This window comes from Chryseobacterium gwangjuense, assembly GCF_021311115.1.
GTDB lineage: Bacteria > Bacteroidota > Bacteroidia > Flavobacteriales > Weeksellaceae > Chryseobacterium > Chryseobacterium gwangjuense.
The window spans coordinates 57,672-173,014 of sequence record NZ_JAJTNP010000006.1; the positions used below are offsets into that span (position 1 = coordinate 57,672).

The 115,343-nt window shown below is 34.6% G+C and carries 93 protein-coding genes, 2 tRNA genes and 1 riboswitch (2 of these 96 cut by a window edge); of the genes, 42 read left to right on the forward strand and 53 right to left on the reverse strand.

Annotation, left to right across the window (positions count from 1 at the left end; translation table 11 throughout):
* Positions 1 to 439, forward strand: the 3' portion of a protein-coding gene (locus LV842_RS12650; protein ID WP_233111814.1) for an alpha/beta hydrolase. Its footprint begins 332 nt before the window's first position; 439 of the gene's 771 nt are visible here — the last part of the coding sequence; its start codon lies beyond the left edge, outside the window; its stop codon occupies positions 437 to 439.
* Between the two features lie 128 nt (positions 440 to 567).
* Entirely contained in the window at positions 568 to 2,328 is a 1,761-nt protein-coding gene (locus LV842_RS12655; RefSeq protein ID WP_233111815.1) for an ABC transporter ATP-binding protein, read from the forward strand.
* 59 nt (positions 2,329 to 2,387) lie between these two features.
* Here LV842_RS12655 and LV842_RS12660 read toward each other — a convergent pair whose 3' ends face one another.
* From LV842_RS12660 to LV842_RS12680, 5 genes are read right to left on the reverse strand one after another with little or no spacing between them, the layout of a single operon-like run.
* Positions 2,388 to 3,260, reverse strand: coding sequence for a CPBP family intramembrane glutamic endopeptidase (locus LV842_RS12660; RefSeq protein ID WP_233111816.1), 873 nt, complete (start codon positions 3,258 to 3,260; stop codon positions 2,388 to 2,390).
* 52 nt (positions 3,261 to 3,312) lie between these two features.
* On the reverse strand, positions 3,313 to 3,927 hold the full coding sequence (locus LV842_RS12665) for a class I SAM-dependent methyltransferase (RefSeq protein ID WP_233111817.1): 615 nt from the start codon (positions 3,925 to 3,927) through the stop codon (positions 3,313 to 3,315).
* Positions 3,924 to 4,517 (reverse strand): hypothetical protein, encoded by a 594-nt coding sequence (locus LV842_RS12670; protein ID WP_233111818.1) that lies wholly within the window; start codon positions 4,515 to 4,517, stop codon positions 3,924 to 3,926. The genes LV842_RS12665 and LV842_RS12670 overlap by 4 nt, the downstream gene beginning before the upstream one ends.
* Entirely contained in the window at positions 4,507 to 4,977 is a 471-nt protein-coding gene (locus LV842_RS12675) for an RNA polymerase sigma factor (protein WP_233111819.1), read from the reverse strand. The genes LV842_RS12670 and LV842_RS12675 overlap by 11 nt, the downstream gene beginning before the upstream one ends.
* Complete coding sequence (locus tag LV842_RS12680) at positions 4,977 to 5,828, reverse strand: alpha/beta fold hydrolase (protein WP_233111820.1); 852 nt, start codon at positions 5,826 to 5,828, stop codon at positions 4,977 to 4,979. The genes LV842_RS12675 and LV842_RS12680 overlap by 1 nt, the downstream gene beginning before the upstream one ends.
* Positions 5,829 to 6,100: 272 nt before the next feature.
* Between LV842_RS12680 and LV842_RS12685 the strand changes: the two genes are divergently transcribed.
* Positions 6,101 to 6,313 (forward strand): hypothetical protein, encoded by a 213-nt coding sequence (locus LV842_RS12685; protein WP_233111821.1) that lies wholly within the window; start codon positions 6,101 to 6,103, stop codon positions 6,311 to 6,313.
* Between the two features lie 60 nt (positions 6,314 to 6,373).
* Here the strand turns inward: LV842_RS12685 and LV842_RS12690 are convergent, their stop codons facing one another.
* The 15 genes from LV842_RS12690 to LV842_RS12760 form a co-directional block, all read right to left on the reverse strand.
* Positions 6,374 to 7,666: an MFS transporter gene (locus tag LV842_RS12690; protein ID WP_233111822.1), complete on the reverse strand. Its 1,293-nt coding sequence runs from the start codon at positions 7,664 to 7,666 to the stop codon at positions 6,374 to 6,376.
* A gap of 127 nt (positions 7,667 to 7,793) precedes the next feature.
* Complete coding sequence (locus LV842_RS12695; protein ID WP_233111823.1) at positions 7,794 to 8,546, reverse strand: DUF3575 domain-containing protein; 753 nt, start codon at positions 8,544 to 8,546, stop codon at positions 7,794 to 7,796.
* Between the two features lie 137 nt (positions 8,547 to 8,683).
* Positions 8,684 to 9,682 (reverse strand): T9SS type A sorting domain-containing protein, encoded by a 999-nt coding sequence (locus LV842_RS12700; RefSeq protein WP_233111824.1) that lies wholly within the window; start codon positions 9,680 to 9,682, stop codon positions 8,684 to 8,686.
* A 145-nt stretch (positions 9,683 to 9,827) separates the two neighbouring features.
* A complete protein-coding gene (gene ribB, locus LV842_RS12705) occupies positions 9,828 to 10,478 on the reverse strand; it encodes a 3,4-dihydroxy-2-butanone-4-phosphate synthase (protein ID WP_233111825.1) in 651 nt (216 codons plus the stop codon).
* A gap of 92 nt (positions 10,479 to 10,570) precedes the next feature.
* Positions 10,571 to 10,698: riboswitch (FMN riboswitch) on the reverse strand.
* An 89-nt stretch (positions 10,699 to 10,787) separates the two neighbouring features.
* Positions 10,788 to 11,141 (reverse strand): DUF2200 domain-containing protein, encoded by a 354-nt coding sequence (locus tag LV842_RS12710; protein WP_233111826.1) that lies wholly within the window; start codon positions 11,139 to 11,141, stop codon positions 10,788 to 10,790.
* Between the two features lie 60 nt (positions 11,142 to 11,201).
* Positions 11,202 to 13,259, reverse strand: a complete 2,058-nt coding sequence (locus LV842_RS12715; protein ID WP_233111827.1) for a M48 family metallopeptidase — start codon at positions 13,257 to 13,259, stop codon at positions 11,202 to 11,204.
* Positions 13,260 to 13,330: 71 nt separating this feature from the next.
* Positions 13,331 to 13,600, reverse strand: coding sequence for a hypothetical protein (locus LV842_RS12720; RefSeq protein ID WP_233111828.1), 270 nt, complete (start codon positions 13,598 to 13,600; stop codon positions 13,331 to 13,333).
* A 47-nt stretch (positions 13,601 to 13,647) separates the two neighbouring features.
* Positions 13,648 to 13,887 carry a hypothetical protein gene (locus LV842_RS12725; protein WP_233111829.1) on the reverse strand — a complete coding sequence of 80 codons (240 nt, stop codon included), beginning with the start codon at positions 13,885 to 13,887 and terminating at the stop codon, positions 13,648 to 13,650.
* Positions 13,888 to 14,313, reverse strand: a complete 426-nt coding sequence (locus LV842_RS12730) for a DUF1801 domain-containing protein (RefSeq protein WP_233111830.1) — start codon at positions 14,311 to 14,313, stop codon at positions 13,888 to 13,890.
* A 97-nt stretch (positions 14,314 to 14,410) separates the two neighbouring features.
* Complete coding sequence (locus LV842_RS12735) at positions 14,411 to 14,929, reverse strand: DinB family protein (protein ID WP_233111831.1); 519 nt, start codon at positions 14,927 to 14,929, stop codon at positions 14,411 to 14,413.
* 104 nt (positions 14,930 to 15,033) lie between these two features.
* Complete coding sequence (locus LV842_RS12740) at positions 15,034 to 15,693, reverse strand: DUF2461 domain-containing protein (RefSeq protein WP_233111832.1); 660 nt, start codon at positions 15,691 to 15,693, stop codon at positions 15,034 to 15,036.
* Between the two features lie 59 nt (positions 15,694 to 15,752).
* Positions 15,753 to 16,178: an NAD(+)--rifampin ADP-ribosyltransferase gene (gene arr, locus LV842_RS12745; protein ID WP_233111833.1), complete on the reverse strand. Its 426-nt coding sequence runs from the start codon at positions 16,176 to 16,178 to the stop codon at positions 15,753 to 15,755.
* A gap of 126 nt (positions 16,179 to 16,304) precedes the next feature.
* Positions 16,305 to 17,234, reverse strand: coding sequence for a Kelch repeat-containing protein (locus tag LV842_RS12750; protein ID WP_233111834.1), 930 nt, complete (start codon positions 17,232 to 17,234; stop codon positions 16,305 to 16,307).
* A gap of 142 nt (positions 17,235 to 17,376) precedes the next feature.
* Entirely contained in the window at positions 17,377 to 18,060 is a 684-nt protein-coding gene (locus LV842_RS12755; RefSeq protein WP_233111835.1) for a hypothetical protein, read from the reverse strand.
* 313 nt (positions 18,061 to 18,373) lie between these two features.
* Positions 18,374 to 18,562, reverse strand: a complete 189-nt coding sequence (locus LV842_RS12760) for a SymE family type I addiction module toxin (protein WP_233111836.1) — start codon at positions 18,560 to 18,562, stop codon at positions 18,374 to 18,376.
* A gap of 514 nt (positions 18,563 to 19,076) precedes the next feature.
* Between LV842_RS12760 and LV842_RS12765 the strand changes: the two genes are divergently transcribed.
* Complete coding sequence (locus tag LV842_RS12765) at positions 19,077 to 19,310, forward strand: helix-turn-helix domain-containing protein (protein ID WP_040997307.1); 234 nt, start codon at positions 19,077 to 19,079, stop codon at positions 19,308 to 19,310.
* An 864-nt stretch (positions 19,311 to 20,174) separates the two neighbouring features.
* On the opposite strand, the gene LV842_RS12770 is transcribed toward LV842_RS12765, so the two are convergent.
* The 3 genes from LV842_RS12770 to LV842_RS12780 all read right to left on the reverse strand — a co-directional run bounded on the left by LV842_RS12770 (position 20,175) and on the right by LV842_RS12780 (position 23,159).
* Positions 20,175 to 20,936, reverse strand: a complete 762-nt coding sequence (locus LV842_RS12770; protein ID WP_233111837.1) for an Abi-alpha family protein — start codon at positions 20,934 to 20,936, stop codon at positions 20,175 to 20,177.
* A gap of 223 nt (positions 20,937 to 21,159) precedes the next feature.
* Positions 21,160 to 22,785 carry a chaperonin GroEL gene (gene groL, locus LV842_RS12775; RefSeq protein WP_233111838.1) on the reverse strand — a complete coding sequence of 542 codons (1,626 nt, stop codon included), beginning with the start codon at positions 22,783 to 22,785 and terminating at the stop codon, positions 21,160 to 21,162.
* Positions 22,786 to 22,880: 95 nt separating this feature from the next.
* Positions 22,881 to 23,159: a co-chaperone GroES gene (locus LV842_RS12780; protein ID WP_039369684.1), complete on the reverse strand. Its 279-nt coding sequence runs from the start codon at positions 23,157 to 23,159 to the stop codon at positions 22,881 to 22,883.
* Between the two features lie 284 nt (positions 23,160 to 23,443).
* On the opposite strand from LV842_RS12780, the gene LV842_RS12785 reads away from it, so the two are divergent.
* Positions 23,444 to 25,546 carry a hypothetical protein gene (locus tag LV842_RS12785; protein WP_233111839.1) on the forward strand — a complete coding sequence of 701 codons (2,103 nt, stop codon included), beginning with the start codon at positions 23,444 to 23,446 and terminating at the stop codon, positions 25,544 to 25,546.
* A 74-nt stretch (positions 25,547 to 25,620) separates the two neighbouring features.
* Here LV842_RS12785 and LV842_RS12790 read toward each other — a convergent pair whose 3' ends face one another.
* Entirely contained in the window at positions 25,621 to 28,002 is a 2,382-nt protein-coding gene (locus tag LV842_RS12790; RefSeq protein WP_233111840.1) for a M1 family metallopeptidase, read from the reverse strand.
* A gap of 68 nt (positions 28,003 to 28,070) precedes the next feature.
* The gene (locus LV842_RS12795; RefSeq protein ID WP_233112069.1) at positions 28,071 to 28,649 is read right to left on the reverse strand and encodes a HupE/UreJ family protein; all 579 of its coding nucleotides are present in this window, start codon (positions 28,647 to 28,649) and stop codon (positions 28,071 to 28,073) included.
* Positions 28,650 to 28,722: 73 nt separating this feature from the next.
* Here LV842_RS12795 and LV842_RS12800 point away from each other — a divergent pair, with 73 nt between their 5' ends.
* Complete coding sequence (locus LV842_RS12800) at positions 28,723 to 29,223, forward strand: DUF6702 family protein (RefSeq protein WP_233111841.1); 501 nt, start codon at positions 28,723 to 28,725, stop codon at positions 29,221 to 29,223.
* A gap of 6 nt (positions 29,224 to 29,229) precedes the next feature.
* Here the strand turns inward: LV842_RS12800 and LV842_RS12805 are convergent, their stop codons facing one another.
* The 3 genes from LV842_RS12805 to radA form a co-directional block, all read right to left on the reverse strand.
* Positions 29,230 to 29,823 (reverse strand): acyl carrier protein phosphodiesterase, encoded by a 594-nt coding sequence (locus LV842_RS12805; RefSeq protein WP_233111842.1) that lies wholly within the window; start codon positions 29,821 to 29,823, stop codon positions 29,230 to 29,232.
* 82 nt (positions 29,824 to 29,905) lie between these two features.
* Positions 29,906 to 31,444, reverse strand: coding sequence for a M12 family metallo-peptidase (locus tag LV842_RS12810; RefSeq protein WP_233111843.1), 1,539 nt, complete (start codon positions 31,442 to 31,444; stop codon positions 29,906 to 29,908).
* Positions 31,445 to 31,508: 64 nt separating this feature from the next.
* Entirely contained in the window at positions 31,509 to 32,861 is a 1,353-nt protein-coding gene (gene radA / locus LV842_RS12815; protein ID WP_233111844.1) for a DNA repair protein RadA, read from the reverse strand.
* 159 nt (positions 32,862 to 33,020) lie between these two features.
* Here radA and LV842_RS12820 point away from each other — a divergent pair, with 159 nt between their 5' ends.
* The 3 genes from LV842_RS12820 (at position 33,021) to yidC (ending at position 37,317) form a co-directional block, all read left to right on the forward strand.
* Positions 33,021 to 33,590, forward strand: a complete 570-nt coding sequence (locus LV842_RS12820) for a YceI family protein (protein WP_233111845.1) — start codon at positions 33,021 to 33,023, stop codon at positions 33,588 to 33,590.
* A 144-nt stretch (positions 33,591 to 33,734) separates the two neighbouring features.
* Positions 33,735 to 35,342, forward strand: coding sequence for a CTP synthase (locus LV842_RS12825; RefSeq protein ID WP_233111846.1), 1,608 nt, complete (start codon positions 33,735 to 33,737; stop codon positions 35,340 to 35,342).
* 178 nt (positions 35,343 to 35,520) lie between these two features.
* Complete coding sequence (gene yidC / locus LV842_RS12830) at positions 35,521 to 37,317, forward strand: membrane protein insertase YidC (protein WP_233111847.1); 1,797 nt, start codon at positions 35,521 to 35,523, stop codon at positions 37,315 to 37,317.
* A gap of 94 nt (positions 37,318 to 37,411) precedes the next feature.
* Here yidC and LV842_RS12835 read toward each other — a convergent pair whose 3' ends face one another.
* Positions 37,412 to 37,996: a ribonuclease HII gene (locus tag LV842_RS12835; RefSeq protein ID WP_233111848.1), complete on the reverse strand. Its 585-nt coding sequence runs from the start codon at positions 37,994 to 37,996 to the stop codon at positions 37,412 to 37,414.
* A gap of 120 nt (positions 37,997 to 38,116) precedes the next feature.
* Here LV842_RS12835 and LV842_RS12840 point away from each other — a divergent pair, with 120 nt between their 5' ends.
* From LV842_RS12840 to LV842_RS12865, 6 genes are all read left to right on the forward strand, one after another.
* Positions 38,117 to 41,113: a SusC/RagA family TonB-linked outer membrane protein gene (locus LV842_RS12840; protein ID WP_233111849.1), complete on the forward strand. Its 2,997-nt coding sequence runs from the start codon at positions 38,117 to 38,119 to the stop codon at positions 41,111 to 41,113.
* Between the two features lie 21 nt (positions 41,114 to 41,134).
* Positions 41,135 to 42,721: a SusD/RagB family nutrient-binding outer membrane lipoprotein gene (locus LV842_RS12845; protein WP_233111850.1), complete on the forward strand. Its 1,587-nt coding sequence runs from the start codon at positions 41,135 to 41,137 to the stop codon at positions 42,719 to 42,721.
* A gap of 381 nt (positions 42,722 to 43,102) precedes the next feature.
* Positions 43,103 to 46,135: a SusC/RagA family TonB-linked outer membrane protein gene (locus LV842_RS12850; RefSeq protein ID WP_233111851.1), complete on the forward strand. Its 3,033-nt coding sequence runs from the start codon at positions 43,103 to 43,105 to the stop codon at positions 46,133 to 46,135.
* 12 nt (positions 46,136 to 46,147) lie between these two features.
* On the forward strand, positions 46,148 to 47,611 hold the full coding sequence (locus LV842_RS12855; protein WP_233111852.1) for a SusD/RagB family nutrient-binding outer membrane lipoprotein: 1,464 nt from the start codon (positions 46,148 to 46,150) through the stop codon (positions 47,609 to 47,611).
* Positions 47,612 to 47,698: 87 nt separating this feature from the next.
* Complete coding sequence (gene argS, locus LV842_RS12860; protein ID WP_233111853.1) at positions 47,699 to 49,459, forward strand: arginine--tRNA ligase; 1,761 nt, start codon at positions 47,699 to 47,701, stop codon at positions 49,457 to 49,459.
* A gap of 150 nt (positions 49,460 to 49,609) precedes the next feature.
* Positions 49,610 to 50,461, forward strand: coding sequence for a DUF4822 domain-containing protein (locus tag LV842_RS12865; protein WP_233111854.1), 852 nt, complete (start codon positions 49,610 to 49,612; stop codon positions 50,459 to 50,461).
* A gap of 42 nt (positions 50,462 to 50,503) precedes the next feature.
* Here the strand turns inward: LV842_RS12865 and LV842_RS12870 are convergent, their stop codons facing one another.
* The 5 genes from LV842_RS12870 to ccoN all read right to left on the reverse strand — a co-directional run bounded on the left by LV842_RS12870 (position 50,504) and on the right by ccoN (position 62,294).
* Positions 50,504 to 51,424, reverse strand: coding sequence for a YihY/virulence factor BrkB family protein (locus LV842_RS12870; RefSeq protein ID WP_233111855.1), 921 nt, complete (start codon positions 51,422 to 51,424; stop codon positions 50,504 to 50,506).
* A gap of 31 nt (positions 51,425 to 51,455) precedes the next feature.
* Positions 51,456 to 53,783, reverse strand: a complete 2,328-nt coding sequence (tamL, locus tag LV842_RS12875) for a translocation and assembly module lipoprotein TamL (protein ID WP_233111856.1) — start codon at positions 53,781 to 53,783, stop codon at positions 51,456 to 51,458.
* A gap of 7 nt (positions 53,784 to 53,790) precedes the next feature.
* On the reverse strand, positions 53,791 to 58,818 hold the full coding sequence (locus LV842_RS12880) for a translocation/assembly module TamB domain-containing protein (protein ID WP_233111857.1): 5,028 nt from the start codon (positions 58,816 to 58,818) through the stop codon (positions 53,791 to 53,793).
* A 291-nt stretch (positions 58,819 to 59,109) separates the two neighbouring features.
* Positions 59,110 to 59,997, reverse strand: coding sequence for a cytochrome c (locus LV842_RS12885; RefSeq protein ID WP_233111858.1), 888 nt, complete (start codon positions 59,995 to 59,997; stop codon positions 59,110 to 59,112).
* Positions 59,998 to 60,014: 17 nt separating this feature from the next.
* Positions 60,015 to 62,294, reverse strand: a complete 2,280-nt coding sequence (ccoN, locus tag LV842_RS12890) for a cytochrome-c oxidase, cbb3-type subunit I (RefSeq protein WP_233111859.1) — start codon at positions 62,292 to 62,294, stop codon at positions 60,015 to 60,017.
* 182 nt (positions 62,295 to 62,476) lie between these two features.
* On the opposite strand from ccoN, the gene LV842_RS12895 reads away from it, so the two are divergent.
* Positions 62,477 to 62,770 (forward strand): helix-turn-helix domain-containing protein, encoded by a 294-nt coding sequence (locus tag LV842_RS12895; protein ID WP_233111860.1) that lies wholly within the window; start codon positions 62,477 to 62,479, stop codon positions 62,768 to 62,770.
* A 69-nt stretch (positions 62,771 to 62,839) separates the two neighbouring features.
* Here LV842_RS12895 and LV842_RS12900 read toward each other — a convergent pair whose 3' ends face one another.
* A complete protein-coding gene (locus tag LV842_RS12900) occupies positions 62,840 to 64,183 on the reverse strand; it encodes an alkaline phosphatase family protein (protein ID WP_233111861.1) in 1,344 nt (447 codons plus the stop codon).
* A 185-nt stretch (positions 64,184 to 64,368) separates the two neighbouring features.
* Here LV842_RS12900 and LV842_RS12905 point away from each other — a divergent pair, with 185 nt between their 5' ends.
* The gene (locus LV842_RS12905; protein ID WP_233111862.1) at positions 64,369 to 65,793 is read left to right on the forward strand and encodes an amino acid permease; all 1,425 of its coding nucleotides are present in this window, start codon (positions 64,369 to 64,371) and stop codon (positions 65,791 to 65,793) included.
* Between the two features lie 300 nt (positions 65,794 to 66,093).
* On the opposite strand, the gene LV842_RS12910 is transcribed toward LV842_RS12905, so the two are convergent.
* Positions 66,094 to 66,164: transfer RNA gene (locus LV842_RS12910), tRNA-Gln, on the reverse strand.
* 141 nt (positions 66,165 to 66,305) lie between these two features.
* Positions 66,306 to 66,376 (reverse strand) — tRNA-Gln (locus tag LV842_RS12915).
* Positions 66,377 to 66,474: 98 nt separating this feature from the next.
* Here LV842_RS12915 and LV842_RS12920 point away from each other — a divergent pair.
* From LV842_RS12920 to LV842_RS12935, 4 genes are all read left to right on the forward strand, one after another.
* Complete coding sequence (locus LV842_RS12920; protein ID WP_233111863.1) at positions 66,475 to 67,497, forward strand: AMP-binding protein; 1,023 nt, start codon at positions 66,475 to 66,477, stop codon at positions 67,495 to 67,497.
* Between the two features lie 31 nt (positions 67,498 to 67,528).
* Positions 67,529 to 67,921, forward strand: coding sequence for an alternative ribosome rescue aminoacyl-tRNA hydrolase ArfB (gene arfB, locus LV842_RS12925; protein ID WP_233111864.1), 393 nt, complete (start codon positions 67,529 to 67,531; stop codon positions 67,919 to 67,921).
* Between the two features lie 66 nt (positions 67,922 to 67,987).
* Positions 67,988 to 68,959, forward strand: coding sequence for a deoxyhypusine synthase family protein (locus LV842_RS12930; protein ID WP_047444737.1), 972 nt, complete (start codon positions 67,988 to 67,990; stop codon positions 68,957 to 68,959).
* A gap of 60 nt (positions 68,960 to 69,019) precedes the next feature.
* Positions 69,020 to 70,111 (forward strand): acyltransferase family protein, encoded by a 1,092-nt coding sequence (locus tag LV842_RS12935; RefSeq protein WP_233111865.1) that lies wholly within the window; start codon positions 69,020 to 69,022, stop codon positions 70,109 to 70,111.
* Positions 70,112 to 70,115: 4 nt separating this feature from the next.
* Here the strand turns inward: LV842_RS12935 and LV842_RS12940 are convergent, their stop codons facing one another.
* Positions 70,116 to 70,262: a hypothetical protein gene (locus LV842_RS12940; protein ID WP_233111866.1), complete on the reverse strand. Its 147-nt coding sequence runs from the start codon at positions 70,260 to 70,262 to the stop codon at positions 70,116 to 70,118.
* A 44-nt stretch (positions 70,263 to 70,306) separates the two neighbouring features.
* Here LV842_RS12940 and LV842_RS12945 point away from each other — a divergent pair, with 44 nt between their 5' ends.
* Positions 70,307 to 70,603, forward strand: a complete 297-nt coding sequence (locus LV842_RS12945) for an MGMT family protein (RefSeq protein ID WP_233111867.1) — start codon at positions 70,307 to 70,309, stop codon at positions 70,601 to 70,603.
* Between the two features lie 91 nt (positions 70,604 to 70,694).
* Positions 70,695 to 71,489: an alpha/beta hydrolase gene (locus LV842_RS12950; RefSeq protein ID WP_233111868.1), complete on the forward strand. Its 795-nt coding sequence runs from the start codon at positions 70,695 to 70,697 to the stop codon at positions 71,487 to 71,489.
* 67 nt (positions 71,490 to 71,556) lie between these two features.
* Here the strand turns inward: LV842_RS12950 and htpG are convergent, their stop codons facing one another.
* On the reverse strand, positions 71,557 to 73,449 hold the full coding sequence (gene htpG, locus LV842_RS12955) for a molecular chaperone HtpG (RefSeq protein ID WP_233111869.1): 1,893 nt from the start codon (positions 73,447 to 73,449) through the stop codon (positions 71,557 to 71,559).
* A 150-nt stretch (positions 73,450 to 73,599) separates the two neighbouring features.
* On the opposite strand from htpG, the gene LV842_RS12960 reads away from it, so the two are divergent.
* Positions 73,600 to 76,494 carry an alpha/beta hydrolase family protein gene (locus LV842_RS12960; RefSeq protein ID WP_233111870.1) on the forward strand — a complete coding sequence of 965 codons (2,895 nt, stop codon included), beginning with the start codon at positions 73,600 to 73,602 and terminating at the stop codon, positions 76,492 to 76,494.
* A gap of 105 nt (positions 76,495 to 76,599) precedes the next feature.
* On the opposite strand, the gene recA is transcribed toward LV842_RS12960, so the two are convergent.
* On the reverse strand, positions 76,600 to 77,604 hold the full coding sequence (gene recA, locus LV842_RS12965; RefSeq protein WP_039367885.1) for a recombinase RecA: 1,005 nt from the start codon (positions 77,602 to 77,604) through the stop codon (positions 76,600 to 76,602).
* Between the two features lie 156 nt (positions 77,605 to 77,760).
* Positions 77,761 to 78,957, reverse strand: a complete 1,197-nt coding sequence (locus LV842_RS12970; RefSeq protein ID WP_233111871.1) for an oxygenase MpaB family protein — start codon at positions 78,955 to 78,957, stop codon at positions 77,761 to 77,763.
* Between the two features lie 212 nt (positions 78,958 to 79,169).
* Here LV842_RS12970 and LV842_RS12975 point away from each other — a divergent pair, with 212 nt between their 5' ends.
* The gene (locus tag LV842_RS12975; RefSeq protein ID WP_233111872.1) at positions 79,170 to 79,946 is read left to right on the forward strand and encodes a hypothetical protein; all 777 of its coding nucleotides are present in this window, start codon (positions 79,170 to 79,172) and stop codon (positions 79,944 to 79,946) included.
* 79 nt (positions 79,947 to 80,025) lie between these two features.
* On the opposite strand, the gene gap is transcribed toward LV842_RS12975, so the two are convergent.
* Both gap and pfkA read right to left on the reverse strand, forming a co-directional pair.
* Positions 80,026 to 81,036, reverse strand: a complete 1,011-nt coding sequence (gene gap / locus LV842_RS12980) for a type I glyceraldehyde-3-phosphate dehydrogenase (RefSeq protein ID WP_233111873.1) — start codon at positions 81,034 to 81,036, stop codon at positions 80,026 to 80,028.
* A gap of 31 nt (positions 81,037 to 81,067) precedes the next feature.
* The gene (pfkA, locus tag LV842_RS12985; protein ID WP_233111874.1) at positions 81,068 to 82,054 is read right to left on the reverse strand and encodes a 6-phosphofructokinase; all 987 of its coding nucleotides are present in this window, start codon (positions 82,052 to 82,054) and stop codon (positions 81,068 to 81,070) included.
* 395 nt (positions 82,055 to 82,449) lie between these two features.
* Between pfkA and LV842_RS12990 the strand changes: the two genes are divergently transcribed.
* The 7 genes from LV842_RS12990 to LV842_RS13020 all read left to right on the forward strand — a co-directional run bounded on the left by LV842_RS12990 (position 82,450) and on the right by LV842_RS13020 (position 90,865).
* A complete protein-coding gene (locus LV842_RS12990) occupies positions 82,450 to 83,778 on the forward strand; it encodes a hydroxymethylglutaryl-CoA reductase, degradative (protein WP_233111875.1) in 1,329 nt (442 codons plus the stop codon).
* A gap of 166 nt (positions 83,779 to 83,944) precedes the next feature.
* On the forward strand, positions 83,945 to 85,015 hold the full coding sequence (locus LV842_RS12995) for a hypothetical protein (protein WP_233111876.1): 1,071 nt from the start codon (positions 83,945 to 83,947) through the stop codon (positions 85,013 to 85,015).
* A 1-nt stretch (position 85,016) separates the two neighbouring features.
* Positions 85,017 to 85,403: a DUF423 domain-containing protein gene (locus LV842_RS13000; RefSeq protein ID WP_233111877.1), complete on the forward strand. Its 387-nt coding sequence runs from the start codon at positions 85,017 to 85,019 to the stop codon at positions 85,401 to 85,403.
* Between the two features lie 86 nt (positions 85,404 to 85,489).
* Positions 85,490 to 86,767, forward strand: a complete 1,278-nt coding sequence (locus LV842_RS13005) for a chloride channel protein (RefSeq protein ID WP_233111878.1) — start codon at positions 85,490 to 85,492, stop codon at positions 86,765 to 86,767.
* Between the two features lie 131 nt (positions 86,768 to 86,898).
* Positions 86,899 to 88,089, forward strand: coding sequence for an ADP-forming succinate--CoA ligase subunit beta (sucC, locus tag LV842_RS13010; protein ID WP_233111879.1), 1,191 nt, complete (start codon positions 86,899 to 86,901; stop codon positions 88,087 to 88,089).
* Positions 88,090 to 88,274: 185 nt separating this feature from the next.
* Entirely contained in the window at positions 88,275 to 88,652 is a 378-nt protein-coding gene (locus tag LV842_RS13015) for a hypothetical protein (protein ID WP_233111880.1), read from the forward strand.
* Between the two features lie 17 nt (positions 88,653 to 88,669).
* Complete coding sequence (locus tag LV842_RS13020; protein ID WP_233111881.1) at positions 88,670 to 90,865, forward strand: reprolysin-like metallopeptidase; 2,196 nt, start codon at positions 88,670 to 88,672, stop codon at positions 90,863 to 90,865.
* 50 nt (positions 90,866 to 90,915) lie between these two features.
* Here the strand turns inward: LV842_RS13020 and LV842_RS13025 are convergent, their stop codons facing one another.
* A complete protein-coding gene (locus LV842_RS13025; protein ID WP_233111882.1) occupies positions 90,916 to 91,797 on the reverse strand; it encodes a mechanosensitive ion channel family protein in 882 nt (293 codons plus the stop codon).
* 97 nt (positions 91,798 to 91,894) lie between these two features.
* Between LV842_RS13025 and LV842_RS13030 the strand changes: the two genes are divergently transcribed.
* The gene (locus LV842_RS13030) at positions 91,895 to 92,530 is read left to right on the forward strand and encodes a peroxiredoxin (RefSeq protein WP_233111883.1); all 636 of its coding nucleotides are present in this window, start codon (positions 91,895 to 91,897) and stop codon (positions 92,528 to 92,530) included.
* A 92-nt stretch (positions 92,531 to 92,622) separates the two neighbouring features.
* On the opposite strand, the gene LV842_RS13035 is transcribed toward LV842_RS13030, so the two are convergent.
* From LV842_RS13035 to LV842_RS13045, 3 genes are all read right to left on the reverse strand, one after another.
* On the reverse strand, positions 92,623 to 93,213 hold the full coding sequence (locus LV842_RS13035; RefSeq protein WP_233111884.1) for a porin family protein: 591 nt from the start codon (positions 93,211 to 93,213) through the stop codon (positions 92,623 to 92,625).
* A 159-nt stretch (positions 93,214 to 93,372) separates the two neighbouring features.
* Positions 93,373 to 93,888: a hypothetical protein gene (locus LV842_RS13040; RefSeq protein ID WP_233111885.1), complete on the reverse strand. Its 516-nt coding sequence runs from the start codon at positions 93,886 to 93,888 to the stop codon at positions 93,373 to 93,375.
* An 83-nt stretch (positions 93,889 to 93,971) separates the two neighbouring features.
* Positions 93,972 to 96,209 carry a TonB-dependent siderophore receptor gene (locus tag LV842_RS13045; protein ID WP_233111886.1) on the reverse strand — a complete coding sequence of 746 codons (2,238 nt, stop codon included), beginning with the start codon at positions 96,207 to 96,209 and terminating at the stop codon, positions 93,972 to 93,974.
* Between the two features lie 174 nt (positions 96,210 to 96,383).
* Here LV842_RS13045 and LV842_RS13050 point away from each other — a divergent pair, with 174 nt between their 5' ends.
* A complete protein-coding gene (locus LV842_RS13050; protein ID WP_233111887.1) occupies positions 96,384 to 97,442 on the forward strand; it encodes a Gfo/Idh/MocA family oxidoreductase in 1,059 nt (352 codons plus the stop codon).
* Positions 97,443 to 97,479: 37 nt separating this feature from the next.
* On the opposite strand, the gene LV842_RS13055 is transcribed toward LV842_RS13050, so the two are convergent.
* Entirely contained in the window at positions 97,480 to 99,375 is a 1,896-nt protein-coding gene (locus tag LV842_RS13055; protein ID WP_233111888.1) for an ABC-F family ATP-binding cassette domain-containing protein, read from the reverse strand.
* Between the two features lie 215 nt (positions 99,376 to 99,590).
* Here LV842_RS13055 and LV842_RS13060 point away from each other — a divergent pair, with 215 nt between their 5' ends.
* Together LV842_RS13060 and LV842_RS13065 are read left to right on the forward strand one after the other, a co-directional pair.
* The gene (locus tag LV842_RS13060) at positions 99,591 to 100,154 is read left to right on the forward strand and encodes a carboxypeptidase-like regulatory domain-containing protein (RefSeq protein ID WP_233111889.1); all 564 of its coding nucleotides are present in this window, start codon (positions 99,591 to 99,593) and stop codon (positions 100,152 to 100,154) included.
* A complete protein-coding gene (locus LV842_RS13065) occupies positions 100,078 to 101,238 on the forward strand; it encodes an alpha/beta fold hydrolase (RefSeq protein ID WP_233111890.1) in 1,161 nt (386 codons plus the stop codon). The genes LV842_RS13060 and LV842_RS13065 overlap by 77 nt, the downstream gene beginning before the upstream one ends.
* Here the strand turns inward: LV842_RS13065 and LV842_RS13070 are convergent.
* Positions 101,235 to 102,098 carry a glycoside hydrolase family 25 protein gene (locus tag LV842_RS13070; protein WP_233111891.1) on the reverse strand — a complete coding sequence of 288 codons (864 nt, stop codon included), beginning with the start codon at positions 102,096 to 102,098 and terminating at the stop codon, positions 101,235 to 101,237. The two genes, LV842_RS13065 and LV842_RS13070, sit on opposite strands and share 4 nt — an antisense overlap.
* 65 nt (positions 102,099 to 102,163) lie before the next feature.
* On the opposite strand from LV842_RS13070, the gene LV842_RS13075 reads away from it, so the two are divergent.
* From LV842_RS13075 to deoC, 5 genes are all read left to right on the forward strand, one after another.
* Entirely contained in the window at positions 102,164 to 103,426 is a 1,263-nt protein-coding gene (locus tag LV842_RS13075; RefSeq protein ID WP_233111892.1) for an NAD(P)/FAD-dependent oxidoreductase, read from the forward strand.
* Positions 103,423 to 104,094 carry a tRNA (guanosine(37)-N1)-methyltransferase TrmD gene (trmD, locus tag LV842_RS13080; RefSeq protein ID WP_047441831.1) on the forward strand — a complete coding sequence of 224 codons (672 nt, stop codon included), beginning with the start codon at positions 103,423 to 103,425 and terminating at the stop codon, positions 104,092 to 104,094. Before LV842_RS13075 ends, trmD begins: the two co-directional genes overlap by 4 nt.
* Positions 104,095 to 104,509: 415 nt before the next feature.
* Entirely contained in the window at positions 104,510 to 105,445 is a 936-nt protein-coding gene (locus LV842_RS13085; protein WP_233111893.1) for an endonuclease/exonuclease/phosphatase family protein, read from the forward strand.
* Between the two features lie 38 nt (positions 105,446 to 105,483).
* Positions 105,484 to 105,954, forward strand: a complete 471-nt coding sequence (locus LV842_RS13090; protein WP_100376671.1) for an Lrp/AsnC ligand binding domain-containing protein — start codon at positions 105,484 to 105,486, stop codon at positions 105,952 to 105,954.
* Between the two features lie 6 nt (positions 105,955 to 105,960).
* Complete coding sequence (deoC, locus tag LV842_RS13095) at positions 105,961 to 106,704, forward strand: deoxyribose-phosphate aldolase (RefSeq protein ID WP_262909424.1); 744 nt, start codon at positions 105,961 to 105,963, stop codon at positions 106,702 to 106,704.
* Positions 106,705 to 106,763: 59 nt separating this feature from the next.
* Here the strand turns inward: deoC and dusB are convergent, their stop codons facing one another.
* The 3 genes from dusB to LV842_RS13110 form a co-directional block, all read right to left on the reverse strand.
* A complete protein-coding gene (gene dusB / locus LV842_RS13100) occupies positions 106,764 to 107,762 on the reverse strand; it encodes a tRNA dihydrouridine synthase DusB (RefSeq protein ID WP_233111894.1) in 999 nt (332 codons plus the stop codon).
* 140 nt (positions 107,763 to 107,902) lie between these two features.
* A complete protein-coding gene (locus LV842_RS13105; RefSeq protein WP_233111895.1) occupies positions 107,903 to 108,262 on the reverse strand; it encodes a four helix bundle protein in 360 nt (119 codons plus the stop codon).
* A 167-nt stretch (positions 108,263 to 108,429) separates the two neighbouring features.
* Entirely contained in the window at positions 108,430 to 111,645 is a 3,216-nt protein-coding gene (locus LV842_RS13110) for a hypothetical protein (RefSeq protein ID WP_233111896.1), read from the reverse strand.
* A 187-nt stretch (positions 111,646 to 111,832) separates the two neighbouring features.
* Between LV842_RS13110 and LV842_RS13115 the strand changes: the two genes are divergently transcribed.
* Entirely contained in the window at positions 111,833 to 112,831 is a 999-nt protein-coding gene (locus LV842_RS13115; RefSeq protein WP_233111897.1) for a T9SS type A sorting domain-containing protein, read from the forward strand.
* Positions 112,832 to 112,895: 64 nt separating this feature from the next.
* Here LV842_RS13115 and LV842_RS13120 read toward each other — a convergent pair whose 3' ends face one another.
* Positions 112,896 to 115,343 carry the 3' portion of a gluzincin family metallopeptidase gene (locus LV842_RS13120; RefSeq protein WP_233111898.1) on the reverse strand. It continues 369 nt past the right edge of the window, so the window shows 2,448 of its 2,817 coding nt (coding positions 370-2,817); its start codon lies off the right edge, out of view — the gene reads right to left on this strand; the stop codon is at positions 112,896 to 112,898.

Sequence of the window (115,343 nt, forward strand, 5' to 3'; positions counted from 1 at the left end):
AAAAAATGTGATAGCTCCTTTTTCTACTGTAAAAATCGTTTGGCCGGTTGTGAATTTCTTTAAAGGAAATACAGTGTTTATGGGTTCAAAAGAATGGTATCACAAAGCATTTTTCAATAATTATTCTAAAGAAGAAAGTGATAAACTATATGAAACGGTTGCTGCTCCTGAAAGCAGAAAACTAGCCAGAGATCCACTGTTTAAATCTTCTGCAAAGTTAGATCTAAAGAAACCTCACGAACCATTGTTGTTCATCGCCGGAGAAAGAGATCACATTTTTGCAGCCAATTTTTCAAGAAAAATTGCTGGGGCTTATAAAGATAAAAAAAGTGTGGTAGATTTTAAAGAATTTCCGGGAAGAAGCCACTTTATTGCAGGCGAAAAAGGATGGGAAGAAGTAGCAGGATATGTTTTAGATTGGCTGAAAAAGGTCAATTAATATATTCATATCATAAATAACAGCCATCTGAAATTTTCATGAGTATTTAATGAAGTTGTAAAGACTGGGAAATTAGAAAGTCTTATTTTTGCAGAGAATTTTATTTTATTCTTTCTTCAATTCGTACAATGAAAAAACAAGATACCTGGGGAATTATCAAGAGGCTGTTCTTTATCGGGATGAAGTTCCGTTCCTGGTTCATCATTACTCTGATCATCTCCATCTTTTTAGCAATGGTTTCTACTTACAGACCGTATCTTACGATGACAGTGGTGGATAACGATATCACTAAGCTGCAAGATAAAGCGCTGATGATGAAACATATCTACATTTTAGTAGGTTTGGTATTTGCAGAAACTATTTTAAACTTTTTTTTAGTCTTTTATTCTAATTATATTTCTCAGAATGTAATCCGGGACATAAGACAAAGGCTTTATGCTAAACTTATTTATTTCAAAACATCATTTTTTGATAAAACTCCGATCGGTCAGCTAGTAACAAGAGCAGTTGGTGATGTTGAAACCATTGCAACAGTTTATACAGATGGGTTTCTGATGGTTTTTGGTGATATATTGAGAATCGTTTTTGTATTGGTCATGATGTTCAGTACAAACGTTCATCTGAGCTATATTACATTGGGAATTTTACCTTTGATGGTTATCATTACGAGATTTTTCCAGAAAAGACTGAAAAAAGCTTTTGGTGATGAAAGAAACTGGACTGCCAATCAAAATTCGTTTGTTCAGGAAAGGTTAGCCGGAATGCCGATTATTCAGGTGTTCAACAGACAGGAATCTGAGTTTAAAAAATTTGATGAGATCAATATTACCCTGAAGGCAGCATTGTTGAGAACGGTATTTATCTTCTCGTTGTTCTTTCCTGTAGTTGAATTGATTTCTTCACTTTTTATAGGATTTATTCTTTTCTATGGAGGGTATATTACGATCAGTGCAGGAGTTGTGATTGCCTTTATTCAATATATTTCCATGCTGATTCGTCCGTTAAGGCAAATTGCGGATCGATTTAATAATATTCAACGAGGGATTGTGGGAGCAGAAAGAGTGTTGGGCTTAATGGATGAAGACAATGCCATGCCGAATACAGGGAAAGTGGAAAAAGATCATTTTGACGGGAAAATTGAATTCAAAGAGGTTCGTTTTGCGTATGATGAGAAACAGGAAGTTTTAAAAGGCATTGATTTTAAAGTAAATCCGGGAGAAACTGTTGCCATTGTAGGAGCGACCGGAGCGGGGAAATCTACCATTATCAGTTTGATTACAAGATTATATGACATCAATTCAGGGAATATTTTCATTGATGATGTTAACCTTAAAGATTATGAATTATATAACCTGAGAAGCCACATCGGAGTTGTATTGCAGGATGTGTTCCTTTTCCATGGAAGTATTTTTGAAAACCTTGCATTTGGTGATGATAGCATTACATTAGAGAAAATAAAAGCAGGAGCCAAAGAAATTGAAGTCGACCAGTTTATCGAGCAGCTTCCCGGAGGTTATGATTATGTGGTGAGTGAAAGAGGTTCCTCGATTTCTTTGGGACAAAGACAATTATTATCTTTCTTAAGAGCGTATTTATCTGATCCGAAAATTTTGATCCTGGATGAAGCAACATCTTCTATTGACCATGAAAGTGAAAAATTAATTCAGAGAGCGACAGAAAAAATTACTAAGAACAGAACGTCAATTATTATTGCGCACAGACTTTCAACCATTGAAAAAGCGGATAAAATCATAGTAATGGAGCATGGAAAAATTGTGGAAGAAGGAAAACATTTGGAACTCTTGGATAAAAACGGATATTATGCAACGTTGTATAAAGCGCAGCTGAGACATGAAGTGGAATTGGAAGAAGAGGAAAGTTCAAAATAATGTATAATGTAAACATAAAAATAAAGGTTAAAATCAACGTTGATTTTAACCTTTATTTTTTATCTGATGTCGTATTCCTTTTGCAAGATTTTTAAAAAATCTTCTTTTGAAATTCCCTTTTTTGATGTAAACTGAATATTGATTAAACCTTCATCAACATAAAATTTTTCTTTACCGTAAATATAATCGAGTAACCTTTGAAACTGATATTGGTTTCCTTTAAGACTGTAGATCTTATTTTTTGAGATGCTGACTGTAAGAAATATGGGTTCTCTTGTACTGACGAAAACTTTTTGCTCCATTTTTAAATCATAACTTGTAGTTTGATCAACAAATGGAGGAGTGAAAAGAAGAAAAATAGAGGGAACAACAATAGCAAATAACCCATTCCAGATGGCATGATACAAAAAGCTATACGCAATATTAAGCCGTATACGAATGTAGCTTAGCATAAGTCCTCCTGATAATTGTGAAATGATAATTAAAGGAGACAAAGCATAAAACAACGATGAATCGTTCACGTAATTATCTAAATGCACAAATCCGAAAACAATTGAGAAGGCATACACTAAAAACGGAAAAATCTTGTCCCATTTTTCTCTGTTGATAAAACTGGAAAAAAGTTTGTGATACCGTAAAGAATACCTGAAAATCCATTCTTCAAGAAGAGGAGCAAGAAATACGACCAAAAACAAAGCACCAAATAGAGTCAAATTTTTTAAAGTTTCGGTCTCTTTTACGTTGATAAATTTTTCAGCAATATAATTTGCAGGAAACACAAAAAGTAAAGAAAAAATGATCTCAATGATCAACAGATTGAAAATCAGTAATAACTTCTGTCGAGGAGTTATTTTTATCTGAATATCATTAGGTTTTTTGATGAAGCTGATGAGGTCGAGGAAATCGTTTTTTAGTGTTAGAAAATACGTCACGTTTGCGTTTTATCGATAGGTTTTTGTTTAATTGATTTTGTTACAAATTGTATTACTTCTTTTTAAAACTGCAAAAAATAAAATTCTGTACCGTATCAAAAGGCGTGGTATGATCTTCAAGTTTACAATCAATTTTTTCAAAGCTTTCTTTAAATTGTGCTGTTATTGAATCCTCATCATATTGTTTAATGTCTAATCCACTGCATTTTAAAGGGCCATTTTTTGAAAATGTTCCTAGAATCATATATTCTGAAACCGCTTTTTCTGTAATTTCAACATATTTTGAAATCTGTTCGGGCGTTGTTAAAAAATGGAAAGCAGCTCTGTCATGCCAAATATCATAGGTTTCATCAGGTTGGAATTCCGTAATATCGGTGACCACCCATTTTACATTTTCAGCTTTATTTCCAAGTCTTTCTTTGGCTTTTTCTAATGCTTTGGCTGAAATATCAAGAACCGTAATATTTTCATGGCCTTCTTCAAGAAGGAAATCGACAAGATTGCTGTCTCCACCGCCAATATCAATGATTTTGGCTTCCTTTCCCAATCCGAAAGAATTGATAAAATCTAAGGAAGTCTGAGGCTTTTTCTGTGTCCAGCTTACCTGATCCGGATTTTTGGTTTCATATACGTTTTCCCAGTGATTTTTATGGTCAGAAGAATTCATGAATTTTTTAATTGATTGTTAAGTTCTTCAAATTTATTAATTAATCCGTCAAGATGAGCCTGTTGTTTTTTTATTGTTTTGGGTCTTATGTAAAACCAATTGAAACCGATCCATATAAAGACCGCAATATAGGCAACGGCAGCAAAAGTTATTGTCATTCGGGAGGTGTATTCATACATATACAGGCAAATTCCAAGGAATAACATGATGAAGTACAGGTTTAGCATGGTGGTTTGCATGAATTTCTGCTTATTTTTTATTGAATATAAATGTTGCAGATATTCCGTATTAGACTGAGTCGTATCAATTTTATAAAACCCCATGAACAGCCTGTTGTAAGCTGACAGGAAAATGACCATTGCTAAAATAATCAGTACAATTCCAATTTTGCTCGTAGCCAGCTGAGGTTGATAGCGATACCAGATAAAAGCGATTCCTGCACAGGTGGCCATAAGCATGATATTGGTCATAATGAGCTTCCGAAGATTGTCTTTTTTAAAACGTTTTAGTTTACTCAATAGCTCTTCCAGACTGGGTTTGTTGGAAGTTTGCTGCTTCCAGATATTTTTAAAATCTATATTAGAATCCATTTTCTTTAAACTTTTTGGTGAGTTTTTCTTTTATTCTGTGAATTTTTACCCGGATATTAGCTTCCGAAAGCCCAACAATATTGGCAATTTCTGCCTGTTTTACTTCTTCCAGTTCCAGAGAAATAATGATACGGTCTGTCTCCGGAAGCTCTGAAATAAATTGATACAGCATCTGGATCTGAGGTTCCAGTGATTCCTGTTTTTTTTCTTCCAGATTGATAGGTAAATCGGTTTTGGTAAATTTTTTTTCTTTCTCTATCTGTCGAAGGCAATTGTTGGAAGCAATTCTGAAAATCCAGGTTCCGATACCGGATTCATTTCTGAATTTAGGAAGCTGCTGCCATACAATGATGAAGGTTTCCTGTGCCAGATCTTGTGCGAGGTCAGTATTGTTCACATATCCCATACACAAACGGAATATTTTCTGCCAATAGAGTTCATATATCTCTTCAAACACCATTATTTCGTGGATAAGAAATTATTTAACTGATTAAAATACCAATCTTTATCGTCATACATGATGAAGTGTAACCCTTTTGATGCGAATTGCATATCTGCAGTTTTTAAATTTTTATATTGGTTTTCAATAGCCGGTTTTAAATTTACAAAATAGGATTCTAACAAAATAAGAGCAGGACATTGTATTGTTTTGATTTTTTCTCGAAGATCGGTATTGGAAAAATCGCAGTACATGGTTGCGAAAGTTTTTCGGTCAGATTTCATACTCCAGCCAACAACAGTTTCCTGCATAGAAGTATCTGCTAAAAGCCGTGGAATAGCGTTCATCTGCATTTGTCTGAACTGTTCATCAGTCATTGCGGTAAGTGCATTTACAGTCGCAGAGCAGTCGTTGTTTTCATTAGAAGTAAAATTCGGATTTGATAGAGCAGCGAGACAAGGAAGAGTATCTACCACTATAATTTTTCTTGCCAAATCGGGATAATCTGCCGCAATGGCAAGAGCAAGACCGCCTCCCATACTGTGACCGATGATAATGGGTTTTTCAATATTGTTATTTTTTAAATATTCGGCGATGGCTTTTTCCCACTCTTTAAAACTTGCATTGGCATTGGGTTTTATTCCTGCAAATCCTGCCATGGTTAAGGTATAACAAGTGAAGTCTTTTTCAAACTTTGCCGTAGTTTCCTTCCATACATCTCCTGAAGAAGCAAATCCAGGAATAAAAACTAAAGACTGTTTGCCTTTTCCTGTTTTCTTAATTTCAAAAGGATATGTTTTTTCCTGTCCGAAAATATTACAAACAGCTGCAAAAAATAAAATGATAACGAATAAGATTTTGTACTTTTTCATGTTTTCTTAATTTTTAAGGTTTATTTGTCTTTTAGAGACGAACTTTTTAAAAATGTTACACTTATTTTTAAAATTTTTTAAAAATCTTATTTTTTCCTTTGCAAAAGGGGGTAAAAAGGAGGGTGTTTGGAGAATTTTAAATATTTTTTTGAAAAAAAGATTGCGTGTATGGTAATTATATAGCGGTAAATTACTAAATTTATTAAATAATTAATCTTTTTGTTTAATTATTGAGAGTGAAATGTATTTTAAATTAAATTCAAAAAATATAGATGAAGAATATCCAGGATGAATTTCAGGTTTTTAAAGATGAACTGAGAAAATTAAATATCGATGTGCAGAAAGTAGTAAAAGTAGGAAACGGAAGTATGGATTTCCATGAAGTTTTTTATAAGTCACCCAGATACGAAGATGTAAAGAGTGTGTATGTTCAACGACATAATCTAGACCATATTTTAGAAAAGTTTAAACAAGCTTATCATTAAAAATAAACGGTGCGGCTCAGAGAATCTGAGCCGCACCGTTGTTATAGCTATTGAGTAAGATCAATCTTTATCCAATGTAGAAGTTTCTTTAGTATCTTTCATTCCGGCGTACACTACCAATGAAAAGAAGATACAAATAGTAATGTACCAGTAAAAATAATATTCCACATTGGCCTGTTTGAACCAAAGCGCAATATATTCCGCTGTTCCGCCAAAGATAGCAACTGTTAAAGCATAAGGCAATCCAACTCCTAAAGCTCTCACTTCGGAAGGGAAAAGTTCAGCTTTTACCACTGCATTAATAGATGTATAGCCACTTACAATAATCAATGCAGCCATGATTAAGAAAAACGCACCCCACATTGAAGTGGTTGTACTTAAAGCATTCAATAAAGGATAAGTGAAAACAGTTCCTAAAATTCCGAAGCTCAATAATAAAGGTCTTCTTCCTATTTTATCTGATAAAGCTCCGAAAACCGGCTGTAAACAAGCAAAAATAAATAGTGAAATAAAAGAAATTAGGGTGGATTCTTCTTTTGTAAGATGAACGGTATTCACCAAAAACTTCTGCATATAGGTGGTGTAAGTGTAAAATGCCAATGTTCCGCCTAAAGTCAATCCTACAACTGTTAATAAGGCTTTGGGATGTTTTAATAATTCTTTGATGGAACCTTTTTTCTTTTCGCTGAGGTCTTTTTTATTTTCAAAAGCTTCGGTTTCATGGAGGTTTGCCCTTAAATATAAGGCAATCACAGACAATAAAGCTCCGATTACAAAAGGAATTCTCCATCCCCAATCTTCAAGCTGAGCTTCTGTTAATAGTAATTTTTGTAAAATCAGTTGAATTCCCAATGCAATTAATTGTCCTCCAATTAACGTTACATATTGAAAACTTGAATAGAATCCTCTTCGGTCACTGGTCGCCATTTCGCTGAGGTAGGTTGCCGAAACGCCATACTCTCCACCAACACTCAAACCTTGTAATAATCTTGCGACCAGCAATAATATTGGTGCTAAAACACCAATCGTTTTATAAGTGGGAGTCAGGGCAATTAATAAAGAGCCAAAAGACATCAGCAAAACGGAAAGAGTCATCGCTTTTTTTCTCCCGATTCTATCGGCAATACTTCCGAAAAGCCAACCTCCCACAGGGCGCATTAAAAAACCGACAGCAAAAATTCCTGCGGTATTTAAAAGTTGTGCTGTAAGATCCGAATCCGGAAAAAACGAATTTGAAAAATAAATGGCAAATGCAGCATAGGCATACCAATCGTACCATTCTACGAGATTTCCTATGGATCCGCCTACGATCGCTTTGATTCTTTGAGCGGTGGTGATCTGTGATGAATTCATGTGCTGAAGATATTTCTTTTTCGTTTAAATATCAAAACCATTATGATAAGAATCAGAATAAAAATTATAGTTAAAAAGAAAACCGTCCAAAAAAGAACGGTTTCAAAAAATATTCAAATAAAATTTTCTAAAATCTAAATCCTAAAGACAATCCACTTCTAAAGCCAGCCCATGGTCCGTCTACTTTTACTCTGGCTCCGTTGGCGTTGGTTTCTACGGTGTATTTCACATAAGGAATGTCGAGATCTTCTATTTCTTTTTTCAGTTGAGCCTGCATATCGGGTGTCAAAACGACATCGCTGGTCATGGTAAAGTCTCCTTTTCCTGCTCCGTAATGGGCTCCTGCAATCCAGAAATCCAATACTAAATTTTGATTTTTTGTGAGAAAAAACTGTACACCGACCATTAAACCTCCGCTGTTTCCGTTCGTATTTCCAAAACCTTTTATAGGGATTTGAAAGGTATTTCCATTAAGCCTGTAATCATAATAAAAATCGAAAGTGTTAGAAGTTACTTTTGAATAGCGGTAATATGGAGCAAAATAAAATCCTTTACCATATCCATGACCAATATAGAAACGAGGTTCTATGGTGAAATTAAATGCTTTTACTTCAAGATTCTGAAATCTTTTTTCATCGTCATCATTCAAAAAAGAATTGATAAAAGGAACTTTTCCTTCCGGCATTGTTCCAAATCCCATATTGATCGAAAGCCTTTGGTTGAACGCTCTTTCATAAGAAAGATTGATGTTTCTGAAAGCATAAGCTGTAACATTCGTTTTCACGATATTCATCTTCTCTGAAGATACAGCTCCTGATTCTTCCTGTGCTTGTATTCCCGAAAAAATAAAACAAAGAAGGAGAATGAAATATTTTTTCATGATTTTATATTTTAAGATGTTGGTATTAAAACGGAATGCAAAAAACGGGCAAATTTCTAACAGTTATCCGATTTAACCCATTAGATAAGGTTTCAGAAAGTAAATTCGTGAAAAATATTTATTGTTTTATGAATTTTCTACTTTTTAATCAGTTTGGTTGTTTCTGCTGGAGCATCTTTTCCTGAAACTTCAATAAAATAGGCAGCAGGTGGTAAGTCAGAAATCTGTATTTTTCCTGAGTGGATGTCTGCGGTTTTTACCAGTTTTCCATCTAAGCTATATACTTTTGCTGTTGAATACGATTTTGTTTCTCCTTGAAATTGAATGAAATCTTGTGCGGGATTAGGATAGATCTTAAAGTTTTGTTTTTTTACTAAGTTGTCATTTACTGCTAAAAAAACTTCGTTTAGAGCTTGGGCTCCGCTGGTTGTCTGGTTAATGCTCAATATCGGAACGTTGAGTGTTCCATTGGTAGAACTTAGTAAGGGAAATTTGTGAACGCTGTCAAAATAGGTATATGCTGTATTTACAACAGTTCCGATAGGGATAAGATAGTTGACATCTGTAGATTGATATAAGTTGAAATTCTGAACCGATTTTATTCTTAAAACATTGGTGTAGGTTTTCGGACCCACATTCAGAGTTCCTGAAGCATCTGCTGTCGTTACAATGGTTCCTTTAAATAATCCAGAAGCTGCTGTTGAAGTAAAAGTTCCTTTTGCGGTATCAGAGTTGGTATATCCAAAACTTGCAGGATAGGTAATAAATGTTCCGTTATCGGCAGCAAAATTTAAAGTAGCATCCGGAGTAATCACGCCCGTAATTTCAAGCTTGGTCGCTGAGGCTTTATATAAAATAGAATTCCCTGTGTCAATCATTTTTATGGTAGAACCGGGGTATGTAGTAATTTCAGAAGGAGTAGGAGCAATATAAGTTACCTGCGAAGCCGCTCCTTGTGTCAAAGATGCGTTGTTGAAGGTTGTATTGGCTCCTGTTGCAGAATTATCAACCGTTCCGTTGACCACAAAATTATTCACAATATCACCTACAAGAGGGTCGTTAAATGCTTTCGTAATGATAGTTTGCGCTGAACATAAACCAGAAAACGCAAGCATAAAAAGTAGTGTTTTTTTCATGATTAGAAATTTCAATAAATATAATTAAAAACTCGGGTTTGAAAATATATTTTATTTAATCATAATTTGATTTTAATGATAAGTCAAAAAGTAAAGCCGTTCAAAATTATTGAACGGCCTTTTCTGTGCGCTAAATTTTTTTATTTTAATTTTGGCTGATTAACATTGTACGATAATGATAAATATCGTCGATGGTCACCACGGTCATTTCTTTTTTTTCTGCAAAATCTACAATTTCAGGAAGCCTTGCCATGGTTCCATCTTCGTTGGTCAGTTCACAAAGTACAGCATCATCTCCCAGGTTGGCAAGCTGCACTAAATCTACACTTCCTTCTGTATGGCCACGTCTTTCAAAGACACCATTTTTTCTGGCAACTAAAGGGAAAACATGTCCCGGACTTGCAATATGGTCTGCCAAAGCATGTTCTGCAATAGCAGTTTTAATGGTTGTCACACGATCTTTCGCAGAAACTCCGGATTCTACTCCTTCTTTTGCTTCTATGGAAATGGTAAATGCAGTTTGATTTTTAGAATTGTTGGTTTCTACCATCGGACGAAGATTGAGATGCTTGCTTTTCTCTTCAGAAATACATAAACAAACGATTCCACTGCATTCGCGGATCAAAAGTGCCATGTCTTTTTCTGTGATGGTAGAGGCGGGAAAGATGATATCGCCTTCGTTTTCGCGGTTTTCATCATCTACTAAAAGAATTCCTTTGCCTTGTTGTAATGTAAGAAGTGCTTTTTCTACACGTTCTATCGGACTTGCTCCGAATTTTTCTAATAATTTTTCCATGTTATTTTACTTTTAAAAGTTAAAATACACTTCGGTACATGGAAATGAAATACAACACAATGAGTCTATCGAAATAGTCTCACTGATTGTTTCATTTTCTTCTCCCATCCAGACTCTAACTGTCGGTTTTGGAATTTCACCAAATCAGTCCTCTCAAAAAAGAAAGGAGTCGCGGACTGTAACCGCCGGTAGGGAATTGCACCCTGCCCCGAAGAAAACTTATACTAAGTTTTACTGTATGTCTTGTTTAAATTTTTAATTCATTAATTTTTTGTTTAACGCACAGACTGCTAATTTCGGAATTATTATTTATTTTCTCAAGATTTTCTCCATAGATTTTCCTTTTGCCAATTCATCGATCAGTTTATCGAGATAGCGGATGTTTCTCATAAGCTCTTCTTCAATTTCTTCAACACGATATCCACAGATAACGCCTTTTATCAATGAAACATTAGGATTGATTTGAGGAGCTTGTTCAAAAAAGTCTTTGAAATTGGTTTTGTTTTCCAAGATTTCCTGAAAACTTTTTTCGTCATAACCGGTTAACCAAAAAATAATTTCGTGCACTTCTTCTTTGGTGCGGCCTTTCTTTTCTGCTTTTGTGATATAGTGAGGATAAACTCCTGCAAAGGACATTTTATAGACTCTTTCGTTATTTTTCATTGTTAAAAATTTGATGTGGTAAAAATAAAAAAACGCTCTAAAAAATCAGAGCGGTACTTCTTAAGAGATATTTACCATAGAATTTTGTTCTTCCAGTTCTTTCATAAGCTTTAAAAGTTCTTTTTTCTTGTGAAAATATTTTCTGTGAAGAAAATAAGGAAGATAATTGATTGCTTTCATCAAAAGCTGAAGATTATGTTCCATATATTCATTGTTATTAAAATAGAGATGATCTTTTTCTGTGTAGAATTTCAGATCTTTTAAATCCTCTTCGTTTAATTCTTTTGTAAGCAATTCATTTTGAGAAAAAATGGTAATTTGATATTTTAACTTTTCCTCGAGAGGTTTCAAATCGGTAAAGTTTTTCCTAATCTGTTCGAAAGGTGTTTTTGTGTTCATAAATGCAGTTGCATTTATCAATTCTACATACAATTTATATTTTTCCTCATACTCAGCATCATATTCTCCAAAATTTTTATAATGCTGTATGAAACTTCCTCTTTTCTGTTGATCTTCAGCTCTATTTGTAAAATAATTGTAAATGTCAGCATCATTTTGAAGAATTTTTTCTTTAATCTCCCCAATCGCTTTCTGAATAACCGGAATTAAAGTTTTTGCTTCCGTCTGTTTATATTTTTTACCATCGTAATCAAAAGTTTTAATGGCATATTCCTTTTTTGAAATGGCTTCTACCGTTCTAAGGTCACTTTCAAGAGCAATTAAGGTATATACCCATTCTACTTTTTCTTTACTGAAAAGTTCATCAAAAGAAATTTCATTACTTAATTCACTTTCTTTTACCGTAAAATCAGGATTTTTGTTGTCATAATAGGCATTGAAAATTTTATCGAACGAATCTTTCTGATATTGTTTTTCAAATTCGGACTGAAATTCTTCCAGTTCCAGATCAGTTTTTTGTTTTTGGTATTGTACTCTTGAGAAAAGTTTTGAAGTGATTTGTTCTTCTGTTTTCTGAAAGTTTTTGAAAATACTTTTTGCCGAAAGATTATCCTGATCTTTTACAATGTTTAAGGTTCTGAGTTTCGCAATTCTTTCTTTTTGAGAAGGGTGAGAAGCCCATTGATTTTCAATATTAAGCTTTGATTTATTAAATAACCCAGATTCCGAAAGCTGAATATTCGGCAGCCCGTTTTTAGATTCTACTTCACTTTGTTCGGCAAGGAAGTTCATGACAAAAAATTGCTCACGATAAATGTTTTTACTTGATTCATTTTTAGAAAATCGGGTATCATAAAAGTTTAGAACATTTTTGTAAGAATTGTCGGCAAGTTCCAATCTTAAAAGTGATTCTTCTAATGCTAACGAACCTGCAATATTAGCGGCTACTTCATCTGCATGAAATTCCATTTCCCTGGAAAGAGCCATGTGACGAAGGTTGACAAAATTGTACATTTTTACTAAAATCCATTTAATTTTTCCGGTAAAGAAAAATGCCAATGCTGCAAATATGGAAAAATAGCCGCTTACACTTGCGAACTTTTCTACTGAATTACGGTAAGATTCATCATCGTTCACGAGGTTGAAAATAATTTGATTCACATTGTAGACATAGCTTCCGACTTTCATGGAACGTTGAGAAAAATGACCGAATTCGTGAGAGAGAATAGCTTTCAGTTCTTGTTTTGTGGTGGTATTGATTAATCCCATACCAATCGTCAGGTTTTTCTGAATAGGTAAGAACATACTCCAGAAACTTGAATCGTAAAAAACACTTGCATTGACATCATAGGAAAGATATACTTTTTTGGGAGCGTTGGTTTCGGCTTCTTTTACAATGTCGTCAATCATTTTGAAGAGTTCGGGTTCGTCACTTCTTCTGATTTCAGTAAGATCGCTTCTGTCGTTGATGTGTTTTTTAAATAAGAATTTAATGATAAAAAAGAACACGAAAAGTCCGGTTCCTGCCAAACCTGCTCCTAACATAAGGGTAAGAAACATCGGTTTTGCTACGATGATTGCGATTCCTCCGGCAATACATCCAAGCGCCAAAGCTATTGTCAATAAAAAGAGAAGGATATAAATGAAGATAAAAATTGCAATAGAAAAAACCGCAGCTTTAGTTTTCTTCTTAAAATCCTGGGAAACTTCAATGTACATGGAAATAATTTTTTTACAATAATACGTACATCGGTTTAAAGGAGCAAAAAATATCCTCGAATTGAATTAGGTTATTTTTTTATAGTAAAGTAATGAATATCAAGTAGCCCTTGTTTTAATCTGAAGGTGATTGTATCTCTGCTTTTCAATTTTGAAGCATTTTTGAATCCGGAATATTTATAATAATCGGATTGATTGATGAAGTTATTGGGTTGATTGATATTTTCTGCTATAAAATATTTGTTATCAGTAATATGGAATGTTTCGTAAGACTCAATGATTTCTTTCTTAGTGTCTAGTCTGTTGATAAATAAACAAAAACAAGTGACTGTATTTTGCATCAGAAAAAAGATTGAAAAACAAAGAAATAAAATAAATACTATCGAATTTAATATCTGATTGAACTTAAATTTTTTCCAAAAGCTATTATTAGCATGATACAAATTAATACTCCACTGGAAAATAACGCTATTTGAGGATAGTAATTTTCTTCAAAAGATTGAATGTCTTTTTCTAAATAGTATTCTTTTTGTTTCGGATTGAATATGAAGGAGATGATTGCAAACAATAAAATATAAATCAAAAAGTATTTGTATTTAGAGACAAAGGAGAGTAATTTATCTTTCATTTACGCAAATTTTTCAGTCCGGTCTTTTATTGCTGCTTTCAGAATATCAACATTAATATCCTCAAGTTTTTTGAACTTAATACAATATCCGGTAACACTCGCTTTACCTATTTTTTCTCCATAGGTTTGAAGTAAGTATTTTTTATCATCAATACCCATAATATAAACAGAAATTCCGGTTGTGTTTGCACTTACCCCAATTTGATAAAATTCTTTCGAGGTTCCGTCTTTGTATTGTATCGAGTAGGCTCCATATCCGATATTCGGATTGGAAACTATTTTGCCTTCCTCGTTCTTACCATCTAAAAACCAAAGCTTAGATTCCGGCATGAGTTCTAAAATACTATTGTGGAGCTCTTGCAGGTCGCTTCGTTTGGATTCGGATTGACTGGATATATATTCTTGGATTTGCTCTTGAATGGTCATGTGAATGATTTTTCGGTTTCGGAAATAATTTTTTCGAATATAATAAAACCGCTCTAAAAATAGAACGGTTTTATACAATATTTTAATTGTATTTAACTTAATTGGCAGCCGCTACATCGGCATCTTTATAGATATTCCAGAAATTGTAATCCGTCATGGGAGCATCGGTAATTCCTACATTTCTTCCCATGGTAACAATTTGCCCTCTGTGATAGGTTCCATGTAAAACGATATGCTGAATGTATTCATATTTTGAGAAATCGCATTGAAACCATTGAGACTCAATTTTTACATTTTTAGCAAGATCTTCTTCGGATAAGCTTTCTACATAATCCATCAGTTTTTGAGAATTATTTTTGATCGCATTGAAAATCTCTTTTTTGCTGTTAGTTGCTGAGGTTGCTGCAAAATCAAACTCATCATTTTCTCCGATATGGCTCCACCAGTATTCTTGTGTTTGCCAGATATGGTGCAATGTTTTCAAGATTGTCGGGAAACTTGAGATAACTTCCTGATTAAGCTGTTCATCAGATTTTGTTGAAAGCCAGTCGATGTACTTGTTTACGACCCAGTTGTTGTACTGGACAGTGTGGGTGATTAAAGTTTTTAAATTCATGATATTCATATTTTTGTTTGGAGATTTAGTGTGTTATAAAAATAAATAAAATAGTAACCGGATTTACACAAAGCAGAAAATTCGTAAACAGTTTTCTTTATATTTTAAAATAAAGATTCCCCATTCAAATCCGTAGTAAGGACTTCGCTCATATAATCAAAAAAAGGGCGCATCGCTAATAAGGTGAGAACTGCCTCTTTCTGAAAACCATCAGACAGCACCTCCTGATCCGTAAATTTTCTCATCACTACATATTGTTTTTTTCTGATCAGGTCTATGGCAGGATGATCTTTATCAAAACCTCTTGGAGCGGTTTTTACGGCATCCCCTTTAATTTCGCCAAAATATTTTACGAAGGTAGTGTCTGAAGTGATCTTCTCAATTTCTGCGGTATTGATTTCAAATTCTTTACGGATACGGAGCAGGTCTTTGGCATCCGGACCCCAGAATCCACCTCCTACAAAACTGTTGCCGGGTTCAAGCTGAATGTAATATCCGCCTCTTAACATTGGTTTTGAACGGGAATATCCAGCTCCGAAATTAGTCTTGTACGGAGTCTGATCCTTAGAAAAGCGCACGTCTCTGTAAATTCTGAAAATATGGATTCCTTTCAAATTGTCATATTCCTGAAGCTCAGTATACACCTGATTGAAAAAGACTTTGTTTTCTTTTACCACCGAATCATATTCAGCTTTGTGTTGAGCAAACCATTCACGATTATTGTTTTTTTCTAACTGCTTAAGGAATTCAAAGGTTTTTTTCATCTGTAGTATGGTTTTTTAGCAAAGTTATATTAGGAGTTATATAGTATTATGATTTAATCCTAATTGATAATTTCAGCGTTCGGATTTTCCCGAAGTTTTGCGATTCTTTCCCGCCAGCTTTGGAGCTCTTCGTCTGTCAATCTGATCCAGTCTGTTACTTCACCAACAATTCTTACAGGCTCTTTGCTTCGATAAGATCGGGTAGGGTTTCCTGGAAATTTTTTATCGGTTACATTGGGATCATTCTCAAATTCTCCTGTCGGTTCTACAATATAAATGCGTTCAAGATTATCTCCTTTTGCCAATGCAGCAGCTAATCCTGCTCCGTTTTGTAAAGCAGTAAAGTAAATATGATTCAGGATGATCTCAGGATAATAATTCGATTTGAAACCGGCATTGAGCAAGTCTCCAATCTGTAAATCAGCTCTTGTACCGTGATAGAACGGACCTTTATCCAGAACCTGTTCATCTTTTTTGTTTTCCATTGTGGTCGTGTTTTTTGAAGTGTAAACAGCCCGTAAACTTAGGAATTTGTTTTGGAATGAAAAAACCGCTCTATTAATTAAGAACGGTATCATATTATTTTGATTAATATATGTTTTTTAATTTGATTAGTCACGAGTGGAAAGTTCTTCTTCGCTAATATCCGCAACCTGAATACTTTTAATAGCTGATTGGGTTGAAGACGTTGTACTTCCACCAATGATGTATAATTTATTGTTATAAACTTCGGCAGCAGCATGTCTTCGCGGGATCATGTTTGAAGATAATTGATGTAATTTATTGGTTTCTGTATCAAAATAGGCTAAAAAAGTTTGATTATTATAACCGCCTGCAATAAAAATCTTATTACCGGATACCGCTAATGAATGACCGGATATTCCAACAGGCATCGTATATTGCTCGGTCCAAAGATTTTTGTTGAGATCGTAAACATTGACCAGACGGGATGACGTACCATTAAAACCTCCAATAACATACAATTTATCATTCACAATTTTGCCTTTTGCTTCTCTGGCTTTGGGCATATCCGGTAATGGATGCCAGGTATTGGAAGCAATATCATAGTATTGAAATCTATTAGAAAATACAGTGGTTGCTGCACCATTTAGCCCACTGCCACCAAATACATATATTTTTCCATTATGGATGGCAGAACCTGCATTTCCTGTGTAGGCACGATTAACAGCTCCTTCTGTTTTTTTATGAGTTTCAAGATCTACAATTTCAAGATGGCTGTTTCCCCAACCGTTAAAAATATAAATTTTATTACCGTAAGTCTCCGAATTGGCAAATCTTTTAGGAACTAGGGTAGAGTTGATCATACTCCATCGGTTATCTTTAATATTGTATTTCTCAATAAAGTTTGCATTACCATCAGTGTCTTTATAACCATTGCTCACATAGATATTGTCACCTGCAATAGCACTGCTTATCGCTCCTCTTCTCATAGACATATCCGAAAGATGTTTAAAATGTAAGGTTTGTGCATTGGCTAAACATAAACCGAAAAGTGAAAGGAGGAATAGTTTTGTTTTCAATGGCGTTGAGGTTTGGTTTAATTGATTTCCTGTGTAGAAATATGTTTTAAATATAGGGAAAAGTCACGGATTGGAAATATGAGATGCCGAATTTGTTTTGGAATGAAAAAACCGCTTCTTGAATTGAGCGGTTTATGTATTTTTAATGCCATTCAAACCCTTCAGGTATTGTAAACGATTCTGTCTTTATAAAGTTTCCATTATGGGCATCATAATCGAAAAATAGAACAGTGCTTTCTTTTGTTGTATCTGCAAATACTATTCGATATACCCATTTGTTTGTTTTATCATCAACGAAAGTCTTTACATCAAAGAAATTAACATCATCAAACATATTTTTTTGATAAGTAGCACTTAGTTTTGCTGCAATTTCTCTGATACTTACAAGTTTTATGTTTTTATCAATATATTCCTGTCTGTCATCATAAAGAATATCCATATCTTCCACTTTCAACAATTTTCCATTTTTATCAAATTCCTTCCAGATACCTGTTGCGTAATGCCGGCTGATATTTTCTTTTTTGGAACGTAATTGCAGATTATCAAAATAAGTATAGAGAATCCAATGAGCGCCTTTGGTTATTTGTAAAAATCCTCCATCACCTTTATTATACTGCATAATGATATTTGTTCCGTCATGAGTATCGTAAAAAATACCATTTTCTTCTCCAGTCTGCACTGTGTTTTTTTGAGGATTGGCAATTAAAGAATCTCGAATTCTTTTATATTCTATGGTATCAAACTTATTCTCATTTTTAAAGGGAAAGTATTGAGCACTTAAAAAACTATAGATCAAGAGAAAAAGAAAGATTAATTTTTGTTTCATCAATACTGGTTTGTCGTAAAAATATAAAAAAATGCTCAGAATTTCGGTACATATTATTTTGCTAAACAGCAATATAAAAACTACTAAATGTCATCACAACCTTGTTTGTGACCTTCGCCGTTGTTCTTTGGTTTAAAACAAGGTTGTTTATAATAAAATACTTAGTACGGAGGTTACAAACACCCTTGTTTGTAACCTCCGGAGTTGTACGGAAGTCTTACGCAAGTTGCGGGAAACAAAATACAATTGTGTTTTGTTTCCCGCAACTTGTTTGAAATGAAATATCAATAATTAAACCTAGATGGGCTGAATATTATTTCTCTTTTTTATCAATAGTTATCGTAAGCTTGTTTTTCTTTTGTGCTATCTCCACCATTTGTCCTTCTTTAAAACCCAGCTTTTCAAGCCATTTTCCTTTAAGCCGGATTTCCGGAACCGTTATCGTCCTGTAAGTACTTGCCTGGTATCCCGTATGAATTTTTAGTTTTCTTGAATTTATCATTGTTATATTTTGTGTTTGTGTTTATTGGCTGTAAAGGAGGAAGTCTTGGCAAAACCTGACCTTCCTGCCTATACAAGCCGGATGAATATGATAGAATTTGTGTTTTTCTAAAAGCCCGAAAGCCGCAATGGATTGTGCACCCCATTGTACTAGATCATGATACTTTATGTGGTAAAGCAGGCTTAGAAAAAGAAGATTGTAGAAAACAGAACAGCATGAAAATAAAAACGGCATGAGACTCTACAATATCTGTCATAGAGGTACTGGTATACCGTGCAACAGATAAGAGAGCCCACGCCTAGGTCGTGAGCTTCATACTTATCATCTTGTTGCTTTAAAAATTACCAGTTTTCTATGACAAGACTCTAAGCAATAGCTTCTATATTTCTTTGAAGTATCGCAAAATTACTCTAATGAGTAATCTTTTCCAAATATAAGGAATTTTCATTTTGTTACAAGATCTTGTAACAAAATTTGTAAAAAAAATTACGCCCTTTGTATAAACTGCTAAGAAATGGACGTTTTACAAGATGAAATATTAAAAAGATTTGGAGAACACGTCAAAGATTTAAGACTTAAATCTGGGCTTACTCAAGATGATGTTGTTTTAAATAGTTCCAAAATTACTAAAGGTACGGTAAGTGATATAGAAAATGGAAAAAGAAACTTCGCATTTACTACATTAATTGATTTGGCTAAAGGTCTAAATGTATCACCTAAAGATTTATTGGATTTCAAAATTGATTAAAAATCCTGACAAGAGTTAGGATTTTATTAATTTATTAGGTAGCGGTTTTTGGCTTTGTGTCCAAGCGGGCTTAGCAGTACAAAGCTGTAAACATATCACAAAAAGTTGATGTGAGGTAGAATGTTCAATAAGCCGCTTCATCCGCCATTTTGTCAAACTTTTATTATCTGTAGTTTTTTAGTTCATATTAAAGATTTCATCAATTACATCACTTAACCAAAAATTTAGAAATATGAATAATGTAACAGTAAAAAATATCCAAAAAAGATATTTTCCCCACAATGTATAAACATTATGTTGTCTCTTATAGCCTTTTTCATAATAATGTTTTAATAATTCTAATATCCTTAAAGGCCAAAAAAATATACTGAAAAGTATAATCAAGAATATCCTAAATCTATTAGGTCCAATGATCAATCTCACTATCGATGTCTCACTATGATGATGACAAATTTTTTTATAAGATGAATTGTAAGTGAAAAAAAATATAAATCCTAGAAACAAATAAGTTTTAGACAATTCATATAATTCATAATTAAAAAGTGAGATTATATAATTTAAAGGGTAAAGAAAAAAATTTCTAATTTTTTTGAAAATATCCAAAAAGAATAAGAAAAAATTTCCCCATTTAATTAATCCTGGAACGAGGTCTTTACCAAAATTTATTATTCCAAATGAAGTTATTAGTATATTTATTGGAAGTAATATTTTATTGGCTAAATTAGTTGTTGATTTCATTCAATATTTTGCGATGTGTTGGTTAAAAGTTGCAGATAATGAAAAAGTATTGGCTACTAAATGCTACAAATATTTCAGTTTAGGATTTAACCCTGCATTTTGCCAATACTATGTTGTACGAAGTTTTTATTTCTGAATTTTACATTGATTGATGAAATAATTCCCAAAAGTAGTAATATGAAAATCATCTGAACTATTATAGTTTGCAGAAATGTCCAAATCGAGATCAATGTCATCGTCATTCAAGTTTGCTGAAGTTGAACCGCTATCTATTTCTATTTCGGGTTCTTCATATCTTAATAAACCTAATGATTCTAAATTGTCAATATAAATTTTTGTGAACTCATTATTCAAATTGAAATTTTTTTTGATTGATTTAAATGTAATAATTATATCATCTAAATTAATGTTCTTTTCTGTATAATTCTTTTTTATCAGAGAATTGTTCATTAAGTATGCAAGTCGAAGGTCTCTTTTTATGCAAAATTCTTCAAATATAAAATCTAAAATTTTTGCTTCTAAAGATGAAAGAGACGATAAAGTATTAATTAATCTAGGTTCTAAACCTGTTTCAGGCGAAGTAGAAATGTTTGAAATTAAATTTGCCCATTTATCTTGCAGTTGTTCATCATCTTCTACTGATGATTTTTCAATTAATGGAACTAATGTTTTAAGATTTAATTCTCTAGGCTCCAATCCATTTTTTTCAAGTAATTCTCTTGATTTATTAAAAATTTTTATTTGATTTTTTAATCGTGTAAATTTTACTTTATCAGCAAACAATTCTCCAAATTCATCAATTGAAGGGCCAAATAATTTGTTTAAAAATGCACTTGTTTTATCTAATATCTGTTTGGGTAAATTTAACCCTTCAATAATTTCTTTCATTTATTGTAATGTGTTTCGTAAAATGTCATACAACAACCAAATTTACGTATTGCGCAAATATCATACATACATTATTGCACTAATTGTCTTGGCTTTAGCCATCTATTTGTTAATCATTAAATATAAAATATAAATATACTATTTCCTTACGGGAAACCATATTCCAAAAAAAAACCGCTCTACAAAAAGTAGAACGGTTTTAATTTATATATAGCAGTTAAGACTACATCATTCCCGGCATTCCACCACCCATTGGCATAGCTGGCTCAGCGCTCTTCACTTCAGTGATTACACATTCAGTTGTCAACAACATCCCAGAAACAGAAGCTGCATTTTCAAGAGCAACTCTTGTTACTTTAGTAGGGTCGATGATCCCTGCTTCAAGCATGTTTACATACTCGTCAGTTTTCGCGTTGTATCCGAAGTCTCCGCTTCCTTCTGCTACTTTAGCAACAATTACAGAACCTTCACCACCTGCGTTAGCAACAATTTGTCTCAATGGTTCCTCGATCGCTCTTTTTACGATTTTGATCCCTGTATTTTCGTCTGCATTTGATCCTGAAAGGTTTTCAAGAGAAGCGATAGATCTTACCAAAGCAACACCACCACCTGCAACGATACCTTCTTCAACAGCTGCTCTTGTAGCGTGAAGTGCATCATCTACTCTGTCTTTTTTCTCTTTCATCTCCACTTCAGAAGCTGCACCTACGTAAAGAACTGCAACACCACCCGCTAATTTAGCTAGTCTTTCCTGCAATTTTTCTTTATCGTAATCAGAAGTAGACGTTTCCATCTGAGCTTTGATCTGAGCTACTCTTCCTTTGATTTTAGCTTCGTCACCACCACCGTTTACAACTGTTGTGTTGTCTTTATCGATCGTTACTTTTTCAGCAGTTCCCAACATATCCAAAGAGATGTTTTCCATAGTGAAACCTTGCTCTTCAGAAATAACCTGTCCACCTGTAAGGATCGCGATATCTTCTAACATTGCTTTTCTTCTGTCTCCGAATCCAGGAGCTTTTACAGCAGCAATTTTAAGAGAACCTCTCAATTTGTTTACTACCAAAGTTGCCAAAGCTTCACCTTCAACTTCTTCAGAGATGATCAATAAAGATTTACCTCCTTGAGCGATTGGTTCAAGAACTGGAAGCAATTCTTTCATTGAAGAGATTTTTTTCTCAACTAAAAGGATATATGGATTTTCTAGTTCAGCTAACATTTTCTCAGGGTTAGTCACGAAGTAAGGTGACTGATATCCTCTGTCAAACTGCATACCTTCTACAACATCTACAGTTGTATCGATACCTTTAGCTTCTTCCACAGTGATTACCCCTTCTTTTCCAACTTTTCCGAAAGCTTCAGCGATTAAAGCACCGATTGTTTCGTCGTTGTTAGCAGAAACAGAAGCTACTTGCTTTACCATTTCTGTAGAATCTCCAACCGTTTTAGATTGAGATTTTAGGTTTTCAACAACTGCAGTTACCGCTTTGTCGATTCCTCTTTTCAAATCCATTGGGTTTGCACCTGCAGCTACGTTCTTAAGACCTTCTCTTACGATAGCCTGTGCCAAAACAGTAGCGGTAGTAGTACCGTCTCCTGCAATATCATTAGTTTTGGAAGCCACTTCTTTTACCATTTGTGCTCCCATGTTTTCTACTCTGTCTTCAAGTTCGATTTCTTTTGCAACAGAAACACCGTCTTTAGTTACGTGAGGTGCACCGAAAGATTTTTCGATGACCACGTTTCTCCCTTTTGGTCCTAAAGTTACTTTTACTGCATTAGCCAATGCATCAACACCTCTTTTTAAAGCGTCTCTTGATTCAATATCGAATTTTATTTCTTTTGCCATAATTTTTTGATTGTATTAATGTACTTTGTACAATGTATAATGAATGTGTATATTCATGAAGTCATTTTACATGAATACATTTTACTTTTTACGAATTAACCGATGATTCCTAAAAGATCTCCCTCTTTTACAATTAGATAATCTTTTCCTTCTAGTTTCAATTCAGAACCTGAATATTTTCCGTAAAGAACTTTGTCACCTACTTTCACAGTTGTCGGCTCGTCTTTTTTACCCGGACCTACTGCTACTACAGTACCTTCCTGTGGTTTTTCTTTTGCTGTGTCCGGAATAATAATACCTGAAGCTGTTTTAGTTTCTGCAGCGATTGGCTCTACTAAAACTCTGTCTGCTAATGGTTTAAAGTTTACTGACATAATATATTTATATTTTTAATTATTTCTGTGTTGTAATTCTCTAAATGTGTGCCATTGGGTTGAGATGGCTGAAATGGCAGAATTTTTTTTTCGATGTGAAATTTTGGCAGAAAAATACGGAAGAAAAAAATGGTTTTTTCACGTATGAAATTAGGGTGAATCAACTATGCTTTACATAATAATAGCGTTGTAATTTTACATTGTTAAACGATAACAGATTATTGTTGAAACAGCATAACCCGAAATGCTAAAAACAGTAGGGAAAATATAAAAAAACTAACATTATGCCTGATTTAAATGAACAACAATTGCTAGTGGCCAGAAACGAATCTCATCTGTTTATGGCCAATATAGCCGCTAAAGGAAATTTGAAATTAGCCACTCCTTTAGCCTTCTTTGAGAAAAATTTTAATGTGTCTTATGAAGAATTAGGATGCATAGGATATAATCCAAATTCTGAAGAATTGACAGCAATCATCAAAATAAAAAGATCTTCCGGTTATAATGGTAATCTTTGCAGTGGAGGTTCCCATGAATATGTAAGGTTTTATGTGGATTTTGGCGGCGGTTACAAAGACCAGGGTTATGTGGGAGTAAATGTTCATGATATAGCGGATACTTTTGACTGTGATAAAAATTTGGAAAAACCCATTGAATTTGCTGTAAGAATGAAGCTGAACACTTCACATCAGCTTTGTTCAAAACCATTATTACCAAAAGTAAAAGCTGTTTTGAGCTGGAATTCAATTCCGCCGGCAAATGATCCTAATTTAACACAGCCGGGATACGTTTGGGGAAATGTAAAAGAAACACAAATACAGATAAAACCTTTAAAATTGCAGGTGATACTTCCTAATTTGGGGCATATCCTTGAAACATCTATTTTAAACCCAAATCTTTCCCTTAATAATATCATTCTTAACAATCCAGTTGCTGAAAAGCAGCTTGCTGATGCCAAAAAACAGCTGACTGCCAATAAAGTTGCCTTTTCGGAGCTTATTGCTGATTATACAAAGGTAAAAGCCAATGTAGAGCCGCAAAGATCAGGGTTTAATTTTCTTGCAGAAGCGATTAATATAAAAGATAATAGCGCAGCCATCAACGCAGCTAAGGTTTTTGAGGAAAACAAACTCGATTTTTCAAGTGCCTTGGCGAATCTTATCGCTTCCAAAGGAAATGTGTCTTATGAAGAGCTGGGATGTGTGGCTTTAGACTATCATAATGAAGCTTTGGTCGCAACATTCACTGCTAAAAAGAATTACGGATATGGTGGAAACCTGTGTTCGTCAGGAAGTAAAGAGTATGTAACTTTTTGGATACAAGATGAATCTACCAATTGCCAATGGGTGAAAGTAGGGACTTCTATCGTAAATCTGCATGATATTCCGGGGCATTCAGGGCTTTCTTATTCTGCTATTCTGCCGTATGATTTTTCTAAATTCAAACTTCCTTGCGGTACGCCAAGAGTTTTGAAAGTAAGAGCGGTACTATCCTGGAATGTAGAACCAACCGGTCTCGATACTCCATATTGGGGAAATGCAAAAGAATCTTACATTCAGCTTGCCCCTAAAAACTGGATAGGAAGTTCCCCTAAAATTTTAGTAATAGGAGGTGTTTCTGCAGACTTTATCGATAGTGCTTTGGGTTTAACTTTAAATAACGCGAAATTCGAGGATAATCAAAATCCGGTTATAGTCGGAAGCCGATTTATGGGTAAAATCAGCATTTATGGAGTTTCAGCACCTTATGCGGGAATGAAGTACAGAATTAAAGTGGTGAATATGGATTCCGGAGCTTCATCCTACGTAAACGAACCTTTGGTTTTAACAGGTTATGATTCTTCATTCAATATTGTACAAACTACTATTACTCCTGATGCAGCCAATTATTATACTTATCAGTCTTATCAACTGAATACGAAAAGTAAATTAGCCCTGTTCAGTCCGGGAACCAATAGTAAACTGAATGTGATCATTGAACATGAAGATGGTTCTACCGATTCTCAGGTTATTCAAATGGATAATACGTTACCATACGTTTCCATGAGGATTAATGACGAAGGAGAATGTGTACATTTCAAAAAAGGAGATGTCATTTTAGGAAAATTCTCAGCAACGGATAACTTTATTTATAAATTTAATTTAGCGGTAAACGGCGGAAAATTCACAGAGTTGAAATTTGAAGGAGTTCCGCAGGCAATTGGAATCGGTGAAGCCAATAGTTTGGTAAGAACCGTAAATGTGGTGAACGGTGATTTTAAAGTGACTACAGCTTTAGATAAAAACTGTGGAAACATTACTTTGGTAATGGAACAGAAAACGATTGTAGATAGTGCATCTATGGCATCGCCAGTGTACACCAACCAAGCATTTTGTTTAAAAGACTAATAGCCATAACCTTTTTTATAAGAAGAACGTCCCGTACATCGGGACGTTCTTTATTTATTGATGAAAATTGTTCTTTAGTTTTTCTTTCCAGCCGCTTGCATTGGATTTACTCTTCCGTTGGAGCCTCCTCTTACATTTCCACCTTCTTTTTGTTTGAATAACTGGAATTTAGAAACTTCAGCAGTTCCATTATCATTGCTCCAGAAATTGTTAGACGTGTCAATATCTGCAGTTTCTCTCATCGGATCTAACTGAATTGACTTTAATTTTTTGTCAAAATAATACGTTTTAGAAACTTTTTGCTCGTTTTGTCTCCAAATCTGTGCAGAAGACTTATCCGTAAGTTTTGTTCCGTCTTCAAAAGTAAACTCAAGAATGATTGGCATTACCAAACCTCCTTTGTTGACAAAATCGATCTGATAAGCAGTAAGATCTTTAAACTGAGTTTTTTCTTTTTGCGTTAAAGGTTCGGTTCCGTCAGTTTTTGTTGAGTATTCTTTATTGGTATCAACCTTTTCCTGACCTCTGTCGTATCTGTAATAGAAATCCTGAGCTTCTTTATCCTTATCTACATAGAATGTAATATTCTTATCTTCTTTATTTCTGATTTTAGAAATATCTTCAAACTCATTTTGTAAAGGTTTGTCAACTTTGTACTTATTTTCTGAAGCTTGTCTTGGAGCAGTTTCCAGGTCAGGAGTAGCAATGGTTACTTTATCGATCGCGATATCCACCGGATCTGTTCCGTAGAACCAGCCTCTCCAGAACCAATCTAAGTCTTCGCCACTTGCATCTTCCATGGTACGGAAGAAATCAGCAGGTTCAGGATGTTTGAACGCCCATCTTTTTGCATAAGTTTTAAAAGCTTTATCAAAAAGTTCTCTTCCCATAATGGTTTCACGAAGAATATTCAATCCTGTTGCCGGTTTTGAATACGCATTAGGACCAAACTGAATAATGTTTTCAGAATTACTCATGATAGGTTCTAATTGATCTTTCGGAAGTTTCATATAATCAACAATCGTCCATGCCGGTCCTCTTTTAGAAGGGAATTTGTTGTCCCATTTTTCTTCAGTAAGATATTCTGTGAAGGTATTCAGACCTTCATCCATCCAGCTCCATTGTCTTTCGTCTGAATTGATGATCATTGGGAAGAAGTTGTGTCCAACTTCATGAATAATTACTCCCAACATTCCGTTTTTGATTCCTTCAGAATAGGTTCCGTCTTTTTCCGTTCTTCCGTAATTGAAACAGATCATAGGATATTCCATACCGTTGGATGCTTCAACAGATTGTGCAACCGGATACGGATATGGAACGGTAAATTCAGAATAGGTTTTAATGGTATGAGCAACAGCTTTTGTGGAGAATTTTCTATATAATCCATAAGCTTCTTTCGGATAGAAGCTCATCGCCATTACTTTATTGTTGTTTTCAGGAATCGTAACTCCCATTCCGTCCCAAACAAATTTTCTGGAAGAAGTCCATGCAAAATCTCTTACGTCATGCGCTTCAAAATTCCATGTTTTTCTTTGTTTTGAATGATTTTTTTCAGCCTTTTTAGCCTCATCTAATGTTACAATTTCTACAGGTTCGGATGAAGTTTTAGATTTATTATATCTTGCCAATTGATCTGATGTTAACACCTGATCGTAGTTTTTACATTCTCCTGTTCCTCCGATAACGTGATCTGCAGGAACATTCATAGAAACTTTAAAGTTTCCGAAAACCAATGCAAATTCTCCTCTTCCTGTAAACTGGTGATTCTGCCATCCGTGGAAGTCGCTGTAAACGCACATTCTCGGATACCATTGTGTCATGGTGTACAAATCATTCCCATCTTCTGCGAAATTTTCATAACCGCCACGACCGCCCATTTTCATGCGGTTCGGAATATTATAATTCCAATCGATTTTGAAGACCAGTTTTTCTCCTTTTTTCAGAACCTTTGGTAAATCAATACGCATCATGGTTTTGTTTACCGTATACTTCAAAGGATTTCCTGATGCATCGGTTACTTTTTCAAGATTGACACCATAGCCGTTATCTTTTACAGGCAATTCAGAAGCTTTAAGCTGCTGATCGTTGGCTGCTTTCGGAAGGGTAGAAGAGAAAGGGAAATCTGCTTTCTTTACAGTCGATTGCTGGTTCTCGTCCAATTGAAGCCAGATATAATCAAGATCATCCGGAGAATTATTGTAATAGGTAATGGTTTCAGAACCTTTCAGATTTCTTTTGTCTTCATCAAGAAAAGCCGTGATGTCATAATCTGCTTTATTTTGCCAATAAGCATGACCCGGAGCTCCGGAAGCTGTTCTGTACACATTGGGAGTGGGTAAAATGGTTCCCAGTTGTTCGAATCTGTTCCCATGATTACTTCCCGGATTATTTTGAATGTTTTGAGCAAAAGCACCCATGTAAAAAAGAACTGAAAGTGCTGAAACTTTAAATTTCATAACCGAAATGATTTAATTAATTTTCAAATATAATGATAAGTAGCTGAAAACTTGAAAATGTTTCAACGTTAAAAAGGAATTCTTTCCAAAGTCATTTTTAGTGATAATGCAAAAACGCCTGAAGAAACAAACAAAATCCAGTCTTTTTTATTGATTTTAAATAGATTCAAAAGAATGAAAAGCAGCACAAGAATCCCTAAAACAATAGCGATCTGACCTATTTCCAATCCTACATTAAAACCTAAAAGCGGTAATGCGATGCTTTGACTTTTAGCAATCATTACTCTCGCCGTATTGGCAAATCCCATTCCGTGAATAAGTCCGAAAAATAAGGCTAAATAGTAGTTAAGCTTACTTTGAGACTGTTTTTTATTTTTCATGATGATATTTCCCAAAGCGGTCAAGACGATCGTTAACGGGATCAAAAACTCAACCCAATCGGAAGGAACTCTTACAATATCTAAAATACTTAAAGCTAAAGTAACGGAATGGCCAATCGTAAAGGCAGTCACCAAAACCAGAATTTTTTTCCAGTCACTGTATGAGTAAACGGCAATAAGTGCCAACACAAAAAGCTGATGATCTAATGCATCTAATGAAATAATGTGCTCCCAACCGAGGTTTAAATAAAATAGAAAATCCTGCATCATAATTTAAAATAATAAAGGTTACGAAAATAATGATTAATTTCGGAACCTATTTTAGCAATGGGTTGAGAATATGAGAAAGCTTTTGTTGTTTTTGTGCTGTATTTTTTTTCTTTTTTCATTTAAAGAAGAAAAGCATCCTTATCACGTAGGTTCGGTCGAAATTAATTACAATTCCAAATCAAAAACTTTTGAAGTTACAGGAAGGTTTTTCCTGGATGACCTTGAAAACGGATTGAATAATAAATATGGTAAATCACTGCATTTTAATGATCTGAAATTTAAAACCCAGCTCAACGAAGCTTTAAAGAATTACAGCGCCGAATATTTTAAGCTGAAAACCGACAATAAGTTTTTAAAAATAAACTATGTAGGTTACGAAGAGGATAATGAATCAGTCAATCTTTACCTGGAATCTGAGGCTGTTGCTCCTCCGAAAAAGGTGGAAGCGGCAGTAAGTTTCTTGTATAATTTATTTGATGATCAGATCAATATCGTTCATATTATCGTTAACGGAAACAGAAAAAGTGAGAAGCTGACCTTCCCAAACCGATATCTGTATCAGCAATTTTAAAATCCGTTACTTTTCCATTTGCAGCAGTGCATTTTCTGCTTTTGCATGAGCCAGAAGATCGGGAAAAAAATCATCATAGCATTTTTGGAGTTTGTCTTTATTATCAAGAAACGCCTGAAAAACAGGGATGTCTTTTTCCAAGTATTTTGCTTTATTCAATACATTTTGGATACTGAATTTGATGCCCCAGTCTTCCCGATAATTGTACAGCCAATCGTCATGCTCCATTTTTACAAGCATTCTTTTAAAATCTTCGGATAAAAATTCACTGTTTTCATTCAGAACTTTGTAGACTTTCAGAGAATGATTTTTCCAGCCTTTTTCTGAAAGCAAACTCAAATCGTTGGCTAAAAAATAATCCATAGAAACATCTACAAAAGCACCTGCATATAATCTTACTAATGGGCTGAATACTTTCTTTGCCTCATGAATGGCAGGATGTGAATCGGTAAAGGTATCAATAGCTCTGTGCATGGTAATCCCATCCTGAATTTCTTTGGGAAAAGAAAAACGCTCTTTGTTTCTGATAAAATCTTCCAGAAACTGACCGACGATCTGTCCGTCTGAAAAAGAGAGAAAAGAGTGGGCGAGATAGTTCATACTGCAATTTAATGCTATAAAATGAAAAATCCTCTACATATTTAAAAAATAAGAAGAGGATTAAGCGGTATGAATTAATAAATTATTTTTTGATAAATTTTTTGCTTCCGATCAAGGTGTTTTTTTCTGTATAGATACTTATAAAATATTCGCCGGGAGTTAGTTTTTTCAGATTAATAGTCTTTTTATCGGTTGTTAATACGACCTGACCTAAAACGTTGATCACTTTAAAGATGTATTTTTCATCATTCTTGATCCAGATATTCAGCTCATCATAAGCCGGATTTGGAAAAATTGTAAAATCTTTTACTTCAGAATTTTGCACTTCAAAAGTTCCCAGATTGGCGGTTGGCATAAACTGAGAAACAACACAGGCAAAACGCGAAAAACCATAAGCTTCATTGGATGGAGAAGGATTTCCAATGGCAATTCCGGTAGGAGCAGAGTTGTAATTAACACTTGGATTTGCCCACCTGTTAACTCTTGTGCAGCTAATTCCTGCGTTGGTGCATTCATCATTATATGCCATGATCGTTCTCCATCGTTGGGAAGAAAGGCTTCCTGTTCCTAAGGTAACTGCAGCCTGATTGCTGTAACCATGATGGTGGTCGCAGGGAGTTGTGCTTTGTGAAACATACCAATCGTGATTAAGTCCCATATTATGTCCCATTTCATGAGACAACGTATAATTAGATACTACACAACTATATATGGATACAGTAAATGCAGAGCTGGATGAATAGTTGGTAGGATTTGTATTAAGGTATCCTAATCCACAAGTGTTGTTGGGTGTTGAGGTAACCAGACCGCAAAGATCGGCACCATATGTTGTTCTTAAGGTCTGAACGTCATCCAGAAAACCATCATTCGCTGTACGGAATCTTGATAAATCTGTGCTGATATTTCCGGATTCTATATAGCTGATTTCCCCAGTATATACCAAATTGATCATTGTATTAGTAACTCCTGAGTTTACCAAAGCTGTATTGAAATTAGTAATTGCCGTTGCAATAAATGAATTACTCTGTGCGCTTCCTCCCCAATTTGTTTTGGCATTAGAAGTATAGACCACAAGAACATCTATAGTTGTTGACGGACATACCGGAGTAGCATCTGTACATACATTATTATTGACTTTCAGCAAATTCGATGACGGATTGGAAATAAAATCATTTTTAGAATCCTGATTGATCATCCCGGATTCATTCACTACAGAAACTGCAAAAATATTGGAGTCAGTCTGATGGAAAATAACTTTTTCTCCATTTCCTGAAACATACATTCCTGTTACAATATTGTCAAATGTAGAGAGAACAAATTCTGCATGAGGATCATTTTCAATCGTGTACACATAAGATTTACTTTTATTACTGTAATTAAATATTCGTGAAAATTTAGCTGTGATTTCCTTATGGGTAGGAAGAGCAATTTTAAAATCCGAATTTAAATCAAAAGGAGATTGATTAAAATATGAAGTTGAAGAATAGGTAGAAGCTAGTCCCTGGCTTATTTTCTGGTCAGTCGTAAGACTATTTTCATTAATAGAATTTTGAAAAATTTTATTCTGAGAAAATACTAAAGAATAGCAAAAAACTACCAATGCAGTCAATTTTGTTTTCATATTTTACTTTGGTTTATAGGTTATTATTTACAAATATAAAGATTAGATTTTTATTGAAAAATGACTAAAATAATCTTTCATGAAAATCCTCTATTTTACTCACTTCTTCGATCTTAATCCCAAATTTTTTCTTCGGAAGTTTATTGAGATTGGAAATAAAAATTTTCTCGTATCCTAATTTTTCTGCTTCTGTAATTCGTTGTTCTGCCTGTGCAATCGGACGAATTTCCCCACTTAATCCTATTTCTCCCGCAAAACAATAATGTTCAGAAATTGGAATATCTTCATTGGAAGAAAGAATAGAGGCTACTACAGCCAAATCTAATGCAGGATCATCTGTTTTTATACCTCCTGTAATATTCAGGAAAACATCTTTTGCCCCGAGTTGAAAACCTGCTCTTTTTTCCAGTACTGCCAAAAGCATATTTAACCTTTTAGAATCGAAACCGGTACAGCTTCTTTGCGGAGTTCCGTAGACTGCAGAGCTTACCAATGCCTGGATTTCCAATAACATGGGTCTGTTTCCTTCTAAAGTTACGGCAACAGAATTTCCGGAAAGTTCCTCAGATTTTTTTGTGATTAATATTTCAGAAGGGTTTTTGATTTCTTTCAGCCCCTGAGAAATCATTTCATAAATTCCTATTTCGGCAGTCGATCCGAAACGGTTTTTATTGGCTCTCAACAATCTGAAAAGGTGATTTCTGTCTCCGTCAAAATTTAAAACAACATCTACCATATGTTCCAAAACCTTTGGTCCGGCAATCTGTCCGTCTTTTGTGATATGTCCGACTAAAAATACCGGAACATTATTTTCTTTTGCATATTTAATAATTTCATTAGAGCATTCTCTGATCTGAGAAACGGTTCCCTGTGAACTTTCGATCAATTGAGACTGTAAGGTCTGGATAGAATCGATAATGACAAAATCAGGCTCTAATTTTTTGGCTTCGTGAAGTATTTTTTCCAGAGAAGTTTCGGTGTATAGAAAACAGTTCGGATTTTTTACGTCTGCTAAACGGTCGGCTCTCATTTTGATCTGAGAAGCACTCTCTTCACCAGAAACATAGAAGATTTTTTTCTTCATTTTCAAGGCAAGCTGCAGAAGAAGAGTAGATTTCCCGATTCCCGGTTCTCCGCCGATTAACGTAACGGATCCTAAAACAATTCCGCCTCCCAATACTCTGTTGAGTTCATCGGATGGCGTTTTTATTCTGGGTTCTTCAATGGCTTCAACTTCAATAATGTTGATGACATGTTGTTTGGTTTTTGAAAAAGGAGGATTTTTGTGGGAAGTCGTTTTTTCCACAACTTCTTCCACTAAAGTATTCCATTCACCACAGTTTTTACACTGACCTGCCCATTGAGGGTATTGAGAACCGCAGTTTTGACAGAAATATGCTGTTTTGAGTTTTGCCATACTGCGAATTTCAATTTTTTTTTTGAATTTTTATAATCCGGGAGGAATAAAATTTTTATTTAGATTGACTTTTAAATTATTAATTTGTAAAAAATTATCATAGGTCAATATCTAAATTCATAATTAAAGAATAACTTTGTTAGTATAATAAATAAAGAAATGAGAAAACTATTTTTAACTTTTGTATTTGCTTTAATAAGTGTTGTAGGTTTTGCACAATCTGCTTGGACGGTAGATCAGGCGCATTCTTCCGTTAATTTCAATATTAAACATATGGGAATTAGCTTTGTGCAAGGGAAATTTGATAAATTCGACGGAAAAGTTGCCACAGCCGGGAATAATTTGGATAAAGGGGAATTCAGTTTTATTGTATATCCTATATCTATAAATACGGGTGTAGAAAAAAGAGATAAACATCTTACGAGTGGAGACTTTTTTGATGTTGACAGATTTCCGGAAATGAAATTCGAAGGATTTACAACAACAAAAGAGAAAGATAATACCTATACTTTGAAAGGGAAACTTACCATTAAAGATGTTACAAAGGAAATCAAAATACCGGTTACTTTTGGAGGTGTGGCAAAAAATCAGCAAGGGAAAGAAGTGTTGGGACTTCAGGCAAAGTTTACGATCAACCGTTTAGATTATAATATCAAATATGATCCTACAGGAGCTGGAGTTGCTAAAGATGTTGATGTGGCTTTATATTTTGAATTGATAAAACAATAATGACTAATAATTTGGTTTGGGTAAAGGCTTTCAATACATGTTGAAAGCCTTTTTCTGTGCTTCTTTTGATGAATCTGAAATTTAAAATTGCAACAAAATTGCTTTGTATTTCTTTTTCCCCTAACTTTGCACAAACCTAATCTAATGAGTAAAAAGAATACAAAGTACATCTTTGTGACAGGAGGTGTAACTTCATCTTTGGGAAAGGGAATCGTTTCTGCTTCTCTGGGACTTCTACTAAAATCACGCGGCTTTAATGTAACGATCCAAAAACTAGATCCTTATATCAATATCGACCCAGGAACATTGAATCCTTATGAACACGGAGAATGCTATGTAACCGAAGATGGTGCGGAGACGGATCTGGATTTAGGACACTATGAGCGTTATCTTGATGCTCCCACTTCCCAAAATAACAACGTTACGACAGGGAAAATCTACCAAACTGTAATCGAAAAAGAAAGAAAAGGAGACTTCCTTGGAAAAACAGTTCAGGTAATTCCTCATATTACGAACGAAATCAAACGTAGAATTAAAATTTTATCTAAACAAAACTACGATATCATTATTACTGAAATCGGTGGGACTGTTGGTGATATTGAATCTTTGCCTTATATCGAAACTGTTCGTCAGTTGAAATGGGAATTGGGTGAGAAAAATTCTATGGTGATTCACCTGACTTTGCTGCCTTATCTGGCTTCAAGCGGAGAATTAAAAACAAAACCTTCTCAGCATTCTGTTCGTCAATTGATGGAAAGCGGAATTATGGCGGACGTTTTGGTTTGTCGTACAGAACATAAGATTCCAAAAGATCAGAGAGCTAAACTGGCTCAGTTCTGTAATGTTCCTTTGGATAATGTAATTGAGTGTAAAGATTTGGAAACCATCTATGAGGTTCCAATGTATCTTCAGAAGCAAAATTTTGACGATGTAGTTTTAAAAGAACTGGATCTGAAAAGTGATAAAGAAGCAGATCTTAAAGACTGGAAAAGTTTCTTAAAGAAATTCCAGAATCCTAAAAAATCTGTAGAAATTGCATTGGTTGGGAAATACGTTTCTCTTCAGGATTCTTATATTTCAATTGCTGAGGCTTTCAAACACGCAGGTGCAGATTTGGAAACAGAAGTAAAAGTAAGATGGGTATATAGTGGAGATATCACTCCTGAAAATATTAAAGATACTTTAAAAGGTGTAGACGGAATTCTTGTTGCTCCAGGTTTTGGCGATAGAGGAATTGAAGGGAAAGTTCTTACGGCTCAATATGCAAGAGAAAATAAAGTTCCAATGCTGGGAATTTGTTTAGGAATGCAGATCATGACGGTTGAATTTGCAAGAAATGTTTTAGGGTATTCTAAAGCAAATTCAATGGAATTTGATACTTCTACGGAACATCCTGTAATTTCTTTAATGGAAGAACAGAAAAATGTAGTAGATAAAGGTGGAACAATGCGTCTTGGAGCATGGAAGTGTTCTTTGAAAAACGGTTCTAAATTAAATGATATTTACGGAGCAAAAAATATTACAGAAAGACACCGTCACAGATATGAGTTCAACAGTGATTATATTGGAGAATTTGAGAAAAACGGTTTCTTAGCAACAGGTACAAACCCGGAAACAGGATTGGTAGAAGCGTTAGAAATGCCGGATCACCCATTTTATGTTGGAGTACAGTATCACCCGGAATATAAGAGTACGGTTGCAACACCGCATCCATTATTCAGAGCTTTCATTAAGGCTTGTACATCGAAATAAAGTAATTTTTTAATTACAAACGTCATAAATAAACTCAGACTGATTTTTCTCAGCCTGAGTTTATTATATAGTAATATATTATAGCATAGAGTTTTGATAAAAAAACAGTATTTTTGTCGACTCGAAAAGTAATAAGATTACTACTTTTTAAATTTGAAAAATTTTAATTAAAAATAAAATGCAACAGAACAACGGACTCGATAAAAGTCAGATTATTAGTTTTGCGGTTTTATGTTTGGTTCTCTTCGGTTTTATGTTTTATTTCCAAAACAAACAATCGAAAGAGGAAGCAGTAAAAGCTCAGCAACAAAAGACCGAACAGGCAAAAAGTGCTGTAAAACAAACTCAGGCAAGTAATATCAATCCAAATGTAACTCCAAATGCAATTCAGACTGCAAATCTTTCCAACAAGGAATTGAATATTGAGTTTGCAAGTCTTGGAGGTCAGGTTTCTAAAGTGGAACTTGCAGAATACAAAGCATATGATCATAAAACAGATAATGCAGATCTTCCGCTGTATCTGATCACAAAAAATAATTCAAACTACGGTTTCCAATTCAAGGATAAAACAGGGAAAGTAATTAACACTAAAGATTTAGTTTTCTCTCCGACTGTTAATGGAAATGCTGTAACGATGACTGCTAATTATAATGGAGCTGTTATCCAGTTTATTTATACATTACTTCCAAAATATACGTTAGATTTCAAAGTAAGAACGCAAGGTCTTGCAAAAATCACTGCTGATAATAAAGCTGATTTTATTTGGGATTATAGCGTAAGAAATTTAGAAAAGGGTAGAGCGCAAGAGCAATCTCACTCAGAATTCTCCTATGCTTTCAATAATTATAAAGATTATGATTATGATGGAAGAACAACAATGGAGGAAGATAAAGAAACGCTTAACTGGATTGGGGTAAAACAACAGTTCTTTACTTCTGTGATTGAAGCTAAAAACGGATTTACACAAAGTAAAGGAAATCAGGAAACGATTGAAGAAGGTGAATATCTGAAAAAACTAAACTATGAAGGTTTTGTTCAAATGACAGGAAGTGAGTTGAACCAGGATTTTACTTGGTACTTTATGCCATTAGATTTGCCATTATTAAAATCTTATGACAAAAACTTCGACGAAATTCTTCCGCTAGGATGGTCTTTCATCGGATGGATGAACAGAGGATTCTTTATCCCTATTTATAATTTCATCGCATCTTGGGGATTAACTGCAGGTTGGGCAATTTTCTTATTGACCATCTTGGTTAAATTAATCTTGTCTCCAATTATGTACAAACAACATAAGTTGAGTGCGATGATGAGAGTAATCCGTCCAGAAATTGATGAAGCTAATGCTAAATTCAAGGATGCAGATCCAATGAAAAAGCAACAGGCAACGATGGAAATTTACCGAAAAGCAGGGGTGAATCAGATGGCGGGATGTTTACCGGCATTGGTTCAGATTCCAATTTTCTATGCATTGTTCCGTTTCTTCCCGAACTTTATTGATTTAAGAGGGCAAGGTTTCTGGTTTGCAAAAGACTTGACAGCGTATGATGATCTAATTAAATTACCATTCAAAATACCTTTCTTAGGAGATCATTTAAGTATTTTTGCTTTGGCATGTACGATTGTAATTTTAATTTATACCGTAATGACTTCAGGAAATATGCAGCAGCCACAACAGGAAGGAATGCCAAATATGAAAGTGTTAATGTACATTTTCCCGATTACATTTTTATTCTTCCTGAACACTTCTGCATCTGGTCTTTCTTGGTATTATTTTGTATCGAATGCGATCAATATCTTGATTATTCTTGTCATTAAGTATGTGATTTTGGATGAAAAGAAAATTCATGCACAAATCCAGGCTAATAAAGAGAAACCAAAAGCTGAAGGTAAGTTCCAAAAGCGTATGAGAGAAATGATGGAAAAGGCTCAGGAACAGCAGAAAGCCCAAGAACAACAAAGAAATAAGAAATAAGATAACTTATTTATAATAGAAAGAGAAGCAATTTATTGCTTCTCTTTTTTATTTGTACATATAATAAGGTATAGTAGTTTAATATTTAAAAATCTTAATCATATTTCAATCTGAATGATTGTCTATGATATTTTGTAGGGCCAAATTTAATTAAAGCTTCCTGGTGTTTTTTGGTGGCATACCCAAAGTTTGTATCCCAGCCATATTCAGGATATTCCTCATGAAGTTCAATCATTAATTGATCTCTATAGTTTTTTGCTAAAATAGAAGCTGCAGCAATTGACAAAACTTTTGAATCTCCTTTGATGATACATTCATGGGGTATATAATTATAAGGATGAAATTTATTTCCATCAACTAAAATGAGTTCAGGTCTAATAGTTAATTTATCCAACGCTTGATGCATGGCATGGATACTTGCGTTAAGAATATTATGTTTATCTATGAATTCTGAAGAAAGTTCAGCAATAGCATAATCTTTAACATTATCTTTTATATAATTATCAAGACTCATTCTAGTCTTAAAATTTAACTTTTTTGAATCGTTAACCAAATTTTGGTTAAAATTATCGTCTAAAATTACAGCAGCGGCAACTACAGGACCACACAAACATCCTCTTCCGACTTCATCGCACCCTGCTTCAACGTAAAAAATCGACCATTTTTTTAATAATTCCATAATTATCTTGAGAATCAAAACATAAAAACATGCAATATTAAAGATTTTTAACAAAATATTTGGTTACTTTAAGAAAGTTTTACATATTTGCAAATAATAAAAAAAATAATCAATTTAAATATGAAGAAACTAACTACAAGTGTTCTTTTAATCGTCGTATCTTCTTCTTTTGCATTGGTGAATGCTCAAAAAAGAGATACTGCAGCTAGAGAAACGAAAATTGATGAGGTAATTATTACCGGAGCTATGGGAATCAAGAAAAAGCTGGATGCTGCTACTACATCAGCTGTTGTGATAAGCAAAGAAAAGCTTACACAAGCGGGAGCTCCTAATGCTATTGCGGCATTACAAAGTAAAGTTCCTGGTCTTACTATTAATAAGACAAGTAGTGGTGTAGATGGGACTTATGATATCAAAATTAGAGGAACAAGAACATTAACAGGAAGTACTTCTCCATTAATTGTAATTGACGGGGTTGTTTCTACGGCAGCAATTTTCCAATCAATTCCTTCGGATATGATTGACTCAATTACGACTTTATTAGGGTTACAAGGTGCTGCTCTATACGGATCTCAAGGGGTTAACGGAGCAATTGTTGTAACAACTAAAAAAGGAAGTGGCTCAAGAAAAGCAAGAGTTACTTTTAACAGTAATGTGGAGTTTGACAATGTTCTATTTATGCCTACAAGACAAAAGCAATATGGTCAAGGTTGGTATGGAGATAGAGTTCACGTAGAGAATGGTGCTTGGGGACCTTCTTTTTCAGATCCTGCTTATGCTGGACAAAATCTAGCAATAGGGATTCCATTTTATGATGTGAATGGTGATGGAAAGATTACAGTAAATCCAAATGGAGATGTGCCATCACAAGATGCTGCATCAAGTATCTATGCACCTTATGCTGCAAGAAGTAAAGATAATGCGAAAGAATTCTTCCAAACAGGATTAAATCTTAATAATACTTTAACAGTTACTGGAGGAAGTGAAGGTGCTTATGCTGGGGTAACTATTAACAGACAAGATAGAGAATTTATTGTAGCGGATGATAAGTTAAAAAAGACTTCCATTAATTTAAATGGAGGATTTAAGCTAGGTAATCTTAGTTTGGATGGTAGTATGACTTATATCAACAGATCTATTTCTACTACATCTTCTGATTTGTATACAAATCTATTGCAATCTTCATCCGAAATTCCAATTACATCTTTTAAAAGCAGTCCTCATCCATACGGATGGAATTTGTATTTCCAAAATCCATACTGGACAATTAAAAATGTAAGATCAAACTCTAAGCAGGATGTATTTACTGGAAACATTTCATTAGGATACAAAATTAATGATCATATTTCCCTTACTAATAATGGAAGTATACAGATTACATCTACTGATGCATTGGGTTATAATAATGGGTATATTGCTTCTGCAGCTGTTCCATTGGTTACAGCTAATGGTACTTCAGCAGTTTTAGCTGGAATTACTTCTTCTATATCTCAATCTAATTCTATTAACCGTTATTTCTATAACGATATTATGGCTAACTTCAGTTATGAACTTACTAAGGACATAAACATGAAGTTAATTGTTGGGCACAACGTACAGCAGACTGAAGGTAAAATTACTTCTGTAAGTGGTACAGGAATTAAAATTCCGGGAATTTATCAATATTGGAACTTAACCAACTTGACAATTCCTTCTAATTTGAACAATACACGTTCTATCAATAACAGATATGCTTTCTTTGGTAACTTAGATTTGTCATATAGAGATTATTTATACTTAAATGCTACTGGAAGATACGAGAGCACATCTAAATTGCAGCACTCGGATAAAACAATAGATAGCCACCCTCATTATTTCTACAACTCGGTAGGGGTGTCATTTATGCCATTGAAAGCATTTAATGTTGAAAGCAGTGTACTTAGTAGATTCGTTGTGAAAGGTTCATATACACGTGTAGGGAATGACCCTGTAAATACATATGGTATTGAAGATACAGCTGTTTTAGGAGCTGGTTACCCTTCTTTCTCAACAGGTGCTATCAGCTTTGTACACAATCAGACTCCTACAGAAACAAACATTAGACCAGAGATTGTAACGGCTAATGAAGTTACAATTGGTTTAGGATTCTTGAAAAACAGAATTACTTTAGATGCGAATGCATACATTCAGGAAACTAAAGATTTGATTACGAATCAAACTACATCTTTTGCTTCAGGTCTTAGATTTACTCCAATTAACGTAGGAGATATTAAAAACAAAGGTATAGAGGTTACTTTAGGGGCTACTCCTATTAAAACACAAGATTTCTCTTGGGATCTAAGCTTAGGTTGGACTATCCAGAGAACAAAAGTTATGGAACTTGCTAACGGACAAGATGAAGTTAACCTTTCTGTTGGAGGTATTGCAGGTATCTATGCTATTAAAGGAGAAGATTTCCCAATCTTAAAAGCTACTGCTTATGAAAGAGATGAGCAAGGAAGAATTATTATTGATGAAAATACAGGAAACCCTTTATTTACAAACACATATAAGAGCTTTGGTAGAGTTACACCTAACTATACTATGAACTTAAGTACTAACTTTAAGTACAAAAATTGGGGACTTTATGCTGTGATGGATTATAGAAATGGAGGAAAATTATACTCTGGAGTTATGCAAAACTTGGCGTTCTCAGGACAGCTTGAGCAATCTGCAAGTTTTGACAGAACACAAGGGGGATATATTATTCCAAACTCTGTATATCAAAACTCAGCTGGTCAGTATGTAGCAAACACTTCTATTAAATCCGGAGGTACTTCTTATGGTGATTTACCTGATTACTATGGTGGTGTTTATAACGCAATTGGTGAAAACTTTATCATCAGTGGTACTGCGTTCAGAGTGAGAGAACTTGGTCTTTCTTATACATTAGGTTCAGATACAGCTAGATCAATTGGATTAAGTGGATTGAGTTTTAGTGTTTATGCTAGAAACCCATTCTATAAATTTGCAAAAGATAATAAAGGATATGCAGATCCAGAAGCTTCTTTTACAACAGGAAATATCCAAGGTTTAACTAATGCAAACCAATATCCGTCAACAAGAACAATTGGGCTTACGACTACAATTAATTTTTAATTAAAAAAGAATAATAATATAATGAAAAAGATATTAATACCCGTTTTCGGGGCAACGTTATTATTTTTTAACTCGTGTAGTAATGATTACATTGATGTTAATAACGATCCTAACAATGCATACAACAATCAGCTGACACCTAAAAATAGATTGGCAGCTGCTGAAACAACTATTTATGCTACTCAGGCAGTAACGATGAATAGATTTGGAAACTTAATGATGAATGCTTGGGCAGGTAATATTTATCGTTATGCATCTCCTTTCAGTGAAGAGTATCAGATGATTGCTAATTCAACTTTCTACAACGAAATTTGGGATAACTTATATTTAGGAGTATCAAATTATCAAGATATTATTGATAGCCCAGTTGCTGCTCAATATCCTCACCATGTAGCGATTGCTAAGATTATGAAGGCATACTATATGCAGATGATTGTAGATTTGTATAACAACGTTCCTTATACTCAGGCTTTTAAGGCGCAAAATAATTTGCATCCAAAATATGACCAAGGGAAGGATGTATATAAAGGTTTAATGGATGAGTTAAATCAGGCGTTAGTATTGCTAAACCAAACACCTGCAAACTCTTCTTTTGCTGTTGCAACAACTGAAGATCCTATTTTTTCCGGTACAATGAATAGCTGGAAACAAATGGCAAATACAGTAAAGCTGAAGATGCTAGTAAGATTGTCTAATACTACAGATGCTGGAGTAAAAGCATGGAGAGATGCTGAGCTTACGGCAATGGCTCCTCTTACATCTAGCACAGCTAACTTTATCAGTGCGGATGTTAGAATTCAGCCTGGGTATTTGGCAGCTTCAGGTTTACAAAATCCATATTATGGTTCATACAGCTATATTAACCTAGCTGGAAATGACTACGGAACTAATTTCCAATTAGTTGTTGGATCTGAGCATATGATCAATACAATGAAGGGAACATCAACTGGAGTTGTAGATACTAGAATGTTAAGATTATTTGTTGCTAACGGACTAGGTGCTGGTAATATTTCAGTAGGGAATTATAAGGGACAACCTCAAGGAGGAGGTCAAATTATCGGAGACGATGAAAGTGATTATGCTACGTTAGGATTATTTGGAACTTTATGGGGTACCGCAAATCCAACTACAGGTTCTTCAGCAGCAGGTTATGTATTACCACTTTCTGAAGTTAGATTCTTACAGGCTGAAGCTGCAACTGTGTATCCTACAACGATGGCATTTAATGCCCAAACAGTGTTTAATGATGGTATTACACAATCATTTACAACATTTGGAAATACAGCTGCACAAGCAACGGCTTATCTAGCTGCTATTGCTGCAAAACCTGGTATGGGTTGGGCTGCTTCTACAAACAAAATTGAGGCTATTCAATATCAAAAGTGGATTGCTTTGACAAATCTTAACCCGACTGAAACATATATCAGTTCTACAAAAACAGGGTATCCAGTTTTGCCAATGCCAATCGGTTCTTACAAAACATTAAGACCTAAGAGATTGATGTATCCTCAATCTGAGTATATTTCAAACTCGGCGAATGTACCGACTCCAAGCATTGATCAAATGTATGATGCTACTAATCAATATGCACCATTCTGGTTAAAATAAGAAATCAGTATTGTTTATACTAAAAACCGCCTTCGGGCGGTTTTTTTATTTATTAATAAGTATGTGAAGCATAGTTTTATTTGGTTTTATATATAAGATAGATTTACTGATTTATTGATTATTGTTTTGATAATCAGTTGTTTTGTTACTGTTTTTCATTTTATTTTATATAGATTGTATCAATTTCACTTAATTAATATTATTATAATTTTAAATTCCCTTTAACATTTTTTATTTGTTAAAATCTTAACTATTAACATTTTTTTTAGAATAATTATTCTTTTTTAGCTTGAATTTTTGAATAGTTGTTAATTTTATGCCTTTTTCTTTTGTTATTTTAATAAAGTTTTACAAATTTGTATGTCACAAAATTAATTTGATATGAAGAAACTAACAGCAGGTGTGCTTGTATTAGTACTATCTTCGTCTCTAGCCATTGCTAATGCGCAGCAGACTAAGAAAGATACTATTAAAACACAAGACATTGAGGGTGTAGTAGTAACTGCACTTGGTATTAAAAGAGAAAAAAAGTCACTCGGCTATTCATCCCAAACTTTAGACGCGGAAAAAGTAAATTCAGTACCTACCAGTAATTTTATCAATAATTTATCAGGTAAAGTGGCAGGTATGGAAATTAAAAACAATGGAAACTTTGGTGGATCGAGTAATATTGTTCTAAGAGGGGCAAAAAGTATTACAGGTGATAATCAGGCATTGATCGTATTAGATGGAGTCCCAATTATCAGTGGTAACTTAAACTCAGGCGATGCTTCAAAAGGACGTGACGGGTTTGATTTCGGTAATGCCACAGCAGACATTGACCCCAATAATATTGAATCAATAAATGTACTTAAAGGTGCTGCTGCTACAGCATTATATGGAAGTATGGCCGCTAATGGAGCTGTTATCATCACTACTAAAAAAGGAAAACGAAGCAAATCTTTAGGACTTTCAATTAATTCTACGGTTTCAGTGGGATCAATAGATAAATCAACATTTCCAAAATATCAGAAACTTTACGGAGCAGGTTATAATGGTGAAGATAGCTTTGGAAGTGGCGATGCGAATGGAGATGGAATTCCTGATACAATTGCTCCAACAGGAGATGATGCATCTTATGGTCCTGCTTATAATCCAAATTTACTGGTATATCAATGGAACGCCTTTGTTCCTGGAAATCCCAATTTTGGAAAGGCAACACCATGGGTGGCTGCAAAAAATGATCCGAGTAAGTTTTTTCAAAAGTCATTATCTTTTGTCAACAGTTTCAATCTAAATGGTGGGGATGAGCTAAATACATATAATTTAACATTTACTAATAATAATGAAACGGGGATTCTTCCTAATAGTAAATTGAATAAGAATATGTTAAGTGGTAACTACAGCCGAAAATTTGCGGATAATTTTACAGTGAGAACATTCTTAACCTTTAATGATCAAACAACAGTAGGTAGAAACTCTGTAGGATATGGAGATAATATACTTACAGGGTTTAGACAATGGTGGCCATTGAATGTTGATATCCTGGAATTGAGAGACGAATATTTCAGAACGAATAAAAATTATACATGGAATATGAATGCTCCTCTTGATGGAGATTTGTCTGCCGCTTTTTGGAATAATCCTTATTGGGACAGATACCAAAATTATTCTTCTGATGATAAAACAAGATTAATCACGGGTGTCGAACTATCATATGATATTACTAAAAAATTTAATATTTTAGGTAGAGCAACTGTAGACTATACATCAAGTAAACAGGAACTCAGAAAAGCGGTAGGAAGTCACGCTGAAGAGTTTGGTCTTGCTCAGGCTGATGAAACTTCCGGATATTGGGTATATGATGATACAATCATGAGACAGACTTATGATTTAATAGGAAGATATACATGGAATGTATCAGATAAGCTTAATGCATTATTTGTAGCTGGAGGACAATTTATGGATCAGCATCAAAGAAGTACTGAAAACTCTACAACTGGAGGATTGATCATTCCAGGATTATATACAGTAGGGAATTCGAGAGCTTATTATCCTTCGATAGAAAATAACATAAGGGGGCAGAAAGCAGGAATTTATGCTCAAGCTTCTGTGGACTACGATAAATATTTATTCTTAGAAGGTACTATTCGTAATGATACTTCTACTGCATTACCTAAGTCTAATAGAAACTATACTTATTTTTCATTAGGTTCAAGCTTTGTATTTTCAGAATTATTTAAAAGTAGCTGGCTAAATTTTGGAAAAGTAAGATTAAGCTATGCAGAAGTAGGAAATGATATGGCATTTGGAAAGCCTGGGTTCTTTTCATCTAGAGGTACTGTGAGTGGACTTCCAATGGCAGATATAAGTAACACGTATGTTAATTTTGATGCTTTAAAACCTGAAAGACAGAAAAGTTGGGAGGTAGGTTTAGAAACATCAATGTTTAAAAGAAGAGTAACTTTAGATGTGTCACTTTATAAAACAAATACTAAGGATCTATTGTTTAGTGTACCACAATCCCCATCTACTTCTTATAGTTTTTCATTAATTAATGCTGGAGAAACTCAAAACAAAGGTGTGGAAGTCGCATTAGGATTAGTTCCTCTAAAAAGTTCTGATTTTCAATGGGATATTAATGTAAACTGGTCTAAAAATAAAAATACAGTTGTTGCTTTAAATCAAGGCAGAAACAATCTGCAGTTAGCAAGTTTTCAAGAAACTACTTTAAATGCAACAGTAGGGGAAGCCTACGGAACATTTAGAGGAACAGGTTTTGTTTATGATGCCAATGGAAATAAAGTTGTAGACGACGATGGTCATTATTTAGTAGCAACGGATAGAGTATTAGGTAATATACAAGCTGACTGGATAGGAGGTATTTATAATACCTTTAGATATAAAAACTTCTCATTTGGATTCTTAATTGATGTGAAAAAAGGAGGGAGTGTTTATTCTCTTGACCAATCTTATGGAGGTTTAACAGGGGTTTATGATTATAGTGCAGGGTTGAATGATTTAGGAAATCCGATTAGAAATCCTTTAACTAATGGATCTAACTCCGGAGGTATTATTTTACCTGGTGTGAAACAAGATGGAACTCCCAATGATATAAGAATTGATGCTTCTTACGCTGGAGGAGCCTTTGGAACGGATGCAGGAATACCTCAAGAAGCATTTATTTACGATGCATCTTATGTAAAATTGAGAGAAGCAAAAATATCATATACTTTACCCTCTGATTTGTTGAAGAATACGTTCATTAAAGGTATGACATTAAGTTTATTGGGACAAAATCTATGGATTATTCATAAAAATTTACCAGATGCAGATCCGGAAGCAGGAACTTCTTCAGGTAATATTCAAGGTTTCCAATCTGGGGTGATGCCTTCTACTCGAATTTACTCATTTAACGTAAAATTAGACTTCTAAAAAAGAATTACAATGAAAAAAATATTTTCAATACTTACTATAGGATCTTTGGCAGTACTTACAGGGTGTGTCAATGGTGATGATGATTTTAATAATAATCAAACTCAGCCATATCAGGTTCCTGCAGAGCTAGCCTTTACTAATGCTCAGAAAGAATTAATCGATCAAATGGAGACGCCAAGTGTGAATTTAAACGTATTTAGGTTTTTTCAACATTATTTGGCTACAACTATTTATAGAAATGATGCGCGCTTTAACTTCACTGGAACTAGAAAAGTGCCAGATAATATGTGGTTGGCACTATATACCGATGTTTTAGGTAATCTTAATGAAGCAAAAAAAATCATTCCAACAGAAGTAAAACCTGCAGAATTAACACAAACAGCCTGGGATAAACAGCAGGCAAATAAATTAGCAATTATCAATATACTTGAAATTTATACCTATCAGGTTTTAGTGGATAGTTTTGGGAACGTCCCATATTCAGAGGCAGCTAAGGTTGAGACTATTGTTTTGCCAAAATATGATGATGCAAAAACAATTTATGCTGATTTAATAAATAGGCTAAATGTACTTTTACCGACTTTAGATACTGCATACCCAAGTTTTAAAGCCGGAGATAATATCTATGGTGGAGATGTGGGAGAGTGGATTACTTTTGCGAATAGTCTTAAATTAAAATTGGGAATTAACCTTGCTGACGTAAATCCTACTTTAGCCAAGCAAACGGTAGAATCTGCTGTTAGCGGGGGAGTTTTATTGACAAATTCTACAAATGCATTATTTAAGTATGATGGTACTTCACCAAACTTTAATCGTCTATATGCTGAAGTAATTGCTAGTAACAGAAACGATTTTGTTGCTGAAGAAGGTATCGTAAACGCAATGAATACTTTAAGTGATCCAAGAAGACCTTCTTATTTTTCTTCAGTTGGAGGAGGTACATATGTGGGAGGTACTGTAGGTCTTAGTAATTCCTATGCCTCCAAATCTCATATTGGAGAAAGTTTGTTAGCTCCGAATAAAACAGGTGTTTTGTTCGATGCTGCAGAAGTTAATTTTTACTTGGCAGAAGCTGCTTCAAGAGGATATAATGTTGGTGGTACCGCAGCTGGTTATTATAATACTGCAATTACTCAGTCTATGGCTCAATGGGGAATTACTGGTGCGGCAGTTACTACTTATTTAGCCAACCCTAGTGTAGTATATTCTGCAGTAAATTGGAAGCAAAGAATTGGTGAACAAGCTTGGATTGCCATGTATAATAGAGGATTTGAATCTTGGAATTTTTATAGAAGACTGGATTATCCTGTAATGACTGCTCCAAATGCAATACCGGCAGCAGAAGGAAAGGTTCCGACAAGATTAACTTATCCAATTAATGAACAAACAGTTAATGGTAGCAATTGGAGTCAAGCATCATCTGCAATCGGAGGAGATAAATTGACCGTAAAGGTATTCTGGGATATTAATTAAAACTAAACCTCAGTTAGCATTCATATTTTAAAGCCGCCTTCGGGCGGTTTTTTTATTTCCGTATATTTGTACTTTCAAAATAGAATAATGAATATTAAAAATATAATAGGATTAAAACTGGCAGGTGTTATTCTGAATGTCTATCAGTTGAAAGATATAAACCTTGAAATCCAGGAGAATAAAACGGAATTTGAAGGAGATTTTACGATTGTGACTTTTCCTTTGGTGAAGCAGTTGAAAAAAAATCCGGAGAGTATTGGGGTAGAATTAGGAGAAGCTTTAACGGAACAAACTGAATTATTAGAAAGTTTCAATGTAGTTAAAGGATTTCTTAATGTTAAAATTAAAAATCAGTTTTTTGTAGATAATTTCAGATCGGTAGCCAATCAGTTTGATACAGTGGAAAAGAAAAATTCTACAGTAATGGTGGAATATTCTTCTCCGAATACGAATAAACCTCTTCACTTAGGACATATCAGAAATAATTTATTAGGATTTTCTGTTGCTCAGATCCTTAAAGAAGCGGGTTATGATGTGATTAAAACTCAAATCATTAATGATAGAGGAATTCATATCTGTAAGTCGATGCTGGCTTGGGAAAAATTCGGACAAGGCGAAACTCCAGATGCAACGAATACTAAAGGAGATAAATTCGTTGGGAACTATTACGTGAAATTCGATCAGGAATATAAGCAGGAAATTGCTCAGCTTGTCGCTCAGGGAATGAGTGAAGATCAGGCAAAAAAAGAAGCTCCTTTGATGAAAGAAGCTCAAAAAATGTTGCTGGATTGGGAAAATGGAGATGAAAAAGTAAGAAATCTTTGGAATGAAATGAATTCTTGGGTATATAAAGGATTCAATGAAACGTATAAGAGATTAGGAGTAGATTTCGATCAGGTACAATACGAAAGTAATACATATATCTTAGGAAAAGACCTTATTCAGGAAGGTTTGGATAAAGGTGTTTTATATCAGAAAGAAGACGGTTCTGTTTGGTGTGACCTTACGGATGAAGGATTGGATCAGAAACTTTTATTGCGTTCAGACGGAACTTCGGTTTATATGACCCAGGATTTGGGAACTGCGGTAGAACGTTTTAAACAAAATGATATTCAAAAACTGATTTATACAGTAGGAAACGAACAGGATTATCATTTCCAGGTTTTATTTAAGATCTTAGGAAAACTGGGATATTCTTGGGCAGATCAGTTGTATCATTTATCTTACGGTATGGTAGAGCTTCCTAACGGGAAAATGAAATCCCGTGAAGGAACAGTAGTAGATGCTGATGATCTGATGCAGGAAATGTATACGATCGCAAAATCTAAAGCTGAAGAATTAGGGAAGTTAGAAAACCTGACAGAAGAAGAAAAGAATGCCAACTATGAAAATGTAGGAATTGGGGCATTGAAATATTTCATGCTGAAAGTGGATCCGAAGAAAAAAATGCTGTTCAACCCTGAAGAAAGTATTGATTTTAATGGAAATACAGGTCCTTTTATTCAGTATACTTTTGCACGTATTCAGTCTTTGCTGGCTAAAGCAAATTTTGAACAGAAAGAAATTGCTGCCGTTGAGTTAAATCAATCTGAAAAAGAACTGATCATGCAGCTGGCAAATTATAAAATTGTTGTTGAAAAAGCAGCGGAAGCTTTAAGTCCGGCTTTGGTGGCAAACTATGTTTATGATTTGGTGAAAACATATAATTCTTTCTATCAGAGTAATCCAATTATGAATCAGGAGGATGAGAATGTAAAGCAGTTCCGTCTGAGTGTATCGGATCTTACCGCAAAAACAATAAAAAAATCGTTGCAGCTCTTAGGAATAAAAACTGTAAACAGAATGTAAATATAAAGGCTTTTGAATTTCAAAAGCCTTTTTTCTTGTGGTAAACATAGTTTCTTGGAGGCTTAGTTATATTTCTTACAAATTTCGGAATGTTTTATACAATTTTCGATAATGCTGAACTGATAATTTTGCCAAAAATTAATTATGATAATGAGTACATTAAAGAAACTTTTTTATGTGGCTTCAATTTTTGCTTTTGTAGCTACTTTTGTATCATGTAGTTCAGATAATAATGAAAGTGAGATAGAAACGCCATCCCAAGTCTTATCGTCAACACCTTGGGAAACAACCGGAGCGAAAGATAAAGACGGAAATTCAGTTGCTCTTACTGATCCAAGTGTAAGCGGATTTGTAGGGTATTCATACTTTAAAGCAGATGGAAATTTTGCCATTTATGGATTGAATGATGTGTTGAGATCAAGAGGAACATGGTCTGTATCTGCAGACGGAAAAACCAGAACCATTACCGCTTTAAAACCTGATGGAACGACTCTTTTTACACGTGTTGTTGATATTCTTGTTTTAAATAAAAATGAATTTACTTACAGAATTCACACGAACCCAAACGATTCCTCTGTGTTTTATGATATTAAGCACTCGAGAGTAAGTCATGCAGAGCCTAATCTTGGTCAGCTTATACTGGCATCTACACCTTGGGAAACTACTGGAGCAAAAGATAAAAATGGAAGTCTGGTTGCTTTAACGGATCCCAAAGTGAGCGGATTTGTAGGATATTCTTATTTCAGAGCAAATGGAGCGTATGCTATTTATGGATTAAATGATGTCCTGAGATCACAAGGAACCTGGTCTATATCTCCGGATGGGAAAAAAAGAACTATCACCGCATTAGATGCTAACGGAAATGTGATATTCACCAGAGTTGTAGATATTCTTACCCTGAATAATACAGAGTTTATCTACAGAATAGTACCCGATGCAACCAATAACCCGACAGAATTCTATGATATTATCCATAAACCGGTTAATCATCTGGAACCCTAATAATTGTAATGTGAAAAAGAAACTCCTAGGAGTTTCTTTTTTTTATGTTTGTGCTTTTCTGCTGTCTTCATAAAGCTTAGCATTGCTCCATTTAGCATGTTTTGAAGGGATAATTTTATATCCTTTTTTGTAGGTGTAAATTTTTGTAAACTCAGCTCCGAAAAATATAAGCATACAGGAATAATTGATCCACATCATAATTAAAATGACAGTTCCTGCCGTACCAAATGCAGAAGTGGGTTTAGCCGTTCCGAAATAGAGGCTTAATAAAAATTTTCCCAGCGTAAAAAGAATTGCGGTAAGGAATGCGCCTTTCCATACCGGTTTCCAGCTGATTTCTACATCAGGAAGTACTTTGAACATTAAGGCAAATAAAAACATCACGACCCCAAAACCAACAGCAAAATTGATGAATTCCACCAACATATAAGTTTCTAAACCAAAATATTGAGTGATAAACTTGTTGAAAATACTTATTAAAGAAGATAAAATCATGGTAATCATCAGTAAAAAACCAAGAATCAGAATCATTCCTAGTGAATTGGCTCTATCCAGCAGAAATTTTACGATGGCTTTTTTAGGAGCAGCTTCCACATCCCAAAGCGTATTTAATGAATGTTGCAGCTGAAAAAATAGAGTGGTGGAACCAAAAACCAATGAACCGATTCCTATGATTTTCATGAAAATATTCTGCTTGTCGATTAAAGCTCCCGCAATCATGTTTTCTATACTTTTAGCAGCATCGGATCCCATCAAACCACTGATTTGCTGGCTTATTTCTCCGCGTATCGCTTCTTCTCCAAGAAAGTAGCCTGCGATCCAAATAATGATAATTAATAACCCTGGAATCGAAAAAATAGCATAATAAGCCAGACTCGCAGAATTTGTGGTAGCAGGAGAACTGTTCCAGGCAGAGAATGTTTCCTTTACGACTTCCCAGAAAAATCTTATATTCTTTATCATAACAGGATCGGAATTTGTTAAACATACAAAGCTAAAAAGGATAGCCGATCGCAATATTCAGGATGAGATTGTCCTTTCTCCAGTTAGAGTCGCCGAAATTTATTTTATCAAACGTCCATCTGTCATTTTTTTCATAATAAGGAACTCTTATTGGCATGGCAAGGTCTAACCTTAAAATCAAAATAGAAAAATCTAATCTTAAACCAACTCCGGCTCCAACAGCTACTTCACTTAAAAATTCTTTTGAAAATTTGGCTCCCGGTCTGTCGGGATCTTCATTAATCAGCCAGACGTTTCCGGCATCTGCAAAAACGGCAACATTTAAAAACTTATAAAGATTGGCACGGTATTCTGCATTCAATTCTAATTTAATATCACCGGATTGATCAAAATAATAACCTGCTTCAATAGTTCTCGGATCAAAACTTCCCGGTCCCAACGTTCTTGCCCGAAATGCTCTCACACTGTTGCTTCCTCCAGAGAAAAACTGTTTTGAAAAAGGGATATGCTCAGAATTTCCGTAGGGATAAGCTAAGCCCGCGATAAATCTTGTCGCTAAAGATGTTTTCTCATTGAATTTATGGTACAATCTGAAATCATTTTCAATCTTGGCATATTGACTGAAAGGCACACCGAAAATCGTTTTCTCCTTATCTTTTTTTACATTTGCTCCCGTCACCAATCCTGTTATATTTCCTGCCAAATCCAATGTCCCTTTATAATACATCGTGGTGGGTTTAGACAACATCGTATTGGTATAAGTATAAGAATAGGTAGGTCCGAAAATCAATTGTTTCTGAACAACTCTTCGCATCGCATCACTTTTTGCAGAAATTGACTCATACAATGCCGTGATATTGGCAGGAGAAACATAGGTCACATCAAAGATTTTCAGATCATGTTCCTTTCTCGCATTTTCTTTCCACACATATCCGAATGATCCTGTGAACGTATTCAAAGTATAATATTCCGTACGATTTTGAAACTCATAGCCTAAAGTAATATTCGTTCTCGGAACAAAAGCACTCGAAGAATTAAATCTGAAGGGAGCCACAATTCTCGGAATTGAAAGCTGAACATTGGTTCCGGCTCTGAATAGGTTTTTAGCGTTTTCAGGACCTCCCATTTGGAAATCAAAAGCTCCGTAAATTGCTGCTTTAAATTGTTCTGCTCCTCTGAAGAAGTTTCGGTGAGTCCAGTTCAGATTCAACTCGCTTCCTGCGTAATTGGCAGAATTGGTTCTTCCTAAAGCTTCCAGACGAAGAGACTGTATTTCCCTAGGTGTTAAAAGATAATAGGCATCAAACTTATGCTGTAGAGAATCTGAGGTAATAAATTCATTTTTTACAAACTTAAAAACACCTAAACTGATCAAACGGTTTAAGGTAAGATTGTGATTGGTACGATTGTACAGATCTCCTTTTTTAAAATATAAAGCCCTGTCAAATATTTTAGGTTTAAACTTATGTTGCGGATCAATCACATAAATATCTTTATAAGCATATCGAGAAAGAGAATCTGCATCCATCGGAATTTTATATTTTCCGTCTCTTACATCCTGAATATTATAGGTCGGGAATACAATTACTTTATCAATACTGAATTGCTGGGTTGAAAGATCCGGAGTATCGTCTTTCAGCTTTACATTAAGTTCTACTTTATGGTTTTTGCTTATCGTACTATCGGCCTGAACAATGATATTATCAGGATGAAAATAATAAAAACCTCTTTCCTTAAGTCCGTTATCAATTCTTTCTCTTTCATTTTTAATAACATCCAGATCAAATGGATTTCCGTTTTTAAGAAATGTTTTATCTGCTAAAGCTTGAATTTCCTTGTTAACCAACGAAGAGTCTTTCTGGAATTTAACATTACTGATTAAATACCTCGATCCGGGTCTTACGGTATAAATGACCTGTGCTTTTTTATTTTTAGAAACGGTATCGTAGGTCGCTCTTGCATTAAAATACCCTTGGTTTTCAGAATAATTCTGGATAATATCTTTATTAAACTGACGGTCTACATCTCCCAATAAAACAGGCTTTTCACCCATTTTATACTTCAGCCAGTAATTAAATCCTTTTTCTTTTTTAGGTTCTTTGGCGATATTATAGAAATACAGTTTAGGTCTCAGTCCTAAAAACGTAGAATTGGGTTTTGGAGTAAGATTGGCTTCCAAGGCGGTTTGAAGTTCTTTTTTTTCTTTCTTTGAAAGAGAATCATTCTCTATTTTTATTTTCGCTCCTGTATAAAGCATTTGTCCCTCCTTCAAAAACCGGGTGTTGCTACACGAAAAACTCAGCGCTGCAATTCCTGAAGCGAATAAATACTTGAAATATATGGAGCGTTTACTTTTCATGATGTGTTTATTTAAATTCTACCACCTGATTTTTTTTATTTTCTCTACCTCTTTTCTCTTTAGATTTTTTGAAAATATCACGGAATTTATCATAATCAAGCGTGATGATAAATCCTACACCGGTTTCTATGATCTGTCCCTGAAGAGCGACCTGATATTCATCTTTTCGGTACGCTCTAAGCATATATCTTCCGTCTTTGGATAAGCTGTAGTCAAGAGTTACATTTCCTGCAATATTGGTCATGTTTTCGTTTTCCCGGGCATCACCTTCTAAAGCGAAATTACTTCCCACAGAAACTTTCAGACGGTCATTCAGTAATTTTTTGCTGACTCCGACATTCAGGTCGGTTCTTGTATTTTTAATGCCGGTTGAATAATCTTCCGAAGAATCAAGGTCAAAATTTAAATCAACTCCTTTTATTAGACCGGAAGCAAGATTATTAAGCTGTTGAGAAAGAAGTTTGCTCACACTTTGTCTTGCAATCATTTCACCGGACATTCCTGCGCTGGATTCAAAAGGATTTTCTCCAATGAAACGGTTGAGCAGCAACAAGGCAAAAACCTGTTTGTTCATTTCCGATTCCTGAGTTCTGAGCTGGGCAAGTTTCTGATCTATGGTTTCAATTACAGCAGATGAAACTGCGTTATTTTTCTTATCAGTAGTGATATCAAATGTAATTTCCGGTTTCAGTAATTCTCCTTTCATTTTTAATAAAGTATTGAAAGGTATTCTTTGCTTGTACTGGTTGAGTTCTGATGGAGAATCTGTCGTTAATTGCTGCTCAATCAGATCGATAGGAGCTGTTTCTGTTTTATAAACGGCGGTAATATCCAATGTTGCTGTCGTAGGCTCTCCGGTCCATGTGATGGTACTTCCTTTTTGAATATCGAATTTACGTTTTAGTAAACTTACAGACATTTCATAGGCACCCGATTCTACCTGATAAATTCCGACAAGGGTAGTTTTTCCGGAAGGGTCTATTCCTCCCGTCAATTCTGCTTCACCCTGTAGTTTTACGAAATCCCCGTTCGCTTTATCGATAATAATAGAGAGTTTGGCTTCTTTGCTTACTTCTATATTTACACTGACATCCATTCCTTTGATACGGCTTTGTGCATTTAGAGAATCGGTTTTAATGGTTTTATTAAGAACCACCTGATCCTGATCGATGAATTCTACAATTCCGTCTCTTTCCTGTAATGATGGGCTCGATTGCGGAAGGACGAATGAAAAATCTGTAGCATCGGAAACATTAAGCCTTCCGTCAACTTTTGGCAGATCCAGATCGCCACGAATATGAAGATTGGCATCAATTGCTAAAACTCCGTACATGATGGCGTCGTTCGATTTTTCTGAATTTACCACTTTAAAATCTTTGGCTCTGACATCTAAGTTGAAGGCAAAATCTCTATACGTTTGTGTAAGAACTTCACCATTAATTCTTAAAGAATTTCCATCTTTATCATTGATTTTAAAATTATCGAATTCAATACCACGGTTGGTAAAATGGATATCGTTATTTAGTTTTCGGAAATCACTTCCTGTCTTGGCAATTTCCAATCCTACATCATTGAACTTTACTTTACCTAAAATGTTGGGTTTATCCGTAGTTCCGGTAATTTTAAGATTTCCTGAAAGATAACCTTCCGTATTGGTAACCGCATTCATAGAAAATCCCTGAACGCTTTTCATCTGTAATTGATTGATAGCCATATTCAGGTCAAATGTGCTGGAAGAAATATTGTAATCTCCCAGAATCTTCACATCATTATTATTTCCTGAAAGGGCAATATCAGCATTTAAAACGTTCGGTGAATTGTTATTGACTTTTACGGCCAGATTTCCGACAGGATTTTCATAAACGATTAAATCTGAGATATTTAAATCTGATGTGAACGTCATTTTTTTCGTCAAATCACGGAGCTGAGCGGTTCCGTTGATCGTTCCTCTTGCTAATAGTGTGTCTTTTTTAATCAGCTCTGTAATGGTTTCAATTTTAAAATCTTTCAATGAAACATTTAAAGGAGAGTTTGGAGATTGGGATTCCGATTGTAATAAAATCTCGCTTCCTCCATTTGAAAGTCTGAAGTTATCTGCCAGAATTCCTTTGCTGCTGATCTGGATTTTGTTTCCTTCGCTTACGGTCCAATCCGTATAATTTAATTTTAAACCGTTCGGATTTAAAGATATTTCCGTGATGTCATTCAATGATTTTGCATTTCCGGCAATCAGGAATTGAGTGGCATCTTTTTGATCTTTTGTGGTGATGTTGTAATTGATGATATTATCCGAAACATCCCCTTCAATATTGACTTTATTTAAGGCAAAGCTCGAGCTTTTTAACCCAGCGACATACAGATTGTATTGTAATGCCTGATTTTCGTTGGTTACCTTTAATGTTGCATTTTCAATGGAGTTTTCACCATACAGAAGCTGTGGAATTTGTCCGTCGATTTCAATTTTCTGAGAATCGGCATTATAATTTCCGGTCAGATTAATGGTTTCAAAACTTTTCAGATCCGGAACGAATTTTCTGATGATATCATCATTTTTAATCTTTGCATTAAAGGTGAAAAACTGTCCCTGCTGAATTTTCTGAGCTTTTCCGGGCTTTTGAAATTGATAATATTGATTGATGGTATTGGATAAAGAACCGAAAATCTGTGTCAGTTTATATTTCCCTTTCAGTTCTACATCAGCAACCTGAGAATTAAGAACAATATTAGTAGAATCGTTGGTGGTGAAAGCTTTCAGGTTCAATTCCTGAACCGGATAGACCTCTTTGGTATCTGAAAAGGCAAAGTCTTTTAAATTTAAATACCCATTCAGATTATCCGGATCTAAATTGGTGAAGTCACCATCTATTTTTCCGGCAATGATCATTGGTTTTTCATAGAAACCAAGCTTGTTGACATCCAATTTTATGATCTCACCATTGACTTTTACCGTAGGATTTTTTTCGTTGTAAACTCCGGAAGCTGTTAGTAATAAATGAACATTCGGATCTTTTGAATTTAAAACAATGTTATATGCTCCACGGTTGATTTTCCCCATAAGATTCATGTTTTGGTAACGGTAGCCTTTGTACACTGCCGATGCAACATGACCTCTTAAATCTGCTTTTGCATTTTTGAAATCAAAACTTTCTCCTTTCGCGTAAATCTGTGCCGAAATTGCTCCAATATCTTTATTCTGAATGATTTTTCCGATCTGTAAACCTTGAAGATTGGATTTTACATCATACAATTCATGATTTTTTCTGCGGAGATCAACTTTAGCAATCATAGCAGCATTTCCAAGACTGGAGTAGAGGTTAAGATTAGCATCCACAACTTTGGTGGTTCCTTTTGCTGTTCCTTTGATACTCATGTTGGAAGGCAGGGAAATATTGGAAGGAATCGTATTTTTCGGGACCAAATTGAAAATCGTTTTTGCGGAGGAAGACAATTCTGCAATCCTTACATCATAATATAATTGATCAGGATTCATCGCATTTTTGATTCTCCCTGATGCTACCACTCTCAATTGATCTATGCCGGAAACTTTAAGATTGTTAATCAACACATCATTAACACTCCCTTTCACGTTAGCATTAACATTTAAAATAGCATTTGGGTATTTATTGAAAGGAACGGTATTTCTTAAAGTAGGAACCAAATTCAGAATATCTGCAAAACCGAATCTGGAATCTTTGATATTGGCTGAGATCTTTGCAGCTCCCAAATTTGAACTTAACTGCTCTATCGAATTATAATTTAAAATAATCTCATCACGCAGCAATGTTTTTGGAGTCTGCAGATAAAGATTTTTTAAATAAGCCTCTTTTTCGTTATACGCGAAATCTGTGTTGAATTTCTGAATGTCCAAACCTCTCGCTTCCTGAATTTCTGCTGAGCTTACGGTTCCTGCAAACGTATTGTTCTGCATTTTGAAACTTCTTACCTCAACATTCATTTTAGAAAAATTCATGTGATTGAAATCCATTCCTTGTTTTGTAGGAGCGATCGCAGTGTTGTTGTACACAACTTTTACATTGTTTAAAACCAGTTTCCCAAGCAGGAGATTCAGCGCTTTTTCTTGATCTGTTACTTTTGAGACTTCAGGTTCTTTGTTGTTTTTCGGATTTGCATTTTGAGCAGGAAGATAAAGATTCGCATTAATATCTGCTCCGGAAAGGATGACATTATCAACGTTGTATGCGTTGTTTTCCAGGTCAATTTTGTTGACTTTTGTACTGAGTTCTTTGAACAGAACTTTTGCAAAAGTCTTGGTATTATCGTCGCCGTAATCAATATCGAAATTGGTGAGTTTTATCCCTCTTAATCCAATCTGCATAGGCTTTTTATTGTTCAGAGAATCGACTTTTTGTTCAACTTTTTTGGAAACTTCTTCTATGAGATCCTGTTTCAGTTTTAGCTTTAATCCGTCAAGATTAATGTCATTAACAGTGTATTTGTTGTTATTTAAATCAAAGATTTTTACTCTTGTATCAAAGGATTTAAAATACAGTTTTATATCATTTCGGGATTGCTGATCGTTGAAGGTAACACCAATATCTTTTAATTTAATTTTATCTAAAGAAATAATGAATGGTTTCGACGAACTTTCTTCTTTATCATTCGTTGCAAAAGCATCAATGATATAGTCAAAATTGAATTTTCCATCGGGTTTTCTTACAACATTCGCTCTTGCTCCTTCCAAATCCACCGAAGTAATATCTGCCGTGGAATTGATCAGTTTAAGCATATTCAATCCGACATCAAGTTTTTTTACAGCCAGAAGAGTATCAACATCCTGTCCTTTTAAATATAAATTTTCCATAACAAGACTGTTTGGAAATCCTATATAGACTCTTTCGAGACTTACTTTGGTTTTGATTTTTTTCTCCAGATAGACGACCAATCTGTCTTTAATGAAGTTTTGAACGACAGGAAGTTTTAAACTAAAAATAAGCAGAATAAGAAAAACCAATATGGAAATAATGGTTATCAGGAATCGCCTTAAGAGCTTTCTTTTGTTGATTTTCAGTTTCAAGAGTGATTCGGTTTAGACAAATATAATAATATGAATCTATTATTCATCTGTTGTGATACTCTTTTGTGAATACAAAAATCCTGCCTTGACTGCCCTTTATGGAATTTAAGTTTAGTTGTCGTCAAGTGAATTAGTTGATGAAGACAGTCAAGGTGCGGATTGTTTTTTTTTTAAGCCCCCTATTGATCATTTTTTCTGTTGAAAAGGTTAGCAAAAATGAAAATTCAAATGTTAGTTTAGTTGTTAAGAGGGGGCTTTGGCATGGTTTGTATGTTTGAGATAAAAATTTTATTACTCATTTCCGTTCTCCCATTTTACTTCTGCACCTTGTGGAGTGGCACCACCTTGAGCGGGAGTAATAGGAGCGGTTTCCTGATTGATGTGATAGACATAAGCTGCAATTTTTTCGGCATCTCTTCCTGTAATGGTTCCTTCTTTGATGAAAGGTCGCATCGTTGGGTTGTTTGGGGAACCGTTTTCAAGCATCCAGATTACATTTTTGAATAAACTTTTCTGTTGTATGTTGATCCAGTGGGTATCTGTTAAATTGGGACCAATTCCTCCTTTTCCGTTATCGCCATGACAGGTAACGCAATTGGTTTTGAATAATTCCTGACCTTCTGTGATGTTGTCTGCGCTGTATTTTGCCGTTTCAAGAGTTACTTGTGGTGCTGTCTTTTCAAATTCTTCAATGGAAGCAAGCATTTTTTTTGTTTCATGGTTCAGCTCTGCTTCGGGATGAGCGTAATCTGTAAAGGCAAACGCAGTCAGATATACGACACAGAATACGCATCCGAAATAAAACAGACCGATCCACCATTTAGGAAGTGAGTTGTCGAGTTCCGTGATTCCGTCAAACCCGTGATCGATCAGAATGTCTTTTTCTTCCGTTGCAGATTGTTTTTTAAATGCAGAGTTCCAAAGTTTCTGAAAGTATGGTGTATTTTTATCTTTTAAATATTCCGCTTTTTCTTCAGCTGATAATTTGGTGAAATTCTGGTTTTCAATTAAATCTCCAATCGAATTCATGATCAAAAGAAGAATAATGGCAATCAGTATTAATCCCCAGAAAAACGGTGAAGAGAAATAGCCTGAGTCGGGAGCGAACATTTCGAACGCCATGATCGTCAAACCTAGTGTGACAAGGATATATATGGAAATTGGAGTTCTTGTTTTCATTTTCTTTACAATTTAAATTATTCTACACTTGCGGTTTGAACCTGAGTCGTTTTGATGTCTGTTCCTAATCTTTGCAGGTAAGCAATCATGGCGACAATCTCTCTTTGCTCAAGCGGAACAAATGTTGCTCCTTTTGCAGCTCTGTCTTTTTCAATTTGCTCTTTTACATCTGTAGCTTCGGAATAAATTCTTTTTACAATTCCTGCTGCCTGATGATCTGCCCATTGATTCGCCGAGTCTATTTCTGCTTTTGTGTATGGAACATCGAAATAGTTTTTCATTAATTTCATTTTGTCCACCATTTGTGTTTTGTCCAGTTTGTTTGTAATTAACCAAGGAAAACGTGGCATAATTGATCCTGCTGAGGTAATTCTTGGGTTATACATATGTTTGAAATGCCATGAATCAGGATTTCTTCCTCCTTCTCTGTGCAAATCCGGTCCGGTTCTTTTTGACCCCCAAAGGAATGGTCGGTCGTAAATAAATTCTCCTGCTTTAGAATACTGTCCATTCTTCCCTTCAAATCTTACAATTTCATCTCTGAATGGTCGTATCATCTGTGAGTGACAAGCATTACAGCCTTCACGGATATATAAATCTCTTCCTTCCAGTTCTAATGGAGAATAAGGTTTTACAGCAGTAATCGTTGGTACGCTTTGTTTTAAAGTTAATGTAGGAATAATCTCTACCAAACCACCGATCGCAATCGTGATAAAAGCTAATATTGATAATAATTTCGGAGTTCTCTCCAGCCATAAATGGAGTCCTTCACCTTCTTTTCTTGTCGTTCCGATATTGGCCAAAGCAGGTGCTTCTGCAGGTACGTTTTTCTGGAATGATCCTTTTCTTACGGTAGCAATAACGTTTACAACCATTAAGATCGCTCCTGAAATATAAAATAAACCACCCAGGAATCTCATTTTGAAGTATGGAATGATCGCTGTTACAGTATCCAGCCAGTTTTTCCAAACTAAAGTTCCGTCCGGGTTGAATTGTTTCCACATCAATCCTTGTGTAAATCCTGAAATATACATGGGAACAGCATAGAAAATAATTCCTAAAGTACCCAACCAGAAATGCCAGTTGGCTAGTTTTTTAGACCATAATTCAGTTCTCCACATCACAGGAATAAGGTAATAGACGATGCCAAAAGCCATAAAACCGTTCCAGCCAAGCGCTCCGATGTGTACGTGACCAATCACCCAGTCAGTATAATGACCTATTTTATTTAAAGATTTTGTTGCTAAAAGCGGTCCTTCAAAGGTTGCCATACCATAACAGGTAACGGCTACTACGAAGAATTTTAGAATAGGATTTTCTCTTACTTTATCCCAGGCTCCTCTCAACGTCAAAAGTCCGTTCAGCATTCCTCCCCAAGACGGAGCGATCAGCATGATGGAGAACCCTGTTCCCACTGCTTGAGCCCAAGCCGGAAGCGCAGTATATTGCAAATGGTGTGGTCCTGCCCAAAGGTAAACGAAGATTAATGACCAGAAGTGAATAATTGATAATTTATAAGAGAATACAGGTCTTTCAGCAGCTTTAGGTAAGAAATAATACATCAACCCTAAAACAGGAGTCGTTAATACGAATGCTACTGCATTGTGACCGTACCACCACTGAACCAAGGCATCTTTTGCTCCTGCATAGATGGAATAAGATTTCCAGCTTGTGAATGATAACGGAACCTCAAGATTATTGAAAATATGAAGCATAGCAACTGCAATCCATGTTCCAAGGAAAAACCAGATCGCAACATATAAATGTCTTACTCTTCTTTTGGCGATGGTTCCGAACATATTGATCCCAAAAACTACCCATGAAACCGTAATTAATATGTCAATCGGCCATTCGTGCTCTGCGTACTCTTTAGAAGTGTTGATTCCCATCAGGAAAGTAATCACTACGCTGATAATCATGATTTGCCAGGTCCAGAAATGTACCCAGGATAGAGTATCGCTGTACATTCTTGTTTTAAGCAATCTCTGCATGCTATAATAAGCACCACAGAAAAAGGAATTACAGACGAAAGCAAAAATTACGGCACTCGTATGCAACATTCTGATCCTTCCGAAGCCTAGAGCTCCTTGTGTATTAATCAGTCCCTGAATATTTCCAGATGCTAAACTTTTAATGGTAGTGTCATCTGTTCCGAATAAAAATTCCGGAAGTTCAGGATAAAAAAGCATCAGTGCAGCGGTAAGCCCGAGTAAAAAACCGACCAAACCGAATGCGATTGTGGCATAGAGGAATGCTCTGACAATATTATTGTCATAATTAAATTTTTGCGTCTCCATAATTCCTATATTGTTGTACTGAGGTGATATTTACTTTAAAACAAAAGCTTTTGAGCAAATTTTTAACTTAAGTTTTAAATATCATGTAGCGTAATAATGTTTTGCCAAAGGTATTCACTAACTTTGTGTAAGTCTAATAGATATACTTCTAAAATATACCAAAAACTACTAAAATAGGGATCATGAAAATATGTGGGCAAAATATTAGGAAAATCAGAAGAAGTAAGGATTTTACTCAGGAATATATGGCTTTTGAGATGGGAATTTCTCAAAAAGCATATTCTGATATTGAAAATTCTAAAGTGAAGATCAATCTGGAAATTTTGACTAAAATTTCTGATATTTTAGAAATTAAGCCTTCCGACATCTGTAGCATTTCTCACAAGTGCGGAAATGACGAATATGAGAATAAGTTTCATGATCTTGTAGAGTACATGAAAAAAAATAATATTGCGATTCCGAATGATTATTTATAAGTCTTTACCGGATGAAAAATCAAAAAGGCTGCTTCAAACGAGGCAGCCTTCATTTTTATGTTGAAATTATTATTTGGTCAGTAGTCCCGGATAAAGAATTCCGTCAGTTTTTAAATTAAGGTTCAATAAATAAGCAATTAACGGAGCGATATCTTCTTGTCCTATTAAAGGAAGTACGGTTCCTGGCTTAATTCCCTTTCCAAAAGCTACAAATCCAGTTTGAATCTCTTTGAAATCGGTTGGAAGATAACCGTGTGTTCCTCCGTCTGCAGCTTTTAGTAATTCTCCTGTTGCTGTTGCTCCAAAACTTATTCCCTGATATGCTGCTAAAGCTAATGATGCTGTCGGATCTCCTTTGGCATCTGCAATCTGCTCTTTATTTAATACATGGAACATTTTTTTGTAACCTTCCGGAAGGTTGTTTAAAAGTTCATTGACTTTGTTTAAAGTAGATTTATCATTAGGATTTTTCAGATGTAAAAATGCAGAACCTCCGCTTGCTTGAAAATAGGCTTTCCAGTCTTCTTTCTTATCATTGTTGTATAATCCGGCTTTTGCTAGCATCACGTTAGGATTAAATTGAGTATGAATATCTACAAAACCGTGATCTCCTGTGATAATAAATGTTGTGTTTTCTCCTATTCCGGCTGCTGTTGCTGCATCTATTAAAGTTTTAATGGCTACATCTGCTCCGGCTACCGCAGAGCGAACTTTATCTCCGTCTCTGCCTTCTTCATGCTCAAAATGATCGGTTGCAGCAATATGAAGTGCTAAAAATGAAGGTTTATATTTCTTTAAAATATAAGCAGCCATTCTGGTTTTGTTTTGATCACTTACTGCATAATCTAAACTCGCTCCGTATTCTCCAAATTTACCTACCGCATAATCCTGAACTTCCTGGAAAAGTTCTTTCGGAGTAGATTCCATACTCATAGCTTTTACTTCATCTTTTTTCTCCCCTTTATTTTTAGGAAGATAAACGTATTCCGGTAAATTGTAGGTAATGGGTGCTCCAACGGTTACCGGCCAGCTTACACCGGCAGTAGTAAGTCCTGCTTCTTTGGCAACACTGAAAATTGTAGGAACTTTAATATCCTTATAAAACCAAAACCATTCTCCTGTAATTCCTAAAGGTTGAACCGGAGTGTTGTAGTAAATTCCGTGTTTTGATGGGAGTACCCCGCTTACAATCGTTGTATGTGATGGGTAAGTAACGGTAGGAAAAGATCCTCGAACACCGTTTGCATAAGCCCCTTTTTTCATCATTTGTCTAAGGTTTACCATCGACCATTCAGGATTTAAATAAAATTCTGGTCGTAGACCGTCCACACTTATTAAAACAACATGGTTGGAATTGTTTTGAGCTTTAGCCAATCCTGCTGTTAGTGCTAAAAAAAGGAATATTTTTTTCATTGTATAAATTTTTGCAAGATTAGGATATTAGTGTTAATCAAGTATGAATAGACTATTAAGTTTAATTTCTTTTAATGATTTGTGATAAAATCAAAATTATATGATGTAAATGAGATCATTTTATGAGTAGTCTGAGCTAGTCTCAGAGATAAAGTTTTTATATATTTAGACCCATATTTTTCATTATGAACAACGAAAATAAAGGAGAACAAAAAGATTCTTTGGTTAGAGGGCTTACTAACCGACATATTCAATTAATTGCCCTTGGTGGGGCTATCGGTACAGGACTTTTCTTAGGAATTGGTCCGGCTGCGGTATTGGCCGGTCCGTCCGTTATTTTAGGGTACGCTTTGGCAGGTATTATTGCTTTCTTTATCATGCGACAATTGGGCGAAATGGTCGTTCAGGAACCGGTTTCGGGAAGTTTTAGTTATTTTGCGTATAAATATTGGGGGAGCTTTCCTGGCTTTGCTTCCGGCTGGAATTACTGGATTCTTTATATTTTGGTAAGTATGGCAGAGCTTACGGCTATTGGTCATTACGTTCACTTCTGGTGGCCCGAAATTCCACTGTGGGTTTCGAGTTTATTCTTTTTTATTGTGATCAATGCATTAAACCTTGCTTCGGTAAAAGTATATGGAGAGACTGAATTTTGGTTTTCTATCATCAAAGTGGTGGCGATTGTTGCCATGATTGTTTTTGGTATTTATCTATTGGTAAGCGGAACAGGAGGTGAAAAGGCCAGTATTTCCAATTTATGGAATGATGGCGGTTTTTTCCCGAAAGGATTTTTTAATAAAGATGGCAATGGTTATTCCGGGCTTTTCTCTGCGATGGCGATGATCATGTTCTCATTTGGAGGGCTGGAATTGATAGGGATTACTGCTGCAGAAGCTAAAAATCCTGAAAAAACAATTCCTAAAGCAACCAATCAGGTCATTTACAGAATTTTGATTTTCTATGTGGGGGCATTAGTTATCTTATTTTCATTAAGTCCGTGGAGAGAAATTACTGAGGGAACGAGCCCGTTTGTGATGGTTTTCCAAAATTTAAATGGATTGGAACTGACGATGTTTGGAAAGATAATTCAATTTAATGTTTTGATTGCCAATGTGCTTAATTTAATTGTATTAACAGCCGCTTTGTCAGTGTATAACAGCAGTGTTTACAGCAATAGCCGAATGTTATTCGGATTAGCACAACAAGGGAATGCTCCAAAGTTTTTAACGAAATTAAATAAAAGCAGTGTTCCTACCAATGCGATTCTCATTTCATCTTGTTTTGCAGGGATTTGTATTATTATCAATAAATTGGTTCCTGAAAAAGCTTTTGAATACTTGATGACTTTGGTAGTTTCTACTTTGATTATCAACTGGCTGATGATTTGTTATACCCATTTGAAGTTTAGAAGAAATAATATTAAATCGGGTGTTGATTTGAAATTTCCATCTATATTTTATCCGCTATCCAATTATATATGTATTACCTTTTTGTTGTTAATTTTAGTATTAATGAGTATTACGGGCATGGAGATTCAGGTGATTTTGATTCCGATATGGCTGGCTTTTTTATTTTTAATGTATAAATTATATAAACCGAAATCGAATTGAAAAATGTAAAGGATGGATTTTTATCTATCCTTTTTTATTTACGATTTACAAATATTTGATTTTATATTTTGGAAAAATAAATAAAAAATGTCTTTTAGTCTTTTGCTTGATATTTATAAATATGGAAAGATATTTACATAAGGAGAATCAATATATTCAATTATTGACTCCTGCAGAACAAGCGTTTTTTAATCCGCAGAGATTGGAAAGAATAATATTTCTGATGAATTACGCATCCGTCAGATAGATAAACCCATATCTAGCAGTAAAAATCCATCCTTGAAAAAGGATGGATTTTTGTAGACCCACAGGGATTCGAACCCCGACTGACGGTACCAAAAACCGGAGTGCTACCGTTACACTATAGGTCTATATTTTTTGGTGAGGCAAATTTACAGATTTTTTCTTTACAAGCAAATCAATTTCATGTTTTTTTAGTTTTTTGGAAAATATGAAATTGATTAAGGTAATATTTTAAAAACAAAAACCACTCTTAAAAAAAGAGTGGTTTGTAGACCCACAGGGATTCGAACCCCGAATGACGGTACCAAAAACCGGAGTGTTACCGTTACACTATAGGTCTGTTTATTTTGGTGATGCAAATTTAAAGCTTTTTTCATTACATGCAAAAACTTTTTAAACTTTTTTTTAACTTTACTGTACTTTTTATTCACGATAATTATGCTGCTAGACTTCAATAATCTCAATATTAATCAATTATCTGTTGAAACCGAATTTGAAATTAAAATTAAAACTTTTTTGGAAGAATGGTTTTCAGATTCCGAAACAGTGAAGGTACAGACTTCGGGTTCTACTGGAGTTCCAAAGGTTTTTGATATAGAGAAACAGAAAATGATTAATTCTGCGGAAATGACCTGCAATTTTTTAGGACTAAAAGAGGGAGATGCTGCTTTAATTTGTTTACCTGTTGAATATATTTCAGGGAAAATGATGATCGTGCGTTCTATCATTAGAAAATTAAAATTATTTATTGTTGATCCTTCTGCAAAACCGATTGAAAGTCTAAGTGATGAAATTGATTTTTGTGCAATGACACCGCTCCAGGTAGAAAATTCCTTGGACAAATTGCATTTAATTAAAAATTTAATCATTGGAGGAGCTGCGGTTTCGGAAAGTTTAAAAAAGAAAATTATTCAAATGCTCAAAATATCAAATTCCCCAACTAGGATATTTGAAACCTATGGAATGTCTGAAACACTTTCTCATATCGGACTGAAGCAGGTTGCTCCAAATCCTGAAAGCTATTTTACCGTTTTTGAAAATGTGGAGATTGCTAAAGATGAAAGAGGCTGTCTGAAAATTTTTGCTCCTAAAGTAAATGTAGAGGTATTGCAAACTAATGATTTAGTTGAGATTAAAGATGAAAATATGTTTAGGTTTTTAGGGCGAATTGATAATGTCATTAATTCCGGTGGGGCAAAAATTTTTCCTGAGCAGCTGGAAGCTTTAGTTAAAAAAGAAATTCCGAACGAGGCTGTTTTTTTAGGAATTGATGATGAAAGTTTGGGACAAAAATTAGTATTGATTATTGAAGGAGAGCAATCAGAAGCTGTACTGGAAAAAATTTCAAATATTCTGTTTGAGAAAAATTTTCATAAACCGAAAGAAATTATTTTTATTGGAAAAATTCCCAGAACTCCCAATGGAAAAGTAAATAGAATGGAATTAAAAAATATTTTGTAAAGTTTATCTTTACTTTCAACTTCAACTAAAAATGAAAGATTTTTCAAAAGAACTCAGTTTTAAAACGTCTCGCAGCAGTGGAGCCGGAGGTCAGAATGTGAATAAGGTGGAGACTTCTGTGACGGTTCTTTGGAATGTTTCAGAGTCTGAATTTTTTAATGACCATCAAAAAGAATTGATTCAAAATAAGTTAAAGAACAGAATCAATGCAGAAGGTTTTTTATTCTTAACGGTTTCTGAAAGCAGAACCCAATTGATGAATAAGAATAAAGCCATTGAAAAAATCCTGGAAATTGTAGATAAAGCTTTATTTATTCCTAAAAAACGAATTGCAACAAAACCGTCAAAAGCTAAAAAAGAGAAAAGATTGGATACAAAAAAGAAACTTTCGGAGAAAAAAGAGAACAGAAGGTTTAAGTTTTAGTAATTCTTCCCACTTCAAGCACCTATCTTCCAACCCAAAATTCTTATCTTTGCAAAAATTAAAAAAATGAGCAAACCGATTACCGAGTTCATAGAAAAATACTACCTTCACTTTAATGCAGCTGCATTGGTGGATGCATCTAAAGGATATGTTGCCCACCTTAAAGAAGGAGGGAAAATGATGATTACTTTGGCAGGAGCGATGTCTACTGCAGAGTTAGGAAAAATTCTTGCTGAGATGATCCGTCAGGATAAAGTAGATTTTATTTCTTGTACTGGGGCAAACCTTGAAGAAGATTTGATGAATCTTGTGGCACATTCTCATTATGAAAGAGTTCCTCATTACAGAGATTTGACTGCTCAGGATGAGTGGGATCTTTTGGAAAGAGGTTTAAACAGAGTGACGGATACTTGTATTCCTGAAGAAGAAGCTTTCAGAAGATTACAGAAACATATCGTTGAAATCTGGAAAGATGCTGAAGCAAAAGGAGAAAGATATTTCCCTCACGAATTCATGTACAAAATGATTCTTTCTGGAGTTTTGGAGCAATATTATGAAATTCCTAGAGAAAATTCTTGGATGATTGCAGCAGCAGAGAAAAACTTACCAATCGTAGTTCCGGGATGGGAAGATTCTACAATGGGTAATATTTTTGCATCTTACTGCATCAAAGGAGAGCTTACCGCTACAACAATGAAGTCAGGAATTGAATATATGACGTATTTAGCAGATTGGTACACTAAAAACTCAGCTGGAAAAGGAGTAGGGTTCTTCCAAATTGGTGGAGGTATCGCAGGAGATTTCCCAATTTGTGTAGTACCGATGTTGTATCAGGATATGGAAATGCACGACATTCCGTTCTGGTCATATTTCTGCCAGATTTCAGATTCTACAACGTCTTATGGGTCATATTCGGGAGCAGTTCCGAATGAGAAAATCACTTGGGGTAAATTAGATATTACGACACCGAAATTTATCGTTGAAAGTGATGCTACGATCTGTGCACCATTGATGTTCTCTTATATCTTGGAAAATTAATATCAGAATTATATAATTTCAGATAAAAGGCTTACATGTAAGCCTTTTATTTTTTTAATATTGGAGAATCTAAAGAAAAATACATTCGAAGCCCTCACAGGAATGCGAGCTATCGCGGCTATTATGGTATTTGTGTATCATAACCGTAAATATTGGCGTGATGATTTACCTTTTGTAGTCATGCGTTTTATCAGCGAATGGCATATTGGGGTGACGGTTTTCTTTGTTTTGAGTGGTTTTTTGTTGGCATATCGCTATGAAGATTCACCTTTGGAATCCAAAAAATCATATTTAAAATATATTCTGCTCCGTATTGCGAGAATTTTTCCGTTGTATTGGATCCTTCTGAGTTTTTTCTTTTTAGATACTGCCTATTCTAACAATGTAGATATTTATTTCCTGCAGTATTCGCTTTTATACTCATTATTTGAGAAGTATTCTGTTTCTGGAATTGTACAGGCGTGGTCGCTTCAGGTTGAATTCTTTTTTTACTTACTGTCGCCTCTTTTATTTTTATTGTTGAAGAAAAATTGGAAATATTGTATTTCATTTTTGTTGGGACTTTTTCTTCTAAGTTGTACCATAGGATATGGTTTACATTGGTATAATGGTAATTCTGAAGGCTTTTTATATCCATTAAACTTTATGATGGGAAATACTTTTTTCGCAAGAAGTTTGGAGTTCTTTTTCGGGATGTTGTTGGCTTATCTGATGAAAAAGGAAAAAGGAGTGGAAGTTTTAAAGCGATTAAAAAATCCGACTTTATACGGAGGAATTGGAATCGTAATTTTCACCATTGCCATTGCTCTTTTTGCCCGAAATAATTTTGTGCATGGAGTAGAACGATGGGAAGGAAGGTTAATTCATGAATTGTTTCTGTCTGTTGCTATTGCTGTTTTCTTTTGGGGATTGATGTCGGAAAAAACATTCATTTCCAAAGTACTCTCTACCAAGCTACTGATTCTTTTAGGAAATGCTTCTTTCGTTTTCTATCTTGTTCACATCAGTTATTTTAATCTTAAACTGAAATCGTATTTATATTTACCCGATCACAATTTTGTTTTGCTCTGGATCTGTTCCATTATCATTTATTTACTGATTGAAAAACCTCTTTATGAGTTTTGCAGAAATTTAATTGCTAAAATTAAATAAGACTTTAGTCTAAAGAATTGATTAGGACAAAATAACGATACGCTAAAATCCCTTTCTGAAATTTTGTCAGCTTATTAGGATCTTTATCACTCAATTTCGGTAAAATCACTTTATTCATTTTATTTAACAAACGGAAAAACGATTTTTTCATAACTTTATATTTTAGTGTAAAGTCCAAAAATAATGCAAAAATAAATGGATGAAATTTTCAAACAACAGGTCTGGGAAATCACAAAGTTAGTTCCAAAAGGCAGAGTAACGAGTTATGGAGCCATTGCTAAAGCAGTTGGTTATCCTAATCATTCGAGACACGTAGGAAAAGCAATGGGAGGATGTCCTAAAGATGTTCCTGCACATCGGGTTATTTCTAGTTCGGGAACTTTGTCCGTTCCGGAATTTCAGGTGAAATTGGAAGCTGAAGGAATTGAGGTAGAGAATTTTAGAATTAAAAATTTTAAGAAATTATTTTGGGATCCGTTGAGTGAGCTTTAAAATTTTAAAAAAGAAAAATAAGCTTAGATGAATATCCTTTTATGGTGAATTATTTTGTGAAAAGAATTATTTTTGCTCGTAAAATTAATTTATGAAAACAAAATTTTTATTCTCCCTCATTTTCTTATTCACTATTTTCTTTTCTAAGGCACAAATGGATGATAAGTTTTACCAGCCTAGTAAAGAAATGAAACCTTTAGAATTTTCAAATCCAAAATTTATTGCGTTTCCGGTAGAAACCGATACGATTACCGCAGTTTTTTTAACTCCTAAGACCAAAGCCAAAAAGAAAACAATTTTGTTTTTTCATGGAGCAAACGGAAATATCTCTACCTATCAATATATCACAAAGCCATTGGTCGATGATGGTTTTCAGGTCGTGATGGTAGATTTCAGAGGATATGGAAAGTCAACAGGAAAACCGACTCACCTGAATGTAGCGAGTGACGGACAAAAATTAGTTGATTTTTTATTGAGCAAACCGGAGATTAAGAATACTAAAGTTTATATCTACGGAGCTTCATTAGGTTCTCAGATTGCAGCTCATTTGGCAAAAGAGAACAAGGATAAAATTTCCGGACTGATCATAGATAGCGGAATGTCGTCATTTGCAGATATCGCCATAAAATTTGCTCCACAGTTTAAAGATTTTATCAATCAGATGATGCAAAATGTGTATGGTGCTAAAGAAGATGTGAAATATACAGAAGGACTTCCCAAGTTATTTATTTACAGTAAAAACGATTCTACGATTCCTTTTTCTCACGGCGAAGAAGTGTATAAAAATGCTGCTGAACCTAAACAATTTTTAGAATTTAAAGCTGAACATATCCAAGGCTTGAAAGAAGAGCCGAAAGAGATTCTAAAAGCAATTAATAATCTGTAACCTAATCATAAAATAAAAGTTTCGGGGCGACTTTGTCGCCCCGAAACCTCAATATAAAATAGTCAAATTATTTGTTCAGATTCTGATAACTTCTTTGAATAAAGTCTGTCAGATCTTTTCCTTTCAATAAATTCTGAGAAAGTTTTGCTAGGTCTAAAGCATACTTAATTAAACCTTCTTTTTCTTCAGTATTTTCTGTTTGTAAAACCTGATTGGCAAACTCACTGTTGGAATTCACTACCAAATTGTACATTTCAGGGAATCCTCCCATTCCAAACATTCCACCACCTCCGGTTGCCTGCATATCTTTCATTCTTCTCATGAATTCAGGCTGGGTAATTGTAAACGGAGCATCATTACTGTCTAAATCTTCAAGCTGAACGGTGAATTTTGTATCATTAATAGCTTCTTCAACATTTTTCTTCAACGATTCTTTTTCCGTTTCATTCAATTTAGAAATGATAGGCTCGTCTTTTTTAATCAGATTGTTGATGTGATCAGAATCCACTCTTACAAAAGAAATTTTCTCTTTTGAAGTTTCCAGTTTTTGGATAACGTGAGGAATGATGGGTGAATCTAACAAAAGGACTTCATATCCTTTATCTTTTGCAGACTGAATATAACTGTGCTGTTCATCAGCATTAGAAGCATAAAGAACTACTAAATTTCCGTCTTTATCGGTTTGGTTTAATTTAATTTTCTCTTCTAATTCATTCCACAAGAAATACTTTCCGTCTGTTGTTGGATATAATGTGAACTTATCTGCTTTTTCAGCAAATTTTTCTTCCGTTACAATTCCGTATTCGATTACCACTTTAATGTCATTCCACTTTTTCTCATAATCTTCACGGTTTTCGTTGATTAATGAAGACATTTTGTCGGCAACTTTTTTCGTGATGTAAGACGAAATTTTCTTCACCGCACCATCAGCCTGTAAATAAGAACGGGAAACGTTCAAAGGAATATCCGGAGAATCAATTACTCCACGAAGAAGCATTAAGAAATCGGGAACGATACCTTTTACTTCATCCGTTACAAATACCTGGTTTTGATATAATTGGATTTTATCTTTTTCAATATTTAAATTATTGCTCAGTTTCGGGAAGAATAAAACCCCTGTTAAGTTGAAAGGATAATCAACATTCAAATGAATATTAAATAAAGGCTCCTCAAACTGCATCGGATACAATTCGTGATAGAATTTCATATAATCTTCATTCGTCAGTTCACTTGGAGCAATGGTCCAGGCTGGAGTAGGGTTGTTGATGATATTGTCAACTTCTTCAGTTTCTGCAACCGTATCTTCCGGAGCGTCTTCCGGTAAAGGTAATGTATGGGTTCTGGTTCCAAATTTAATCGGAACAGGCATGAACTTGTTATACTTTAATAATAATTCACGGATTTTTCCTTCTTCTAAAAATTCTACAGAATCTTCTGCAATATGAAGAATAATTTCAGTTCCTCTGTCTGTTTTATCAGTGGTTTCTTCTAAAGTGAATTCAGGACTTCCGTCGCAGATCCAACGAACTGCAGGTTCATCTTTGTAAGATTTAGTTAAGATTTCCACTTTCTCGGCAACCATGAAGGCAGAATAAAACCCAAGTCCGAAATGTCCGATAATTCCTGAATCCTTTGCAGAATCTTTATATTTTTCCAAAAACTCTTCAGCCCCTGAAAAAGCAACCTGGTTGATGTATTTTTCAACTTCTTCACCCGTCATCCCGATTCCTTGGTCGATAATACGAAGCGTTTTATTTTCTTTATCGATTTTAACTTCAAGCTTTGGATTTCCGTACTCAACTTTAGCTTCACCGATGCTTGTTAAATGCTTTAATTTTAAAGTAGCATCTGTTGCATTTGAAATCAATTCTCTTAAAAAGATTTCGTGATCACTGTATAAGAATTTTTTGATCAGCGGGAAAATATTTTCCACAGATACATTGATATTTCCTTTCGTCATAATATTTTTAATTTTTTATTCCAAATCTTTCTCAAAAAAAATACCGTTTGATAAAAAGTGACATTTTGACATTTTTATAATGAGTGAGGTGTGTTTACAAAGGTTTTGTGGAAGAAATATCTTATTTTTAAACTTTAAAAGTATTTAAAAATGAAGTTGAGAAGTACAGTTTTTATTCTGCTCATCATGAGTTGTTTTGTGTATGGACAGAAAAAGCCTTTAGATCATTCGGTTTATGATAATTGGCAAAATATCGGAGCGAGAAAAATCTCCAATGACGGAAAATGGATTTCCTATGCTGTGGATCCTCAGGAAGGAAATTCCACTCTTTTTTTGTATTCAGTTAAAAATAAAAATTCAAAGCAGTTTGCGAGAGCCACAAAATTGGATTTTACGAGTGATTCCAAATTTGCTGTTTTCCAGATCCGTCCGTTGTATAAAGATATAAAAGCGGTAAAAGACAAGAAACTAAAGCAAGATAAATTAACAAAAGACAGTCTTGCGATCGTCAATTTTTCTAGTGGCACAACAGAAAAAATCCCTAATGTAAAAGGATTTAAAATTCCTGAAAAAGGTGGCTCTTATCTTGCTTATCTTTTAGAAAATATGAAAGATAAGTCTGACGATATTTCGGATAAAGAAGATGGGGACGATAAGAAGGATGAGGATAAAAATGCAAAACCTTTGCAGTTGATTGTACGAAATTTGCTGGATGAGAAAAGTACAACGTATGACAATGTAATTCGTTATGAATTCAGCAAAAACGGGAAACAGCTCGTTTTTGTAACTAAAAAACCTGAAGAGAAAAAAAGTAAGGATAAGAAAGGGGAAAAGGATTCCGGAGATGAAAAACCTGCGGATAAAAAGGATAATGACAAATCAAAACCAAAGAAATATGCGCTTGAAACGGTACAAATAGTTGATCTTCAAAAAGGAACAGTAACTAAAATTTCTGAAATGGAAGGCGATTTTTCACAGTTGTCTTTTGATGAAGTAGGAAATCAATTGGCATTTGTGGGAACTTCTTCTGCTCAGAATGATCTGGTGAAATTGTATCAGTTGTATTATTTTAATGTTAAAACGAACAAAAAGGAAATTGTAACCAATGAAAATGCTCAAATGAGAAAGAATTGGATGGTTTCTGAAAACCGTTTCCCGATATTCAGTAAGAATGGCAAGCAATTGTATTTTGGAGTTGCTCCGAAACCTGTTGCCAAAGATACTGCTATGATTGCGAATGACCACGCTGTTGTGGACATCTGGAATTATAAGGATGATTATCTGCAAACCGTACAGCTGAAGGAACTGAAAAACGATTTGAAAAAATCTTATGGGGCTGTAATGCAAACGGAAAAACCTGATTTCTTTAGAAATATTGATGGGGAAGATTTAGACACATTACGATTGGTTAATGATGGAAATGCTGATTTTGTCATCGGTATTACCAGCTTGAATAACCGTATTTCTTCGCAATGGGAAGGCTCAACAAAGAAAACCTATTTCCTTATTGATAATAAAACGGGTAACAGAACCGAAATTATTAAAAATTTGGATGGTACAGTTTCGGTATCTCCACTCGGAAAGTTTGTTGTGATTTTTGATAGAGAAAAAGGAGCTTGGCTGAGCTATAATGTTAAAACAAAACAAACGCTTCCATTAAATAACGGATTGCAGGTTTCTTTTGTGGATGAAGAGTTTGATATGCCTGATTTTCCAGGTGCTTATGGTATCGCTTCTTGGACGGATAATGATGAGTCGGTGATTATCAAAGACCGTTATGATCTTTGGGAATTTTCCCTGAATGGATCAAAAAAGCCAAGAAATATTACGAACGGATTCGGGCGTAAAAATAAAATAACGTTTGATACGTACGATTTAGATAAAGACATTAAAAGTGTAAACCGTAAAGCTTCCATTTATTTATCGGCATTTGATAATACATCCAAGGCAAACGGAATTTTCAAAACATCTGTTCAGTCGAATTCTGATCCGGTGAAAATCCAAATGGAAAATGCTTGGGGATACCGAAGTCTTCAGAAAGCAAAAAATGCAGATGAGTATATTTTGGTAAAGGAATCCTATACAGATTCGCCAAATATTTTTGCGACATCTGACTTCTCTGAACAACAAAGACTAAGCAATACTAATCCGCAACAAAGTACTTATAATTGGGGAACAAGTGAACTGGTAAATTGGACAACTCCAAAAGGAAATTCATCTACAGGAGTTCTGTACAAACCGGAAGATTTCGATGCAAATAAAAAATACCCAATGATTGTGTATTTCTATGAAAAGCTTTCCGATAACCTGAATCGTTATGTAGCACCAGCTCCAACACCTTCAAGACTAAATATTTCTTATTTCGTAAGCAATGGATATCTGGTGTTTACACCTGATATTTCATATGTTGATGGCCTTCCCGGAGAATCAGCCATGGAATATATCAATTCCGGTGTTGAAAAATTGAAAGAAAATTCTTGGGTTGACGGTAGTAAAGTAGGAATTCAAGGTCAAAGCTGGGGTGGTTATCAAGTCGCATATCTTATTGCCCATACGGATATGTATGCAGCCGCTTGGAGTGGTGCTCCTGTTGTTAATATGACTTCTGCATACGGAGGAATCCGATGGTCTTCAGGAATGAACCGCCAGTTTCAGTACGAAAAATCGCAGAGTAGATTAGGAAAAAATTTATGGGAAGCTCCGGAATTGTATATTAAAAATTCACCATTGTTTACCATTGATCAAGTGAAAACTCCGGTGGTGATTATGAGTAACGATAAAGATGGAGCAGTGCCTTGGTATCAGGGGATTGAAATGTTTACCGCATTGAGACGTTTAGGAAAACCTGCATGGCTTCTGAATTATAATGGTGACGATCATAATCTTATCAAACGTCAGAACAGAAAAGATATCCAAATCCGTGAACAGCAGTTTTTTGATTATTATTTGAAAGGTGCTAGAGCGCCGGTTTGGATGGCGAAAGGAATTCCTGCTGTCCAGAAAGGGAAAGATTGGGGGTTTGAATTAACGGAAGATAAGCCTTAATTGATTTTTTATTTTCGGCGGCTTCGCCGCCGAAAATAAAACTTGATATAAAAAGCTCGGCGGGACCTTTGGTCCCGCCGAGCTTTTTATTATTTGAACAAATTACTATTTTTTATTAGCAATCTCTTCTTTAATTTTATTTTCCAGTTCTTCAGAAAGTTCAGGATTGTCTTTTAATACATCTTTCACTGCATCACGACCTTGTCCTAATTTGGTTTCTTCGTAGCTGAACCAAGATCCGCTTTTCTTTACAATTCCTTGTTCTACAGCCTGATCCAAAATTTCTCCTGTTTTAGAAACACCTTCACCGTACATAATGTCGAATTCTGCTTGTTTGAAAGGTGGAGCTACTTTGTTCTTTACAATTTTCACTTTCACACGGCTTCCGATCGCTTCATCTCCGTTTTTAATTGGAGCAGATGCTTTTCTGATATCGATTCTTACTGAAGCGTAAAACTTCAAAGCATTACCACCGGTTGTTGTTTCAGGGTTTCCGAACATTACTCCGATCTTTTCTCTCAACTGGTTGATGAAAATTACCGTACATTTTGTTCTTGAAATCGTAGCAGTTAATTTTCTTAATGCTTGAGACATCAATCTTGCATGAAGACCCATTTTTGAATCTCCCATTTCTCCTTCAATTTCTGCTTTTGGAGTAAGGGCGGCTACAGAGTCGATTACTACAATATCAATAGCTCCTGAACGGATAAGGTTATCAGCAATTTCTAATGCTTGCTCCCCGTTATCAGGCTGAGAAATAATTAAGTTTTCTAAATCGATTCCAAGCTTAGCAGCATAGGTTCTGTCGAACGCATGTTCCGCATCAATAAATGCAGCAATTCCTCCTGCTTTTTGAGCTTCTGCAATCGCGTGAAGTGTTAAAGTGGTTTTACCTGAAGATTCCGGACCATAGATTTCAATGATTCTTCCTCTCGGATAACCTCCAACTCCTAGAGCGATGTCTAGTCCTAAAGATCCCGAAGGAATCACTTCAATTGTATTATCTACAGAACTGTCTCCTAAAGTCATTACAGTTCCTTTTCCGTATGTTTTATCTAATTTTTCAAGCACTAAGGCAAGTGCTTTCTTTTTATCGTCTGCGTTGCTCATCTGTATAAATATAATTTCTCAAAAGTACATAATTTATAGATCAAAAGCTAATATTATTTATTACAGAAAATCATTTTTACAGTGAAAAAAATATAAGGTATTCATCCTTAACTTATTCAAAATTAAAAGAATGTGTTGGTAATTTTTTTTATAGATTTAATGGAAATTTGAATTGTGGGTGATCTTTAAATAATCGCTCAATACTTTCATTTGGTCTTTATTTCCCTTATTGATTCTGGTTTGTCGGCTTACGAGTTTGTCGTAGATTTTATTGATCAGCCATTTAGTTCTTGGAAAAGCTTTTTTGTTGGAAACATCAGGAATCTGAAGTCTCTTACAAACTTCATCATCCAATAGAAACCAAGTGCAGCAAATATGAAGATAGCGTAAGTTTTTTCTTTGAAACTGATATTTCAGGATAGGATTTTCCAGTGATTCGTTGAGCAGTGAATGCGCCAAAAGCACAGAGTCTTTATCAGCAGGAGGCTGAACAGAGGTCCATAAATAAAAATATTCTGTAGCCTGCTTTTTATCATTAGGAAGAAGGTTTTTCGGGATTCCCAATAAATAGCCTACGTATTTCCAAAGATGGAAAATTCCTTTTTCTTCTTTCTCTGAAAAGGTATTTCCTAATTTGTGTAAGCTGTGTAAAAAAACGAGACTGAAGCCAATATAAGTGGCCATCATATCCCAGGAGTTGATGGGTTCGCCCCAGTTTTCTGTATCCCAGTTTTTGTAATGTTTTTTGATGGAAATTCTGGCGTAAGAATGAATTAATCTCGTTTTGATGGCGAATTCGTATCCTTTTTTATGAACTTCCAACTCATCATACCTTGTAACATTTACCCAAAAATCCAAAGTTTCAGAAAGACGTTTTACGGCTCCTTTTTTCAAAGCTTCTGTTACAATCAAGGGTTTGTTGAGGTATGCATAATCATAACCGCCGATGAGACAATAATCCCTTAAAGAAATCAGAGAATCAAGATTACTTCTCATGCAAAGCTCTGCACCGGATTTGATCAAATCATAATCGAGCCAATCAGGAATGTTCTGGGTTTGAAGAAAAAGTTTTTTTACACTCTCCGGAATGGCATCGCTTTCAGAAACTCCGTTTCGGATGTAGTGTTCAATTTCTTTAGATGCTTCATGGAATTTTTTAGTAAGATAAACATCTTTTACAACCTGATCTCCAATTTCATCGACGTGGTAAAAATAAGGTGCAAATTTTTCAAAATCATTAAAATTCACTTCTGCACCGGAAAATTCAATAAGCTGTTTTCCGTTGCCTTTCGTCCAAAAATCTTTGAAGTGAGATGATTCTTTAAATCGGGGTTGTAAAATTGTGTTTTCCATTACTATAAAAATACAGATTTTACATGTAAATAAGGTGGTGAGATTTGTCAGTTTCATCAAAAGATTAATGATCTTTCATGCTCGAAATTTTATTAAAAATACCACAAAAGGGTGATTTTTTTGTGTTTGAAAATTAGTTAAATTTGGTTAAAACCTAGTGCTAAGCCTTGTTTTGAGCTTTCACATAATTATAACTAATAAACTAAATAACTATGAAAACAAAAATTTTATTGCTGTTTCTGCTCGGATGGGTGGGGATAGCGTTTGGACAGGAAATTAAAATTGGGCAACGTTTTACTTTTAAGGCTCCGGCAAAACACACTGGAACAGATTTAAAAAAAGCCGAATTATATGATGGCGCAACTAAAAATCCCAACTATTTAGAAGACGGGATTAAGTATGAAATTGCGGATGTAAGTGACAAGAATATAATTGTAAAAGTTGATCCTCCATTTAAAGTGCTTGAAGAAGGATCTACGGCAATACCGAAAGCTAGTTATTACAATTACAAACTTTTTACTGTAACTAAAGAGGAATTCTTGGCAAAAGCAGAGGATATACCAGAGAAACCGGATAGGTTTTCGGTAGGAATATTGACCTTACCATTTAAGTTTCGTCCCCAAGATGAGAAAACATTTGAGGCACAATTCAATTTGAGTTCAACATTAAATTGGAGAGTTGGAAAGTTTTATTCAACTGATTTTTATGTACAGATAGGAGCAGGATTGGGAAGTGTTGAGCTAAATTCAAATAATTCTCTGGGAATAGAAGCCGATAAAAATATAAATGCAGCCACTTTAACAATGTTCAGCGGGTTAATGCTTCAATATAAAAAAGTGCAAGCCGGAATTTATTGTGGAGTTGATCAGATTAATAATCAAAAACATTATCAGTGGAATAATAATGGGAATCTATGGTTTGGCTTTGGGGTTGGTTATCAATTGTTTAATGTTGATTTAGGAGGGGATGCTAAAAAAAGTACACAATAAAAGTCATTAACTATTCGGAAATTCTTAACAAAAAAACCTTCCAATTGGAAGGTTTTATATATACAAAGTTTAAACTTTATTAGTTAGATAAAGAAGCAGCGTGGATTAGCATATCAACTAACTTGTTAGAATACCCCATTTCGTTGTCATACCAAGAAACAAGTTTTACGAAGTTAGGAGAAAGCATAATACCAGCATCTTTATCGAAGATTGAAGTTCTCTTATCTCCTACGAAATCCTGAGAAACTACAGCATCTTCAGTGTATCCAAGAATACCTTTCAATTCACCTTCAGAAGCAGCTTTGATTACTGAACAGATTTCTTCATAAGAAGCAGCCTTTTCAATTCTTACTGTTAAATCTACTACAGAAACGTCAACAGTTGGTACTCTGAAAGACATACCTGTTAATTTTCCGTTCAATGAAGGGATTACTTTTCCTACCGCTTTTGCAGCACCTGTAGAAGAAGGAATAATATTGTTTAGAGCAGCTCTACCACCTCTCCAGTCTTTCGCAGAAGGACCGTCAACAGTTTTCTGAGTTGCCGTTGTAGCGTGTACAGTTGTCATCAAGCCTTCTACGATTCCAAAATTATCGTGGATTACTTTAGCCAAAGGAGCTAAGCAGTTTGTTGTACAAGAAGCGTTTGATAAGATTTTAACATCGTCAGTAAGTTCAGTGTGGTTTACACCCATTACGAACATTGGAGTATCATCTTTAGAAGGAGCAGAAAGGATTACTTTCTTAGCACCAGCAGTAATATGTTTTGCAGCACTTTCTTTATCTAAGAATAAACCTGTAGATTCTACTACATAATCAGCACCGATTTCGTTCCACTTTAGGTTACTTGGGTCTCTTTCTGCAGTTACTCTGATTCTTTTTCCGTTTACAACAAGGTCGTTACCTTCTACAGAAACTTCACCTGGGAAAATCCCGTGTACAGAATCATACTTTAACATGTAAGCCATGTACGTAGCATCGATAAGGTCATTAATTCCTACTACTTCGATGTTGTCTCTTTCAGTCATTGCTCTGAAAACAAGACGTCCGATTCTACCAAACCCGTTGATACCTACTTTGATTGTTGACATAATAGTTCGTTTTTAAATTATATTAAAAATATTAGATTGCTAAAATTTCTGAAATCAGTAAAAGATCTTTATTGATTTCGTTATGTTTTTTAATGGCCTCCTCAATCGGCGTGTATACCATATCGTTGGAACGCATTCCTGCCATTACATTAGTTTGTCCTTCCATTAATCCTGTTACTGCACCATAACCCAATCTGCTCGCCAAAACTCTGTCTGCACAGCTTGGAGAACCTCCTCTCTGGATATGCCCAAGAATGGCAACACGGATATCATATTCAGGGAATTCCTGTTGTGTTTTTTCTGCTAATTCGTAGATGTTGGCCAGTTTTTCACCTTCAGCTACTACAACAATACTTGAAGATTTTCCTGTTTTTTCAGCATTTCTGAAATTAACGAAAAGCTCATCGATACTGTCTTTTCTTTCAGGAATTAAAATATCCAGCGCTCCAGCTGCCAATCCGCTGTTTAAAGCAATAAACCCGGCATCACGACCCATTACTTCTACAAAGAAAACTCTGTTGTGAGAAGTTGCCGTATCACGAATTTTATCGATGGCTTCCATCGCAGTATTTAAAGCAGTATCGTAACCGATTGTGTTGTCAGTTCCAAAAATATCGTTGTCGATCGTTCCGGGAACACCAATTACTCTGATTCCGAATTCTTCATTAAAGATTTTTGCTCCTGTGAAAGTTCCGTCTCCTCCGATACATACCAAAGCATCAACACCATGTTTTACACAGTTGTCGTAAGCTTTTTGACGGCCTTCTTTCGTTTTAAATTCCATGGAACGGGCAGACTTCAGAATGGTTCCGCCCTGATTGATTATATTTTTTACGGAACGAGGACCCATTTTCAGGAAGTCATCGTTGATCAAACCATTATAGCCTTCTCTTACTCCGTAGCATTCAATATTATAGTAGTTCGCGGTTCTTACTACCGCCCTTAATGCTGCATTCATACCCGGAGCGTCTCCTCCTGAAGTAAGAACTGCAATTTTTTTTACAGCACTCTCTTTCATCTAGTAAAAAATTTCGAACACAAATTTACAAAAACAAGTTCAGATAACGGCAGTAACTTTATAAGAGTTTTGAATATAAATTATTAAAGCTGTCTAAAGTTTATTGGTTTAAAAAAATATCTTCCTTTTTTTATCTAAGAATTATCAATAATTGAAAAGAAGTTTCGCAGCATCTGTAAGGATTTTGAGCTGTTCTTTCAGGCGGTCAACATTCATTTTTCTAAATCAAAAATATAGTTTTATGCTCAAAATTAATTCCAAAAATTGATAAATATCAACCCTATTTGGTTGAAGTTATCCACAGTTTACAGAGACAAAATTAGTATATTTACGGACATTAATTGATGAGTGTAATCGTAAAGCCGTATTACATTACTATATAAAATAGCTTACTTATGAATCACAAACCGGTAGAAGGTTTTTCCAAACTGACAAAACAAGGAAAAATCGATTGGCTAGTTAACGAATACCTTGAAGGAAACAACGAATATCAACATATATTAAATCAATACTGGAACGAAAATGCTGATTTGCAGAAACTTCATGACGAGTTTTCTGAAAATACAATTTCCAATTTCTATATGCCTTACGGAATCGCTCCCAACTTTTTAATTGATGGAAAGTTATTTGCACTTCCAATGGCGGTTGAAGAAAGTTCTGTTGTGGCGGCGGCTTCTAAAGCTGCAAAATTCTGGATCGATAAAGGAGGTTTTAAGACCACTATTATTAATAATGAAAAGCTGGGTCACACTCACTTTATATTTAATGTGGAGTCTCACAAATTGCTTCATTTCTTTAATTTCAGTTTAAAGAAGAAACTGATTGAGGCGACCAATGATATCACAGCGAATATGAGAAATCGTGGAGGTGGGATTTTAGATATAAAATTGGTTGATAAAACTTCTGAAATGCCGAATTATTATCAGCTTAAAGCAAGTTTTGATACGGTAGATTCTATGGGCGCGAATTTTATTAATTCTTGCCTGGAACAGTTTGGAAAAACATTGAAACAAGAAGTGGCCATCAGTGAAGATTTTACACAGGAAGAAAAGAATTCCTTACAGATTGTGATGAATATTTTGTCCAACTTTACTCCTGATTGTATTGTAAGAGCTGAGGTTTCTTGTAAAATTGAAGATTTAAAAGATGACAGCGGAATTTCCAATGAAGAATTTGCATCAAAATTCAAACAGGCAGTAACGATTGCTGAAATTGAACCTTACCGTGCGACTACTCACAACAAAGGAATTATGAATGGAGTAGATGCAGTGGTCATTGCAACGGGTAACGACTTCAGAGCAACTGAAGCTTGTGCTCACGCTTATGCGGCAAGAAACGGAAAATATTCTTCTTTAACCCATTGTACAACAGATAACGGAATTTTTAGATTTTGGATCGACCTTCCGATTTCTGTAGGAGTTGTGGGAGGTTTGACGAATCTACATCCATTGGTAAAATTCTCTTTAGCTCTTCTTGGAAAGCCTTCAGCTCAGGAATTGATGAGTATTTTGGCTGTTTCCGGATTGGCACAGAATTTTGGCGCACTACGATCTTTAGTAACAACAGGAATTCAGAAAGGTCACATGAAAATGCACTTGCTGAATATTTTAAATCAATTAGGAGCAACAGAAGAAGAGAAGCACCACTTTGTTACGTATTTTAAAGATAAAACGGTGAGTCATCACGAAGTGATCAATGAATTTAACAGATTAAGAGGTCAATAATGTTACAAATTATTCTGGCAATTATATTCGTGCTTTTCGGATTGTTTTTAAAGAAAACCAATCACCCTGGATTCAGGAGTTCTAAAAGATTTGCTGTTATGCTTATTATTTTGGGAGGTGCGGTATTAGTTGGCAAACTTGTTACCTATTTTTTACATCCAGTATCGTGAAAAAGAAAATTGTATTTTTTCTATTGATTTCCGGTTTAAGCTTTTCACAACAGAAAAACTTAATCATAAAGGATTTGCCACCGAAAACTGAAGACTCTGTTTTTCCGGTGATTTCTTATGCTGAAAATCCGAGGGTAGAAAATAAAATCAATACTTTTTTACAGGTCAATGAATTGGAATACATTCCAAATTCAGGCTCTGATCCATTTAAACTGGTCTCTACAGGAACAACTTCTTATTCCAACTATGTTTATTTCTATAGTTGGGACAAGCTGGAAACTCCTAAAAATATTTTGAGTATTGCATTGGATGGGGAAGCTTCAGGAGCTTATCCTGAAGGTTTTTCAATATGGAAGAATTTTGACTTGAGAACCGGAAATTTGATCAACGCTCAGGATTTGTTTCAAAATCAATCGATTAAAACTGTGGAGCGTTTGATTGAACAAAAAGTTAAGAAAAGAGTAAATGATTTCTTGGCTGAGCTGAAGTCTGCGAAAAACCCGTCTGAAGAAACAGAAGAACAGATTGGAATATACGAAGGATGCTTTACAGAAGTGTCTTTATATGATATCAGATATTTTTTTGGAAAAGATAAGCTCACATTTGTAGCAGGAAGATGTTCCAATCATGCGACGAGAGCATTGGACGATCTTGGAAGCCATGAACTTGAATTTACCTATAAAGAACTTGAAAAATACTGGAGTCCTTATGCTAAAAACTTATTATCAGGTTCGGAGAAAATTGATAGAACGAGCTTTAGTAATAAGTTATATAAAGGAACCATTGACGGAAAATATCCTATTACAGTTTTAATCAATCAGATTAATGAAGACAATTCTTTTTCAGCTTCTTATTGGTATGATAAGAACAAGAAATTGATTAGCTGGAGCGGAGAATTAATTAATAATCATTTTTCGATGACGGAAGACGATTATCATAGCGAAGAACTGAAACAATGGATTCCGAGAGCCAATATCGAAGCAGATGCAAAAGGAAATAAGATGATTGGAACGTGGCAGGATTACAAAACAAAAAAATATTTAAAACTAGAATTAGAAGAATTATAATATGAAAACAATTACTTTAGTCTTTGGTGCTGTTTACGGAATGTTGTCTGTGATTTTAGGTGCATTCGGAGCACACGCTTTAAAGAAAATTTTATCTGTTGAAAGGCTGGAAAGTTTTGAAACAGGAGTGAGATATCAAATGTATGCTGCATTTTTCTTATTAATTATCGGCTATATTTTGAAGTTTGAAACTTCATCAGAAAAATGGACTTCAATTTTAATGATTGCCGGAACATTTTTATTCTCAGTAAGTATTTATTTCTTGAGTCTACAAGATTATTTGGGTGCTAACCTTAAATTTTTAGGACCTATTACTCCACTTGGAGGATTATTAATGATCTTGAGCTGGGGAATGCTGATTCTATATTTTGCTAAGAATAGAATTTAATTTTATCAAATATTTTAAATAGATTTTACATCTAAAAAAGGACACATTACTGCAAATGATGATCGTAATTTTAAAAACAGTTTAAAATGAAAATCAACAGAAAACGACGTTTAATACGAACTTTTAATCTTTTGGATCAACCCATCAGATTTAATCCATTTGTATTCAGTCGTACTTTCTTCATGTGGGCTATTACAGGTCTTGTAGGAGGGATAATCGCAGGTCTTTACTGGATTGTTCTTGAGCATTTCACAGAGTTTTTAGCCGAATTTCATGGCTGGATGGTGATTCCGACGATGGCTATTTGTGGTTTGTTGGCGGGATTGGTGATTCACTTTATCGGTGATCCGGGAGAAATTCATTTGATTGTTAATAATATTCGATTCAATAAAGGGAAATTGGAACCTAAAAACAATCCTTCCATGATTTTGTCGTCGCTTTTCTGTGTGGCATCGGGAGGAAGTCTAGGTCCGGAAGCACCTTTGGTTCAGGTGACAGGTTCTACGGGAACCTGGTTGGGGAAAATATTCAGACTGAAAGGGGAAGAGTTACGTTCTTTGAGTATTGCCGGAATGGCATCCGGTTTTACGGCGCTTTTCGGTGCTCCGCTTGGAGGAAGTCTTTTTTCTCTTGAAATTCTTCATCATAAACATGCAGTTGAATATTATAAAGCGATTATTCCTGCATTGGTAGCAAGCTGTTTCAGTTATCTGATGTTTGCATTGATTATCCATTTGGGAATCGGGGCAACTTGGGACCTGAAGGCGTATCATTACACCGGAGTGTATGATTTTCTATACGCTTCACTATTCGGAATTGTAGGAACTTTATTTGGATGGATTTTTATTTTTGTAGTGAAATTTTTCAAAAAAGTTTTTGAATACAGAAAACTCCCAATTTATATTAAAACTTTTGTAGGCGGAATTGTATTAGGAATCATAGCTTTCTATTTTCCGATTACGAGATATTTCGGACACAATGAAATTAATCAGCTTATCGAGGGAAATTATGCCTTGAAATTTTTAATCGTTGTTTTAATTTTCAAAATTTTAGCAATAGCAATTACTGTAACTTCAGGATGGAGAGGCGGTTTTATTATCCCGCTTTTCTTTGTGGGAACAACGTTGGGTTTAATTATTCATAATATATTTCCGACAGTAGATACAACATTGGCTATTGTGAGCTGTATGGCTGCAATTAATGCTTGTGTTACCAGAACTCCTATGAGTACAACCATTATTTTGGGAACTTTAACGGGGTTTACTTACTTTGTTCCGATACTTTTTGCGAGTTTAACGGGCTATTTTCTGGCTCCAAAAATTCCTTTTATCGGTTCGCAATCTGAGAAATTATCCGAAGAATAAAGCAAATTTGAGAGATATGTTAAAAATCAAGTCAAACAGACTTTAAATTTTAAGTCAATAAACTTGAACTTCCGTGTCTTTTTAGTAAATTTGTCAACCTTTAATTTTTAAAATAAAATAATAAAAATAATATGAATCTTCACGAGTATCAATCTAAAGAGATTTTATCAAAGTATGGAGTAGCTATTCAACGTGGTTACGTAGCAAATAACGTAGAAGAAGCTGTAGCTGCTGCTGAAAAATTAACTGCTGAAACTGGCGCTCAAGGATGGGTAGTAAAAGCTCAGATCCACGCAGGTGGTCGTGGTAAAGGTGGGGGTGTTAAGTTCTCTCCAAACATGGATAAGCTTAAAGAAAACGCTCAAAACATCATCGGAATGCAGTTGATAACTCCACAAACTTCTGCTGAAGGTAAGTTGGTAAATTCTGTATTGGTTGCAGAGGATGTATATTATCCGGGAGAAACTGAAACTAAAGAATTTTATGTTTCTATTCTTTTAGACAGAGCTGAAGGTAAAAATACAATCGTATATTCTACTGAAGGTGGTATGGATATTGAGCACGTTGCTGAAGTAACTCCTCATTTAATCCACAATGAATTGATCGATCCAGCTTTGGGTCTTCAAGGTTTCCAAGCTAGAAAAATTGCTTTCAACTTAGGTCTTGAGGGGAATGCTTTCAAAGAATTCGTAAAATTCATTTCTTCTTTATATAACGCTTATACAGGAATCGATGCTTCTCTTTTCGAGATCAACCCTGTATTAAAAACTTCTGATAACAAAATTATCGCTGTTGATGCTAAAGTAACTTTGGATGGTAACTCATTATTCCGTCACAAAGATCTTGAAGCTCTTAGAGATACAAGAGAAGAAGATCCTATCGATGTTGAAGCTGGTGAAGCTGGTCTTAACTTCGTAAAACTAGACGGTAACGTTGCTTGTATGGTAAACGGAGCTGGTCTTGCAATGGCAACTATGGATATCATCAAATTATCTGGTGGTAACCCTGCAAACTTCCTAGACGTTGGTGGAACTGCTGATGCTCAGAGAGTACAAACTGCTTTCGGAATCATCTTGAGAGATCCAAACGTAAAAGCTATTTTGATCAACATCTTCGGAGGTATCGTAAGATGTGACAGAGTTGCTCAAGGAGTTGTAGATGCTTACAAAGCTATGGGTAGCCTTCCTGTTCCATTGATCGTAAGATTACAAGGAACTAACGCTGTTGAAGCTAAAAAATTAATTGATGAGTCTGGTCTTCCAGTTCACTCTGCAATTACTTTGGAAGAAGCTGCAAACAAAGTAAAAGAAGTTTTAGCTTAATCCTAAAATTTTCACATAAATTAAAACCGTTTCATTTTTTGGAACGGTTTTTTTAATTATTATGTAACGTATTCATTTTAAAATTATTATTTTTACAATAATTGGGTTTTAAAATGAAAATATATCTATATTTTTTTCTTTTTTTATTCTTTAATTGTCAATCTCAAGTTGTCAGCAGTAATGCGGTGTCTCAAAGAAAGGAAATTCAATTTGAAGATAAATACCATTATCCGTTTACTTTAACTCCGAAAGATTTTCTTCTTATTAATTCTCAACAAAAAATGGATGACGTCTTTAAGCTTATCCATAAAAATAATAAAGGAAACAGATTCTCTCCAGTTCCTGTAATTGTTGAAAACGAAACATACCTTATCATTAAGCCTCCTTTGAAAAATTCTAATGATGTTTTAATTGAAAAGATAAGTTTAGATAAAAATATACTTTACGTAAAAATTACGGAATTTGATAATCCTGATTTTAATAAATCAAGCAGGATTTCACCTAATATTTTATTAAAATTAACAGGAAATATTACCTTTAAAAAAATCACCCTTAAATACTAATATATAAAATTACTCTCATGAAAACTAAAACATTTATTGTTTCGTGCTTATTGATCGCAGCACAAGGTTTTGGTCAGCAGAATTACTGGTCAAAATTAAAAGACAGCAAAGTAAGTAGGGAAAATTTAAGTCCGAGATGGACCACTCCGAATACTTTTTCATTGTATCAATTGGACCTGGGAAGAATTAAAGCTGATCTTAAACATGCTCCCCAACGTTTTTCCAAAGATGAAAGTTTAATCATTAAATTCCCTGATTCGGATGGAAAAACTAGAGATTACATTATTCAGGAAGCTTCTGTAATGGAACCCGAATTACAGGCTAAATTTCCGGAAATCCGCTCTTACATTGGCTGGCAAAAAGAGCATCCTGAAAATTCTATTCGTTTCAGTGTAACTCCGCAGACAGGAATTAGCGTGATGTATTTTGATAACTGGGAAGTGAGCTATCTGGACAGTTATGCAAAAGACCAGTCGGCTTTTATTTTGTATAAAAGAAAAGACCTCCCAAAAAATGACAGACTTTTCGAATGTCATGTTGAAAACGAATTAGATAATTTGAAAAATAATGCTTCCACAAATAAAGCACCTATAGTGTTTGATGGGCAGTTCAGAACATACAGATTAGCTTTGGCTGCAACTGGAGAATATACTACTTTCCACGGTGGAACGGTAGCAGGAGCGATGGCTGCAATGGCTACGACAATGACAAGAGTAAATGGTGTTTATGAAAAGACGATATCATCTACTATGGTTATGATTGCCAATAATAATCTATTAATTTATACGAATGGAACTACTGATCCTTATACGAATAACAATGGATCAACCATGCTTGGTGAAAACCAGACCAATATTAATACGGTAATTGGAACGGCTAATTATGATATTGGGCATGTTTTCAGTACTGGTGGAGGTGGTGTTGCTTATTTAGGATCAATATGTACGACCAATAAAGCAAGAGGAGTTACAGGTTCCGGAGCTCCAATTGGAGATCCTTTTGATATTGATTATGTAGCTCATGAAATGGGGCATCAGTTTGGGGGCAACCATACTTTCAGAGCGAGTACAGGTTCGTGCAGTGGTAATGCCAATAATTCTACCGCTTATGAACCGGGAAGTGGAACTACGATTATGGCATACGCAGGAATTTGTGGTTCTGCAAACAATGTTCAAAACAATAGTGACGCATACTTTCATGCTGCCAATGTGCTGGAAATGTATGCTGTGCTACAAAGAGGAACGGATTGTTCTGTGAAAACTTCAAATAATAATTTGGTTCCGACAGCAGATGCAGGAGCAGATTATATTATTCCAAACGGGACTGCTTTTGTGTTAACAGGTACAGGAACAGATCCTAACGGAGATCCGATCACTTATCTGTGGGAGCAATATGATAATACTTCTAATACTCAACCTCCGGTTTCTACAGCAACGGCAGGTCCGGTTTATCGTTCTTTGTCACCTACAATTTCTCCTTCCAGATATTTCCCGGTATTAAGCTCTGTTGTAGCTAATAACCTGATCCCAAAATGGGAAGTGACTCCAAGTGTTGCAAGAACATTGAATTTTTCTCTACTTGTGAATGATAATAAAGCAACAGGAAATCAGGCTGCAAGGGATGCAATGATGGTTACAGTTACTGCTGATGGACCTTTCACGGTATCTTCACATGCAAGTAATACTGCTTATAATGGAGGTACAACAACTAATGTTACCTGGAATGTAGCCGGAACAAACACAGGAACGATCAATACTCAAAATGTAACGATTTTACTTTCAAAAGATGGAGGTGTAAATTTTAATACGGTTTTGGCAGCAAGTGTTCCGAACAATGGATCTGCATCTGTGAATCTGCCTAATGAAAATATTGCTTCAGCAAGAATTATGGTAAAAGCGCTTAATAATATTTATTTTGCAGTCAACTCTTCAAATTTCTCAATTACTCAAACATTGGGAACATCAGAATCTGAAATTAAAAACTTCTCAATTTATCCTAATCCTTCTCATGATGTGGTTAACATTAAATTGAAAAATCAATCACAAAAAGCGGATTATTCATTGTTTGATGCTTCCGGAAGATTGATGAAAAACGGAAACTTTAAAGGTGAAACGAAAGTTAAAGTTAACGATCTGACGAACGGGAATTACCTTATCTCCATTGTTTTAGAAAATGGTGAGAAAGTAACTGAAAAATTAATTATTGGAAGATAATTGTAAAGATTTATAAAAAAGAAAAGCAGTCATATTGACTGCTTTTTTTATTAATTGTGGCCTTCATTTGTGCCGATTTCTCCATTGGTGATGCTTATGCTTGTTGGAGTTACCAATTGAACTCCATCTGCGTCGAGGCGTTGTTTTATTTTTAAAAAGGCTTCACTCTTCAGCTGAACCATATTGGCTCCTACTTTCATCCAGAATTTTGCCTGAAGGTTAAAAACGCCTTGCTTTAAATCGGTGAAAATAACTTCCACATTGTCTAAACGGTCTACATTTTCCAGATTTTTGACAATTTCTAAAATTCCTTTTTGAGCTTTGCTGATGTCTTCATCAGCCGGAATTTCAAAATTTAAAATAATTCTTCGCTGTGGAGAGGCTGTAATATTGTAAAATGGAGCATTAAAAACAACCTGATTCGGAATGTAAGCTTTCTTTCCATCATCTGTCAGAATTTTTGTGGTTAAAAAACCGATTTCCTGTACGGTTCCGGAGTGGTTTCCTATGGTAATATAATCTCCGACCTTATAAGCTTTATCAATGCCAATGAGCATTCCTGAAAATATACTGGAAACCAGATCTTTTAAGGCAACCCCTGCAATAACCCCTGCAACTCCCAAACTTCCGATAAATTTCCAAAGGAAACCGCTGAATCCCATAATTTCTAATGAGATAAATGTTCCCATGATCATAATTAAAAATCTGAAAACACTGATTAAAGTAACAAGCGAACTTTCTTTTTGGCTTTTTGGAAAAAATTTATGAAAAAGCTTTACCGCTATTTGGCTGAGGTATTTACTGGTAAAAAGGAAAAAAGAAAATACAATAATTCCCACCATCAGTTTTGGGGTGAGCTCAGCAAATGTTAAATACCAGTTTTCCAAAACCTTGTACACAACATCAAAATATCTCAAGCTAGTTTTCTCCATAAATTTTTAAACTTTATTTTTTTTAGTTTTTTTTCAACAAAAATTTTGCCAGTTTCAAAAAGCCTACTAAATTTGTAGACTAATAAAACGAAATAATATGTCAATTAAACTAGGAGATATAGCACCAGACTTCAATGCAGAGTCTACGAACGGCAATTTAAATTTTTATGATTTTCTTGGAAATTCCTGGGGAATTTTATTTTCTCATCCTGCAGATTATACACCGGTATGTACAACCGAATTGGGTTTTACAGCAAAACTAAAATCTGAGTTTGAACAAAGAAATACAAAAGCAATTGCTCTAAGTGTAGATGGAGTAGAAGATCATCATAACTGGATCAAAGATATTAATGCAACCCAGAATACAGAAGTGCAGTTTCCTATTATTGCAGACCAAGACCGGAAGATTTCCGAATTGTATGATTTTATTCATCCGAATGCTTCGGCAACAGCTACAGTTCGTTCTCTATTAATTATTGATCCTGAAAAAAAAGTAAGATTGATTATTACGTACCCTGCGTCTACAGGAAGAAATTTTAATGAAATCATAAGAGTGTTAGACTCTTTACAATTGGTGGATTCTCATAAAATTGCTACTCCAGTCAATTGGAAATATGGAGAAGATGTGATTGTTCCACCATCAGTTTCAACTGAAGATGCCCAAAAAATATTCCCGAAAGGAGTAAGAGAAATAAAGCCGTATCTGAGATATACGCCCCAACCCAATACATGATTTATTTGATTTTTTATAGTTTAGTTTTAATTTGTACGAAAATCGGCTCGGAAATTTTTCCGAGCCGATTTCATATTTTGTTACAAGAAACTTTATTTCGCTTCTCTGATGACCTGCTTAGCTTTTGATGTTGGAATGTAAATACTGAATCCTACATTAAAGGTAATATTAGAATTCAATCCTTCATTTCCGAATCCTGCTTGTCCTTGGTATTTTACTAATCCTTCTAATCCGATATTTGGAGTAATGAAGTAAGAATATCCCGGACCAACTCCGAAATCAAGACCAGTAGTTGAGTTTCCATTTTCTACAGAAGATCCTCCGATCCCAACATTTCCTTCAAAAAACCATCTTCCGTGGTTCAATAAATTATCTACTCCTTTTTCTCCAGGAGATAAATAATAACGTCCTAAACCACCTGCTGCATAATCAAATCTTGTTGGGCTTCCGTTAGTTACTTTACTGATCCCAAGATTTACATACCCACCGACTGCTACATTATCTTCAATAAAGTAAGCGCCTTTTGGCTGGATAGAGATGTTGTAACCTCCCCCTGTATTTAGTCCGAAGTTACTGGATAGAAGGCTGCTTCCTACCAACCAGTTCCCCTTCTGTATCTGAGCATTCGCAGTTGCTGTCAATCCGCCAATGGCAAATATTCCTGCTAAAATTAGTTTTTTCATACTTTATCTTTTTAATAATTAATGTTTATTATTTTGATAATTATTTAAAAACAATAAATATGCCATGTAACTCATTTTAAGGTGATTTTTATACTGTTCTTAATTTTTGTTAAAATTAATCTATAATTATTTGAACACCTTGTTTGATGATTTTACAATTTAAATAAATATAAGAATGATAGAAACAATAAGTCCGACAACGGTAAATACCATCCCACGCTTAAATGCTTTTGTTTTAGGATTGAACATCCAGAAACTTGAGATAACAAAGAAAAATAAAGCGATTCCAAAGAAAACATTTAATGGAGAAAGAGTGTCTTTCGACTGAGATTTGTGAAGTTTTGTCATTTTATCCAACACGAAAGGAAGCTCTTTTTTTGTATATTTTGCCTGACCTGTAGCAGTATCGTAAGTTCCCTGTTTGAATTTCAAAACACTTCCTTCCGTTTTCTCTACTTCAAGGTTTTTCATTTTTAATTCTTTTCCAAGTTCTTTTTCGGAAAGGTTTTTAGCGATGACTTTATCGATTTTCTTTTCTTTTTTCAGAAAATCGGTATCTCTGTAAATCAGTAAAACACCACTTACCGCATACACGGCCATAATACCGGCAAGGAAAAATCCTAAATAGCGGTGGGTAATTCGCATGAAACTTCTTGTGTCTTTAATCTTATCCATATCTTAATTGTTTTTGTTTATAAAGTTCAAAGTGGAAACTGCAAAAATGCAGCTTCCACTTTTATTTGAAAAATTATTTAATCTTACAGTTTATAAGTCAGTGTGAAATAGAAATTTCTTGGTGTAATTGGGTTTACAGAGTAGTTTTCATGAACGTTATAATTAACTACATCAAATAAGTTTCCAACTTTCCCTTGAATTGAGAATTTCTTCCAATCATAACCTGCAGATAAAGAAATAGTAGTGTAATCTTTTAGTTCAAAAACTCTACTTACTCCGTTTCTAGCAGCTAAACTTGTACTGCTACCAGTTTTTGTATCATTCCATCCAGCCAATCTATCACCAATATAATAAGCTCCTGCTCCAATTTTTAAACCTTTAATTCCTTGAGTAAGAGTATAAAATACTGATAGATTTGCTGTTGTGGCAGGTGTTCTAACCAATCTTTGATTTTCAACATAACCAACTCTGTCCGGAGTATCCAAATAAACTGAGTTGTTGTAAGAAATACCCCCAATGATTGAAAGGTTAGACATAGGATTACCTGTAATGTCTAATTCTACACCGCGGCTTCTCATTTTACCTACAAATTCTTTTAAATTTCTAGGATCTGTAGAAGCAGCATTGGTTGCAGGATCTACATACGCTTGGTAATAATCTCTGTATATAATCTGGTAAAGAGAAAGATTGATGGCAACAGCATTATTCCAAAAATTTTTCTTTGCACCTACTTCATACTGGTCAATTAATGACGGCTTTAATGATTGTAAAGTGAATGCATCAAGTCCTGTATTTGCAGCAAATGAATTGGTATAAGTTGCAAAAACAGAAAGATTTTCATTAGGAGTATACACCAAACCTACTTTTGGTGAAACAGCCTGGTCTGAAGTAGCAGAATTTGCTACCTCTGCTTTATCTTGTGGTTTTGTAGCAGTTGCGAAGGTTGTCTTTAAAGAAGGCATATTTTCAATATATGACCAACGAAGTCCTGCAATTACTTTGAATTTTTTGGTTAAACTGATGAAGTCTTGTGCATAAACACCAATTCTTCTTGTTCTTGTTCTGGTGTTAGTTGCTAAAGTAGACTCTGGCATTGCTAAGCTTCCATTATCCCAAGAGCTTGGATCATCTAAATATAATACGTTTGTTGGAACGTTTTTAAGAGTATAAGTATAAGCATCTGATTGGCTATAATCTGTATCTGTTCCGATTAATACTTTATGGTTTATCTTTCCGGTATTAAATTCTCCATTTAGATTTACCTGTGCAGAACCATAGTTTTGTTCGTTATAAGTTTTGTTGAATGGTGTCGTCCAAGATAAACGGGTTGCAGTTGGTGTTGCATATCCCCACTGCACTCTTTCCGTAGAGAAATAATCTTTCGTGTAATTTTGATATGACGCTGAAGCATTTAATGTCCATTTATCATTAATCTGATGATTGAATGTAACATTCGTTGAAGCTTGTTGCACATCCTGGTATTGCCAATCGGTTCCAAAGAAAGTACTTCTAGGTAAGGTATCAACCAATGAATAGCTTAAGTCTTTATTCGTAATTGATCCGATTCCGAAGTCTGGAGTAAAGTTATTTTTAAGATAATCTGCTTCAACAATTAATTGTGATTTTTCACTTAGATTAAATAAGAATGAAGGGTTGAAATAATATTTTTCAGATTGTACAACATCTCTGAAGCTTTCAGCATATTCATAAGTTCCGTTAACTCTGAATGCAATATTTTTAGATAATGGTCCATAAACGTCAACAGTTGGCTTGTAAGAATTCCAGCTTCCTGCATTCATTCCCAGCGTCCCTCCAAAATTAAATTTTGGTTTTTTTGTGATCATGTTGATCACACCTCCTGCAGCTGTATTTCCGTAAAGCATTGCGTTGGCTCCTTTTAATACTTCAACTCTTTCCAATCCGCTTACTTCCGGGAAAACTCCACTGTTTATTCTGGCTCCGTTTTTTAAGATATTATCATTTCCTAAGATAAAACCTCTTCCTCCGAAACTGTCCTGAGAATTACCTCTGGAAGAAGTTACATACATCCCGTTTACATTTTGAAGTACGTCACTAAGCTGCTTCGCTTGTTGTTGTTCTATAATTTCGTGAGTAACAATGGCAATTGGTTGAGGGGTTTCCATCACAGTCAAATTAGATTTTAGTGATGATGATTTTGCCTTATTAGGATTTCCTGTCTTATGAAGATTGACGTCTTCGATAGTCTGAATCCTGATTGTATCAGCTTCAGTATTTCTCATTTGCGCGCCTAAAGAGATCGCTGTAAATAATAATCCTAAAGTAACCAGTTGCTTTTTCATTGTACGTTTATTTAGAGTAGTTTTAAATAAGGTGCAAAGCTAATTAATTATTTGTTTTTATTTAGATTTATTAAAAATAATATTCCTGATTTTTATCATAAAATTTGTTAAAATTTTCTAATTGGGTAATCTTACTAAAATGTATTTATAAATATCTTTGTTAAAAATATTAGTATGCAATTGGTAAAAGTTGGGCTTTGTGCCTTTGGAATGAGTGGGAAGGTTTTTCATGCTCCTTTTTTGAAAGAACATCCCGGTTTTTTTATGTCGGCAGTGGTGGAAAGAAGCAAAGAAGAGTCAAAAGAAAAATATCCGGAAGCTACTATTTATCGGTCAGTGGAAGATATGCTGAATCATGCAGATATTGAAGTTGTGGTAGTTAATACACCGGTTCAGACTCATTTTGAATATGCAAAAATGGCTTTAGATGCGGGTAAGAATGTAATCGTTGAAAAACCTTTTACCGTGACATTAGCTGAAGCTGAAGATTTGGTAAAATTGGCTGATGAAAAAGGATTGTTTCTTAGCGTTTACCAAAATAGAAGATTTGACAGAGACTATTTACAGGTACAGAAGATCATTCAGGAAAATAACCTGGGAAACCTGAAAGAAGTTGAAATGCGTTTTGACCGTTTCAGAACAGAAGCAAGCGGAAAACAACATAAAGAAAATCCGGAACAGGCCGGATCCGGCTCTTTGCATGATTTGGGAGCGCATCTTATTGATCAGGTAACACAGCTTTTTGGCTCTCCTCAAAAATTATTTGCCGATATATTTTCTATGAAAGGAAAACAATTTGCCAATGATTATTTTGAAATTCTTCTTTACTATACAAATGATCTGAGAATAAGGCTGAAGTCTTCTGTTTTTAGTAAAGAAGCACATTATGCATATATTCTTCATGGAGATAAAGGAAGCTTTTTGCAGGAAAGAACTGATGATCAGGAAAGCGAATTGGTTTCAGGAGTAATTCCTGAATATGGAAAAGAATGGACAAAGCCATTAAAAGAAGCTGATGGAATTTTAAACTTCATCAATGCCAATTCAGAAACTGAGAGAATTCTGACTTCCAGTGAAGCTGGTAATTATATGAATTATTACCAACAGATTTATGAACATATTGTTTTTGGATATGCTTTACCTTCACCGGGACACGAAGTAATTCAGAATATGAGAATTATTGAAGCTGCGGAGGAAAGTGCAAAAGAAGGGAAAATCATTCATTTAGGTTAAATAAAAAAGGTTCATGAAATTTCATGAACCTTTTATTTTATGCTTCTCCAAGAATTTCCTGAAGTTCGAGCCATCTCATCTCGTGATTTTCCAGTTTTTCGGAAATAGATTCTAAATCTGCAGAAAGTTTGGAAATCTTTTCATAATCAGCTTCATTGTTCAGTTGATCCAATATTTTACCTCTCTGTTCTTCCAGTTCAGGCATTTCTTTTTCAATTTGTTCAAGTTCTCTTTGCTCTTTAAAAGAAAGTTTTTTCTTTTTGGTTGAATTTTGAGATGGAGCCGAAACAGTTTCTTTTACAGGCTCTGCTTTTTGAGCAGTCGATTTTTCTAAAGACTCTTCACGACTTTTTGCTTCACGGTATTCTGAAAAGTTACCAACAAAATCTTTTATTTTTCCGTTTCCTTCAAAAGCCAGAATGTGGTCTACAATTCTGTCCATAAAATATCTGTCGTGAGACACTATAATTAATGAACCCTGAAACATTTGCAGAAAATTTTCAAGAACTGTCAAAGTAGGAAGATCAAGATCGTTCGTAGGTTCATCGAAAATCAAAAAGTTAGGATTCTGATATAAAATATACATCAGATGCAGTCTTCTCTTTTCTCCACCCGAAAGCTTTGAAATTGGTGAATACTGTGACTGATCATCAAATAAGAATAATCTTAAAAACTGAGAAGCAGAAAGGCTTTTTCCATTGGCTAAAGGATAAAATTCGGCAATTTCTTTAATGAAATCTATAACCCTTTCATCTTCTTTATACGTTAAGCCTTTTTGTGAAAAATATCCGAAAGAGATCGTTTCTCCGGTTTCTATTTCTCCTTTATCAGCTTTTTCAAACCCTTGAATAATATTAAGAAGTGTAGATTTTCCGGCACCGTTTTTACCTACAATTCCTATTTTTTCTCCCCTTTGAAACTGATAGCTGAAGTCTTTTAACAAAACTTTGTCTCCAAAGCTTTTATCAATATGATGAAGTTCAAGAATTTTGCTCCCCAACCTTTTCATTTCAAAATCGAGTTCGAGCCCTTGTTTTCTTGTATCGGTTTTAGCTACTTTTTCAGTTTCGTAAAAAGAATCGATCCTCGACTTCGATTTTGTAGTTCTTGCTTTAGGTTGTCTTCGCATCCATTCCAGCTCTTTTCTGTAAAGATTGTTGGCTTTGTCGATGGTTGCATTCATATTATCCTCACGAATCATTTTATTTTCAAGATAGGTAGCATAAGAACCGTTGTGAAAATAAAGATTTTGGTCCTCCATTTCCCAGATAATATCACAAACGCTGTCTAAGAAATATCTGTCGTGAGTCACTAACAGTAACGTTATTTTTGCTTTATTTAAATAATTTTCAAGCCATTCCACCATTTCTACATCCAGGTGATTGGTAGGCTCATCCATGATCAGTAAAGTATGGCGGTGTTCAGCTCGGGTTTCAGTTAATAGTTTTGCCAAGGCAACACGTTTTACCTGTCCTCCAGAGAGTGTTCCCATTTTAGCTTCAAGATTGGTGATTTTGAGCTGAGAGAGAATTTGTTTCATTTCATTTTCAAGATCCCATGCTTTATGAACTTCCATTTCAGCCAAAGCCTTTTCGATGAAATTGGTGTCGGTAGAATGAAGCGATTGATGATAGTTCTTAAGCGCCATGATAGGAGCAGAATCTAAAGTCATCATAAACTCATCTACAGTAAGGTTCGGATCAAATTCGATTTCCTGATCAAATAAAACAACCTGAATATCTTTATTGATGATTACATTTCCGCTGTCTGCAATTTCTTTTCCCATCAGGATTTTCAGAAGGGTAGATTTTCCGCTTCCGTTTTTGGCTACAATAGCAATCTTATCACCTTCATTGATGTTAAAAGAGATATTTTTAAATAAAACTTTTATTCCGTAAGATTTGGTAAGGTTTTCAGCAGCAACGTAATTCATTTCTATAAAAAATTTGTTGCGCGAAAATACAAAAATATAAAGCTTTACAAGAGAGAAAATATTTTTTGATACAGAATGGTTTTAAATGTTTTTAATAATTAATTTCACTTTAAGGTGATGTTTTAGAAAAAATTTAACAATTCAATCCTTAAATTTAATAAGCTGTTGTGAGCTTTTGATAGAATAAATAAGGATTTTTGCTTCAAATTTTTACCATGAAAAAACTGAGTATTCTATTTCTTTCACTTCTTGCGGTTTCTTTCCATGCGCAAATTGTTTCGGCAACTGTATTTTCTAAAGACGAAAATAAACCGATTCCTTATGTAAAAGTAGGTGTGGAAAAAGAAAAGACCGGAGTAATTTCAGACGAGACCGGACACTTTTCTATAGATCTTTCCACTATCAATACTACAAAACCTATATTGATAGAAGTTCCCGGATATGAAAAATATTCACTATCTGTCCAAAATTTTAAAAATGTAGACGGACAAAAGATTTTCCTGAAAGAAAAGGTGAAAAATATTGATGAGGTAAAGATTAAACCTAAAAAATTGGTAGATAAAAACTGGGGAGTGAATACCAAAACAAAGAGTGTCATGTATTCTGTAAATCCGGATGTTAAAAATGAGAACTTTTTGGGTGAAACGGCTTTAGAATTTAGTACGAACAAAAAATCGAAAATAAAAAATATCAATCTGAACATTGCAAGCTATACTTCCGATCAGCCGGTTGTTATGCGTTACAGCATCTATTCGGAAAAAAAACGGCTTTCCGGATAAAAATATTCTGGAGGAAGAAATTACTGTTGAGCTGACGAAAGATATGATAAAAGACGATACCTTTACTTTAGATGTTAACGATCGGAATATCTGGGTTCAGGGGAAATTTTTCGTAGGAATACAGTTTTTGAAAAGATTTCAGGGAAGAATAACCATTAGTGCGGCTTTATTCAGAACAGGATATATCAGAAAGTTCTATGGAGACTGGCAAAAAATGACTATTGCGGCACCTGCAATTAATATTGATGTAAAAGTGGATAAAAACGGGAAAAATATCAAAGACGAGGTAAAAGAGAATGATAATAAAGTTTCAATCTTGGCTCCCGATCTCAGTCAGTATAATATTGAAGCAGAGAGTTCTGTTTATGGTAAAAATGATGCTGTCGGAAAAACTGTGAAATTAAATGATGCAGAATTGTATTATGAGATCTATGGTGAAGGAGAGCCGTTGGTTTTGCTTCATGGAAACGGAGGAAGTATTCAGGAGTTTTACAAACAGATTCCTGAACTTTCGAAAGAGTTTAAGGTAATTGCTATCGATACGAGAGCGCAGGGAAAAAGTAAAGATTTTACCAAAGGTGATTTGAATTATAAAATTTTTGCCGATGATCTGAAAAATGTAATGGATCATTTAAACATTCCCAAAGCCAATATTCTAGGTTGGAGCGATGGTGGGAATACAGGATTGGAATTTGCTTTAAAATATCCTCAACATCTTAATAAGTTGATCATTATTGGAGCCAATGCATTTCCAAAAGGCGTAGATGAAGACTTACTGAAGAACTTCAAAAGTAAAGTATATGTCATGAATCTGGCCAATCAGCCGGAGAATGAAACTGAAAAAAGATTGTTGAATTTAATGCTGAACGAACCTAATATCAGCAAAAAGACTTTACATCAGATTCAAAATCCTACACTGGTTCTTGCCGGAGAAAATGATGTGATTAAAAAAGAGCATACCGAAATGATGGCAAAGGAAATTCCCAATGCGAAGCTTAAAATTTATCCCAAAGCAACGCATTACCTTCCTTTTGAAATTGCAGAAGATTTGAATAAAGATGTCATTGATTTTTTGAAAAACTAATCCAAAGTCAGCCTTTTTAAAGACCAGGAATTTCCATTGTAGATATCCAGATCCACTTTAGTGTTAATTCCGTGTACGATTCCGTTTTCCGTAAATTGCCAGAAGTCCCAGTTGTCATCGGGAGACGGAGTCGGTACATCATTGTAGTTGGCGAGCCAGAGCGGATAATCATCAAACTCACCCTTCAGGAAATCTTTATAGTAATGATAATAGGTGTAAATGATAGGTTTCTCGCCATATCTTTCCTCCACAATTTTACACCAGACTTTTAAATCTTCAATCAGTTTCTTGTTAGATTTTCGTCTGGGAATTTTTTCAATATCTAAAATAGGAGGTAAGTCGCCATCTTCTAAATGTACATTTTCTAGAAAGTTGTTAGCCTGAATAACGGGATCTTCATCTGCTCTGTAAAAATGATAAGCTCCCCGTATTAATTCATGTTTTTTAGCCTGCTGCCAGAATTCATCAAAGTGCTTATCTGCACTGCGGTTTCCCATGGTTGCACGCATTACCACAAATTCTAAAGGAATGGTTTTATTGCCAATACTTAAGCTGTCCCAACTGATGTCTTCTTTATTTTGATAGTGAGAGACATCAAAACCATAGGTTTTATCCAGATTATCGGAAAGGATTTTTTGAATTCTAAGTGTTTCCGCTTCAGTATTATGAAGCTTTTTATGCTTAAATTTATTAAAATATAAAGCATAGTAATAGCTGATGGAGCTTTTTAAATACAATCCGGTTCCGATAAGAGCAATAAGAAGTAATACCAAGACGATCTTGCGACGGAAAAAATAGTTCTTCCGACGGCTTTTATGGATCTTTTTGGCAGTCTTTTTGGTATACTTTTTAGGGCTCATAAAGTTTTGCAAAACTAACTTTTTAAGCGAAAAAATACTAAATAAAATAAGTAAATTTGTGTAATATGGAAACACGCGAAAAGATCATCATTATAGGAGGCGGTTTTGCGGGATTGCAACTTGCAAAAACTCTGAACAATAAAAATAAAAAAGTAATTGTTCTCGACAGGGTAAACCATCACATGTTTCAGCCGCTTTTCTATCAGGTAGCGTGTGGCAGGATAGAACCTTCCAATATTTCTTTTCCATTCAGAAAAATCTTTCAGCAATCCAGAAATACACAGTTTCGTTTAACAGAGGTTAAAGAGATTGATCCGGTTCATAATAAGGTGATTACGGATGAGGCGGAATTCACTTATGATAAATTAGTGATTGCAACAGGCTGTAAAACCAATTTTTTCGGAAATAAAGATCTGGAGTCAAAAGCTTTCGGGATGAAAAATACCCAGGAAGCCATTAGTATAAGAAACCATGTTCTTATGACGTTTGAAAAGCTTATTCTGGAAAAAAGCAGAAGCGATGACGGAAACTGGAATATTGTAATCGTAGGAAGCGGACCGACAGGAGTGGAGTTGGCTGGAGCTTTTGCAGAAATGAAAAAAGAAATTCTGCCGAGAGATTATCCTTATATGAATTTTGACCATCTTAAAATTATCCTGATAAGTTCTACAGAAAAACCACTTGCGGTGATGAGTGATGAATCTCAGGAAAAATCTGAAAAATATCTGAAAGATTTAGGAGTTACTTTCCTGAGTCAGGAATACGTGACGGATTATGATGGGGATAAAGTATATATGAAAAGCGGAAAAGAAATTCCTTCAAATAATGTGATCTGGGCAGCAGGAGTTACCGGAAACGTGATTGATGGTTTTCCGGCTGAAAATCTGATGAAAAACAGATATATTGTTGATCGCTATAACAGGATTAAAGGATATGATAATATATATGCAATAGGAGATATCTCTTATATGGAGACTCCCAAATATCCTCAAGGTCATCCGCAGGTTGCCAATGTAGCCATTAATCAGGCAAGAAATCTGGGGAAAAACTTTCTGAAGAAAAATATCAGTGAATGGAATGAATATGAATACGATGACAAAGGTTCTCTGGCTACTATTGGTAAACATAGAGCGGTTGTTGATCTTCCGTTTATAAAATTTCAGGGATTCTTGGCGTGGTATTTTTGGATGTTCCTTCACTTAATGTTAATTTTGAGCGTTCGAAATAAACTTGCAGTGTTTTTTAACTGGATGTGGAGTTATTTCAACAAAGATTCAGCTTTAAGATTAATTATTTTACCTAATAAGAAAAACGGAACATTACAATGAGAATTGATATCATAAGCGTACTTCCAGAATTGATGGAAAGCCCATTTCAAACTTCTATTTTGAAAAGAGCGATGGATAAAGGATTGGCAGAAGTGCATTTTCATCATCTTAGAGACTGGGCGATCAATAAGCACAGACAGATCGATGATGAGCCTTATGGAGGAGGGGCAGGAATGGTAATGATGGTAGAACCTTTGGATAAATGCATTTCTGAGTTAAAATCACAAAGAGAATATGATGAGGTGATTTATTTAACACCCGATGGAGTTACTTTAAACCAGAAAATTGCTAATACCTTATCGATAAAAAACAATTTGATTTTCCTTTGCGGGCATTATAAAGGAATTGATCAGAGAGTAAGAGATTTACATATTACTAAAGAAATTTCAATAGGAGATTATGTTCTGACAGGAGGAGAGCTTGCCGCATGTGTGCTTGCTGATTCTGTAATCCGTCTTTTACCGGGAGTTTTGAATGATGAACAAAGTGCTTTAACAGATAGTTTTCAGGATGATCTTCTTTCACCGCCTATTTATACAAGACCAGAAGTATATAAAGGCTTAGAGGTTCCAAAAGTATTGCTGAGCGGTAATTTTGGTAAAATTGAGGAATGGAGACATGACGAAGCCGTAAGAATAACGAAAGAAAAACGACCGGATTTACTCTAAATCCGGTTTTTTATTGGAATATATTCTAAAAAAATTCAATAAAAAAGAAGAGAAACTTCAATCAGATCAAAAAAAACATAAAATAATCCCATTTCATAGATTAGATTTAGATTAAAAAACCAAAAAAAACACGATTATTAGGTATAATTTGTAATTTTTTTACGAAATTTATGCGCGGTCAAAATCGAGAAAAATTTCTCTCGCGATGATGAAAAAATAATTTAAAATACGGCAATTTTACGGTAAAATTTAAATCTATATGAATAGTTTTATTGTTAATTTTCACATTATGAAGATTTAGTTTTTGGGTTTTTCATAAAATAATTGTGAAATAGGTAATAATATTTGTAAAAAAGTGATAAATTTACATTCGGAATTTAAGGAGAAGAAACCGCGCTTTTGAAAATAAATGTTGATGGAATTATTAGCTTTTTATAATGTAGAAAATTTATTTTTACCTGATCCGAAACCCACACATAAGCTTGATCCTACCCATTCAGGATTGAGAAACTGGGACGACCGGAAATATAAGAATAAGCTTCATAAAATTTCTCATGTTTTTCAACTTATAGAAGATAAGAAAGGTTCTTTACCATTCCTTATTGGTTTGTCTGAAGTTTCAGGAAGAAAAGTTCTGGAAGAGCTTGTACAGATGCCACCTTTTAATTCAGAATACGGAATTGTTCATTACAATTCTATGGATGAAAGGAAAGTGGATGTCGCATTACTGTATGACAAATCGAAAGTGGAAATTTTAGATTCCGAAGCCATTACTTTTTTTTTTGAAAGAGGAGATCCGAATAAAGAAGATTATGACACCACAAGAGATGTCCTTTTTTCAAAAATAAAATGTAATAATGAGATTATCAATGTCTTTGTTGCTCATTTACCCTCCAAAAGAGAAAAAGACGTCAATAAGCCTAAAAGAGATTTTATTCTCAAAGAAATTAAAGAAAAAATTGTTGGAATTGTTACGAATAGCAATGAATCCGTGATTTTGTTTGGCGATTTTAATGAGAATCCTGATGAAGAAAATCTAGTTGAGATGCTATCTGACCCCCATTCAGGTACAATCTTAGAAAATCCTTTTCGGCAGTTATTTACCGAGAAAAAGTATTCCACTTACCATTACAAATCTGGTCTTTTATTTGACCAGATTATACTATCTGCATCTTTTTTTAATAAAAGTATGGGGATTGGTTTTGAAAAGGCTTATGTTTTTAATGCAGAAGAAATTAGCAGTCGGGATAAAATGTTTAGCGGAAGGCCTTTTAGAACGTATGCAGGAACCCGTTATTTAGGTGGTTATAGCGATCATTTTCCTGTTATTGTGGAATTAAGAAAAACATAATAAATAAAAATAAAAGTAAAAAAGTAAAAAGTAAAAAAATGAAAGACGCGGAAAACACAACCTACCATTTAGATTCCATAGATAAGCAAATTATCCATATGCTGATGGATAATGCTAAAACTTCTTTGGCGCACATCTCAAAAAATGTAGGAATTTCTACAACAGCAGTGCATCAGAGAATAAAAAAGTTGGAGCAGGCCGAAGTTATCGAAAATTCAATCTCTTTTTTGAATCCTAAAAAGATCGGATATAAGGTGATTTCATACATTGGTGTTTTCTTAGATCAGCCAAGTCATTATCCGGATATGGTAAAAGCATTAAGAGATATTAATGAAGTGGTAGAAGCACATTATACAACAGGAAACTATACCATTTTCTTAAAAGTTTTATGTAAAGATAATGATCATTTGATGCAAATCCTTAGCAAAATTCAGAAGCTAAAAGGAGTAACCAGAACAGAAACTTTCATATCTTTGGAACAAGGTATTTACAGACAATTGAAAGTATAACAGATTATGAATATTGCACAATATTTGGATTCCACATATTTGAAAACTCCGGCTCAGTCGGGGCTTTCAGATGAAGAAACTTTACAGAAAGATATAGAATTGACTCAGGAAGCAATCGATAACGGAATTTTTGCTGTGATGATTCGCCCCGATTATGTATCTGAGATCAAAAAGTATATTCAGGAAAAACAATCCAATGTTGTGGTAGGAACTGTCATCGGTTTTCATGAAGGGACTTATTCCATTGATGAAAAATTGGCAGAAGCTACAAAAGCAATTACTGACGGAGCAGATGAGCTGGATTTTGTGATTAATTATAATGCTTACCTGAAAGGAAATCTAAGTTTAGTAAAAGAAGAATTTGTACAATGTACAAAGTTGTGTCTGCAACATCATAAAACTACAAAATGGATTATTGAAATTGCAGCTTTGACAGATGTTCAAATTGCAGATCTTACTAAAAATATTTCCAATTGGGCAGAAGAAAATTTCTCTGAAAACGATTTATCAAAAATTTTCGTGAAATCTTCAACCGGTTTTTATGAAACTGAAAATGGGAAACCTAACGGAGCAACATTTGAAGGAATCAAAATTATGCTGGACAATGCGGGCAAACTTCCTGTAAAAGCAGCAGGAGGGGTAAGAACTCCCGAAGATGCTGAAAAAATGATCAATCTTGGTGTCAAGAGAATAGGAACTTCTTCAGCATTGGCTTTACTTAAAAATCAGTCAGCTTCAGAAGGCTATTAAAAGATATTCATTCAAGATAATGTAAAAAAGAAACCCATCAGATTTGATGGGTTTTATTTTTATGCTTGTTGAGCTAAATATTCAGTATAAAACTCCTGAGTTTCTTTGATTAAAGCATCCATTTCTTCTAACGTAAAGACTTCTAAGAATTTTTTTCTGAAATCTTTGAAGTGAGGAACTCCACGGAAATAATTGCTGTAATGCTGTCTCATTTCAACTAAGCCTAATCTTTCACCTTTCCACTCTGCACTCCATTCTGCATGTTGACGAACAGCCAATAATCTGTCTTCGATTGCAGGAGCAGGTAAATGTTCTCCGGTTGTAAAGAAATGCTTGATCTCGTTAAAGATCCAAGGATAACCAATTGCAGCACGACCGATCATAATTCCGTCGCAAGCGTATTTTTGTTTATATTCTAAAGCTTTTTCAGGAGAATCAATATCTCCGTTTCCAAAAATTGGAATTTCGATATTTGGATTTTGTTTAATTCTTGAAATATGTTCCCAGTCAGCTTCACCCTTATACATCTGAGCACGCGTTCTTGCGTGAATGGTTAATGCTTTGATTCCCGTTTCCTGAAGGCGTTCTGCAACTTCATCAATATTAATGGAAGTACTGTCCCAACCTAAACGGGTTTTTACCGTTACGGGAAGGTGGGTAGAGCTTACCACAGCTTTTGTTAAACGAACCATAAGGTCGATATCTTTCAAAACTCCTGCTCCAGCTCCTTTGCAAACCACTTTTTTTACAGGGCATCCGAAATTGATGTCAACCAAATCTGGGTTTACCGTTTCCACAATTCTTGCAGACATGGCCATTGCTTCTTCATCACCACCAAAAATCTGAATTCCGACAGGTCTTTCATAATCAAAAATATCCAGTTTTTTTCTACTCTTGATTGCATCACGAATTAACCCTTCAGAAGAGATAAACTCCGAGTACATCAAATCTGCACCGTGCATTTTGCACAATCTTCTGAATGGAGGATCACTTACATCTTCCATGGGTGCTAACAAAAGCGGAAATTCCGGCAGTTCTATGTTGCCTATTTTTATCATGGTGCAAAGATAAGGAATTTGTTGGTAAGTCGTTGGGCTGTTAAGTTGTTGAGTAGTGAAGTCAGAATTGTTATCTCATTTTTAATCCAGCCTTTTAATATGTTAAAACGTTTCAAAGCCTTAATTTAAAGGTCTAATAATTATGTATTAAGCGAATGATACAATGCATTAAGTTGATTGGTGATTTTTTCAGCTTTTTCCCTCAGTTCTATATACTTTTCTTCAGGAATAAATTCTAAATCAAAAGAGAGAATTAAAAAATTAATCACTTCAATACTTGTACTGTATGCAATATTGATGAACTTTAATTTATCTTTTGTGGTGTTTCTATACATTCCTTCGGCAATATTTGCAGTAATGCTTGTTGTTGCTCTCCTGATCTGATTGGTAATTCCAAACCTTTCTTCATCAGGGAATGTTTCTGTAATATTGTAAATATCTTTTACTAAACCTCTTGCATTCTGCCAAACTTCCAATTTTTCAAATGAGTAGGTGTACATTTTTTGTTAAGATGTTAAGTTGTTTTAATCGTTAAGCTGTTGTTTTTTGTTACGAAGATTAAAACTAAGATATTAAAAGAAATATCATTTTCTCTACTCTATATACTGGTAATTCATCGTCATAATATCTTAACATCTTAACGCCTTAACAGTTTATCGCCTTAACATTAAAAAGACGCCTTCACCTGCATGCTACCAATATGAATGGTTCGGTCTCCCGAATTTCTTCCTTCATAGTTCAAGTTTAATTGAAGGAATGAGTTAATAGCTTGCTGAATGAATACACTCCAAACTTGGTTTTTACCCGGTTTTAAACCGTCAAGCATTTGATTTCCTACAATACTGAAATTGTTTCCGGTAAAATTATTATTGATAAACGAGAAATTACCTCTTATAGATGTTTTTTTACGCTCCCATTGTATGGTTCCGGTAATGTCGAACGCTTTCAGGAGTTCTTCACCGTCTATTCTCTGCTTTTCTCTATAAGCGGAAGAAAGCTCTGCTTGTATGGCATCGGTGAATTTATAAGTTGCTTTAGGTTTCGTTTCAAAATTATTCAAACGGTAATCTCTTGTTGCAAACAGCTGAGAAGAGTTTTTGAGGTCATGAACAGAATTTTCCCAGTCTATCCTGAATTCTTTATTAAACCAATATCCGATATTTAAAAAATGCGACGTTTGTTCCCTTTCTTCATTACTGAAATTCGCATTGATGAGGTTGTCGTTTGATATAAAGCGATAATTACCATTCCATCCCGATTTTTCGGTAGGATTGAATTGTACGGAAGTTAAGATGTTCTGATTTTTAAGAATCTGATCTGAATTCTTTTCAAACGGATTGATGACCAGTACTTTATCTTTTTTGTAAAATGAGTTTTGTGAATTCAGGGAAATATTAAAATTCCACCGTTTTAAAAATTTATTTTCGGAGTTAAAAACAATCGAAGGGTTGACGAATAATGCTAATTGCAACTTGTTTTTATTGGACGGAAGGTAGCGTACAGAATTGGTGTATACTCTGATATATTGAGCTAAATCCGAATATTCTGCAATCTCAAATTCATCAAGCTGCTGAACTCCGTCGCCATTATAATCGGTCCATTTATAAATACCCTGTCCATCGGTTACCTTTAAATACTGGAATTCTCTTTGGGCTTCCTGTCCGTTTCCTAATTCATAAAAAGCCTGTAGTCGCATTCCATTTCTGAAAAGCTGTTGATTGTAAAGGATATTTCCAACCACAAAATCATTGTTTCTCGTCATATCAGCATCCTGATTTTGATAGAAAAATTTTCTGTAGTGAAGTAAGGCGTTTAATGTTGTTTTTTCAGTTTTAATAATCTGACTTTCTGCCATGAATCCTAAAATATTATTCATGCTTTGAAGACGGTTATCACGTACAGAGTCATTATCACGCATATATACTTTTGCCAATAATTTGGTTCTGGTACTGTCTCCGATTTTCTTTTGAACAAAGATTTCCTTCCAGCTAAAACTGGTGACATCCATGAGTTGGGTGTCATTGTATTTCTTTTCATTATGTTCCATACTTCCACCGACTGCCCAGCTTCCTTTTTGCCCGGTGAATTCTGTAGAAGCTCCTCCTCTTATAAATTTCGTGTCTTGAAGAGTAGCATTGGTATTCAAATAAGATAAATTTCCTTTCGTTAAAAATTTACCTTTAATCCACCCGAAATCCAAATCGTTTTTAATCCCTTTGTAAGAATCCTGCTCATCCAGATAATTGATACGATAGTTCAATGTAGATTTGTTATTCCATTTGTTTAAAAAGCTGAAAATAAATCTATTCTGAGTTCTTCCACTGAATTCCTGAGCTAAGTTGAAATCTCTGGAGAATTCAACATCATTGATACGGTCTAAAATATGGAACTGCTTATCTATATACTGATACTCGAAAGTAGGAGTACCGCTCCAACTGTTTTTCTTAAAAATTTTATTTCCAAATACACGCCAAGCATATCCTGTATTTAATCTAGCATCTTTTGAAGAAAATAAATTGATATCGTAATTGCTTAAAGAAAAATCTGCACCTATTTTACCGTCTTTAAGTAAGTATTCGGAATTTAAAGAGTAAACCTGAGATTTTTCAGGGGAAGGTAGTTTTCTTACGGCTCTGTAGTCTCCCAAATTGGTACCCACATATTCAAAAACACGTCCGTTGTTGGTTGTTTGTTTTAACTTATAATCTCCCAAATTGACTCCAAAATACGTATAAGATACCTGATAAAGGGTTTCGTTGGGATCTGTTGAAAATTCATAATAATTTCCTACAGGATTTAATCGGTATAAGATTTTATTTACATCATATTCGGTAACGACTCCCGATGGAGCATACATCAGATTCGGATTATTACCGGCATCGGCTAAGATTTGTTCATCTTCTTTTGATAGGTTGAGCGCAAGAGGCGCATTTTTATTATCATTTTCCATAAACCAGTTAAGTCCTAGTTTAAGTTTTTCTCTTGCATGTTCTATTTTTCCTGTAAATAAATATCTTGAATAATTCCTATTGGTATAGTTATAAGAGATGGTGATGAAATTTTGCTGGAAAATAGGGCGGAAACTGGTGAACGTAACTTCCCCGGTGTTGTAATTGATGATGTAGTCCTGGTTTTCCCCTCTTTTCATTAGAATCCCGTCAATGAAAACCTGTTCGGAACCAGAAATAAGGGTAATGAACTGCTCTCCGTTTTTACCTGTTAAACGATATGGTCCTTGATTTCCTTCCACACCCTGAAAACGGACTCTGTGAAATTCACTTCGGGCAACTCCCATAGAAACATCCACGAAAGTTTTATTTTCCTTTCCCATTTCCGTTTGGAATTGAAGCCCCATACTTCTCCTCTGGTATTTGGCGAAATAATTTTTTGTTTCCGCTAGATCTAAATGTCCGGCTCTGAGGATAGACTTATCCTTTATATTAAGCTGCATGTAGATTTTGTCAAACTCTTCGAGGGTTTGAGTGTATCCGTCTGCTTGAATGGGCAGGTTGTGATCTGAAATACTGGCTAAAATCGTTACATCTTTCGAAAGTCTTCCTGAGATCTGAAGATCCATAGAACTTTGTACGGACTGTCCCTGATTGTTACCAAAAGTAATTCCTCGAATAATAGAACCTTTAGAATTAAGTTCACCTAAAAATCTTTTTTTATCATTTTTAGCTAAAACAGCTTCGTCTACAATAATTCTGTTGCTGGTTTTTACGAAATCTAAGGTGTCTTTTGCAAAAATGTCCTGTTCAAGTTTAGCAGCAATGATACTATCTTTTTTTGCGGAAAAAATACTGTCTTTTTTTAGGGTGTCTTTGGGAAGGTTGGGATTTTTCCACGAAAAAATCTGTGCATTACCCCAGAATAAGCCCATAAATAACAATACGAATATTAAAAGATAATTCCGCAATTCTTTAAAAATAATTGGTAAAAATAACTAAAAAAATACTTATACTCGGGGTTTTAACAGTATTAACAGAAAATTAATCTAATTATTGTTTTTGATTAAAAAAATGATGTAATTTTGCCCTATAAATTATTAATAATTAAAAAATTAAATTATGAGAAAAATATTTACTGTTTTAGGAATTTCAACAACGCTTTTGATGAGCGCACAAGTTGCGTTGCCATATTATGATGGATTTGCATATAGTGGTACTGCATTACAAACGCAAACAGGATGGACTGCAGCAAATACAGGAGATGATATAGCAATTGTTTCAGGGAATTTATCATATTCAGGATTACCTGCATCAACAGGAAATAAAATTAGCTTTGCAGGAGCTGGAATTGATGCAAATTTGGCTACTGCTAGTCAATCAACGGGAACAGTATATTATTCATTGTTACTAAATCCGGCTTCTATGGCTGGAGTTACTGATGCAAATGGGGGGTATTTAGCGACTTTTATTCAGACAGGAACTACTACTACCTTTGGTGCAACGTTGTGGACTAAAAGAGTAGATGATACTACATTGCAATTTGGTATAGAAGTAAGAACTGCTACGGGAGTATCTACGACTTGGACCACTACAAATTATTCTGTAAATCAGACTTACTTTATTGTAGTAGGATATACATTTAATACAGGGACAACGAGTGATGATGTTGTTAAATTATGGGTAAATCCAACAACTGGAGGTACTACTGAGCCAACACCCACAATCACAGATACTCATACTGGGACTGATTTGACAGGAATTGCAGCGTTTCAATTGAGACAAGATAGTGCGACAGAAACACCAAGTGTAGAAATTGATGAATTAAGAATAGGAACTACTTGGGCGCAGGTTGCACCATCTTCTGGTAGTTTAGCAGTTTCAGATTTCGGAAGAGAAAAATCTCTTTTTGTAAAGAACACTTTTGTAAAAAACAACGAAATTGTTTTCGGAGCTAATGCAAAAGATGTAAAAGTTTTTAATATGTTCGGACAGGTAGTGAAGACAGTCTCTGTAAAAGCTGACGGAACTTTAAATGTTGCTGATTTGGCAAAAGGAAACTATATCGTTACAGGTACTGTAAATAATGAAGCGGTATCTCAGAAAATTTTGAAAGATTAATCTTAAAGATAAAGATCTAAACATAAAAAACAGCTGCAATCTGCAGCTGTTTTTTATTTGTAAGTTAATACCAACCTCTTCTGGCTGCATTAATAATCGAGCTCAGATTCAAAACCAAAGTATACCTGATGCGTTTTGCATAATCTTTAAAAGCAGGTTCAAAGCCTAATGAAGACTGTACAGGGAAATACACTTCAAGGAAATCAGGAATTACTCTCACTTTTATTCCACTATCCCAGATGAATTTAGTTGGATGATTTTTATTTTTATAAAATCCGGCATCTGCATATACATGGAAAATTTTCCAAACACTAGAATCCACATTGAATGAAGTAATCCATTGGTTGACACTTCCCGGTAAGAAAGATTTGAAGCCTCCGTCTGCCAAAATAAACTGTTGAGATAAAATTCCGCTATTAGCACTTTCTCCTAACAATGTATATGAAAACGAATAATTTGAAACTCTGGAAATTCCATAGTTGAAGGTATTGTTTCGGGTGTCATTTCTCACAAAATATCCGGCAAACAATCTTACACTTAATTTTTGTTTAGGGGCAAATTCCCATCTGTAAAAGCCTTCTGCGGTTATTTTATTGAAGTCTTCCATTCCTTGAGTGCTTATGCTTAAGCTTTTTTCATGAATCATTTGGCTGTCGCTGTATCCATATCCAAGACTCCAAAGATTATATTTGTCATAATCCTTGTTGGCAATCATTGTCGGACTAAGATCTCTTTCGAAATAATTGTACGAAAAAGCCAAGCTTCTTCCTACTGTACTTCTCGGATTTTTTCTGAAATTAATATTGGAAAAAGCAGACAATTTACGATAAGCAAGATTATAGTCATAATGAAAATAAGATCCCGAAACTCCGAAAGTCAGGCTTCGGATAATACTTTCAGCAGGAAGAAAAGAGTAGGAGACCGCTCCTGATCCTGTCATTTTTCCGGTTCCGGAACTATACATCGGGGTAAATGAATATAAAAACTTTTGATCAAAAAATGACTGGTTTTTAAAGTTTACTCCAAATAAAAATTTATCGTAGGTGTTATTAAACCTGATTTTAGGACTAAGATAAATTTCGTTGAACTCCGGATTGGGAATATCTTTTATAAATTTGAATTTAATTTTTTTTGCATTAGAGAAAAATCCTTTAGCATATAAATAATTGTCTCTGTATTTAGATTCAGGGAAGATATAATCCTCATTTAAAGTGATTTTATAAATGTCTGTCGCAGGAATTGAAAAAGTCTTTAATTTTTCATTTTCCTCGGTTTCTACCCAGTATTCTTGTTTGCTGTTTTCTCTATTTTCAGTTTTTAATTTTACAGGGATATTCGAAAATGTATTTTTATGAATCTTAATGTTCAAAGTATCATTCTCTATATTTAACCTTTTTAATTTAAAATTTACCCTATTTTTTTGTTCCAGAAAATCGGCTAAATATTCTGTTCTTTTATCTTTTTCTGAAAGTTCTTTTAAAAAGTCTCTCGGATCAATTTTTTGGTGAGTGTTTTTTACGATGAAATCTTTCAGCAGGCTGTTGAAATTTTCATAGCCCATTTTATCCGCAGAATAATTGAATAAGCTTCCGGTCTCAAAACTGCTGATTGCCATATCATTGAAATTGCTCAGTACAGTAAATTTTTCATCGATTTTCTGATCGAGATTTTGCGACATGATATATTGATAAGCCAATCCATATCGGTCAACGAGTTTAACTTTAGAAGCATGGAATAATTTTAAAGGCTTTACTCCAAAAATTTTGGTCTCGGGAAGAGTGCCCAAAAGTTTGGATTCCTTATAGAATTTATTCAGGTATTGGATTTCCAAATACGATTTTAAACCGTTTTTAAACCAATGATTATCCTGTTTGTCCGTGACGATGCTTTCATCAAGAATTTTCTTTGCAATAATTCCGAAATAATCCAAATCTATTTTTTCGGCATCTGTAAAAAGAGGAAACTTGAATGTTAAAACCTTAATGTCATTATTCCCGAAAAAATCTTCTTTGTTCCTGAACTTTTCAGAAATAAAAATTGTTTCAGGAACAAATCCCAATTTCTCTTTGATAAATCTTAAATGAAGCGGCAGGAAAAATTCCAGGTTCTCTTTTTCCTGAGGATTCAGATCATACCCGAATTTTATTTCGGTATTGAGATCTTCAGAATTTATTTTTATCACAGGAAATTCTTTTTTGGAAAGGATAAATTCAGGATCTGAATCTAAATCACCAATGAAATTACCATTAGAAGATCGAGGGATATTACTTTGGATAAAATATTTTGTTTCGGAAGTCAGATTGATTTTCCAAAAAGTATTGAAGTTTACAGATTCTTCAATATCATGATATTTTTTTGGATACTTATTATCAGGGTCAAAATGATCAGGAACAATAAAGAAATACTTTAAAGCTACATTATTGTCTGATGTGCCATATCCTGTAAATCTTTGATCAGGAAGCTGCATTTGATACTGCAGTTGCAACTTAATTTTTTCTCCTGGTTTCAGGGT

Bases quoted from the DNA above. Each gene is read 5' to 3' on its own strand.
- LV842_RS12710 (WP_233111826.1), bottom strand. From the start codon at position 11,141: ATGAAAAATAACGAAAGAGTCTATAAAATGTCCTTTGCAGGAGTTTAT.
- LV842_RS12945 (WP_233111867.1), top strand. From the start codon at position 70,307: ATGGATGAAATTTTCAAACAACAGGTCTGGGAAATCACAAAGTTAGTT.
- LV842_RS13110 (WP_233111896.1), bottom strand. From the start codon at position 111,645: ATGGGCTTATTCTGGGGTAATGCACAGATTTTTTCGTGGAAAAATCCC.
- LV842_RS13020 (WP_233111881.1), top strand. From the start codon at position 88,670: ATGAAAACTAAAACATTTATTGTTTCGTGCTTATTGATCGCAGCACAA.
- LV842_RS13035 (WP_233111884.1), bottom strand. From the start codon at position 93,213: ATGAAAAAACTAATTTTAGCAGGAATATTTGCCATTGGCGGATTGACA.
- LV842_RS12820 (WP_233111845.1), top strand. From the start codon at position 33,021: ATGAGAAAACTATTTTTAACTTTTGTATTTGCTTTAATAAGTGTTGTA.
- LV842_RS12720 (WP_233111828.1), bottom strand. From the start codon at position 13,600: ATGCAAAATACAGTCACTTGTTTTTGTTTATTTATCAACAGACTAGAC.
- ribB (WP_233111825.1), bottom strand. From the start codon at position 10,478: ATGGAAAAATTATTAGAAAAATTCGGAGCAAGTCCGATAGAACGTGTA.
- LV842_RS13000 (WP_233111877.1), top strand. From the start codon at position 85,017: ATGAAAACAATTACTTTAGTCTTTGGTGCTGTTTACGGAATGTTGTCT.
- LV842_RS12790 (WP_233111840.1), bottom strand. From the start codon at position 28,002: ATGAAATTTAAAGTTTCAGCACTTTCAGTTCTTTTTTACATGGGTGCT.
- LV842_RS12780 (WP_039369684.1), bottom strand. From the start codon at position 23,159: ATGTCAGTAAACTTTAAACCATTAGCAGACAGAGTTTTAGTAGAGCCA.
- LV842_RS13075 (WP_233111892.1), top strand. From the start codon at position 102,164: ATGGAAACACGCGAAAAGATCATCATTATAGGAGGCGGTTTTGCGGGA.
- sucC (WP_233111879.1), top strand. From the start codon at position 86,899: ATGAATCTTCACGAGTATCAATCTAAAGAGATTTTATCAAAGTATGGA.
- LV842_RS12970 (WP_233111871.1), bottom strand. From the start codon at position 78,957: ATGGAAAACACAATTTTACAACCCCGATTTAAAGAATCATCTCACTTC.
- LV842_RS12840 (WP_233111849.1), top strand. From the start codon at position 38,117: ATGAAGAAACTAACTACAAGTGTTCTTTTAATCGTCGTATCTTCTTCT.
- LV842_RS13045 (WP_233111886.1), bottom strand. From the start codon at position 96,209: ATGAAAAAGCAACTGGTTACTTTAGGATTATTATTTACAGCGATCTCT.
- LV842_RS12990 (WP_233111875.1), top strand. From the start codon at position 82,450: ATGAATCACAAACCGGTAGAAGGTTTTTCCAAACTGACAAAACAAGGA.
- LV842_RS12655 (WP_233111815.1), top strand. From the start codon at position 568: ATGAAAAAACAAGATACCTGGGGAATTATCAAGAGGCTGTTCTTTATC.
- LV842_RS12805 (WP_233111842.1), bottom strand. From the start codon at position 29,823: ATGAACTATCTCGCCCACTCTTTTCTCTCTTTTTCAGACGGACAGATC.
- LV842_RS13030 (WP_233111883.1), top strand. From the start codon at position 91,895: ATGTCAATTAAACTAGGAGATATAGCACCAGACTTCAATGCAGAGTCT.
- LV842_RS12760 (WP_233111836.1), bottom strand. From the start codon at position 18,562: ATGATAAATTCAAGAAAACTAAAAATTCATACGGGATACCAGGCAAGT.
- LV842_RS13055 (WP_233111888.1), bottom strand. From the start codon at position 99,375: ATGAATTACGTTGCTGCTGAAAACCTTACCAAATCTTACGGAATAAAA.
- LV842_RS12715 (WP_233111827.1), bottom strand. From the start codon at position 13,259: ATGTACATTGAAGTTTCCCAGGATTTTAAGAAGAAAACTAAAGCTGCG.
- yidC (WP_233111847.1), top strand. From the start codon at position 35,521: ATGCAACAGAACAACGGACTCGATAAAAGTCAGATTATTAGTTTTGCG.
- LV842_RS12735 (WP_233111831.1), bottom strand. From the start codon at position 14,929: ATGAATTTAAAAACTTTAATCACCCACACTGTCCAGTACAACAACTGG.
- LV842_RS12765 (WP_040997307.1), top strand. From the start codon at position 19,077: ATGGACGTTTTACAAGATGAAATATTAAAAAGATTTGGAGAACACGTC.
- LV842_RS12685 (WP_233111821.1), top strand. From the start codon at position 6,101: ATGAAGAATATCCAGGATGAATTTCAGGTTTTTAAAGATGAACTGAGA.
- LV842_RS12865 (WP_233111854.1), top strand. From the start codon at position 49,610: ATGAGTACATTAAAGAAACTTTTTTATGTGGCTTCAATTTTTGCTTTT.
- htpG (WP_233111869.1), bottom strand. From the start codon at position 73,449: ATGACGAAAGGAAATATCAATGTATCTGTGGAAAATATTTTCCCGCTG.
- LV842_RS12725 (WP_233111829.1), bottom strand. From the start codon at position 13,887: ATGAAAGATAAATTACTCTCCTTTGTCTCTAAATACAAATACTTTTTG.
- LV842_RS13060 (WP_233111889.1), top strand. From the start codon at position 99,591: ATGAAAAAACTGAGTATTCTATTTCTTTCACTTCTTGCGGTTTCTTTC.
- LV842_RS12940 (WP_233111866.1), bottom strand. From the start codon at position 70,262: ATGAAAAAATCGTTTTTCCGTTTGTTAAATAAAATGAATAAAGTGATT.
- LV842_RS12960 (WP_233111870.1), top strand. From the start codon at position 73,600: ATGAAGTTGAGAAGTACAGTTTTTATTCTGCTCATCATGAGTTGTTTT.
- LV842_RS12845 (WP_233111850.1), top strand. From the start codon at position 41,135: ATGAAAAAGATATTAATACCCGTTTTCGGGGCAACGTTATTATTTTTT.
- argS (WP_233111853.1), top strand. From the start codon at position 47,699: ATGAATATTAAAAATATAATAGGATTAAAACTGGCAGGTGTTATTCTG.
- radA (WP_233111844.1), bottom strand. From the start codon at position 32,861: ATGGCAAAACTCAAAACAGCATATTTCTGTCAAAACTGCGGTTCTCAA.
- recA (WP_039367885.1), bottom strand. From the start codon at position 77,604: ATGAGCAACGCAGACGATAAAAAGAAAGCACTTGCCTTAGTGCTTGAA.
- LV842_RS12700 (WP_233111824.1), bottom strand. From the start codon at position 9,682: ATGAAAAAAACACTACTTTTTATGCTTGCGTTTTCTGGTTTATGTTCA.
- LV842_RS12740 (WP_233111832.1), bottom strand. From the start codon at position 15,693: ATGAAAAAAACCTTTGAATTCCTTAAGCAGTTAGAAAAAAACAATAAT.
- LV842_RS13040 (WP_233111885.1), bottom strand. From the start codon at position 93,888: ATGGATAAGATTAAAGACACAAGAAGTTTCATGCGAATTACCCACCGC.
- LV842_RS13050 (WP_233111887.1), top strand. From the start codon at position 96,384: ATGCAATTGGTAAAAGTTGGGCTTTGTGCCTTTGGAATGAGTGGGAAG.
- LV842_RS12855 (WP_233111852.1), top strand. From the start codon at position 46,148: ATGAAAAAAATATTTTCAATACTTACTATAGGATCTTTGGCAGTACTT.
- pfkA (WP_233111874.1), bottom strand. From the start codon at position 82,054: ATGAAAGAGAGTGCTGTAAAAAAAATTGCAGTTCTTACTTCAGGAGGA.
- LV842_RS12975 (WP_233111872.1), top strand. From the start codon at position 79,170: ATGAAAACAAAAATTTTATTGCTGTTTCTGCTCGGATGGGTGGGGATA.
- LV842_RS12675 (WP_233111819.1), bottom strand. From the start codon at position 4,977: ATGGTGTTTGAAGAGATATATGAACTCTATTGGCAGAAAATATTCCGT.
- LV842_RS12835 (WP_233111848.1), bottom strand. From the start codon at position 37,996: ATGGAATTATTAAAAAAATGGTCGATTTTTTACGTTGAAGCAGGGTGC.
- LV842_RS12690 (WP_233111822.1), bottom strand. From the start codon at position 7,666: ATGAATTCATCACAGATCACCACCGCTCAAAGAATCAAAGCGATCGTA.
- LV842_RS12870 (WP_233111855.1), bottom strand. From the start codon at position 51,424: ATGATAAAGAATATAAGATTTTTCTGGGAAGTCGTAAAGGAAACATTC.
- LV842_RS12850 (WP_233111851.1), top strand. From the start codon at position 43,103: ATGAAGAAACTAACAGCAGGTGTGCTTGTATTAGTACTATCTTCGTCT.
- LV842_RS12920 (WP_233111863.1), top strand. From the start codon at position 66,475: ATGCTGCTAGACTTCAATAATCTCAATATTAATCAATTATCTGTTGAA.
- LV842_RS12755 (WP_233111835.1), bottom strand. From the start codon at position 18,060: ATGAAACAAAAATTAATCTTTCTTTTTCTCTTGATCTATAGTTTTTTA.
- LV842_RS13025 (WP_233111882.1), bottom strand. From the start codon at position 91,797: ATGGAGAAAACTAGCTTGAGATATTTTGATGTTGTGTACAAGGTTTTG.
- LV842_RS12695 (WP_233111823.1), bottom strand. From the start codon at position 8,546: ATGAAAAAATATTTCATTCTCCTTCTTTGTTTTATTTTTTCGGGAATA.
- LV842_RS12730 (WP_233111830.1), bottom strand. From the start codon at position 14,313: ATGACCATTCAAGAGCAAATCCAAGAATATATATCCAGTCAATCCGAA.
- LV842_RS12900 (WP_233111861.1), bottom strand. From the start codon at position 64,183: ATGAAAAAAATATTCCTTTTTTTAGCACTAACAGCAGGATTGGCTAAA.
- LV842_RS12795 (WP_233112069.1), bottom strand. From the start codon at position 28,649: ATGCAGGATTTTCTATTTTATTTAAACCTCGGTTGGGAGCACATTATT.
- LV842_RS12825 (WP_233111846.1), top strand. From the start codon at position 33,735: ATGAGTAAAAAGAATACAAAGTACATCTTTGTGACAGGAGGTGTAACT.
- LV842_RS12770 (WP_233111837.1), bottom strand. From the start codon at position 20,936: ATGAAAGAAATTATTGAAGGGTTAAATTTACCCAAACAGATATTAGAT.
- tamL (WP_233111856.1), bottom strand. From the start codon at position 53,783: ATGAAAAGTAAACGCTCCATATATTTCAAGTATTTATTCGCTTCAGGA.
- LV842_RS12895 (WP_233111860.1), top strand. From the start codon at position 62,477: ATGAAAATATGTGGGCAAAATATTAGGAAAATCAGAAGAAGTAAGGAT.
- LV842_RS13085 (WP_233111893.1), top strand. From the start codon at position 104,510: ATGGAATTATTAGCTTTTTATAATGTAGAAAATTTATTTTTACCTGAT.
- LV842_RS13090 (WP_100376671.1), top strand. From the start codon at position 105,484: ATGAAAGACGCGGAAAACACAACCTACCATTTAGATTCCATAGATAAG.
- arfB (WP_233111864.1), top strand. From the start codon at position 67,529: ATGAAAGATTTTTCAAAAGAACTCAGTTTTAAAACGTCTCGCAGCAGT.
- groL (WP_233111838.1), bottom strand. From the start codon at position 22,785: ATGGCAAAAGAAATAAAATTCGATATTGAATCAAGAGACGCTTTAAAA.
- LV842_RS12810 (WP_233111843.1), bottom strand. From the start codon at position 31,444: ATGAAAACAAAATTGACTGCATTGGTAGTTTTTTGCTATTCTTTAGTA.
- deoC (WP_262909424.1), top strand. From the start codon at position 105,961: ATGAATATTGCACAATATTTGGATTCCACATATTTGAAAACTCCGGCT.
- dusB (WP_233111894.1), bottom strand. From the start codon at position 107,762: ATGATAAAAATAGGCAACATAGAACTGCCGGAATTTCCGCTTTTGTTA.
- LV842_RS12950 (WP_233111868.1), top strand. From the start codon at position 70,695: ATGAAAACAAAATTTTTATTCTCCCTCATTTTCTTATTCACTATTTTC.
- gap (WP_233111873.1), bottom strand. From the start codon at position 81,036: ATGTCAACAATCAAAGTAGGTATCAACGGGTTTGGTAGAATCGGACGT.
- LV842_RS12670 (WP_233111818.1), bottom strand. From the start codon at position 4,517: ATGGATTCTAATATAGATTTTAAAAATATCTGGAAGCAGCAAACTTCC.
- arr (WP_233111833.1), bottom strand. From the start codon at position 16,178: ATGGAAAACAAAAAAGATGAACAGGTTCTGGATAAAGGTCCGTTCTAT.
- LV842_RS12665 (WP_233111817.1), bottom strand. From the start codon at position 3,927: ATGAATTCTTCTGACCATAAAAATCACTGGGAAAACGTATATGAAACC.
- LV842_RS13115 (WP_233111897.1), top strand. From the start codon at position 111,833: ATGAGAAAAATATTTACTGTTTTAGGAATTTCAACAACGCTTTTGATG.
- LV842_RS13005 (WP_233111878.1), top strand. From the start codon at position 85,490: ATGAAAATCAACAGAAAACGACGTTTAATACGAACTTTTAATCTTTTG.
- LV842_RS12800 (WP_233111841.1), top strand. From the start codon at position 28,723: ATGAGAAAGCTTTTGTTGTTTTTGTGCTGTATTTTTTTTCTTTTTTCA.
- trmD (WP_047441831.1), top strand. From the start codon at position 103,423: ATGAGAATTGATATCATAAGCGTACTTCCAGAATTGATGGAAAGCCCA.
- LV842_RS13105 (WP_233111895.1), bottom strand. From the start codon at position 108,262: ATGTACACCTACTCATTTGAAAAATTGGAAGTTTGGCAGAATGCAAGA.
- ccoN (WP_233111859.1), bottom strand. From the start codon at position 62,294: ATGGAGACGCAAAAATTTAATTATGACAATAATATTGTCAGAGCATTC.
- LV842_RS12885 (WP_233111858.1), bottom strand. From the start codon at position 59,997: ATGAAAACAAGAACTCCAATTTCCATATATATCCTTGTCACACTAGGT.
- LV842_RS12680 (WP_233111820.1), bottom strand. From the start codon at position 5,828: ATGAAAAAGTACAAAATCTTATTCGTTATCATTTTATTTTTTGCAGCT.
- LV842_RS12905 (WP_233111862.1), top strand. From the start codon at position 64,369: ATGAACAACGAAAATAAAGGAGAACAAAAAGATTCTTTGGTTAGAGGG.
- LV842_RS12785 (WP_233111839.1), top strand. From the start codon at position 23,444: ATGCCTGATTTAAATGAACAACAATTGCTAGTGGCCAGAAACGAATCT.
- LV842_RS13070 (WP_233111891.1), bottom strand. From the start codon at position 102,098: ATGAGCCCTAAAAAGTATACCAAAAAGACTGCCAAAAAGATCCATAAA.
- LV842_RS12930 (WP_047444737.1), top strand. From the start codon at position 67,988: ATGAGCAAACCGATTACCGAGTTCATAGAAAAATACTACCTTCACTTT.